This window comes from Flavitalea plasmicola, from assembly GCF_030546645.1.
Classification (GTDB): domain Bacteria; phylum Bacteroidota; class Bacteroidia; order Chitinophagales; family Chitinophagaceae; genus Puia.
Genome location: NZ_JAUOTO010000001.1, coordinates 576,716 through 692,058 on the forward strand (window position 1 = coordinate 576,716; position 115,343 = coordinate 692,058).

At 50.2% G+C, this 115,343-nt stretch carries 86 protein-coding genes and 1 tRNA gene (2 of these 87 running past the window's edge); 43 read left to right on the top strand and 44 right to left on the bottom strand.

Features of this window, described 5'->3' with window-relative positions; translation table 11 throughout:
• The 6 genes in view from Q4E93_RS02220 to Q4E93_RS02245 are tightly spaced (at most 17 nt apart) and all read left to right on the top strand, a layout consistent with a single transcriptional unit that may run on beyond the window.
• On the top strand, nucleotides 1-823 hold the end of the coding sequence (locus Q4E93_RS02220) for a SusC/RagA family TonB-linked outer membrane protein (RefSeq protein WP_303582454.1). It extends 2,543 nt beyond the left edge of the window; the window shows 823 of its 3,366 coding nt (coding positions 2,544-3,366); its start codon lies beyond the left edge, outside the window; its stop codon occupies nucleotides 821-823.
• Nucleotides 824-840: 17 nt separating this feature from the next.
• Nucleotides 841-2,241, top strand: a complete 1,401-nt coding sequence (locus tag Q4E93_RS02225; protein WP_303582455.1) for a RagB/SusD family nutrient uptake outer membrane protein — start codon at nucleotides 841-843, stop codon at nucleotides 2,239-2,241.
• Nucleotides 2,242-2,256: 15 nt separating this feature from the next.
• Nucleotides 2,257-3,186 carry an ABC transporter ATP-binding protein gene (locus tag Q4E93_RS02230; protein WP_303582456.1) on the top strand — a complete coding sequence of 310 codons (930 nt, stop codon included), beginning with the start codon at nucleotides 2,257-2,259 and terminating at the stop codon, nucleotides 3,184-3,186.
• Nucleotides 3,187-3,194: 8 nt separating this feature from the next.
• Nucleotides 3,195-5,633 (top strand): Gldg family protein, encoded by a 2,439-nt coding sequence (locus Q4E93_RS02235; RefSeq protein ID WP_303582457.1) that lies wholly within the window; start codon nucleotides 3,195-3,197, stop codon nucleotides 5,631-5,633.
• 5 nt (nucleotides 5,634-5,638) lie between these two features.
• Nucleotides 5,639-6,970: a MutS-related protein gene (locus Q4E93_RS02240; RefSeq protein WP_303582458.1), complete on the top strand. Its 1,332-nt coding sequence runs from the start codon at nucleotides 5,639-5,641 to the stop codon at nucleotides 6,968-6,970.
• Nucleotides 6,967-8,283, top strand: coding sequence for a MutS-related protein (locus Q4E93_RS02245; RefSeq protein WP_303582459.1), 1,317 nt, complete (start codon nucleotides 6,967-6,969; stop codon nucleotides 8,281-8,283). Before Q4E93_RS02240 ends, Q4E93_RS02245 begins: the two co-directional genes overlap by 4 nt.
• Before the next feature lie 2 nt (nucleotides 8,284-8,285).
• Here the strand turns inward: Q4E93_RS02245 and Q4E93_RS02250 are convergent, their stop codons facing one another.
• The 5 genes from Q4E93_RS02250 to Q4E93_RS02270 form a co-directional block, all read right to left on the bottom strand.
• Nucleotides 8,286-9,686 (bottom strand): toxin-antitoxin system YwqK family antitoxin, encoded by a 1,401-nt coding sequence (locus Q4E93_RS02250; protein WP_303582460.1) that lies wholly within the window; start codon nucleotides 9,684-9,686, stop codon nucleotides 8,286-8,288.
• Nucleotides 9,687-9,829: 143 nt separating this feature from the next.
• Nucleotides 9,830-10,033: a DUF3606 domain-containing protein gene (locus Q4E93_RS02255; protein WP_303582461.1), complete on the bottom strand. Its 204-nt coding sequence runs from the start codon at nucleotides 10,031-10,033 to the stop codon at nucleotides 9,830-9,832.
• Nucleotides 10,034-10,338: 305 nt separating this feature from the next.
• A complete protein-coding gene (locus Q4E93_RS02260) occupies nucleotides 10,339-11,259 on the bottom strand; it encodes a helix-turn-helix domain-containing protein (RefSeq protein WP_303582462.1) in 921 nt (306 codons plus the stop codon).
• 4 nt (nucleotides 11,260-11,263) lie between these two features.
• Complete coding sequence (locus Q4E93_RS02265; RefSeq protein WP_303582463.1) at nucleotides 11,264-12,175, bottom strand: NmrA family NAD(P)-binding protein; 912 nt, start codon at nucleotides 12,173-12,175, stop codon at nucleotides 11,264-11,266.
• 139 nt (nucleotides 12,176-12,314) lie between these two features.
• On the bottom strand, nucleotides 12,315-13,097 hold the full coding sequence (locus Q4E93_RS02270) for a 3-keto-disaccharide hydrolase (RefSeq protein ID WP_303582464.1): 783 nt from the start codon (nucleotides 13,095-13,097) through the stop codon (nucleotides 12,315-12,317).
• 83 nt (nucleotides 13,098-13,180) lie between these two features.
• Here Q4E93_RS02270 and Q4E93_RS02275 point away from each other — a divergent pair, with 83 nt between their 5' ends.
• A complete protein-coding gene (locus Q4E93_RS02275) occupies nucleotides 13,181-13,768 on the top strand; it encodes an O-methyltransferase (RefSeq protein WP_303582465.1) in 588 nt (195 codons plus the stop codon).
• On the opposite strand, the gene Q4E93_RS34410 is transcribed toward Q4E93_RS02275, so the two are convergent.
• Nucleotides 13,706-13,876: a M36 family metallopeptidase gene (locus tag Q4E93_RS34410; protein WP_368501856.1), complete on the bottom strand. Its 171-nt coding sequence runs from the start codon at nucleotides 13,874-13,876 to the stop codon at nucleotides 13,706-13,708. The genes Q4E93_RS02275 and Q4E93_RS34410 overlap by 63 nt on opposite strands.
• A gap of 217 nt (nucleotides 13,877-14,093) precedes the next feature.
• Between Q4E93_RS34410 and Q4E93_RS02280 the strand changes: the two genes are divergently transcribed.
• A complete protein-coding gene (locus tag Q4E93_RS02280) occupies nucleotides 14,094-14,948 on the top strand; it encodes a hypothetical protein (protein ID WP_303582466.1) in 855 nt (284 codons plus the stop codon).
• A gap of 146 nt (nucleotides 14,949-15,094) precedes the next feature.
• Complete coding sequence (locus tag Q4E93_RS02285) at nucleotides 15,095-18,064, top strand: T9SS type A sorting domain-containing protein (RefSeq protein ID WP_303582467.1); 2,970 nt, start codon at nucleotides 15,095-15,097, stop codon at nucleotides 18,062-18,064.
• A 50-nt stretch (nucleotides 18,065-18,114) separates the two neighbouring features.
• On the opposite strand, the gene Q4E93_RS02290 is transcribed toward Q4E93_RS02285, so the two are convergent.
• From Q4E93_RS02290 to Q4E93_RS02365, 16 genes are all read right to left on the bottom strand, one after another.
• A complete protein-coding gene (locus tag Q4E93_RS02290) occupies nucleotides 18,115-19,977 on the bottom strand; it encodes a polysaccharide biosynthesis protein (protein WP_303582468.1) in 1,863 nt (620 codons plus the stop codon).
• A complete protein-coding gene (locus tag Q4E93_RS02295) occupies nucleotides 19,974-20,627 on the bottom strand; it encodes a sugar transferase (RefSeq protein ID WP_368501848.1) in 654 nt (217 codons plus the stop codon). Before Q4E93_RS02295 ends, Q4E93_RS02290 begins: the two co-directional genes overlap by 4 nt.
• Nucleotides 20,603-21,838: a DegT/DnrJ/EryC1/StrS family aminotransferase gene (locus tag Q4E93_RS02300; protein ID WP_303582469.1), complete on the bottom strand. Its 1,236-nt coding sequence runs from the start codon at nucleotides 21,836-21,838 to the stop codon at nucleotides 20,603-20,605. Before Q4E93_RS02300 ends, Q4E93_RS02295 begins: the two co-directional genes overlap by 25 nt.
• Nucleotides 21,835-22,773: a glycosyltransferase family 2 protein gene (locus Q4E93_RS02305; RefSeq protein WP_303582470.1), complete on the bottom strand. Its 939-nt coding sequence runs from the start codon at nucleotides 22,771-22,773 to the stop codon at nucleotides 21,835-21,837. The genes Q4E93_RS02300 and Q4E93_RS02305 overlap by 4 nt, the downstream gene beginning before the upstream one ends.
• 39 nt (nucleotides 22,774-22,812) lie before the next feature.
• Nucleotides 22,813-23,805 carry a glycosyltransferase family 4 protein gene (locus tag Q4E93_RS02310; RefSeq protein WP_303582471.1) on the bottom strand — a complete coding sequence of 331 codons (993 nt, stop codon included), beginning with the start codon at nucleotides 23,803-23,805 and terminating at the stop codon, nucleotides 22,813-22,815.
• A gap of 17 nt (nucleotides 23,806-23,822) precedes the next feature.
• Nucleotides 23,823-24,926 (bottom strand): glycosyltransferase, encoded by a 1,104-nt coding sequence (locus Q4E93_RS02315; protein WP_303582472.1) that lies wholly within the window; start codon nucleotides 24,924-24,926, stop codon nucleotides 23,823-23,825.
• Nucleotides 24,895-25,677, bottom strand: a complete 783-nt coding sequence (locus Q4E93_RS02320) for a glycosyltransferase family 2 protein (RefSeq protein ID WP_303582473.1) — start codon at nucleotides 25,675-25,677, stop codon at nucleotides 24,895-24,897. The genes Q4E93_RS02315 and Q4E93_RS02320 overlap by 32 nt, the downstream gene beginning before the upstream one ends.
• A complete protein-coding gene (locus Q4E93_RS02325) occupies nucleotides 25,647-26,708 on the bottom strand; it encodes an O-antigen ligase family protein (RefSeq protein WP_303582474.1) in 1,062 nt (353 codons plus the stop codon). Before Q4E93_RS02325 ends, Q4E93_RS02320 begins: the two co-directional genes overlap by 31 nt.
• A 227-nt stretch (nucleotides 26,709-26,935) precedes the next feature.
• Entirely contained in the window at nucleotides 26,936-28,123 is a 1,188-nt protein-coding gene (locus tag Q4E93_RS02330; RefSeq protein ID WP_303582475.1) for a glycosyltransferase family 4 protein, read from the bottom strand.
• Nucleotides 28,075-29,013, bottom strand: a complete 939-nt coding sequence (locus tag Q4E93_RS02335; RefSeq protein ID WP_303582476.1) for a glycosyltransferase family 2 protein — start codon at nucleotides 29,011-29,013, stop codon at nucleotides 28,075-28,077. The genes Q4E93_RS02330 and Q4E93_RS02335 overlap by 49 nt, the downstream gene beginning before the upstream one ends.
• Before the next feature lies 1 nt (nucleotide 29,014).
• Nucleotides 29,015-30,109: a glycosyltransferase family 4 protein gene (locus Q4E93_RS02340; RefSeq protein ID WP_303582477.1), complete on the bottom strand. Its 1,095-nt coding sequence runs from the start codon at nucleotides 30,107-30,109 to the stop codon at nucleotides 29,015-29,017.
• Nucleotides 30,106-31,242 carry an ABC transporter ATP-binding protein gene (locus Q4E93_RS02345; RefSeq protein WP_303582478.1) on the bottom strand — a complete coding sequence of 379 codons (1,137 nt, stop codon included), beginning with the start codon at nucleotides 31,240-31,242 and terminating at the stop codon, nucleotides 30,106-30,108. The genes Q4E93_RS02340 and Q4E93_RS02345 overlap by 4 nt, the downstream gene beginning before the upstream one ends.
• 158 nt (nucleotides 31,243-31,400) lie before the next feature.
• A complete protein-coding gene (locus tag Q4E93_RS02350; protein WP_303582479.1) occupies nucleotides 31,401-32,240 on the bottom strand; it encodes an ABC transporter permease in 840 nt (279 codons plus the stop codon).
• Nucleotides 32,241-32,242: 2 nt separating this feature from the next.
• Nucleotides 32,243-34,654 carry a GumC family protein gene (locus Q4E93_RS02355; protein ID WP_303582480.1) on the bottom strand — a complete coding sequence of 804 codons (2,412 nt, stop codon included), beginning with the start codon at nucleotides 34,652-34,654 and terminating at the stop codon, nucleotides 32,243-32,245.
• A gap of 4 nt (nucleotides 34,655-34,658) precedes the next feature.
• Nucleotides 34,659-35,459 carry a polysaccharide biosynthesis/export family protein gene (locus Q4E93_RS02360; RefSeq protein WP_303582481.1) on the bottom strand — a complete coding sequence of 267 codons (801 nt, stop codon included), beginning with the start codon at nucleotides 35,457-35,459 and terminating at the stop codon, nucleotides 34,659-34,661.
• A 403-nt stretch (nucleotides 35,460-35,862) separates the two neighbouring features.
• Nucleotides 35,863-36,756 (bottom strand): winged helix-turn-helix domain-containing protein, encoded by an 894-nt coding sequence (locus tag Q4E93_RS02365; RefSeq protein WP_303582482.1) that lies wholly within the window; start codon nucleotides 36,754-36,756, stop codon nucleotides 35,863-35,865.
• Nucleotides 36,757-36,908: 152 nt separating this feature from the next.
• Between Q4E93_RS02365 and Q4E93_RS02370 the strand changes: the two genes are divergently transcribed.
• The 11 genes from Q4E93_RS02370 (at nucleotide 36,909) to Q4E93_RS02420 (ending at nucleotide 52,172) form a co-directional block, all read left to right on the top strand.
• Entirely contained in the window at nucleotides 36,909-37,958 is a 1,050-nt protein-coding gene (locus Q4E93_RS02370) for a ligand-binding sensor domain-containing protein (protein WP_303582483.1), read from the top strand.
• A 64-nt stretch (nucleotides 37,959-38,022) separates the two neighbouring features.
• The gene (locus Q4E93_RS02375; RefSeq protein WP_303582484.1) at nucleotides 38,023-38,667 is read left to right on the top strand and encodes a YceI family protein; all 645 of its coding nucleotides are present in this window, start codon (nucleotides 38,023-38,025) and stop codon (nucleotides 38,665-38,667) included.
• A gap of 16 nt (nucleotides 38,668-38,683) precedes the next feature.
• A complete protein-coding gene (locus tag Q4E93_RS02380; protein WP_303582485.1) occupies nucleotides 38,684-39,715 on the top strand; it encodes a ligand-binding sensor domain-containing protein in 1,032 nt (343 codons plus the stop codon).
• Nucleotides 39,716-39,761: 46 nt separating this feature from the next.
• Nucleotides 39,762-41,237 (top strand): serine hydrolase domain-containing protein, encoded by a 1,476-nt coding sequence (locus Q4E93_RS02385; protein ID WP_303582486.1) that lies wholly within the window; start codon nucleotides 39,762-39,764, stop codon nucleotides 41,235-41,237.
• Nucleotides 41,238-41,341: 104 nt separating this feature from the next.
• A complete protein-coding gene (locus Q4E93_RS02390) occupies nucleotides 41,342-42,034 on the top strand; it encodes a hypothetical protein (protein ID WP_303582487.1) in 693 nt (230 codons plus the stop codon).
• Nucleotides 42,035-42,046: 12 nt separating this feature from the next.
• On the top strand, nucleotides 42,047-42,706 hold the full coding sequence (locus Q4E93_RS02395; RefSeq protein WP_303582488.1) for a hypothetical protein: 660 nt from the start codon (nucleotides 42,047-42,049) through the stop codon (nucleotides 42,704-42,706).
• 191 nt (nucleotides 42,707-42,897) lie between these two features.
• The gene (locus Q4E93_RS02400; protein WP_303582489.1) at nucleotides 42,898-43,509 is read left to right on the top strand and encodes an RNA polymerase sigma factor; all 612 of its coding nucleotides are present in this window, start codon (nucleotides 42,898-42,900) and stop codon (nucleotides 43,507-43,509) included.
• Between the two features lie 61 nt (nucleotides 43,510-43,570).
• Nucleotides 43,571-44,791, top strand: coding sequence for a FecR family protein (locus tag Q4E93_RS02405; protein ID WP_303582490.1), 1,221 nt, complete (start codon nucleotides 43,571-43,573; stop codon nucleotides 44,789-44,791).
• 184 nt (nucleotides 44,792-44,975) lie between these two features.
• A complete protein-coding gene (locus Q4E93_RS02410) occupies nucleotides 44,976-48,422 on the top strand; it encodes a SusC/RagA family TonB-linked outer membrane protein (RefSeq protein ID WP_303582491.1) in 3,447 nt (1,148 codons plus the stop codon).
• A 3-nt stretch (nucleotides 48,423-48,425) separates the two neighbouring features.
• The gene (locus Q4E93_RS02415) at nucleotides 48,426-49,814 is read left to right on the top strand and encodes a RagB/SusD family nutrient uptake outer membrane protein (RefSeq protein WP_303582492.1); all 1,389 of its coding nucleotides are present in this window, start codon (nucleotides 48,426-48,428) and stop codon (nucleotides 49,812-49,814) included.
• A gap of 24 nt (nucleotides 49,815-49,838) precedes the next feature.
• Nucleotides 49,839-52,172 carry a redoxin domain-containing protein gene (locus Q4E93_RS02420; protein ID WP_303582493.1) on the top strand — a complete coding sequence of 778 codons (2,334 nt, stop codon included), beginning with the start codon at nucleotides 49,839-49,841 and terminating at the stop codon, nucleotides 52,170-52,172.
• A gap of 81 nt (nucleotides 52,173-52,253) precedes the next feature.
• Here the strand turns inward: Q4E93_RS02420 and Q4E93_RS02425 are convergent, their stop codons facing one another.
• Nucleotides 52,254-52,742 carry a hypothetical protein gene (locus tag Q4E93_RS02425; RefSeq protein ID WP_303582494.1) on the bottom strand — a complete coding sequence of 163 codons (489 nt, stop codon included), beginning with the start codon at nucleotides 52,740-52,742 and terminating at the stop codon, nucleotides 52,254-52,256.
• A 297-nt stretch (nucleotides 52,743-53,039) separates the two neighbouring features.
• On the opposite strand from Q4E93_RS02425, the gene Q4E93_RS02430 reads away from it, so the two are divergent.
• The 5 genes from Q4E93_RS02430 (at nucleotide 53,040) to Q4E93_RS02450 (ending at nucleotide 56,580) form a co-directional block, all read left to right on the top strand.
• Nucleotides 53,040-53,456 carry an OsmC family peroxiredoxin gene (locus tag Q4E93_RS02430; protein ID WP_303582495.1) on the top strand — a complete coding sequence of 139 codons (417 nt, stop codon included), beginning with the start codon at nucleotides 53,040-53,042 and terminating at the stop codon, nucleotides 53,454-53,456.
• A 178-nt stretch (nucleotides 53,457-53,634) separates the two neighbouring features.
• The gene (locus Q4E93_RS02435) at nucleotides 53,635-54,495 is read left to right on the top strand and encodes a helix-turn-helix domain-containing protein (protein WP_303582496.1); all 861 of its coding nucleotides are present in this window, start codon (nucleotides 53,635-53,637) and stop codon (nucleotides 54,493-54,495) included.
• Between the two features lie 156 nt (nucleotides 54,496-54,651).
• Complete coding sequence (locus Q4E93_RS02440; RefSeq protein WP_303583233.1) at nucleotides 54,652-55,053, top strand: ORF6N domain-containing protein; 402 nt, start codon at nucleotides 54,652-54,654, stop codon at nucleotides 55,051-55,053.
• Nucleotides 55,050-55,481, top strand: coding sequence for a hypothetical protein (locus Q4E93_RS02445; RefSeq protein WP_303582497.1), 432 nt, complete (start codon nucleotides 55,050-55,052; stop codon nucleotides 55,479-55,481). Before Q4E93_RS02440 ends, Q4E93_RS02445 begins: the two co-directional genes overlap by 4 nt.
• A gap of 541 nt (nucleotides 55,482-56,022) precedes the next feature.
• The gene (locus tag Q4E93_RS02450) at nucleotides 56,023-56,580 is read left to right on the top strand and encodes an ORF6N domain-containing protein (protein WP_303582498.1); all 558 of its coding nucleotides are present in this window, start codon (nucleotides 56,023-56,025) and stop codon (nucleotides 56,578-56,580) included.
• 253 nt (nucleotides 56,581-56,833) lie between these two features.
• Here the strand turns inward: Q4E93_RS02450 and Q4E93_RS02455 are convergent.
• A tRNA-Gln gene (locus Q4E93_RS02455) sits at nucleotides 56,834-56,904 on the bottom strand.
• Between the two features lie 476 nt (nucleotides 56,905-57,380).
• On the opposite strand from Q4E93_RS02455, the gene Q4E93_RS02460 reads away from it, so the two are divergent.
• Nucleotides 57,381-59,768, top strand: a complete 2,388-nt coding sequence (locus tag Q4E93_RS02460) for an ABC transporter permease (protein ID WP_303582499.1) — start codon at nucleotides 57,381-57,383, stop codon at nucleotides 59,766-59,768.
• Nucleotides 59,769-59,882: 114 nt separating this feature from the next.
• On the opposite strand, the gene Q4E93_RS02465 is transcribed toward Q4E93_RS02460, so the two are convergent.
• Nucleotides 59,883-60,176, bottom strand: a complete 294-nt coding sequence (locus Q4E93_RS02465) for a hypothetical protein (protein ID WP_303582500.1) — start codon at nucleotides 60,174-60,176, stop codon at nucleotides 59,883-59,885.
• Nucleotides 60,173-61,204, bottom strand: coding sequence for a 5'/3'-nucleotidase SurE (gene surE / locus Q4E93_RS02470; RefSeq protein WP_303582501.1), 1,032 nt, complete (start codon nucleotides 61,202-61,204; stop codon nucleotides 60,173-60,175). The genes Q4E93_RS02465 and surE overlap by 4 nt, the downstream gene beginning before the upstream one ends.
• A gap of 156 nt (nucleotides 61,205-61,360) precedes the next feature.
• On the opposite strand from surE, the gene atpG reads away from it, so the two are divergent.
• From atpG to lysA, 3 genes are all read left to right on the top strand, one after another.
• Nucleotides 61,361-62,242 (top strand): ATP synthase F1 subunit gamma, encoded by an 882-nt coding sequence (gene atpG / locus Q4E93_RS02475; RefSeq protein ID WP_303582502.1) that lies wholly within the window; start codon nucleotides 61,361-61,363, stop codon nucleotides 62,240-62,242.
• A gap of 113 nt (nucleotides 62,243-62,355) precedes the next feature.
• Entirely contained in the window at nucleotides 62,356-63,282 is a 927-nt protein-coding gene (scpB, locus tag Q4E93_RS02480; protein WP_303582503.1) for an SMC-Scp complex subunit ScpB, read from the top strand.
• 21 nt (nucleotides 63,283-63,303) lie between these two features.
• On the top strand, nucleotides 63,304-64,515 hold the full coding sequence (gene lysA, locus Q4E93_RS02485) for a diaminopimelate decarboxylase (RefSeq protein ID WP_303582504.1): 1,212 nt from the start codon (nucleotides 63,304-63,306) through the stop codon (nucleotides 64,513-64,515).
• On the opposite strand, the gene Q4E93_RS02490 is transcribed toward lysA, so the two are convergent.
• The gene (locus Q4E93_RS02490) at nucleotides 64,512-64,940 is read right to left on the bottom strand and encodes a VOC family protein (RefSeq protein ID WP_303582505.1); all 429 of its coding nucleotides are present in this window, start codon (nucleotides 64,938-64,940) and stop codon (nucleotides 64,512-64,514) included. The genes lysA and Q4E93_RS02490 overlap by 4 nt on opposite strands.
• Nucleotides 64,941-65,089: 149 nt before the next feature.
• On the opposite strand from Q4E93_RS02490, the gene Q4E93_RS02495 reads away from it, so the two are divergent.
• The 3 genes from Q4E93_RS02495 to Q4E93_RS02505 all read left to right on the top strand — a co-directional run bounded on the left by Q4E93_RS02495 (nucleotide 65,090) and on the right by Q4E93_RS02505 (nucleotide 70,329).
• A complete protein-coding gene (locus Q4E93_RS02495; protein ID WP_303582506.1) occupies nucleotides 65,090-66,727 on the top strand; it encodes a C1 family peptidase in 1,638 nt (545 codons plus the stop codon).
• 4 nt (nucleotides 66,728-66,731) lie between these two features.
• A complete protein-coding gene (locus Q4E93_RS02500) occupies nucleotides 66,732-67,214 on the top strand; it encodes a DUF4442 domain-containing protein (protein WP_303582507.1) in 483 nt (160 codons plus the stop codon).
• Between the two features lie 346 nt (nucleotides 67,215-67,560).
• On the top strand, nucleotides 67,561-70,329 hold the full coding sequence (locus tag Q4E93_RS02505; RefSeq protein ID WP_303582508.1) for a hypothetical protein: 2,769 nt from the start codon (nucleotides 67,561-67,563) through the stop codon (nucleotides 70,327-70,329).
• Nucleotides 70,330-70,368: 39 nt separating this feature from the next.
• Here the strand turns inward: Q4E93_RS02505 and Q4E93_RS02510 are convergent, their stop codons facing one another.
• The 5 genes from Q4E93_RS02510 to Q4E93_RS02530 form a co-directional block, all read right to left on the bottom strand.
• On the bottom strand, nucleotides 70,369-70,857 hold the full coding sequence (locus Q4E93_RS02510; protein WP_303582509.1) for a T9SS type A sorting domain-containing protein: 489 nt from the start codon (nucleotides 70,855-70,857) through the stop codon (nucleotides 70,369-70,371).
• Nucleotides 70,854-71,045, bottom strand: a complete 192-nt coding sequence (locus tag Q4E93_RS02515; RefSeq protein WP_303582510.1) for a hypothetical protein — start codon at nucleotides 71,043-71,045, stop codon at nucleotides 70,854-70,856. The genes Q4E93_RS02510 and Q4E93_RS02515 overlap by 4 nt, the downstream gene beginning before the upstream one ends.
• 167 nt (nucleotides 71,046-71,212) lie before the next feature.
• Nucleotides 71,213-74,785, bottom strand: coding sequence for a T9SS type A sorting domain-containing protein (locus tag Q4E93_RS02520; protein WP_303582511.1), 3,573 nt, complete (start codon nucleotides 74,783-74,785; stop codon nucleotides 71,213-71,215).
• 359 nt (nucleotides 74,786-75,144) lie between these two features.
• Entirely contained in the window at nucleotides 75,145-77,136 is a 1,992-nt protein-coding gene (locus Q4E93_RS02525; RefSeq protein WP_303582512.1) for a T9SS type A sorting domain-containing protein, read from the bottom strand.
• 315 nt (nucleotides 77,137-77,451) lie between these two features.
• Nucleotides 77,452-82,941 carry a T9SS type A sorting domain-containing protein gene (locus tag Q4E93_RS02530; RefSeq protein WP_303582513.1) on the bottom strand — a complete coding sequence of 1,830 codons (5,490 nt, stop codon included), beginning with the start codon at nucleotides 82,939-82,941 and terminating at the stop codon, nucleotides 77,452-77,454.
• 357 nt (nucleotides 82,942-83,298) lie between these two features.
• On the opposite strand from Q4E93_RS02530, the gene Q4E93_RS02535 reads away from it, so the two are divergent.
• The 4 genes from Q4E93_RS02535 (at nucleotide 83,299) to Q4E93_RS02550 (ending at nucleotide 88,167) form a co-directional block, all read left to right on the top strand.
• A complete protein-coding gene (locus tag Q4E93_RS02535; protein ID WP_303582514.1) occupies nucleotides 83,299-84,708 on the top strand; it encodes an MBL fold metallo-hydrolase RNA specificity domain-containing protein in 1,410 nt (469 codons plus the stop codon).
• 100 nt (nucleotides 84,709-84,808) lie between these two features.
• Nucleotides 84,809-85,834: a sensor histidine kinase gene (locus tag Q4E93_RS02540; protein ID WP_303582515.1), complete on the top strand. Its 1,026-nt coding sequence runs from the start codon at nucleotides 84,809-84,811 to the stop codon at nucleotides 85,832-85,834.
• Entirely contained in the window at nucleotides 85,831-86,514 is a 684-nt protein-coding gene (locus Q4E93_RS02545) for a LytR/AlgR family response regulator transcription factor (protein ID WP_303582516.1), read from the top strand. The genes Q4E93_RS02540 and Q4E93_RS02545 overlap by 4 nt, the downstream gene beginning before the upstream one ends.
• A 60-nt stretch (nucleotides 86,515-86,574) precedes the next feature.
• The gene (locus Q4E93_RS02550) at nucleotides 86,575-88,167 is read left to right on the top strand and encodes a beta-N-acetylhexosaminidase (RefSeq protein WP_303582517.1); all 1,593 of its coding nucleotides are present in this window, start codon (nucleotides 86,575-86,577) and stop codon (nucleotides 88,165-88,167) included.
• Between the two features lie 59 nt (nucleotides 88,168-88,226).
• On the opposite strand, the gene glmM is transcribed toward Q4E93_RS02550, so the two are convergent.
• Together glmM and Q4E93_RS02560 are read right to left on the bottom strand one after the other, a co-directional pair.
• Nucleotides 88,227-89,609, bottom strand: a complete 1,383-nt coding sequence (glmM, locus tag Q4E93_RS02555) for a phosphoglucosamine mutase (protein ID WP_303582518.1) — start codon at nucleotides 89,607-89,609, stop codon at nucleotides 88,227-88,229.
• Nucleotides 89,606-90,901, bottom strand: coding sequence for a sugar MFS transporter (locus tag Q4E93_RS02560; protein ID WP_303582519.1), 1,296 nt, complete (start codon nucleotides 90,899-90,901; stop codon nucleotides 89,606-89,608). Before Q4E93_RS02560 ends, glmM begins: the two co-directional genes overlap by 4 nt.
• Nucleotides 90,902-91,077: 176 nt before the next feature.
• Here Q4E93_RS02560 and Q4E93_RS02565 point away from each other — a divergent pair, with 176 nt between their 5' ends.
• On the top strand, nucleotides 91,078-92,838 hold the full coding sequence (locus Q4E93_RS02565; protein ID WP_303582520.1) for a DUF4214 domain-containing protein: 1,761 nt from the start codon (nucleotides 91,078-91,080) through the stop codon (nucleotides 92,836-92,838).
• 3 nt (nucleotides 92,839-92,841) lie between these two features.
• On the opposite strand, the gene Q4E93_RS02570 is transcribed toward Q4E93_RS02565, so the two are convergent.
• Nucleotides 92,842-93,960 (bottom strand): acyltransferase family protein, encoded by a 1,119-nt coding sequence (locus Q4E93_RS02570; RefSeq protein WP_303582521.1) that lies wholly within the window; start codon nucleotides 93,958-93,960, stop codon nucleotides 92,842-92,844.
• Nucleotides 93,961-94,110: 150 nt separating this feature from the next.
• Here Q4E93_RS02570 and Q4E93_RS02575 point away from each other — a divergent pair, with 150 nt between their 5' ends.
• On the top strand, nucleotides 94,111-96,540 hold the full coding sequence (locus Q4E93_RS02575; RefSeq protein ID WP_303582522.1) for a zinc-dependent metalloprotease: 2,430 nt from the start codon (nucleotides 94,111-94,113) through the stop codon (nucleotides 96,538-96,540).
• Here the strand turns inward: Q4E93_RS02575 and Q4E93_RS02580 are convergent.
• The 9 genes from Q4E93_RS02580 to Q4E93_RS02620 all read right to left on the bottom strand — a co-directional run bounded on the left by Q4E93_RS02580 (nucleotide 96,490) and on the right by Q4E93_RS02620 (nucleotide 110,988).
• Nucleotides 96,490-97,284, bottom strand: coding sequence for an HpcH/HpaI aldolase family protein (locus Q4E93_RS02580; protein WP_303582523.1), 795 nt, complete (start codon nucleotides 97,282-97,284; stop codon nucleotides 96,490-96,492). The genes Q4E93_RS02575 and Q4E93_RS02580 overlap by 51 nt on opposite strands.
• A gap of 77 nt (nucleotides 97,285-97,361) precedes the next feature.
• Nucleotides 97,362-98,492: a formylglycine-generating enzyme family protein gene (locus Q4E93_RS02585; protein ID WP_303582524.1), complete on the bottom strand. Its 1,131-nt coding sequence runs from the start codon at nucleotides 98,490-98,492 to the stop codon at nucleotides 97,362-97,364.
• A complete protein-coding gene (locus tag Q4E93_RS02590) occupies nucleotides 98,479-99,684 on the bottom strand; it encodes a sterol desaturase family protein (protein ID WP_303582525.1) in 1,206 nt (401 codons plus the stop codon). Before Q4E93_RS02590 ends, Q4E93_RS02585 begins: the two co-directional genes overlap by 14 nt.
• A 184-nt stretch (nucleotides 99,685-99,868) precedes the next feature.
• Nucleotides 99,869-101,707 (bottom strand): arylsulfatase, encoded by a 1,839-nt coding sequence (locus Q4E93_RS02595; protein ID WP_303582526.1) that lies wholly within the window; start codon nucleotides 101,705-101,707, stop codon nucleotides 99,869-99,871.
• Nucleotides 101,708-101,710: 3 nt separating this feature from the next.
• Entirely contained in the window at nucleotides 101,711-102,613 is a 903-nt protein-coding gene (locus Q4E93_RS02600; RefSeq protein ID WP_303582527.1) for a type 2 periplasmic-binding domain-containing protein, read from the bottom strand.
• A 23-nt stretch (nucleotides 102,614-102,636) separates the two neighbouring features.
• Nucleotides 102,637-104,490: an arylsulfatase gene (locus Q4E93_RS02605; protein WP_303582528.1), complete on the bottom strand. Its 1,854-nt coding sequence runs from the start codon at nucleotides 104,488-104,490 to the stop codon at nucleotides 102,637-102,639.
• Between the two features lie 94 nt (nucleotides 104,491-104,584).
• Entirely contained in the window at nucleotides 104,585-106,162 is a 1,578-nt protein-coding gene (locus Q4E93_RS02610) for a RagB/SusD family nutrient uptake outer membrane protein (RefSeq protein WP_303582529.1), read from the bottom strand.
• Nucleotides 106,163-106,179: 17 nt separating this feature from the next.
• Complete coding sequence (locus Q4E93_RS02615) at nucleotides 106,180-109,371, bottom strand: SusC/RagA family TonB-linked outer membrane protein (RefSeq protein WP_303582530.1); 3,192 nt, start codon at nucleotides 109,369-109,371, stop codon at nucleotides 106,180-106,182.
• A gap of 429 nt (nucleotides 109,372-109,800) precedes the next feature.
• On the bottom strand, nucleotides 109,801-110,988 hold the full coding sequence (locus tag Q4E93_RS02620) for a M23 family metallopeptidase (protein WP_303582531.1): 1,188 nt from the start codon (nucleotides 110,986-110,988) through the stop codon (nucleotides 109,801-109,803).
• A gap of 182 nt (nucleotides 110,989-111,170) precedes the next feature.
• Here Q4E93_RS02620 and Q4E93_RS02625 point away from each other — a divergent pair, with 182 nt between their 5' ends.
• The 5 genes in view from Q4E93_RS02625 to adhP are tightly spaced (at most 46 nt apart) and all read left to right on the top strand, a layout consistent with a single transcriptional unit that may run on beyond the window.
• A complete protein-coding gene (locus Q4E93_RS02625; RefSeq protein ID WP_303582532.1) occupies nucleotides 111,171-111,779 on the top strand; it encodes a YceI family protein in 609 nt (202 codons plus the stop codon).
• 46 nt (nucleotides 111,780-111,825) lie between these two features.
• Entirely contained in the window at nucleotides 111,826-113,160 is a 1,335-nt protein-coding gene (locus tag Q4E93_RS02630; RefSeq protein ID WP_303582533.1) for a hypothetical protein, read from the top strand.
• Nucleotides 113,161-113,184: 24 nt separating this feature from the next.
• The gene (locus tag Q4E93_RS02635) at nucleotides 113,185-113,784 is read left to right on the top strand and encodes a hypothetical protein (protein WP_303582534.1); all 600 of its coding nucleotides are present in this window, start codon (nucleotides 113,185-113,187) and stop codon (nucleotides 113,782-113,784) included.
• Nucleotides 113,785-113,790: 6 nt separating this feature from the next.
• Nucleotides 113,791-115,086 carry an acetyl-CoA hydrolase/transferase family protein gene (locus Q4E93_RS02640; RefSeq protein ID WP_303582535.1) on the top strand — a complete coding sequence of 432 codons (1,296 nt, stop codon included), beginning with the start codon at nucleotides 113,791-113,793 and terminating at the stop codon, nucleotides 115,084-115,086.
• Nucleotides 115,087-115,096: 10 nt separating this feature from the next.
• A protein-coding gene (adhP, locus tag Q4E93_RS02645) for an alcohol dehydrogenase AdhP (RefSeq protein ID WP_303582536.1) crosses the window boundary here: on the top strand, nucleotides 115,097-115,343 show its beginning. It continues 788 nt past the right edge of the window; the window shows 247 of its 1,035 coding nt (coding positions 1-247); it begins with the start codon at nucleotides 115,097-115,099; the stop codon falls past the right edge of the window.

Below are 115,343 nucleotides of genomic sequence, written 5' to 3' on the forward strand. Positions count from 1 at the left end.
CGTAATGGCCGTCATCCAGAACACTGGTTGGGAATTCTCACTCAATTCTACCAATATCAAGACAAAGGATTTCACCTGGAACACGAATTTCAATATCACGTTCAACCGGAACAAGCTGGTGGATTTTCCCAACCTGCAATACTCTACCTACAAGAACCAGTATGTCATCGGGAAGCCCGTTTCTACTGTAATGGGCTACAAGTATAAAGGCATCAATCCCTCCACCGGCCTGTTTGAATACTATGATAAAGACGGGAAAGTCACCACCAACCCCGATTACCGGACGGTGGAGGAAGGCGGAGACAGGATGCCTATCGCCAACAGGGAGGTAAAATACATGGGCGGTTTTGGCAATACGCTAACGTATAAGAACCTCAGCCTGTATGTATTCTTCCAGTTCTCCAGCCAGATGGCGCCCAGCTGGCTGTCCACCCTCTACAGCTCCAACGCTATAGGTCTCAGCATGAACAACCAGCCCGTCGAAGCGCTGAATTACTGGAAGCATCCGGGTGATCAAACGCAGATCGGAAAGCTCACTACAAATTACAGCACTCTTACTTATCAGTCTTCGTCCAGCTTCTCCGGCTCTTCCGGGGCCTATGTCAACGATACCTATATGCGGCTCAAGACGGTGTCCTTGTCTTATGCTTTGCCGGAAGGCGTGCTGAAGAGATGGCATATGAAGGAGTGCCGTGCGTTTGTGAACGCGCAGAACCTGCTGACATTTACGAATTACAAGGTGACTGACCCTGAACAGTTCAACGAATTTGCCACCTTCCCTATTCAGCGTATCGTCGCTGCGGGATTGTCATTCAATTTTTAAACTGCTAATCGATCATCATGAGAAGAAGATCATTTCTATATACTATTGGCGCCGGCAGTCTGCTGCTGCTGGGCGTATCCTGCAAGAAGCTCATCGAAATACCACCCAATCCCCCTACCGCGATCACAGAAGCGCAACAATTTTCCGACAGCGCTACCACGATGGCCGCCGTCGCGGGGGTTTACACTTATGGCGCCTATGGCATGGGTTTTACCTTCAATGACGGTCAGCTGTCATGGTCAACCGGCGTTTCCGGCGACGAGCTGGTCTATGCCGGCAGCAGCAGCAATGCGGAGGTGAAGCAGTTCTATGACAACGGCCTGACACCCATCAATGGCGTTTTGAGCACCAGCTGGACTTCACCTTATACAGGAATATATCCTGTGAACGTGATCATGGAAAGGGTGGAAAATAGCCCTGCGCTCTCCGCCACCCTTAAAAGACGGGTGAAATCCGAAATGAAGGTTGTTCGTGCCCTTTATTACTTTAACCTGGTCAATCTCTTTGGTCCGGTGCCTATCGTAACGAGCTCCGACTACAGGGCCAATACGTTGCTGGGCCGTGGTTCTGTCGACTCGGTATATGGGCTGGTTTTCTCCGACCTGGAAGATGCCATGCAAGGCCTTGCCGTGGATTATCCATCGGATGGACACGCCCGTCCCAACCTCTATACGGCCGAGTTCCTGCTGGCCAAGGCGCGCTTGTATCGCGGGGAATGGCAGAAGGCCCTCGATGCGGCGAACGACATCATCGAATCGCATGTATATACACTGGAAACAGACCTGAACAATGTCTTTTTGCGCGGCAGCACGGAGGCTATCTGGCAGATACCGGCCGTTGGTCCGTATTCCACCACCGCGGAGGCTGCCCAATTCATTCCCTATGCCCCAGGGGTTGTGCCTAGCTATATTCTCTCCCCTTCGCTGTTGAATGCATTTGAACCCGACGATCAGCGGCTGGTGAATTGGGCCAACAAAATAACGGTCAATACCGGCGGTGTGGATAGAGACGTTTATCATCCTTACAAGTATAAGAATTACTATCCGGGTAGTACTACAGAGGACTTTATGGTCTTCCGGCTGGCGGACCTGTATCTCATCCGTGCCGAGGCCGCTGCGCACCTGGACAATACAAGTCAGGCAATTGACGACATCGATGAGGTACGGACAAGGGCCGGCCTCGCCGGGACCGCAGCCGTCACGAAGGACGAAGTGCTTGCAGCGGTGGCGAAAGAACGTTTCACCGAGCTGTTCACGGAATGGGGCAACCGCTGGTTCGACCTGAAGCGGACAGGCACAATCGATGCGGTGTTGGGCGCTGAAAAGCCAAACTGGAAACCGTTCTGTGCCCTGTATCCCGTGCCCAGGAGCCAGATCATCCTCGACCCTAATCTGAAGCAAAATCCAGGCTATAATTAAATATGTTTCTTTTATATGAGTAATTCCATTGTCAAAATCGAGCACCTCTCCCACAAATACAGCACTAGCTGGGCTATACGGGACATCAATATCGAGATATCGTCCAGCGGTATCGTAGGTCTGCTAGGCTCCAATGGCGCCGGCAAGTCGACGACCATGAACATCCTCTGCGGCGCCCTGAACCAGACGGAAGGTACCGTACTGATCAACGGCATCAATATCCGGGAGCAACCGGAGCTGGCCAAAAGAGAAATAGGCTTTCTCCCCCAGAACCCGCCCCTGTATATGGACCTCACCGTGGATGAATACCTGGTTTATTGTGCCGCCCTACGGAAAATGGAAAAGAGCACTGTCCGCCCTGCCATCGAGGATGCCAAGCAACGCTGCGGTATTGCTCATTTCAGCAATCGTCTGTTGCGCAATTTATCCGGCGGCTATCGTCAGCGGGTGGGTATTGCGCAGGCCATCATGCACCGGCCGAAACTGGTGGTACTGGATGAACCTACGAATGGTCTTGACCCTAACCAGATCATCGAAGTCCGTGCCCTTATAAAAGAGATCGCCGCCGACCGGGCGGTGATCTTCTCCTCTCACATTTTGTCGGAAGTGCAGCTGCTTTGCAAGGAGATCAAGATGATCGAGGGCGGCCGCATTGTATTTGCCGACACCATGGATGCCTTCAATAACTATGTGGAGCCGCACAGTGTGCTGATGCGGATGGAGAATCCCCCGTCCGAGACGGAGCTGTTGTCGATACCTGGAGCGACCAAAGTCGATTTTTTGACTGAAAGACAGATCAGGCTTTACTTCAGCGGAGACCCTTCTATTTCCGGCAGGATCATCGAGTCCAGCGTCCAGAAAGGCTGGGAGCTGCGGGAGATCAACCTGGACAAGAGCTCACTTGATGAAATATTTGCACAACTATCAAATCACTCTTCCAAATAAAAGCTTACATGAAAACGACCTTCAAGATCGCCAGGACGGAACTGGCCATGCTTTTTTATTCGCCTATAGCCTGGTTCCTGCTGGTGGCCTTCCTTTTTCAGGCAGGTCTGGCATATACCAATGCCATCGAAAACTTTCTAACCCAGCAGCAGATGGGCGGAGCGTATGTCAAATACATAAAATTCATCACCGCTAATGTTTATGGACCGCCGTATGGCATCTGGTCGTCACTGTCCAACAAGCTGTACCTGTATCTGCCTTTGCTTACCATGGGCCTGATGAGCCGTGAGATCAGCAGCGGCACCATCAAGCTGCTGTATTCGTCTCCCACCAAGATCAGGGAGATCATCTTCGGCAAATTCATTTGCATGATGATGTACAATCTCTTCCTGATAGGGATACTTGGCATCATCGTCATTTGCGGTGTCAACAATATACAAAATGCCGATGCGGGTATGCTGTTGACCGGGTTGCTGGGGATGTACCTGTTGCTCTGCACGTATGCGGCTATCGGACTCTTCATGTCCAGCCTCACCTCTTACCAGGTAGTGGCGGCGTTATGCACGCTGGTGGTGCTGGCTGCGCTGAGCTATGTCGGGCAGATATGGCAGGACATCGATTTTGTCCGGGACCTTACATATTTTCTCTCTATTTCCGGCCGGGCGGACACTATGCTGGCGGGGCTCATCACGACGAAAGACGTTTTTTATTTCGTGGCTATCATTACTATGTTCCTCAGCTTTTGTATCTATAAGCTACAATCGGACCGGGAGTCGAAGCCTACCCTGGTAAAGGTCGGCCGCTATGCTTTGATCGTCGTTTGTGTGCTGGCATTGGGTTATCTCACTTCCCGGCCCCGGTTTACGGGATACTATGACGCTACCACCACAAAGACGATGACGCTGACGGCCAGCGGCCAGGAGATCATGAGACAGACGGGCGACACTACGCTGGAAGTCACTTCTTATATCAACCTGCTGGATAATTTCTTCTGGTACGGGCGTCCTGATCAGCGTAATGCGGACATGTCCCGCTGGGAGCAATACCTGCGATTCAAGCCGGACATCAAGTTCAAGTATGTTTACTATTATGACAGTGTCGCGGATAAGAATTTCTATAAATTTAATCCGGGACAGTCTATAGACTCGCTGGCAGTGAAATATGCCAAGTCGATGAAGATCAATATGAGCCTGTTCAAGACGCCGGCCGAGATCAGGAAGATGGTGGACTTGTCGGGTGAGCAGGGCCGGTATGTCATGCAGCTGAAATATAAGGATAAGATGACATTTTTACGGCTGTTCAATGATCAGCTGGTATTCCCTACCGAGACGGAGACAGGCGCCGCCATCAAACGTTTGCAGCAGGCGAATTTGCCGAAGATAGCCTTTGTGACGGGAGAACTGGAGCGCAGCATCGACAAAGCCGGTGACAGGCATTATAAAGTGCTGACCAATGATATTACGTTCAGGTATTCGCTGATCAACCAGGGATTCGATGTGATGTCGCTGTCTTTGAAAGAGCAGGACATCCCTGCGGATATTACAGCGCTGGTGATCGCCGATCCCAAAGTGTCGTTCGATACAGTGGCTTTGTCAAAGATCAAGGCGTATATCGCGGCAGGCGGCAATCTGCTGGTAGCGGGCGAGCCGGGCAAGCAGGAGATACTGAATCCTGTCCTGAAGGAGCTGGGGGTACAGTTGAAAGAGGGAATGCTGGTGGAGCCAAACAAGGATTTCTCTCCGTCGCTGATCAAGCCCCTGCTGTCGTCGAAGGCGGCTGGCTTTACAAGGAAGCTGCAGGATGATAAGGACGACAGCCTGGTTACCACGATGTTTGGTGCAGCGGCGCTGACCTATGATACTCATAGCGGCTTTGCCGTGGATACATTACTGGCCACGGTGGCGGGCGGTGGTTGGAATAAGAAAATAAAACCCACCGAGGATATGATCCAGGCGGCGGAGGATGCCACGGGCGACCCAAGTTCAGGTGGAGCTACAGTGATGATTGCGTCCGCAGGCGGGCCTTCGGCAACAGCCATGCCGGAAAATGATGGAAAGCCAAAGGAAAACGGGGCCTGGAAAGGGTTGTCCTTCTCTCCGGAGCAAGGGGACGAAAAGGGATCGATGGTTGTCGCATTGGGGCTCTCCCGTACCGTTAACGGAAAGCAGCAGCGAATAGTGGTATCCGGTGATGCGGACTTTTTAAGTAACTCCGAGTTGGGCAGGAGTAATATACAAAACAGTAACTTTGACTTCAGCACAGGCGTCTTCAGCTGGTTTGCGAATGGCAAATTCCCCATCGACAGCTACCGGCCGCCTTCGAAAGACAGGCGCCTGACGTTGACGGATGGCAGTTTCTATTTCCTGAAAGTGATGTTAATGGGAGTTCTGCCCGGCATCCTGGTGATCATTGGCGCCGTCGTTTTGATCAGGAGAAAAAGAAAATAGTAAACATGCGATTTACAACGGATCAGCAAACATTGGATGACCTGCGTCTTTTTGGCAAGGGCGGTGAAGAATCCATTTATCAGCAGTTCAACCGTACGGCTACCCGTGGCGGCGCTGCGATACTGGAAGAATGGTTCCGTTACCCCTTGTCCGATGAGCGTCACATCAACGAGCGGAGTAGCATCATCAGGTATTTTTCCGGGACGGGGCAGGCTTTTCCGCTCAGACCGGAGCTTTTCGACCAGATAGAGCAGTACCTGGCCAACCAGGACGAGCGAAGCCGGCTGACAGGCAGAGAGCAAAGCCTGAAGGATAGGATGTCGGGCCTGATCGCAGAAGATAGCCAGTATAAGACCATCCACCAGGGCGTCGTGGCGCTTGTCGAGGTGGTGCATGTGCTTCGCGGCATCGATCTGGGAATACCAGCAGAAAAGGAGGGATTGGAGACGTTGCTGGCTGAACCGGTGTTTGTCGGGCTGTCTCAGCTGCCTTTTAAGGGTAAACTGCCCTATGAAAAGGTGGCGGCGCATGACACTCAGCTGCGCTTCCGCCACCGGGACAGCGTTCGCCGCCTGCTGCAGCGGATCTATGTTCTCGATGTCTATATTTCTGTGGCCGCCGTGGCACGGCAGCGAGGCTTTGCTTTTGCAGAGGCGCTGCCGAAAGGCAGGCTCTTCCTTGAGCTAAATGGCCTTTATCACCCCGGTGTGCCCAACGCCGTGTCGAATGACCTGACCATCACGCCGGAGAGCAATATCATCTTTCTAACGGGCGCCAATATGGCCGGTAAGTCTACATTCATGAAGTCATTAGGCATCGCCCTGTTCCTGGGGCACATGGGTATGCCCGTGCCGGCTTCGTCCATGGTCTTTTCCGTACGGGATGCTATCTATACTACCATCAATCTCTCCGATAACCTGAATGCCGGTGCCAGCCATTTCTATGCGGAGGTGCTCCGGGTTAAGAAAGTGGCCCGGGAGCTTAGTCTTGGAAAAAGCCTCTTCGTCATTTTCGACGAGCTGTTCCGGGGCACCAATGTAAAGGACGCGTATGAGGCCACGGTAGCGCTGACGTCGGCGTTCGCCGGTCACAAAGATTCCATCTTCGTGATCTCTACGCACATCATCGAGGCCGGCGACGTGCTGAAAGAGCGGCATGACAATATCTATTTCACCTACCTGCCTACCCGTATGCAGGGGACCAAGCCTGTCTATACCTATACGCTGGAAAAAGGCATCACCGCGGACAGGCATGGCATGATCATCATTAACAATGAAGGCATCCTGGAAAGGCTGAAGAGCGGAAAGCCGAAGATCACAAAAAACAGACTGGTATGAACACGTTCGCAGATAAACAGACCCTGGAAGATCTCAACCTCACGGGAAAATATAAACCGGGCTCTGTTTTTTCTCTTTTTAATAAAGTGCAGACGCGGGGCGGAGAAAAGCTGCTGGAAGAAATGTTCCGAACGCCTTTGCTAAATGCCGGCGAGATCAATCGGCGCAGCGGCCTGTTCCTGTATTTTTCAAAGACGCCGTATGTCTTCCCTTTCCAGGGTTCGGCATTCGCATTGGTGGAAGATTACCTTTGCTCCGGCGGGCAGGGAAGCTTTTTAAGCACGCTTGTATATCTAGCCCGCAAGCGGGTGTTGTTCGCGGTGACCAAAGATGAAGGGTTTGTCCAGCTTCGCGAAGGAATACAGGCGTCCATCACGTTTCTGCGTACGTGCAGAACCTTTGTCGATGGCTTCGATGTAAAGGACCCGGGCAATCCTTTTATTTCCGAGATATTGGACGCCAGGGCCATTTTACATGATACGAGACTGGCCGGGATCTTAGGAGGTGGAGATCTTAATTCGTTGGTAAAGCTGGCATCGGTGCATCACCTGCTGACCTATACCATGCAAAAAGAAATGGAGCAGCTGCTGAGCACCTTGCATCAGCTGGACCTGTTTATTGCCGTAGGTAAGGTGGCAGCGCAGCGGGGTTTCTCCTTTGCGCAGGCGATGCCGGAACAGGAATATATTTTCCATGCGACGAACCTCCGGCATCCCGCCCTGGAGAAGGCTGTCGGCAATGCCATCACCACGGACCGTTACCGCAATGTCGTCTTCCTTACGGGCGCGAATATGGCCGGCAAGTCCACTTTTATGAAATCCTTTGGCGTCGCGCTTTACCTGGGCCATATGGGTTTTCCCGTAGCAGCCAACGATATGGTGTTCTCGGTGAGAGAAGGGCTTTATTCCTCCATCAATGTGCCGGACGATCTGTCCATGGGCTACAGCCATTTTTATGCGGAAGTGCAAAGAGTAAAGCTCATCGCCGACGAGGTCGCCAGCTCGCGGTCGCTGGTGGTCATCTTCGATGAGCTGTTCAAAGGCACGAATGTAAAGGATGCGTATGAAGCTACGCTGTCCGTGACGGCTGCTTTTGCAGAGTACAGGAACTGCACCTTTATCATCTCCACGCATATCGTGGAAGTGGGAGAAGCCCTGCGGGATCAGGATAATCTGCAATTCACCTATTTGCCTACCATCATGGAAGGCAAGACGGCAAGATATCCATATCAGCTCAAAGAAGGCATCTCCGACGACCGGCATGGCATGATGATCATAGAACAGGAAGGCATTTTGGAAATGATCCGGCGTTAGCTTTATTCATTTACACCGGCAAGCGCGCTGGGGTCGATGGCCAGCGCCTTGTCCTGGTATAGTTTTGTTTTGTCGGCATTGCCGAAGGCCGTTTCAAGGTCTGCTTTCAATAGCAGCACGGTCACGTTCTTCGGGTCTTTTTGCAGGTATTTATCGATGATCTTTTGCGCCTCTTCGAATTTTTCGTTTCCGATCAGGTACCAAGCTTTTTCCAATTCCAGTTTTTCAGACGCTCCTTCTTTTGTGATGCGGGCGTTGACATCCTGCAGTGCCTGGTAGCTGTTGGATCTTGCCTCGGCCAACCTGTATAGCTCCAGCGAAATGGAGATGATATAGTTTTTCATCCCCCCTTTCAACATGGCGATCTGCTGTTGTTGTTGGAGATTGGCGCTGTCTCCCAGGATATTATAGCATAAGGCCAGCGCTATATGATTGGTGGCTTTAAACCCGGCTTGTTCTTTTTGGTTGATCTCGTTTATCAGTTGGTTGATCTTTGCCGGAGACTTGTCAAGGTGTGAATGCTGGATCACCTGTTCCTGGACGGGCGTCAGGCCAATGGCGTCCAACAGGATCTTTTCGCCCTGGCGGTTATGGAAAAAGAGGGAATAACATTTTGAGTGATAGACCTGCAGGTTCATATATACCTGGTTGGTATCCGTTTTTGCCGTAATCGTTGCTTCGGCCGCCTCTACATTCTTTAGCGCTTCATTATAATTTTTTTTCGCCAGGTAGTACTCCATTTTTTCCAGGTAGGTGTCGAAGTCGTCCTTTGCTACGATTACCAGGCCATGCTGATACTTCTTTTTAGAGGTGATATTTCCTTGCTCGTCCCAAAAGGTCCAATCTCCGTTCTTTTCGAATTGGGTGAATTGTCCTGTCATTTTTTGTTTGCCTGTCTCATACCATTCACGCCAGGTGCTGTCCTGGCTCCCGTCCGTGAAGAAGCCTTCCTGTTTTTTTTGACCGTTCTCATAATACCAGGTGTATTTCCCATGTAGTTTCCCTTCTGAGTAAGTACCCTTTTTTTCTATGTTGCCGTTCTCAAACCAGAATGTCTCTTCTCCGTCTTCGACGTTATGGGAGTAGCTGGTTTGTTTTTTTATCTTTCCGCTTTCAAAATACAATTTCCAGATCCCGGTCCTTTGTCCTTTATCGACAAAGCCTTCCACCTGCTTCAGATCCTTTGCATACCACCCGACGATTTCTCCGTCTGGGATGCCGTCCTTGTAGGTGACGACGGTTTGGGTATCCCCATTGGGAAAATAGACGTAGGCTTTCCCGGTAAAGGGGGCCCTGCCCGCCATTTCATAGGCGAGGCCGCGTTTGGTGATCAATTCATTCATCTTAATCTGTCCGGATGCCAGCAAAGGGAGGAGAAAAGAAAATAACAGCAAATATTTCATATAGACCTGATTGGTGCCGCCAAAATACAACAAAAGAACAAGTATTTCAACTGTTTAGGGACCCTTGTAGAAATGGTGTCAATGGATAGGGGGCACAAAAAAGTCGTCCCTTTTACTATTGGGACGACCTCTTAATCTTACACCTATAACAAAATACTCGTTTTCCCCGTCGTATATTTTATCAGATAATCTTCCACCAATTGCCGGTTATTCCCTGTTGCCCGCATCGCCTCCTCCACTGTCTGTCGGGATACGAGGAATTTCTTTTGTAAATAGGTTTTTTCAAAGCTGTCTGCCTCGGCTATCTTAGGACCGGGGCCGCCTTTTTTTAAATTATTAGCTGGCATATGCAATCGTTTTTATAAGTAATCAATCCAGGATCCAAAATTACAACACTTAAAAAGATTTATACAAGAAGTAAGTCAATCTCCGGAATAAAATCCCGGAATAGATCCGGCAAGGCAATGGTATTTCGCAACTACATAGTATCGAAGAGGATATGAAAAGTGACCCCGGCCAGCGCCGGGCTGTATTTTTGCCCGATGTGGATTTGTGTCAATATTGAAAATCAATACTTTATAAGGTGATTGCAAGCGACAGATCCTAAAAAGTGAATTAACCGGTAGCCGGAGCCAGTCGGATCCCTGCCATTTTAGTTGAAGGATTGCCTGAACTCCAAAGGAGAAAGTTTGGTTTTGATCTTGAACAGTTTGCTGAAAGACTGCGGATGCTCAAAGCCCAGCTCATACGCGATCTCACTGACTGACAAGTTGGTGGTAGATAACTTTTCTTTGGCTTTTTCGATGAGTTTGTTGTGAATATGTTGCTGTGTGCTTTGCCCCGTCAGTACGTTCAATATGCCACGTAGGTAACTAGGGGATACGTTTAAATTTTCGGAAATATACTGAACCGTAGGTAAGCCTTTTTCCAGTAATGCTTCGCTGCTAAAATAGTTATTCAACAGTTTTTCCAACTGGTCCAGGATTTGGTGGCTGGCTTTTTTGCGTGTGATGAACTGGCGATGGTAAAACCTTTCCGAATATTGGAGCAAAGTCTCAATTTGTGAAATGATAATGCTCTGGCTGAACTTGTCAATATTGGAATGGTATTCCTGCCGGATAAGCTGAACGATGCTGTTCAAGGTGGATTCTTCTTTTTCCGAAAGGAACAAGGCCTCATTGACGGAATAGTCAAAGTAATCGTATTGTCGGATGGTATTGGCTAAAGGCGTATTCCATAAAAAATCCGGATGGATGAGCAATATCCATCCGGATTGCCTTACAGGCAGGCTGTCGGTAACTTCCACCCTGAAAACTTGCCCCGGCGCCATAAAGAACAGGATGCCTTCATCAAAATCGTATTCCTGTTGTCCATACTTCATTTTGACGGCAGGATTCCTTTTTAACGAGATGGAATAAAAATCCAATACCCAACTGGTCACATTATACTCCGGGGAATGGTTGATGTCAGTATAGTTCACCACGCTTATCAGGGGGTGTTCAGGTTTGGGTAGCCCTCTTAGCTGATGAAATTCGCTGATGGTTTTTATCCTGTATGGTTGTTGGCCTGCCACCTTTCTAAGATAATGATTGTTTGTTATACATGGTCGCAAATTCTTTGGCGAAGTCTTTCAGCTTAATCCTTCCTAATGTTGGCGGATGGCGGTAATAATCTTCATATAATACACCCCCCCGCCTGCTTGCATTCATTTCTACAAAACCTTTGGCTACCTGCGGGTTCATCCCCGCTGCCAATAATCCCTCCAGGGATTGTTCATCAGGGATGACTACCCATTTCAGATCTGGTCTCCCTATGGCTTCGCCCAAGATATGGGCCACTTCATTGGGGGACACTTCATCGCTTGCAATGTAACGGATGGTCCTGCCCTCAAAAGGCTGCTGTATTGTTTCGGCAATAACTGCAGCAATATCCAATGGCGAGACCCAGGGTTCCCTGTCATCGCCGCCATAATTGGAAACGATGGCGCCTTGTGCTTTGATGGTGGGAATAAACGCAAACATGTTGTAGTAAAAGCCCACAGGACGCATAAACTTAATGCTAACATCGTCCGGCAGTTGCCGCAATATATTTTCTACATCGTGATGAAACGCAAGGATACCATTGCCTTTGTCGGTATGGCCGCCAATGCTGCTGAGATGGACAACGCGCTTAACTCCCGATTGTTGAATGGCTTGTTGGTAATTACGGCCAATCCGGCTGACGGTCGCCATGAGGTCAAAGTTGGGGTCAAAGAAGCTGCCATAACCTGCTGCTTCCATAATATAAACGGCATCTGCCCCTTTGAAGGCAGCAGCCAGGAAACCGGCGTCTTCCATAGTGCCGATGGCTGCCTTGGCTCCTAGTGTTTCAATCTCTTTTTGCCTTTCGGGTTTGCTGCTGACAACTGTCAAGGAGTGACCTTGCTGTACCAGGAGTTCGGTCAACGGCTTGCTGATATGCCCTAACGAGCCAGTAATAGTGAATTTCATTTTTCTGTTTTTTGCTACTGCAAACTTCCGCCACCGCCTTACCATAGTTGTAGCCGGATCGCCTTTTGTTGTAGCCAAAAAAATACCCCTCGCTCATGTTGCGAGGGGTCACATGTTTAAACAAAAATTATATACCTGGTTATCGTAATTTCTTCAATTGTATATTTTTAAAATCTATCGGTTGCCCTTCACTTTGCAACGCGATATAGCCAGATGTAAGCGGTTTACCCGGTTGAAAAACGGTGCTGTCATATCCCGTTACTACGCCTCCACCCATGGAAGGCTTGCTGTATTGCAGGACGGTGTCGCCGTTAATGATATGGGTTACCAGCGAATCACCCAGCACGATCAGTTCTGCATGAACCCAGACGTTTTTTTCGTAGGTTTTCGAGCTGGAGTTTAGACAATGTTCATCGAACTTTTTCCCATTATACACAATATCCGTTCCGGGTGAACACATATTGCCGGTTGGGCGGGGCTTGCCATCACCAAGCCCTCCCAATAACTGCATTTCAATGGAGATGGGCCAGTCCTGTTCTTTTCGGATAGAGTAGGGGTCTTGTGAGTGAAACATCATGCCGCTGTTCATATTCGTATAGGAAGGCGCGTCCGTTCGCCAATCGCCGACAAAGCGGTAATCAAATTTCAGGTGAAAATGAGAAAAGGGAGTTTTATAAAAGAGATGGCCAAACTGGTTGTTGAAATCGCCATATTGATCATATCTCACTTTAACCATACCATTTTCAACCCGAAAGGTATTGCCGAAATTGTCACCGGCCTCATGATGATGGATTTTAACTACCCAGTCATTGATGTCTTTTCCGTTGAATAGTTTTATCCATTCATTGGTTGTTGCAGTATTGCGGGAATGGGAGCAACCAAGCATCAAAAGAATAGGGAGACTTTTTAAATATTTGATCATATAAAGGTTGAGTTAAAGCCTGAAGATACGGAAACATTGCCTGCCTGAGCCGTAGGTTAATAGATATCCCTTATTTTTACTTTATGACTGGAAATGCAACTCAACGATACCCTGCATCTTACGCGCTTATAGATCAGGCCACCAGGAAATCAGGCTTTACAATGGCTTCAGATGTTAACGTGTGCTCTTTATTAAAAACACTGGCCGCTTCGAAACCTGGCGGTAAATTCCTGGAATTGGGCACCGGCACCGGTCTGTCAACTTCCTGGATCCTGGATGGGATGAATGCTTCAGCTACACTGATCTCTGTTGATAACGACCCTGCAGCGTTACAAATAGCGAAGCAGTACCTGGGCAATGACCACAGATTAAAATTAGCAGAGTCGGATGGCGCCCGCTGGATCGAACAAAATAAGGAGCTCAAATTCGATTTTATATTTGCTGATACCTGGCACGGCAAGTATCTGATGCTGGAAGAAGTGCTGAATATGCTTAATCCTGCAGCCCTATACATTGTAGATGACATGCTGCCCCAGGAAAACTGGCCCGACGGGCACCATGAAAAGGTTACAGCGCTGGTAAAAATACTCGAAGACAGAAACGATCTGCTAATCTCTAAACTCCACTGGTCTACAGGGGTTATTATTGCTGTGAAACACCCTGCTGATTGATTCTGCCATCCGTTTCGCATTGGCCGGGCAATCGGAATTGGCCGGGCCGCCGGTTAGCTGTGTAGATATGCCATGGGCATATTTATGAGAGAGACATCTTCGCGCGATGTCAACGGCTAAATAGTTCCTGTCAACGGCTCAATGGCCGGTTATTCCGCTATCCGTCAAACTAATAGGATGGGAAAATAAGAGTAAATTTAAAAATGTTCCACGGACCTGGTCTCAGATTTATATGCTTCCTTTTCTCCTTCTGCCTGAATATCGCTGTCCCCGGCAGATACCTGTGCAGGCGACAAGAGTTCCGGATTGAAAAAAATAATAAAATATGGCTATAAGACCCCTCGCCAAAACCTTTGGCTACATCTATCTCTGCTGCATTCCTGTTCTGACCTTTATTTTCGCATTTGCCCTGGGACACATCACGTACAAGCTCTATATTCCCATCTGGCTGCTGAATTTTTGTATCATGGTCTGGGCCGTTTGGGCGCTGGGGTCAAAGGCTTTCCGTGCAGTGGAAAAGGAAAGAAGATACCTGGCTTATGGCAGTTGCTTACTGATCCTGACCATTTGTCTGCTGTCGATATTGTTTGGAATGGGGGCGCCTCCCGGTACGATACAGGAATGGGTAGATACGGCCACCGAACAAAAGGCCCGGTTTGATATCCTGCTGGCAGACGGTATACTGGTCGCACTGGGACTTTCCCTTATCAAGCTCGTCCTGCAGGAGAAAGGAGAAAAACTATATACGCAATTGGGCTATACCGCCATTGTCATTGCTATTCCATTGTTCTTTATCAACACCTCTTTCTGGCATAGCTTTGCCCTGCAAGCATTTAAGATAAAGATCGCCAATGGCATTGGCAGCAAACCGCAGGAGTGGTATGCGCCTGCCGCGCAACAGATCTGGATCATCACCATCGGACAGGTGCTGCTCACGTATTTTTCTGTCGCCATGTTCGCCAGCTCTCTGCGGCAGACAAAGATCTTCAGACGTGTACCGGCAGGTATATACATCACGTTCAGCATCGTTGCCATTGTCTCTATTCTGCTCTTTCCTTTATATCCCGGCGCCAGCGCCTTTTCTGGATTCCCTTATTATCCGTTCATGATCCCTGCCGTGCCGATCATGTTGTGTTACTATGTGGGTGTCAACCTTCTTAGGAACAGCGCTGCCGGGTAATATATATCGCCCGGCTACCATCCGCTCATCGGGTCATGTGAATTGCTCATTCGTCAGTTTTGGCTGTACGTAAAAGCGCAATTTTACGTTGCCGCGCGTTTCCAGATACCGGCGGTTTTTTTCCAGAACCAACAATTTGACCTATTATGAAACTTTTTACGCTTGCCTTATCGCTAGTTCTGTTTGCGAGCACCTCTTCCTTTGCCCAGTGGCTTGACAATTCCAACAAATTCAACGACAGTCTGCATATGCCGGTGTGCATAGCCGCCGATAACCAGCAGCATACGATCGTCGTCAAAAGTGAGGATGGCGGATATTTCCTCGTCTGGGAGGATCAACGTACACGTGCGAACGGGACGGATATCTATGCCCAGAAATTCGACAAGGACGGCAAGCGGCTTTGGGCTGTCGACGGGGTGCCGGTAGCCTCGAGTGCGAACGACGAGATCTTTCATGACGCGCAGAATTTCGATTGGCGTAAATATAGTCTTGCCGCGCCGGACGGATCGGGAGGGCTATATGTCTGCTGGAACTACCTGGTGCTGTCAGGTAATCATAATGGTAACGGCGTGGCGGCGCAACATCTGCATGCCGATGGATCCCGTGTATTCGGGGATGCCGGAGCGATCCTGGCCCCACCCGCCAGTATACAGTATGGTAATCCCCAAATGGCGCCCGATGGCAGGGGAGGTTTTTTTATCGGCTATTTCGAATTTCAAGGCGGCCCGAACGATCTGCTCGTCTTTTGCTATAAGGACGAAGGAGGCACGCTGAAATCCTATGGCGGCGGGAAGATGAACGAATATGGTAAGGAGGAGGTGGTGAACACCGAATGCGGCAGCCAGTTTAAGGTGAGCTACGATTATCATGCCGCCGTACAGTCCTTCATGCTCTATCCCGATCAGCAGGGCGGCTGCAACGTCGTGATGGCCCTCACTACCGGGCCCAACGAGATGTACCTGGGATACAACCGGCTGGCCCGCGTGAAGAAGGACTGCCATACCACGGTGCGCAAACGGTTGGGTGGTACGGACCCCGCAACGACGACTATTTTCGAAAAGGATTATAAGAAGGACAGTGTCGTACAGATGTATAACTTTACAACCTACTCGTATACCGTCTCCTGTCATCCTGCCAACAATCCGAATACTACCATCGTCTACACCAATACAAAGATCGAGAACAATGGTTTGGGCTTCGTGCCCCTCAATAGCGATAATCCCAGATTTTTTGTCGACAGGCCGCAGGGCGTGATCCTGTCAACGGGCGGGAACATCAATGCCGAGCTGATATCCACGTCCGAAAGATGGCAGGACAGCAAAGGCGTCATCAGCAACTATCACTTGCATGGTTATTACCGGCTGAACGAGATCTATGACAGCATTCCCTATGAACTGTGCACCGATCTGGATCATCCTTACATGGCGTACCGGCCCATCCTTCCGGACAATGCGATTCCGACGGATACCCTGCTCGCCGGACCCGACACCCTGATCGGTCATACGCTGGACAGGCAGCCTGAAAACTATTGGCTGGCGGGATCAGGCAATAAGGTATGGACGACTGTCATGGGCCCGGATGCAGGCACCTACAGCGTATACCTTCAGGAACTGAAGCTGGTAAGCGCGGGCACGAAGAAATATACTTTTGTGATCAACACGGCTGATAAGCTGGGGGTTAAGATCGGCCAGGAGATCCCCACCGGAGGCTACACCTCGGCGGTAACTTATAATACGCCTGCCATCGCTACCGACGACAACAATGGGCACGCCCTGTTCTATGTCATGGAGGGATCGCGGTCGGCCAGAGTGAGCCCGATCGAAGAAGGTGGCATCCTCAGCTGGGGCTCGATGGGTAAGGCCATCAGCAGCGGTTACTGGGCCCGCCGCGAGCTGGGCAGCCAGGATCCCATGGCCGTGCTTAGCAATGATGGGAAAGGACTGATCGCCTGGGATGCGCTGCGATACGACGACGTCAATACTTCGAGGAATATCTTTATGGAGCGGATCTCGGATGTCTTTACGGCGGCCTATGAGCCTCCGCTGCAGACGCTATCGCTGCTCACCACCTCCGGTTCCTCAAGCATACCCGCCTACCTTACAGGCGGCACGAATGTCTGGACGACGATAGACGGACTGGTCTTTAACTTCGGCGGCAGTAATAACGTTACTACACCGATAGTGTCGCTGAAGGACAACTATCCGCTGGGTTTTGTAAAGGTAAGCACCTACGAGTGGGCCAGCGCGGTCCGCCTTACCAATGGCATACCCTATCTCAACCGCAACTTTACGATCACGGTGGATAACAACCCCAATGGTAGTGGCAATATCCCCATGCGATTCTATATTCCGCAGGCGATGTTCGATGCGCTGAAGACGGCTGATCCTGGTATCAGGAATCCGGGCGATCTTGGCATTATCGACCAACCAAGTGCCGGCGCCACTGCTCCATCGGCCTATACGCCGACAGGCAATGAAAAAATGCTTCCTCTCACGGGATGGGGCGCCATCGACGGTGGTTATTATATCGAGTTCATTGCAAAAGGTTTCAGCAATTTTTTTATCACTAAAGGCGTGGTGCCGCTGCCGCTGAAATGGCTGGACGTCCAGGGCAAGCTTACTGCGCTCAACGCAGCGACTATCGGCTGGACGGTGACGGAAGAAAAGAATGTGAGGGGGTATACGGTTCAGTACAGTGCGGATGGCGGCAGCTTTGCGGACGGATGTACGACGGGGTCTGGCAACAGCGGGTTAACGACCTCGTATAGTTGTATCGTGCCCCTGCCGGCCGCCGGCACCTATTCTTTCCGTGTCAAACAGGAGGATATCGATGGAAAATTCAGCTACAGCAAGATCGTCGTGCTGAGGTCGGCTGCGCCGGAAATCTTCTCGGTGAGCCCGAACCCGACCAGCTCGTCTGCGACGCTGAGGATCCCCGCCGGTTCGGTGGTGAAGAAGCTAACCTTGCTGAGCATCAGCGGAATGGTCGTATGGCAGACGACGGGTGCGCTGAATGGCGCGGTGACGATACCGATGGGACAGTTGCCGGCAGGAGTTTATCATCTGCAGATAATGGGGGACAGCGATGTACACGTACTGAAGATCATTAAAAAATAACGACAACGTGTCGTTATTCCTGTGATTTACTTGGAGAAGTTATCCGCTAATCACAGCGTCTGCTCTTCATATTCGGGGAGTATTGAACGGATCAGTTGTCGGATATTGCCGCCCTGTTGCTGTAGCACGCTTTCCATCAAAATATCAAGCTGCGCTTTGAAAATTTCGTAATCGACGAGGCATCGCTTTGCAAGCATGATCTTGGGGTGATAAGTAGGTATCAGTTGCTCCGACTCTTTAAATAATTCTTCATGCATTTTTTCCCCGGGCCGCAGATTGGTGAATTCAATGGCAATTTCTTTATCAGGGATGAACCCGGAGAGTTCTATCATCTTCTTAGCCAGGTCAAGTATCCGGATGGGATTTCCCATATCGAATACAAAAATCTCGCCGCCATTTCCCATCACGCAGGCTTCCAGTACCAGCCTGCTCGCTTCGGGAATGGTCATAAAATAACGGGTTATATCCGGATGCGTGATGGTTACCGGCCCACCCTTTAATATCTGCTTCTTAAACAAAGGCACGACCGAGCCATTGGATCCCAATACATTCCCGAACCGGGTGGTAATAAACTGGGTGGCATGCTGCTGCTCCGATAGCGACTGAATATACATTTCTGCTATTCGCTTGGTGGCGCCCATAATATTGGTAGGATTTACAGCCTTATCGGTGGAGATCATAACAAATTTCCGGACGTTGTACCTCACCGAAATATCTGCCAGGTTAAACGTTCCCATGACATTGGTGAGAACCGCTTCGGCAGGAAAATACTCCATTATAGGCACATGCTTGTATGCCGCCGCATGAAATAAATAATCCGGCTTGTACCGGGCGACTATTTCCTCCATCCTTTTCCTGTCCCTCACCGATGCCAGTTCGATACAGAGATCGACACGCTCATTACTGTTGTGTAATTCGAATTCAAGATCGTGCAAACCAGATTCCGACTGATCCAGCAAAATAATCCGCTGGATATAATACCGGCAAAGCTGCCGGCACAGTTCACTTCCAATAGAGCCTGCCGCTCCGGAAACGAGCACTACGCTGTTGCTGAAGCACAAATCGGTCTTTTCATTCTGAAAACTGATCTCTTCACGTTCAAGCAGCGATTCAATCGTAAGCTCCCGCAGCTGGTTTACCCGGAAACCACCATTTTTCCATAGCTCCAACGGCGGCAGGGTGGTTATTTTTACCGATCTGCTGCCGCAGATCTCTGACAGCATCAACTTTTTTTCCGGTCGCAGATCGGGTCTGGCAATAATCAGTTCCTGTACTTTTTTCTCCCCCAACAACTTATCCAATGCTCTGCTGTCACATGGAAAGATAACCACTCTATCCAGCGTTTTATAGATCATGTCTGCATCATCATCAAGGAACGCCACTACTTTCAGCGGGTTTGCGCTATCGATTTCTATAGCTTTTTTGGCGGCAATGGCCAAAGTATCGGCTCCGTATATGATCACATTCCGGTTTGCTTTTCCGGCTTCGCGCTCCCCGTTGCGGTAAACCTCTTTTACCAGCAGGCGGAAACCTATCAGATGCGTGCACATGACAGATAGATTTACAAAGAGGAACGCCGGTGATATCACTTTAAAGAAACGCATGTTGGCCCAGATTAGTAACAATACCACCCATGCCGTTAAATGAGATAAGGCAAAAACAATTACCCGAAGTATGTCCTTTATCTCAGAATAACGGATAATGCCGCAATAGGTCTTAAAATAGAACGCAAAGCCGCAGCTCATGGTCATATTTACCATCAAGGCTCCTTTGAATGAAAGCAGCAGGTGTATATTTAGCTGGAGGTGTTTTATGGTAAAAACCGACAGGACAAATGACAGGAAGATGAGCATTTGTTCAATGCTGAAAATAATCCACCTCGGGGCAATAGTACGCAGCAACTTCGTTCTCATATACTTCTATTATACAACCATTCCCTGCAGAGCATTTCGCTTTTCCGCAACCTGGCAACGGTTATATGCGACACACGCAACAAAGACCAGCCGATTATGGAAAAATATTTCCGGAGGGAAATATTGAGCATATATACCTTGTTAAACCGTATTTTCAAGGGCATTATCCTCTTGATATAGAAGGTTTCCGGGTCGGCCACCTTTTCCAGCATGCGGCTTTCGTTATCGAAAATAAGCGAGGCGATATCCGTAATGCCCGGTTTTATTTTTAAGATCTGCCGCTGGTGGACGGTATACAGGTCAACATATTTTCTTACTTCCGGCCGCGGCCCTACCATGCTCATATCCCCTTTGAGCACATTGAATAACTGGGGTAATTCATCCAGCTTATATCTTCTCAGGAAGACGCCCATAGAAGTAATCAGGGGGTCCTTGTTACTTACCGTAATCTGTCGATTTCCGGCCGGGTGTCTATACATTGTTCGGAATTTCAAAAGCAAAAAGTCCTTCCCGCCCTTCCCTACCCGCCACTGCCGGAATAGAAAACCGCCCTTTGAATCCACGCTTACCAGTAATGCCAGCAGTAGGAGAACCGGACTTAACAACATAATACCAGTCGCTGCGATCAGGAAGTCGAACAGACGTCGCATTGAATGATGTTGTAATATGCCTGCTTTGCCGCGTATACAATGTATTCGACCTCGGCATCGCTTAATTGAGGATAAATGGGCAGGGAGATCTCAGTAGCAAAGTTCGCGTAGGAAACGGGGAAATCGGAAACCCGGTAACCCTTGTTATGGAAAAGGGTTAGCATCGGCAAAGGAATAAAATGCACGTTGACAGAAACCCCCTTTTTATAGATGAAATCTATCATTGCATCACGTTGGAATTCGGTTATATTGCTGATCCGCAATGGGAAAATATGATAAGATGATTCTTTGTCCGCCGTTCTTAAGGTAGGCATCCTTGCCCAGGAGTCGGTCCCAAGCGCCTCCGTGTAAAGTTCCGCTATTTTTTTCCGCCGGGGCAGCAGGTCAGTTCCGTATTTTCTTAATTGCGCGACGCCAACAGCGGCACAAATATCAGGCATATTGATCTTCATGCCTTCGCTGACAATATCGTACCGCCATTGATCACCCTGTTTTTTTTCATACGCATCCTTTGTCTGCCCGTTAAGGCTGTTCAATTTCATCCACCTGTAGAGCTCACTGTTGTCATACGGGGGAGGAAGGGACAGGCCGATAACGCCACCTTCCGCCGTCGTGACGTTCTTAACCGCATGGAATGAATATACGGCAATGTCGGCTTGCAGGCCTGCAGGGCCGTCATGATACAGGGCACCCAGCGAATGGGCAGCATCGGCCAGGAGCAATGGCCTGCCTAACTGCTCCTGGCGGCTATTGGCGGGAACGAACAAAGCCCGGATGGTGGACTCATGCAGCATGTTGCGAATGGATACATAGTCACAGGGCAATCCTGCAAAATCCACCGGGATGATGACCTTGGTCCTGGTGGTGACAACTCTTCTCAGCATCAGGGGATCCATGACAAAGTCCTCATCTACATCCACCATTACCGGTGTCGCACCGGTACGCAATACTACCAGCGCGGTGGCGGCATAAGTATAAGCGGGAATGATCACTTCGTCACCCGGGCCTACGCCCCACCATTTTAATACAAGTTGCGCACCCGAGGTCCAGGAATTGACGCAGATACATTCGGGCATCCCCGTATAAGTTCTCATCAATGATTCCAACTCTTTTACCCTGGGACCGGAAGTGATCCACCCACTGCGAAGTGTTTCAGTCACCTCCTTCAATACAGCCTCATCGATGAAAGGTGGAGAAAAAGGTATGTTCATAATATTTTTTTCAGCCCCCCTATAAAACCCATGCCATAAGCCAGGTGAAGGATGGGATATACCAGAAGGATATGTACCATAACAGTGCCCGACCGCTTGGATCTCAATACAAAGAATATGTCAAGGAGCAGGTATACCAGCAGGAAGACTGCCCATCCCGGATAAGCAAATACTAAAGGAAGTGAGAATACGTAGAGTACAAAACAGGACGGGATAATATGGCGCCACCGAAATCCCCGCTTCACTTTCTTTAAAACCAGCGGTTTGAATAAACCATATTCATAGTATTGGCGGAATAATTTCTTGTAGCTGGTCCTGGGAAAATACAATGACCGGATAGCGGGGTCTTGATAAATTTTCAGCCCGGATTTACATGCACGGTAATGAAATTCGTCATCCTGGTTACGCAGCATGGCTTCGTCAAACAGCCCTATTTGGTTAAAAACATTCCTTTTCCAGGCTCCCAGGTATACCGTATCGCTATACCCTTCATACCCTTCAAAATGAAATCCGCTGTTCCCGATACCAAATACAGTGGCAGTGGCATATGAAACTGCTTTTTGAAAATCGGTGGATCCCCCCGCCCGGATCGGCCCGCCCACGATAGGGGCCGCCGATTTCCGGAAAGCTTCCAGCACCTTTTCGAAATAGTCGGGCGCATATTCGGAATGTGCATCCAGTCTTATGATCACCTCTCCGTTTGCCGCGGCAATGGCCTTGTTTAACGCAAAAGGGACATAACGGTTCGGATTATCCAATAAGCGGATACCTTCATATTGTTCCTGCCAATAACGCACTACCTGCCGGGTGTTATCCGTAGACCCCCCGTCGACAAGTATGATCTCCTTCGCCCGGGGAGCCGCCTTGATAAAGAAATCCAACACCTTCCCGATGTATTTTTCTTCGTTATAAACAGGACAAATAACTGAAATCATACGATTACTTTGATTGCGGCGATGCCTTTACGCTGTCCATTATTTGGATGAAGCAAGCTGGCCAATGCATTTTAACAAACCCTCCTCCCTGGAGGCAATAGTGTACTTATTCAATACAAACTGCCGGATATCGGAAGGCTCGTGCCTGCAATTTTCCGCCTCGCTGATCCCCCTTACAATGGCTTCGGGACTCGTATCGTCCAGCAAGATGCCGAACTCGCCCACTACCTCCGGCAAAGCCCCATAACGGGAAACCAGCGGTATGCACCCTGCCTGCATGGCCTCCACCACGCTCAGGCCAAATGCCTCGTGGAGGGAGGGCTGAATATATACCCGGCTTTCTGAAAACAAGGTGTTTAGCTCTTCTTCGCTCACAAATCCCCTCAGCTCGACGTTGGCGCCAAGGTATCTCTTCAATAGCTGATGGCTGTCATCTTTCCATTGCCCCACCTGTATAAACAGGTAAGAAGGGAGCAGGGCGCCTGCGGCCAGGAAAGGTTCAATCCCCTTGCGCTTAAGGTTTTCTTTAAGCACATTTCCAACATTCAACGCCATTTTTTTTTTGGGCGTATCCGGAAAATGCCGGTCAGGTATTCCATGATAAACCATACTTATTTTCTCAGGCGTAATGCGAGCCCTCTCAACTGCTTCCTTGCTGGCATAATTGGAATTGCATATAAGACGGCTTGCTCTATGCAACAGGAAGTTGGTGATTATTCTCTTCCAGCCGTTTCGCTGGTTGCCGTAACCTGCCAGGGGAACATTGGCGGTATCATAACCACCCGTGATCAAGACCGAATGGGTGTGCTGCAAAGATGCAAAACAGACAGGCAGCAGGCTATGCCAGGATGCAAACCATGCGAATACCAGATCATTCCGGGATACGGCTCTCCAAATTGCAAACGGGTTCAGCCTGTATCTCCTCCGAAGATACAGCTCCTCCACTTCGTAATGACGGGACAATATATCCATGTCAATGCGAACAAAGGAAGTCATGGCATTGTGTACAAATAGAATTCGTTTGACAGCCACATTTTAAAAGTAAAGGGTTATCCGACAAGTACTTTTTCAAACCGGGCAAAATAGTTGTCCGGGCTTATTTCCCTCAGATCAGGAAAAACAAATGTTCTTTTATCGGCGCTTTTTATGGCGTCGATCATCGCGTGCAGATCACCCTGGGGTATTAACAGCCCCGCCAGGGATAATTCGCGGAACAATTCCTGCACTCCGCCTCCATCATAGGCATAAACAGGCACCCTGCAGGCATTCGATTCTATCATAATCCTGGAGAAGGGCTCGGGAAGTATAGATAACTGCAGGATAAGATCACATTTGGCCATTTCCGCTGTTACATTATAACAGAACCCGTTCAAATGAATATGGGAAGCATTGGGCAGGGAACTGGCAAACGCCTGCAGTCGCCGGAAATAAGCTTCATTTCCCGTGGTATTCCCATAACTGACGAATTCATACTCAGGGCCTGATAGCGCTTTGGCCAGATAAAGGAAATCCCAGTGTCCCTTCCATTCCGTATAACGGGCGAACATACCGATCCGCATCGGCTTTGAGAGTGGCTTAGACGGTAAGCCGGTTGCCTTCATCGGGTTATAAATTTTTACGGCTTTGTAGCCCAAGCTGGATGATAGTCTTTCTTTGACAGCATCCGATACTACAATAATCGAGTCCATTTTACTGGCAATATGGTTGAGCCCCCTTCCATATAAGCCGAAGACCTTGCGGGTATCAATGATATCATGGAGGTGCATTATTCTTTTGCAGGAAACGCCGCTTCCGACGGCTGATAGCAGCCAATGCGACACCATTGAATTGGAAACAATGACCAATGGCTGGTATTTTTTAAACAGTCCCTTCAATACTATCCGGTTTTTCCTCAATGACAGCCAGGTACGAAAGATGTTGACCAGCGATACCCTGCCATTTACCGTAAAAGAAAAATATTTGCTGAACCCCGGGAATACCTCTACCTGCAATTGCTGCCGGCTGAAGTATTCACTGATATTTTTATCACCCGAAGTGACGAAGACCGGCCGCCATCCATGTTCTTTCAGGATTGGAAGAATGAAGGTGTAGTTGGTCTCGGCTCCTCCAACAAAATCGCCATCAGTAAGGATCAGCAGGGTTTTTGTGTTCATATTCATACAGGTATGCCCCCACAAAAAAGTAATACACCGCCCAATGGAAGGATACAAATAAACCTTTGAATCCATGCAGGAACATTCTGTTCCGAAAATATACTTTCAAAAAAACATACACCGGCTTTATATATTGCAGCCTGAAGCTCCATTTCTTCCGTTGTTTCAGCAATTCTTTCAGCTCATACCTGAAATAACGGTCGTTTCGCAACCACCACGTGTGGATGGTCTTGAAGTCATCATGAATAAGTGCGTTATTGAGATAAATGTGCCTGCCCGGTACTTCCAGCTGAGCGTGCACTTCCTTATCGGGGTACCTGCCATAATTCCTATGGAATAACCTCGCTTGGTAATCAGGATAATTGACCCCCTTGCCCGGCAATTCGCCCCAGATCATATTCTTTCTCGGCATAAAGGCCATCTGCACATCATCCGGCACATTACCCAAAAACGCATCGATCTCCTTCAACAATCCGGGCTCTGGCAATTCGTCCGAATCAATAATAAAGACCCAGGGATGAGATGCTTGCGGGATGATCCAGTTCTTCTGACTAGCGGAATTGATGTATTTGTGCTGGAATACCATGGCATTGTTTGAAAATGCGATCTCCGGTGTATTATCGGTGCTGAAAGAATCACATACGATCACTTCATCGGCCCAGGGTACGACAATTTTCAGCAAGCGGTCGAGGTAATCGGCCGCATTGTACGTCGGGATGATCACTGTAAGGCCAATTTGTCTTTTCTCCATATAGCTTTGTTTTTATCTCCCACCTCTTCAAGTCGCCTGGCGCATTCGAACCCTGCAAGCAGCAACCCGAATATCCAGAACAGGTCAAGCCGGTTCAGGACTGCTTCAAAGAGAAAAAGCGTAACCAGGTAAATGAGACAGCCTGCCGCCCAGTCCCGTTGCCTGTAATGATGGTGTCGGAAGAAGGATCGCATCGGCTTATACACCCAGGGGACCAGAATTAGCAGTCCCATCAGGCCCAGGTTGACAAGTATTTCCAAATAACCATTGTGTACGTAGATAACCCTGCCGCTGCCGGATCCCAAAAAAGGCGATTTCATGAACTGTTTCCAGCCGTATTCAATCAGGATGGTCCTGGTATTGTCGGGTGACTGTTCTCCCGATAATGCATTACCTGTATCCTGGAAGCGTTCGACAATGGTATGGCCGAAAAAGAATATTCCGGATGCAGTCAACAGAGAGAAAAGCAGCAGTAATTTCCATTGCGGCCTTTTTCCTTCCCGGAAAATGATGTACAGGAGCGATAGGATGAGGGATATATAAGCCAGTCGCTTTAATGAAATAAATACACTGGCGGCAATGACGGCAAACAGGATAACTTTGATTGCTTTCGGCCATTTTTTGGAGTATAAGAAAATAAGCGAAATAGGCGTAAACCCATTTACAGTATTGGAATAAGATATGCCATAAGTGCGGCTATAAACAACTGCATCGTCATCCGGATTCAAGGGAGTGTTGTCCGAAAGTATAATGACCCCATCGGCGAAGCCGGCATAAGCCATTACCGCTGTCGTAGCAATTACAACGCAGATAACTATAAAAATAGTAGACAGCCTTTCCAGATCCGCCACCGTTTTGATGAACAAATAGGCCAACGCACACATCATGTAGACAGAAAACAATGTAAACGACCATATCCAGGCGCTCTGCACCTGATTGCCAGGCTGAAATGTCATCAGCAAACCAACCCCCAGCGCCAATAGCTGCAACGGATAATGTCGGATAAGATACCTGGAAATCTCAGGAAGCATCAATAGCGCGGTAACGCAGAGAATAATTGTACTTGGTTCAAGATCGCCGAAATAAGGAAAGTCGATTTGCCTTGAAAACATCAGCAGCACGCCCATCCAGAATAATAATTTGACCCGCCCCCCCAAAACGATCAGGCAGGCGCCGAGCAGTACAAATAATGCCAGGAATAATTTCAGTGTGTTCACCGGATGGTCCAGGGGCTCTCCGCCTCCTGCAAGTTTAGATATCAGCGCAGAAATATATCCTCATATTTTTTCAACATAGTTTCCTCGGTAAATATATCATTCATAGTACCGTTACCAGGGTTGAGAATGGGCATTTGATCCGAAAGCAGGTTTTGCATTGCTGCTGAAAGGGCCGTGGTTGTCGGTTCACAGAGAAGAACATTACCATGCCCGGCGATCTCCGGCATTCCGCCAACGTTGGTGGCAATTACCTTACAACCTGCCGCCATCGCTTCCAGAAGGGCAATGCCGAATGGCTCCTGCCTTGAAGGGATTACCGCCAGTGCGGCATGTTGCAGTAAAGACGTCACTTCCAATTGAGATGCCCTGCCATAAAGCCGCAATCTGCTCCGTATGCCTGTCTCAATAGCCAGCCGTTCCAGTGTTGATTTTTCCGGTCCGGTTCCGGCAATTACAAGGAGATATTGCTGTTGTATGGTTTCGGGTAATCTTGCAAATGCCTGAACCAGCATGTCAAACCCTTTTGCATGAACCAGCCGCCCCAGGGCGATAATATAGCCACTTTTTATGAGCCTGCTTTTACTCCCGGAAAACCGGAGAAAATCAATTCCATTATATACTACCTGCCCATTGAATTCCTTTTGACCCGGTATTTTTCCAGCCATATTCAGTAAATAACCGGAGCAGGCCGTAACCGCGTATGCATGCCGCAAACGGCGGCTTAATACATTTAGTTTGATCCTTTCGGGCAACGGCAAATTGCCTTTCCTCAGGACGTCACCATTATTTTCTCCCGTCTTGAAGAAGCGGAGGATATCATGTCCATGCAGGCTGATCACCCATTTATTTTTTATGAGCCATTTCTGAAGCAGGCCTATATACCAGATCTGCTGGCCGGGGAAATGAACGTTTATCACATCGGGTCTGAATCCGCGGATAAAATGCCACAGTTGAAAAAACCTGACTGGGAAAAGGATAATACTATAACAGGCGAGCAATGCCTCCCTTAATGAGCCAATGGATCTCACCGGGTGAAAAAAACGGTAACGGAGGACTGGTACATTTTCGATAATTTCAAAATGCGGCAGCGTTGTGGGCGTCCTGTCGGTAAGCACCTGTACGATATATCCCCTTTTCTGCAGGCCTGTCGCCAACTGCGATACGATCGTCTGCACCCCCCCTAAAACAGGCGCATAGGATGCCGACCAAAAAAGAATACGTTTTTGCATAAAGTTTGAAACAATTGTACAAACACCCCGGTCATCCACATATAACCAACCCCTATCGCCGGTAAGAACGCAAATAGCCTGTTTGCCCATCCTTTTATGCGCTTCAGCCTGATAATTGAATTGTGTACCGGCGAGATGAGAAAGTAGATCATCCGCGCTAAATCCCTCGCCGACCGAAAAGATCTTGGGTATACGGAATACATATCAGGCCATTGGCGGCGGACCAGGTAATAGGCCCTACCATACATAAAGTGCTGGTACAGCAGGCCCGTCCAGGTGGGCCTATGGCAATGGTACACGCAGATGCCAGGGACATAGAGGATTTTCCAACCGGCTTTAATGGCCCGCCAGTTATAATCAACATCCTCTCCACGAAACAAAGCAGTATTATAATCGCCCACCTGCTCAATCAACTCTTTTTTATAGGATGCGTTAACACCAGGCACCGTTCTCACCTCCTTTATGCTGCCGTACCAGGGAAATGTCACGGCGCCTGCCACGGTAAAAAGCAATCCCCGCCCGGAAGCGTCTACTACTTCACCCCCTATCACACCGGCATTGGGAAATTTCTCATGTGCTTCCTTCATTCGTTTTACCCAGTCCGGAAATGGACGTGCATCGTCATCCGTTTGCAGTACAATGGCGCCAGAACAATGAGACAGGCCAATATTGCGGCTGGCGGCAAGATTTATATTCTTTGTCTTAATATGTTTTAATCCGGGAAACCTAGCTCTCCAATACTCCACCGCAGCGAAACAATCATTGGGGCCGCCTCCGTTCACTACTACGATCTCATCCGGTGGTAGTTCCTGCTCCTCGATCAATGATTGCAGCGTGCCATAGATCAAATTGCCCCGGTTATAAGTGCATATCAGAACTGTTAGATTCATTTTAAAACCCTCCTGTGCCGGGCAGTTGTTTTATACGCCGCAACTGCGCCAGGTATTTATCGGCTACCACATCCCAGCTGAATTGTAATGATCTTTCTCTTGCCGCATGGGACCAATTATTTTCACGACGCTTGCTTTTACAATCGTTGATGAATTCCATGATCTGCCTGGAATCCGCACAGCTCACCGTCAACCCGATATCCGGGGTAATAAATTCTTTAAAGGCGGGGCAATCAGAGGTCAGCACTGGCAGACCGCATGCTATCGCTTCCAGCGCCGCCATCCCCATCGCTTCTGCTTCGCTCATCAGGCAAAAGAGATCGTACCGGGGCAAAACTTCATGAAGATTATTGACCGCCTGTTTTAATGCCACCACTTTTTCAAGATGGAGTTGCCTGATAAGCGACTGCAATGCATCTTTATAATGTCCATCTCCGTATATGTCATATTTATAATGCCTTCTGTCCTCTTCGGATAGTGACCCCAGCAATTTGATGATGTGATGGATCCCTTTTTGCTCGTCCAATGCAGCCGCGGTGATGATCTTTATATGGTCCGCATCATTCGCCGCCTGGTTGTCGGCAGGAACAAACAACTCCGTGTCCACCCCATTGTGGATGACAGTTATTTTCCGGTCACCAAGGTAGGGCATTGCTTCCCGTTTTACCATTTCGGAGACCGCAACAAATTCCATGGATGGAAACCGTCGGATCTGCTGGCGGATAAAACGATACCTGCCGGGCACTCCTGAAGCGAGTGTATGGAGAATATAAAGGAATTTATGGTGCGCAGGCAGTCGATGTTCGCCGTGATATAAGAAGTTCAATATGACAACATCCGGCTTGTCCATTCTCAACCATATTTTATAGAACCAGCTTGCCAGTAAAGACTGTAGGTACCTGACGGAAGGGACAGTACGTATTTTTATGCCGGGATGCCAGCGGCCCCAATTCACCGGACTGCGGGGAGCAGACCAGGAATAAATGGTTACCCTGACGCCCCGCCGGGCAAGTTTGTTGGCCAATGAATACGTACCCCGTTCAATTCCCCTATGCAGCCGGAAGAGGTAAGGGCTGATGACAACTATCCTTATCATTCCCTGATTTTCCATTGCTGCTGCATCAATACGCCGCCTCTTCCCTGGGCATGACCGAAGCCGGACTTATATTGATCAAAATTGATGACTTCCAAAAAGAGCACATCTTTTATTCCATCACAGTATCCGCCATTGATATTCAGATAGATGTCTATCCTGTATTTTCCGGACAACAGCGGGAATTTTTCAATATTGCATTCGACGACCCCTTCGCCGGGAAGATCGCGCAGGCATTTATGCGTCATCCTATTATTAAGGGACGTAATAAATCCACGGTTTTGGTTGGAAATATCGATTTCTATTTCCATGTCATATATATAGTCAACCTGGTGCGATTTGTAATAAAGCAGGAATGAAATGTCCGATCCTGATATAACGGTATTCGTCGCTTTATTGGTTTTATTGTCTACCAGTATAATATCGGAGAAAGTTACTTCCCCCTTGCCTGTCCTATCGACCCTCATATTTAGCGGCCTGCGCATATTATCGGTCGATTCGAGATATTCTTTAACCAAAGTCGCCGAATCGCCGTCACGTATCAATTTCCCGTTTTGCATTAGGATAGAGCGTTTGCACAGTGTCTGTATGGCTCCCAGGTCATGACTGATAAATAAGGTTGTCCTTCCCTGTGAGCTGACATCCTCCATTGTTCGTAGGCATTTCTTCTGAAAGTCGGCGTCCCCCACCGCTAATACCTCATCAACCATGATAATTTCCTGTTCAAGGTAAGCCGCCACGGAGAAACCGAGCCGGACTTTCATTCCGGAAGAATAAAACTTAAGTAATGTATCGACATGCTTTTCCACCCCGCTGAAATGAATGATCTGGTCCAGTTTCCTGTCGATCTCCCGTTTGGTCATGCCAAGTATAGTGCCATTCATATATATATTGTCGCGCCCGGTAAGGTCGGGATGAAAGCCGGTACCGATTTCCAGCAAGGATGAGATCCGGCCCCTTACCCGCGCTTCTCCGAAAGTTGGTTCCGTGATCTTGCTTAATATCTTAAGGATGGTGCTTTTGCCTGCGCCGTTATGCCCGATGATGCCCATTGCTTCCCCTTGCCTGACTTCAAAGGAAATATTGTCCAGTGCCCACAATATGTTCTTATCGGAGAGGTTTTCGAAATGATTCATGCTCCTCAGTTTCCGGAAATTGTCCAGTGGCGACCTGACGGCTGCCGAAAAATATCCGAAAAGGGTATCTGGCCGCTTCTCAACGCATCCAAGCCGGTAAAGCTTGGAAAGGTTTTCTACTCTGATGGCCCAGTCGCTCATTTTTTTTGCTTTGTATGTTATGCCATATCGGCAAATCCTCTTTCCATTCTCCGGAAATAAGCGGCAGAGAGTATGAACAGAACGATCGATACCCCGCAGCCAGTCGTTATCCAGTTCCACGGCATGGGATGATGGAGGAATATCGCCCTGAAACCTTCTACAACTCCTACCATGGGATTCAATACATACCATTTTTGCCATGCAAGGGGAATGGTATGGGTACTATAGACCACCGGTGCGAGGTACATCAGCAGCTGTATGATAAATGGCATTGCATGCTTTACATCCCGGTATTGCACGGACATAGCCGAGAAAAGCAGCCCCAGCGCCACTGAAACAATAAATAATATTATTAGCAATATCGGGAGAAAAATAAGCTCCCATCCGGGCGCTGCTTTGAAATAGAACAGCAGCACCACCAGCACCAGCAGCCCAATCGAAAAGTCCAGCCATTTACCAAGGGCCGACGCAAGTGGTATAAACATACGCGGGAAATATACTTTTGTTATAAGCAGGCTATTCTGAACCAGACTGACCGAAGCGTCTGTAATGGTACTGGAAAAATAGGTCCACGGTAAAATGGCTAAAAAGCTAAACAGCAGGTACGGTGCGCCATCGGATGATAATTTGGCAAAGTTTCCAAATACTACTGTAAAGATAAGAGTGGTAGCCAGTGGCTGAATAATGGCCCAGCTCACTCCCATAACGCTCTGTGCGTAGCGGGCACGAATGCCCCGTATTGTTAGAAAGTACAGTAAGTCCCGGTAGTGTGATAGCTCTTCCCAATCGATCCACCTCCAGCCGGGCGAACGTTTTATAAGCATTTCTCTATTGATGGACCCATATCTTGTATGCATAGCTATTTGTTTTTAAAGTTATTTACGATTCTCATAACCATTTGCCCGCTCGTATTTGCGTTTTTTTTTATCACTTCCTTTTTCGTATAGCCGTTTTTATGTCCATAGCGGAAGCCATTGTATCCATAACTATCCCAATAGTCAAGCCCTGGCGCTTTTCTAATCCGAATACCGTTGTAAATAATGCGCAGGTTGGCCATATTGCCCGTCTCTTTCAGCCCGTTCATGAATTTAATAAAACCATGATGCGTATAATTTTGCCTGATGACATACAGCGCAACACTGGAATAGGGGGCCAGTATTTTAGGGTCTGTTACCATGCCCACACAGGGGGAGTCAATAATAATTGTGTCAAACTCGTTCTTCAGACAGGACATCAGCATTGGAAGTTTCCCGTTCAGGATTAGTTCGGCCGGATTTGCCAGGAGCGTGCCTGCCGGAACAATCCACAGGTTGTCCACTTTATCGTATGGCTGACATATTTCAGCGAAGGTTGACCGCCCCATAAAAAAGTCACTGATACCATGATCATAAGCAATCCCCAGATAAGCGCACACTGCCGGACGGTAAAGATCGAATTCCACCAAGGCTGTTTTCCTTCCGGACAAAGCAAAGCTGATAGCCAGATTGATAGATACAAAACTTTTCCCTTCTTTTGGCACGGAAGAAGTCAACAGCAATACCCTGCCTTTTTCTTCGGATTGCAGCATATAATTAATGCCGGCCCTCAGCTCCCGGAATTGTTCCGCTATCAGTGTGCGGGTATCCTGCCCTATCACGACCACTTCTCCCGGGGGGGCAGATTCATAGATAATTTCCCCGATTATCGGGATGTCAGTCCCGCTTTCTATTTCCGATCTGTACAGGATACGGCTGTTGCCGAACTCTTTTTTGTGTATCCACAATCCAGCCACGAAAGCAGACAGCAAAATCCCTAATGCATAGATCACTATTGGCTGGGGCGTTTTCAGCCCATAGTCTTCCGATGGTTCGATAATGCTATAGTTCGGGGCAATGGCCGCGGAGGCGATGGCCGTCTCCTCCCGTTTTTGCAGCAAAAAAGTATAGAGATCATTCTTAATAGTTTGATTGCGGGTAATATCCAGCAACGACTTCTCTTTCGCAGGAATATTCTTCAGCGACCGGTCAAAATTGCCGTTATCGGTCTGCAATGATTTCCTGGAAGCCTGCAGGCTCATCCGGAGATTTCCAACGCTTTCCAGTATGCTGTGCCTTAGTTGTTCTATGCGATCTTTCAGCACTTTTACATGAGGGTTATTTCCACCGGATAAACTTTGCAGCTTTTCCAGCTCAAATTCATCCTGGAATAGTTGGCCCAGCAAAGTCACCAGCACCTGGTCGGACAGGCCAAGTGTGGCAGGCACAGGGTCATTGGCTTTATTGCGACTGGACACATATTGCTCTATCTGCTGCAATACATTCAACTGAACGTCTATTTCGCTGATCCGGCGGTCATTCTCTTTTACCTGTCCCAGGAATATCTGTCCTTCCGCAGCAAGGTCTGTAATGCCTTCCTTTGATTTGTAATTCTGCAAGGAAGTCTCCACTCCACTCAGGTCCTGCGCAACAAGACGAAGACGGTCATCGATAAAGTTAAGCGCTATATCAAGCTGCTTCCTTTTATTAGTGACATTGATGCCACCATAAAGATCGAGAAGCGTGCGCATGATCAGCACCCCGCGCCCTGCAATTTCATCAATGATACTGAGATCGAGAATGGGAGATTGCTTGCTTACTGGAGTTACCTGGAGCCTCTTCTTCAGTCGGAGGGTAGCATCCGGTAATGGCAATACCTTCAGGAACAGAGGCTCTTTTGCCCACGCTATTTCCTTATTGATGTGCCACCGGCATTTTCCCAGTATGGAGGTCACCGGCGTGTCCGCCAGGTAACGGGCGCCGTTAAACTCAACTTCATTCTTTTCCGGAATAATTTTTACTGCCCCTTCCACTGGTTGTATTATAGTTTCGGAGGCATACAACTCAAGGGTGACAGGAGGCAGGGGATACAGGGGAATGGTGTTCAAGCCTTTTTTTCCGCTCCATTGCACGTTTAATTTCAATTTGGAAACAACAGCTTGCAGCAACCCTCTGGATTGAATGATCTCTGTTTGCTTCTCTACCTCGGATATCTGGAAGCGCTGATCGGGGTGCGCAGTAGAAGGGGCCGGGTTGTTGTCCTTTTCCTGTGAATCATCATTCACCACTATTTGAGCGTGCGCCTCGTAAAACGGCGTGGCAAAACGCAAGTAGAAAAATGCCCCTGCCACCCCCGCTGCAAGGATGATTAGTATCCGCGGCCAATAGGGCCAGATGCGGAAAAGCACCTGCGACAACCGTCGTTTGCTTTCATCATCTGCAGTATCCAGAATAGTATTGCTTGCTGTAATGGCCACGGGCTTATTTCCTGGTAATGTTCACAATAGTCAGCAATAAAGAAAGGCTGGCCGCGCTGATAGTGATATACTGTGGTATACGCTCACGCGCAATGAAGGTGGAAGAGGCCGGCTCTACATAAACCACGTCATTTGTTTTCAGGTAATAGTAAGGGGAGTTAACGATGTCTTTTGAAAGGAGGTTCAACCGGCCGAAACTCCTGACTCCCTTGACTTCACGTAATACAAGGACATTCTCCCGTCGACCCAATATAAGCAGGTCCCCCGCCAGCCCTAATGCTTCCAATACAGTCAGGCGTTCATTGGGAATAGTAAAGCTGCCAGGATGACTCACCTCTCCCATAACGGTAACCCTGTAGTTGAGGAAACGGACATTGACAACGGGGTTCTTTGTATAATCTTTCAGCTTCTCTGTCAAAACGCTCTCCAGCTGCAGGCGTGTGAGCCCTTCTGCCTTTACTTTATCAAGGAAGGGCAATTTAATAGTACCATCGGCTTCCACGAGGTACCCCAATGCCTGAACGGTTGCATTGGAAGTAATGGGGTTTACATTGCTGCCCTGGACAATGCCACTTCCTGAATTGAGCAGTACCAGATCTTCCAGGTTGGTGCCGCCGACGGTAATCCACAGCTGATCATTTTTTTGTATCAATGATTCGAACGCATAGATGCCGGTTGATATACTACCGGCCGAGGTGTCTTTCAGGTCGTACATATACACCATTTTCCGGGGGCCGGTGCAGGAAGCCATGCAAGCCAGGATCATTAACAAGATGACCAGTTCTCTGGGAATAATAGAATGCATGGGAGTATAGGTATTTTTATAACTTTTTTTCAAAGCTTCGCTTTCCTGAGTCACATGGAATATGTCCAGGCAAATAATTTATTTACACGTCCATGACCGTTTCTTTTTGCGTTATAAGCATTTTCCGAGGTGAGATGGGGATACAATCAATTATACTGATCAATACTTCGTCTTCATGGGTTGAGTAAACCACTGAGAATCAATAAGGAAGATACTGGGAAAGGAATAGTTTGACCTAGAAGATACTGAATTATCAGAGAGTCAATATTCTTCAAATTACAATAAAAAAGATATATTCGGAAATATTTTGCCCTAATTTTTTCTGCACATCGCTGTCTCCCCCCTGATCAAAAATTCACAAATATGGGCAAAGCGCTTTTCCTAAAAGTTTTAAGCCAACCCCCTATGAATTAATTTCAAGCTTATATCCTTTGCCTCGTACAACAACAATTTTGATGTTTGGATCAAGTTCCAATTTTTTTCTAAGTTTTGATATGAACATATCCAGACTGCGCCCCACAATAACACCCTCATCCTCCCATATCTCTTTTTGAAGCCGGCTTCTCTCTATAGTCTCGTTAGGAGACAATGCGAGAATCAGGAGCACGCGGGTTTCAGTTCCGGTCAAGTCTATCGCCTTTCCATTCATGATGAGCTTACGATTCTTCGCATCAAACAAAACGGCGCCCAAAGTAATCATATCCGTATCCTGAGCCTTCTCAGGTAAAGCTGCTTCCGGCTTAGCAGATCTAAAAAAAAGGAAGCCAACAAATGCTAAAAATGGCAGGCTGCCCAAAAGAATCCAGCTTTTGGCCGTATTTACGGTCAACTTTTTAAATTTAACGTTAATCATGTAACATCCTGTGGGCTGCTTTCTTCCTCCACAGGTTATAATATCATCTTTTTTATTTTTTGATATAGCGTATCCATAAACTACCCTGGCGTTGCCGCAGTTCAGCACGTTGACAACATAATCGCCTGCGAGAGGGTCCTGGGCCAGTAAACGCCGGCTAATATTGACCAGGGAGTCCGGTCGAAAAGTAAGATTATTCTCAAAACTGATCCGGTATTCATTTTCTGCAGTCTTATCCACCGGGAGCACCCTTGACACACTGTCGCCCGACTGTAAAAGTAGTTCATGTCCGATCCGGCGGAGTAAAACTTCCCTTCTGGAAATATCAAAATTGTCACCATCCTCCATTCTGAGAGCTACACAGATTATGGAGATAAACATGAGGAGTATCGATCCGAACAGGTATTTGCGTTTTCCGAAGAGGAAATTTCGGCTAAGATGCATAGTGTCAATATTTTATTTACAAAGGTTACATTTTTATTTACAATCCAAATCCCCCGCGTTGAAAGGTATCAAAGTAATTTCACGGGGTCAGGAATGCACTGCATTGACCGCTATTTGATCGTGCAATATTACCTATATAAAATAAGTAAATTATGAAATATGTGTATGTATGTGTTTTTTTCTTAATGTCCGTTTTTTTTCACACTTCCTGTGGACAAAACCAAACAAACGTACCACAAGATAATATCAAGTCCAAAAGAGCTAATTACTCCGAGTCTCAGCTTAAAGAGGCGGAAACCACCAAGGTGCCTATGGGTATGGTTCGGCATGTAAGGCAAGCCAGGAACGGAGACATTTTGATTGCTTCTTTCTTAAGCGTGTTTCGATACGATGGAACATCTTTCACCAATCTGACAGGTAAAATAATTTCGCCCCGCTTCTCCAGCTTCTGGGATGTCCTGGAAGATCGAAAAGGAAATCTTTGGTTCGCTTCCGTTGGTTCCGGAGTTTATAAATACGATGGGAAAACCTTTCAGCATTTCACAACCAGGGAGGGGCTTGCCAGCGACGTGGTGCAGTCCATTTATGAAGATAGAGCAGGTAATATCTGGTTCGGAGCAAGCCGTTACGATGGGAATTCGTTTCGAAATTTTACCATAAAAGATGGATTTCCCAGTAACAATATTCGTTTACTTCTTGAAGATAACACCGGCAAGCTTTGGTTTGGTGCACAAGGAGAAGAGATGTTCGTTTATGATGGGAAAACATTTACCGTTTTAAAAAACGAAGATGGCAAAGCGTTTACCAACGTTTGGTCGATAATCGAAGATAAAAAGGGAAACATTTGGTTCGGTGGCAATGGCTATGACCTTTCTGGCTATGGCCTTTGGCGCTATGACGGCAGCACCTTTACCAAGGTGTCGCAGAGGGGGGCGTATGCAATAATCGAAGATAAAAAAGGAAACATCTGGACTACCGGTGAGGTAAATCCTAATGCGAAGGTCTGGGCACTTTCACGTTATGATGCAAAGTCCTTGTACGATAGAATGCCCACTGTAACAGAAATCAGGTCGGGGGGAAGAATGGGTTTTTTGGGGATATTGGAAGCTAACGATGGAAGTATTTGGTATGGATCTGGAGATGGGGTGCATCGTTATGATGGAAAGACCTTTACAGACTTTAGAAGTAAGGCCGGTCAGTAATAAGGTGTATCGCTGATTTTAAGATCATTTGTCAATTATTATTAATCAATATCATTTCTGTAGTATGAATAACAACCTATATGCCACCTGCTTAATTTTAATTATTGCTCCTTTATTCTTCGGTTGTGGTGCACCTGTAACAGGGGAAAATAAAAATGCATCGGCAAGTTCCATATCCTTGCATATTGGGGACGAAAAATACTTTATAATAGATACGAAGGAAAGTGTAGTAGCATGGAAAGGTTCAAGTGTTCCTGGGAACCATGAAGGGTACGCCTATATATCTAAAGGAGAATTGATGATTGAAAACGGTCAATTGATGGGTGGCACCGTTGAAATAGAAATGAACAAAATTGAGGGCCATGACCACTCGAGAGATAATGGCCTTATTAATCACTTAAAAGGTCCTGATTTCTTTGATGTTAAAAAATTCCCGTTTTCTACAATTGCCATTTCCAGCGTTGCATCAATAAATGTGGAAGATAAAGAGATCACTGGGAACCTGACCATTAAAGGTATCACACACCCCGTTACCTTTCCGGTCAAAATGGAAATGAAAGACGGAATTGTCAAAGCCAGTGGTAAGCTGGTCATTGATCGAACACTATGGGATGTCCGATATAAATCAGGAAAGTTCTTTGATAATTTAAAGGATCAGGCTATTGCGGATTCCATTGAATTCAATATAAAGGTTGTAGCAAAAAAATAGACATCAAAAAGAAGTTATGAAATACGCACACGTATATGCATTGTTGCTGCTGTTTGTTTTTCACGCCTCCTGCGGACAAAACCAAACAAAAGTACCACAAGATAATTTCAGTAAAGAACACAATGGCCTCTCTGAGTCTCAGCTTAAAGAGGCGACCACCTCCAAAGTGCCTATCAGTATGGTTCGGAAGATAAAGCAAGATAGAAACGGAAACATTTTGATTGCTGCATCATGGGGTGGTGTTTTTCGATACGATGGAAAATCGTTTACTAATCTCACAAGTAGTAAAATAGGTTGGCACAGATTCTGGGATGTCCTGGAAGATCGAGGCGGAAACCTTTGGTTCGCTTCCACTGATTCCGGAGTTTATGGTTACAATGGGAAAACATTTCGACATTTTACAACCAGGGAGGGACTTGCTAATAATGCGGTTATGTGTATTTACGAAGATAAAGCCGGCATTATTTGGTTCGCCACTGGAGGAGGTGGAGCAAGCCGTTACGATGGGAAATCTTTTCAAAATTTTACAACTAAAGAAGGACTTTCCAGTAATGATCTTACTACTATCATGGAAGACAACACCGGGAAATTATGGTTTGGAACAAGGGGCGAGCCTTTTTTTTATGACGGAAAAACATTTACCGTTCTAAAAAACAAAGATGGTAAAGGGTTTAACAACGTTTGGTCAATAATCGAAGATAAAAAAGGAATCATTTGGTTCGGTGACGTTGATGGGCTTTGGCGCTATGACGGCAGAACCTTTACTAAGGTATCGCAGAGGGGGGCTTTTGCAATAATAGAAGATAAAAAAGGAAACATCTGGACTACAGGTGAAGTAAATCCGAAGGTCTGGGCACTTTCACGTTATGATGCAAAGTCCTTGTACAATAAAATGCCCATTGTAACCGAAATCATGTCAGGACCACCAGCTTTTTTGGGACTTTTGGAAGCTAACGATGGCAGTATTTGGTTTGGATCTGGAGGTGGGGTGCATCGTTATGATGGAAAGACCATCACGGACTTTAAAAGTGCAGGCGGTCAAAAATAATATGTATTGCTGATTTTAAATCTTCAAAAACGTTTAATATAATCTTATGTACAAAGTATTTTTTACGCCATTTTTTTTGTTTCTATTCTTTTGTATCCAAACAAGTTTTCTATTTGGACAAAATAATACAACCTATTCAAAAGAGGTGCAAGCAAAGATTAAAAAGTTTGAAAAGAATTTAGGTTTATGGGTGCAAATAGGCAATCAGCAATTTACACTTGCCGACAGAATGAAAACTAATCATGTAAACGGAGTAAGTATCGCATTGATAAAAGATTATAAAATCGAGTGGGCAAAAGGATATGGCTGGGCAGATAGTGCGGAGCAACGGCCAATAACAATTAATACATTATTTCAAGCGGGTTCAATTAGTAAATCATTAAATGGGGTTGGTATTTTAAAATTGGTACAGGAAGGCAAATTGAACCTTGATTCAGATATTAATATTTATTTGAAATCATGGAAGTTTCCTTATGATTCTCTGTCAAAAGGGAAAAAAATAACGATAGCAAATCTGTTAAGCCATACAGCAGGATTAACAGTACATGGATTTGACGGTTATGAAAAAGGAGATACCATACCTGCACTGACACAAATTTTAAATGGCGAAAAGCCGGCGAACAATAAAGCGATTCGGTCCATGTATGAGCCATCTCTTAGATATGAATATTCAGGTGGAGGAACAACCATATCGCAGCTAATATTGCAGGATGTAACAGGGCAACCATACGATGCATACATGTGGAACAATATATTAAACCCAATGGGAATGAGCAATAGTTTTTATACCCAACCGCCGCCCGCGGGTAAAGAAAATTTATTAGCAACAGGTTATTATAATGACGGGAAAGAGGTGAAGGGGAAGTATCATATTTATCCTGAACAAGCTGCTGCGGGCCTATGGACAACCCCTACGGACTTAGCTAAATATATTATAGAAACACAACTATCATTACAGGGAAGAAGCAATAAAGTACTTTCCCCGGAAACAACCAGGCTTAGATTGACCCCTTATATTGATAGCGCTGCAGCGTTAGGAGTGTTTATTATTAAGAAGGGAAATGAAAAATATTTCAACCATGATGGTTGGGATGAAGGCTTTGTCGGTGCATATTACGGCAGCATGGAAAATGGGAATGGAGTAGTGGTAATGGCAAATACCGATAATGGAAGTCTATTAAGCGAAATAGTCAATTCCCTTGCTTCTGTTTATCACTGGAAAGATTTTTATACGCCGAAAATTAAAAACGTTGTTACCGTAAATAATGAAATATTGAGATCATACGTGGGAAACTACAAACTACATAGAGATACACTTAAGGTTACCCTGGAAAAAGAAGGTCTGGTGATAAGGTTGAACAGTAAAACGAAATACAAAATTTATTTTACTTCTGATACTGAGTTTTTTATGTTGGAAATGGCTGGATCAGAACAAAGATTTACAAAAGACAAAAGCGATAGGATCATTGGCTTTGAGATTAATGATAATGGTTATAAAATGCAAGCCGTGAAAATGGAATAGTCAAGCCTCCGCCAAAACTTTATCCAAAACAACAGTTTTCTGCATCGACACTGGACTTACTTTTTTATAAGCAACCTTGCCGGATAGTAAAAAGTTAAATGAAAATGAAAAAAATAGCAAAATTATTTGTACTGTTCTCAATGCCTTTTTTTCTCTCTTCCTGTACGGGACAAAACCCAACAATCTCACCTGAAGAAATTGTCAAGCCCGAAACCAGGGACACAGTCGCTTCCCCCAGATTTAATGATCGCAATATTTACTCTAAGTATGAGTATACTGACTCTGTCGGTAAGCGCCTGATAATAGAAAACGGCTACCCAAGAGGTGGAACAAAATACACTGACCCTAATGGCGAAGTATATGTTTGGGCTGTTTTTTGGACCCGGATAATCAATGAAACAGATAATCCCCTTGAATTGAAGATTGACTTTCCTGTAGATTCATATGAGGTTCCGTCTTTACCTGGTAAATACTTTAAAATATTGGTTCCTCCCGACACAATGACACTTGAAAAATTCTACTTGTTTAATTATGGCCTGACAGATTTAGAATTTTTTTTAGATAGGAATATTCATAATCCGTCTTCGGTGAAAAGAACCATTGATCCAAAAAAATCGAGTGGTTTTTATGTTGTAATGCTCTGCTTGGTTGATGGAGCACATGGTACCATGCGAACGGGGCTTAGCCTAAAAGGGCAGGATCTTTTTTATAGAATAAAAATTGATGGGTCAAAAAGTAACAGTAAATCAAGCGATAAAGAAATTCAATGTGGAAGGATTAATTTAAATCTTAAGTAATTAAGAGAAATTATGAAATACGAACACGTATATCGTTTGTTCCTGATGCTTGTTTTTTGTACTTCCTGTGGAGGGCAGAACAAACCAGACACAGTCACTTCCCCGGGATCTAAAGGTCTTAATATTTACTCTAAATATGAGTATACTGACTCTGCCGGTAAGCGTCTAATCATACAAAACAGTTTTTCAAGAGGTATAATATACACTGAACCTAATGGGAAGAAAGCAAATAAAGTTTTATTTTGGACTCGAATAACCAATGAAACAGAAAGTCCATTGGAATTGAATATTGACTTTCCTGTAGAATATGAAGTTCCGTCTTTACCTGGTAGATACTTTAAAATATTGCTTCCTTCCGATACAATGACACTTGATAAAGAACCATTGCCAGACTATGGTATCACGGATTTAAAATCTTTTTTGGATAATAATATTCATAAGCCGGCAACCTTAAAAAGAACGATTGAGCCAAAAGGATCGGGTGGTTTTTATGTTGCAATTCTCTTTGATATCGGAGTAGTTGGTCCATTTCGAACAGGACTAAGTATAAAGGGGCAAAACCTTTTTTATAAAGTTATGCGATACGCCGGCAAACAAGGACGATCATTAATTGATGAAAAAGAAATTAATTGCGGAAGTATTAATTTAAAAAAATTGATATTACAGAAATAAACAGGGCGCGAAAGATAATGGCCTCTCCATAGTCGGGAACCACCTGTTCGCTATCCAACGGCAATGATCCTCGGTAAAGCCGGGGAACCTGGTCTATATTGGAAGTTTTGAATGAGAGAGAATAGAGCGGATGCCGGGTGATCATTTATGAAAAATATTCTATTTTACACCCAAATCACTTTTGGAGCCTGGTGGATAACGGTGAATTAAACAAGAAAGAAGCTCAACAGCGGCTCATTGAACAACTCAAACAGGGCGATGAGACCGCCATGAAGCATATTTTCAGGCTCTACTACCCGCGACTCCATTATTTCTCCAATCAAATCATCAGGGACCCCATCGACGCGGAGGACATCGTCCAGGAGGCTTTTCTTAATTTTTGGCTTAACATCAGGGAAAAAGACCTGTCGCCCGATAACATCCAGGCCTACCTCTACAGGATGGTGCGTAACCGCTGTCTGAATTACCTGGAGCGGAACCGCAGACTTGAGGAGCGCAGCGGTGATTTGATCGAACATTTTCGTGTCGAGGCGCAGCGTCAGATGGATGAGATAGCACTCAAAGAGGAGGTCTATCACCGCCTGAACAAGGAATTCGTCCATCTGACCCCTATACAGGTGCAGGTCATCAGGCTGCTATATATCGAAGGCTTGTCCATTGCTGAAACGGCCGAAAAGCTGGGTACCACGGCAACGAATGTCAGAACCCATAAATTCAGGGCCATTGAAAGGCTGACAAAAGGCATGAAGGACCAGTTTTTTTCCAGTTTCATCTTTTTTTTAATTTTTTTTGATTTGCTGTAATAAAACGGCATCCTCAACTGTACATACTTAAATGACGAACATTCCGCCACATATTTTCGACATGCTGAAAAAACGACTGGCCGGCTTGCCTGTGACCGAACAGGAACAGGCTCAGCTGAGGGAATGGCATCGGCAGGGGGAATTGAACAACGACCTATTCGGGGAAAAGGACCTGGAGCAGGCCGTGCTTACCTATCTTGCAGCGGTAACAGATAAGGAAAACAATGATAAGGCCCTCCGGCGATTTATGGCCAGCGCCAACTTCAAGGATCGGTCTGTTCCTGGATATAATTCGATGCCGACCATTCACCGCATTCATTTCCTGCGCAGGTGGGGAAGTGCTGCTGCTGCCATTTTGATCCTGGCCGTTGGCATTGTAACCATCGTTATAAGGTCTTCCGACAGGCAACCAAAGCCTTCCAACACGCCCAAGGTAAGCGTTGCCTCCCCTGACATTCTTCCGGGTACCAATAAGGCGCTGCTTACCTTATCGGATGGAACGACCTTAAACCTTGACAGTACCGCCAATGGCGCCATCGCTCAACAGGGTAACTCGTCGATAGTCAAGCTGCCCAATGGACGGATCGTCTACGATCTCAAAGGGACATCGCAGGGACAGGTAATGATGAATACCATGAGAACACCCCGCGGCGGACAGTACCAGTTAGTGCTTCCGGACGGAACAAGGGTCTGGCTAAATGCCGCCAGTTCGATCATCTATCCGGCTGTGTTCGTCGGCAATGACCGAAAGGTGAAGGTATCGGGTGAAGTATATATGGAAGTGGCAAAGGATAAAGCCAGACCCTTCCTGGTAGATGTTGACGGAAAGTCCGTGGTCCAGGTATTGGGAACGGGTTTCAATATCAATTCTTATCCGGATGAAGGAAATATAAAGACCACCCTGGTGGAAGGAAGTGTCAGGGTCTTACCCTCGCATACATTTCCGGGAATGGGTCGCGGCGTGGTCTTGAAGCCGGGTCAGCAGGCGGTTATCTCCGACAATGATCCGGCCACTACGAAAGTTCTATCCGCCAATATCGGGCAGGCCCTGGCCTGGAAGAACGGCATATTCGATTTTGATGACGCCGATCTTCAGACCGTCATGAAGCAGTTAGAGCGATGGTACGACATCGACGTTAAATTCGAACATGGGCTGCCCGGGTTTAAGACCGAAGGGCAGGTGGATCGTGGAGTAAAGTTATCAGGAATAGTTCGTTTTTTAAACAATTTTGGGGTCAACACACGGCTTGAAGGCAGAACTTTGATCATCAGTGAAAAGTAGAACAGGAATAATAAAACTCATAACCCACAGGTATTTCATTTATAACCAAAACAGATAAACTTCTTACCCGTAACAAAAAGCCAACGATGCTCGAAACATCATTGGCCGGAACGTTTCAGGTAACATTCAAAGACAAAGTCTGGCCAGACTGCTTATTCAATCACTTAAAACGGTAAACTAAGTTATGAAAATAACTGCTAATCCGCGATGGCCTTTCCGCGCGGGTACCCATGCCTGCACCAAACCCCTGCTTGTTATGAAGCTACCTGCTTTTTTTCTGGGAGTATTTCTTTTCAACGTGTCTGCCACGGGATTTTCCCAAAACGTTACTTTTTCAGGAAAAAATGTTTCCTTGAAAGAGGTCTTTTCAGCCGTTAAGCAACAAACAGGATACCTTTTCTGGTACAAGAAAACGGACCTGGCCCTGGGAAGACCCGTTACAATTGATGCGCACAATCTTCCGCTGGTTTCGTTCCTTGACGAATTATTTAAAACACAGCCGCTGAAATACGTCATCGAGAGTAAGACCATCAATATCTATCCTGCACTCGCCGGGCCTTCGGAGCGGCCTGAACGACCCGCAGCATCTGTATCGAATAGTCCACTTCCTTCCCCCGTCCGGGGCCGTGTGGTGGATGCTGACGGCAATCCGCTGGTGGGTGCGTCGGTGGTTATCAAAGGATCAAAAAAATCTACGGTAACTGGCCTTGATGGTGTATTTAGCCTAAATGTCAGTTCCGGCGATCTCTTAATGGTAACCTATGTTGGCTACCAGCCCACAGAGTATAAGATAACGAGCGCAATTCTCGCGTCTGCCGATCGGACATCTGGCTCCGGAATAGCTTTCACGATAAGCCTGGCACGTTCTCTATCAAAGCTGGATGAGATCGTGCTCGTTGGCTACGGAACTGAAAGCAGGCGCTTCGGTGTTGGAGCAGTGAGCACCGTTTCCTCTGCTGCGATAGAAAATCAACCCGTGAGTAATCCGCTCGCGGCGCTGGAAGGCCTGGTCCCAGGTTTGAACATTACCCCTACATCAGGAGCGCCCGGTGCTGCGATCAAGGTTCAGGTGAGAGGCCAGAATTCATTGTCACAGATTGGTTTTGGAGAAAAACCATACGACCAGCCATTGTTTATCATCGATGGGGTGCCTGCTGCGGCGCAAAACATCAATATTAATTCATTAAGCTCCTTTGGAAGCGGTGATATAACCACGAGTTTCGCCGGAATGAGTCCATTCAGTAGCCTGAATCCTGCCGATATTGAAAGTATCACCATATTAAAGGACATTTCTGCAACATCCATCTATGGGACGCAAGGGGCGAATGGAGTGATATTGATCACTACGAAGAAGGGAAGGGCCGGTAAAACGAGGGTGCAGGCGACTTTCAATACAGCGGTTAATTCACCTTCCAGGAAGTACAAATTGATGAACCTGGAACAGTATTTAGCTTACAGACGCGAAGCCTTGCAGAATGACGGAATAAACCTGTCTACCGCTTCACCCCTGGCCTATCCGGATCTGTTGCTTTTTGATCAAAACAAGCGTACGGATTGGGCAGATTATTACCTTTCGCACACAGCCAGAAATACGGATGCCCATGTAAGTTTGTCCGGGGGGTCTGATAGGATCACTTTCCTCCTTTCACCGGGATATACGAATTCAGGATATAATTTCAATGGCAACTTTTCTGACAAGCGCTTTACGCTTCATTCTAATCTGAATTATGCTTCGACAGACAATCGGCTTACGGTTCAGTTTGGATTCGATTACGCCTATGAACGAAATTACTCCGCGGCCTCGCCGTCCCTGATATCGGGCATTTTAACGCCTCCGAATTTTCCGGATCTGTACAACGCCGACGGCAATCCGGCCTGGAGATATAAAGGATATAATACCTCCCAATTTGTTCAGTATCCGGCAGCGTTGAAACAGCCAAGCCTGTTGAATGTATACAACATGAACAATTCACTCTCATTAGGGTATCGTATATTCACAGGCCTCCGGTGTAACGTAAATATGGGGTACAACAGGATACTTAGCAATGAAGATCAGCGGCTACCTGCGAGCACGATCAACCCAAGCAACAATCCCACTTCAAGAGCTTCTTTTACAAATAATACCTTCGAGACCATCAACATCGAGCCTCAGCTTAATTATCAGCGCAATTTTGGAAGAGGGACGTTCACAGCGCTGGTAGGTGGCACATATAAGAAGAATACGATATCCCGCGTTCAGCTGAATGGCTCCGATTATAGCGATGAAGCGCTGCTGGGCTCGATCGCATCGGCAGCTACCATCACCGCCACAGATTCGTATAACCCCTACAAATATGTCGGGGCCTTTGCCAGGCTGGGTTATACGCATGATATGAAATACATTGTCCAGGTTTCCGGGAGAAGGGACGGGTCCAGTAATTTTGGTCCTGGCAGGCAATTCGCGGCATTTGGTTCGGTTGGACTGGGGTGGATCTTCTCGGAAGAGAAGTTCTTCAGAGGCGCAAACAAACTGATCTCTTACGGAAAACTGACGGCAAGCTATGGAAGCGTAGGCACCGATGCTACGAATCCCTATCAATATCAGCAGTTGTTTGCGAATGACGGCTCCTTGCCGAACTTCCAGGGAATACGGCCTTTATTTGTTCAGAATCCTTATAATCCAAACTACGGATGGGATACAAAGAAGTCGATGAATGCCGGGCTTGATCTTGGATTCATTAACGATCGTATCCTGTTGAACGTAAATTACTACCGGGACAGGACCAGCGACCAGTTGATCAGCTATACGCTGCCGTCTCAGACCGGCTTTCCTTCTGTATTGTCGAACTTTGCCGCAACAGTACAGAATCAGGGGATAGAATTCAATGTAACTTCAAAGAATATGGCAGGGGGGAATTTCACCTGGAATACGAGCTTCAATATTTCAGCCAATCGGAATAAATTGATCTCATTCCCTGGCCTGGCACAATCTTCTTACGCCGCCATCTACACGCTAGGCGAATCCGTGAATATTGAAAAGGGCTATGGTCTTAAAGGCGTAAATCCGAAGACTGGTTCTTTTGAGTTTTATAAAAGTGACGGTTCAGCAACGACTGATCCTGTATATGGTATTCCGGCTCAGGGAGGCGATTTTCAAACAATTGCCAATACGGCCCCTAAGTTTATCGGGGGACTCGGAAATACTATCTCCTATAAACACGTTAGTCTCTATTTCCAGTTCCAGTTTCAGAAGAAACAACAGGCAAACTATTTGAAGAACCTGTACCTGAACACAAGACCTGGCGAGATGTACAATCAGCCGGTGGAGATCCTGGACCGCTGGAGAGAACCAGGCGATATGGCGACTGTCCAAAAACTGTCAACGCGCTTCAGTCTTCCCGGATATTATTTTACAACCTCATCCGGGGCATATAGTGATGGTTCATATATAAGGTTGAGAACAGTGGCGCTTTCTTATATGCTTCCTGCTGGACTATGTAAAAAGCTGGGAATAACAGACGGAAAGTTTTATGTAAATGGCCAGAACCTATTCTTGTTGACCAATTTTAAAGTGGGCGATCCTGAATTGACGGACATTTTTACCTTCCCTATTCAACGCACCATCAACTTTGGTCTTACGATAAATTTATAGATTATGAAACTGACTACGCTTCTCAATAGGCCACATTTTTATACCATCGTATTGTTGGGGTTAATATTGACTTCGTGCAGGAAATTGATAGAGATCCCGTCGAATCCTACCAACCAATTGTCGGTCGGACGTGTATTTGCAGATAGCAGCGATATCATCGCTGCAGTGGCGGGAGTATACAGCAATTTTGCGACAGCCGCATCTTATGCCCAATTTGCCAGCGGCTTGATCACCATAAATACTGCATTGGCCGGTGATGAGCTGGTGGTCGGACCGAATGCTTATGGCGCCGTCGATTTCTATAATAATATGGTGTTGCCGGATAATTCAAGCATCCGTAGCATGTGGTCAGATGCCTATAAGAACATTTTTCAGATGAATCTCTGTATTGAGCGTATTGCCGGTACGAGTGCAATCAGCGTTAAATTGAAACGCCAGCTCCTGGGGGAATTGAAAGTAGATCGGGCGCTTTACTACTACCATATGATCAATCTCTGGGGTGCCGTTCCAATTATTACCTCCACCGATTATAAGCGCACGCAAAGCACGCCTAGATCTCCTGTATCTGATGTTTTGAGTTTCATATTATCGGATTTGACGGATGCTCAACAGGACCTGACAGGTGATTATCCCTCGGAAGGCCGGAAGAGACCTAATCTGTATGTTGCGCAGGCATTACTGTCGAAAGTCTATTTATACCTGGGGAAATACCAGGAGGCGATAGACGCGGCCAGCAGTGTCATTGCCTCAACGCTTTACCAATTGGAAACTTTGGACGCCGTATTTTTAAGCGGTAGCAAAGAAGCTATTTGGCAATTGCCAGCCAATGGTACCTATCAGCAAACACCGGAAGCCGCAACTTTCGTTCCTTATCGTTCGGACTATCAGCCGGACTATATGATGAGCCCGCAGTTGCTCGATGCCTTCGAACCCGGTGATCCGCGGCTGACGAATTGGGCGGGAATCAACACCGTTCAAGGTGAGAACTATTATTATCCTTATAAGTACAAGAACACTTCATCCGATCAGACTCCTGCGGAGGACTATATGGTCCTGAGGTTAGCCGACATTTATCTGGTTCGTTCGGAGGCATTTGCGCAGTTGGAAAAATACCCGGAGGCGATGGCGGATTTGAATAAGATAAGAGACAGGGCGGCAGATCGGATTGATATCAACACGAATGTAAAAGCCGACGCTTTAACTGCAATATGGCATGAACGTCAGGTGGAATTGTTTTGTGAGTGGGGAAATCGTTGGATCGACTTAAAGCGGACGAAGACGATAGATGCCGTGTTAGGTGCCGCAAAACCGTCGTGGAAATCCTCAGCTGCACTATTCCCAATTCCTATTAATGAGATTCAGGCGAATCCATTCCTGGATCAGAATCCCTGATTAAAATTTTAAAAAATGTTGTCGATGAATTATAATAAGTTATCGGGTGTTTTCTTATTTACGGTTGTTTTAACTTCTTTGACCTTCGCGCAGGATCAAAAGTATTTGATTGCTGGAAAGATTGGCCATTTGAGTGCGCCTGCAAAAACATATTTGTTCTATGATGGAACTATAGACTCGGCGGTGATAAAGGATGGTTATTTTCAGTTCGCCGGAATAACCCATCAGCCTATGTCTGCTCACATAGTTGTTAACGAACAGGGGACAGGCCCCTCGTCGGTCCAGATTGGCTACATCCCGTTTAAGCTGATGTTTTACATCGAACAGGGGAAAATATCCATCACGAGTCCGGACACCATTTCTAATGCCACGGTCATCGGCGGGCCTTTGAATGCGGACTATACCAGGTTCAGGGCACTGTTAAAGCCGGTGGATGAGGAATTCAGGCGCTGCACCGACGATAGGCAGATGAATGCGATTGGAGCAAAGCAGAAGCAGCTCTACCTGCAGTTCATAAAGGATAATCCAGACTCTTACATGAGCCTTTTCATATTGAGGACTTATGCGGGATTCAGTTCCTTACTAATACCTACCGTAATTTCGGAGCAGCCTGGCTATGCAGAGATCGATTCATTGTATAGTTCGCTCGACAAGCGTATTGTGACAAGTAGGGTTGGTGTTGAGATCGGGGATGCGTTAGCCAGGAAAAAAGGCGTAGCGATAGGCGCTATGGCCCCGGATTTTTCGCAAACGGATACAGCTGGTAAATGGGTGTCACTGCGTGACTTCAAAGGGAAGTATCTGTTGATCGATTTCTGGGCGAGCTGGTGTTCTCCGTGCCGGTCTGAGAATCCTAACCTGGTTAAAGCCTACAATAAATACAAGTCAAAAGGTTTTGCCATACTGGGGGTATCGCTCAATTCTTCGAATGAAAGGGAGCAGTGGCTGAAGGCCATCCGCACGGATGGTTTGACATGGCCGCAGATTTCCGACCTGAAAGGCTGGAAGAATGAAGTAGCAAAGCTGTATTCGGTTAGGTATGCTCCTCAGAGCTTCCTCATCGATCCGGCCGGAAAAATTATCGCCGTAGATTTTATGGGTGACGCTTTGGAGAATAAGCTGCGTGAGATATTCCCTGATAATGCCGGGAAAAAAGCGTCCACTGCCGATTCATTGCTTAGGCGGGAGGAATTACGGGCGATCTATAATGAAAAGGATGCCGGAAAAAAAGAAAGGCTGTTCCAGGTTTGGGTGCAGCGTTTCCCACCGGAAGAATTCGATTCCAACGACAGGATACAGTATGATTATGCCCGCCATTCCGTCGCCATTGCTTATGCGCAGGCGAATAATATCGGCAAGGCATTAAAGTACGCGAATATGCTGGAGAGTCCTTTTTGGAAGGGCGACGGTTGGGCGCGGGTTGCGGAAGCATTCGTTAAGACGGGGCATTTCACCGAAGCCGCTGAGTTATACAGGAGGGCCAGGGCCAATGCTTATACCTATTTTACGACAACCAGCAGTGATCCCGCCGTCTTAATAGCCGCGTCAGGGTATCCAATATATTCTATGGCTTTAAGTAAGGTGTATATAAAGCAAAACAAGCTCGATGAAGCGCGGTCAATCCTTAAAGAGATGTATGAGGGATCGGAAACTGCAGAAGCAGACGTATGCGAGGTATACGCCTCAGTGCTGATGCGGCTTGGCCGGCGCAGGGAGGCTTTCCAGGTCCTGGATAAAGCAGCAAGGTTTGGCGTGGCAAGTGACTTGATGAAGTCCGATCTGAAAAAAATGTATACAAAGGTCAAGGGAAGCGCTGCTGGTTACGTAGATTATCTCGCTGACATCAGGAGAGCGATGATAGAGAGGATCAAGGCCGAAGTCTCTAAGACAATCATCGATACTCCCGCCGCAAACTTTACCTTACAGGATGTGGATGGACATACTGTATCATTATCCGATCTGAGAGGGAAAACAGTCGTGCTTGATTTCTGGGCCACCTGGTGCGGTCCTTGCAAAGCTTCTTTCCCTATCATGCAGACGGCTTTGCAGCGGTTTAAAGACGATCCGAATGTCAGGTTTTTATTTATTCATACCTGGGAGAAAGGTGCCGATGCTTCAAATGTTGCAAAAAAGTATATGATGGACAACCATTATCCATTTGAAGTATTGATGGATGTAAAGAATGCGGAAGGCGTCAACCGTGTTGCTGAAGACTACAAACTCGGAGGAATCCCCACCAAGTTGGTGATCGACGGAAGGGGGAACATCCGTTTTTGGGTGACGGGTTTTTCAGGAGGGCAGGATGCCGCCGTGGAGGAGATAGCTGCGATGATCGAGCTTTCGAGGAAGCCTGTTTGATGGAAGTTGCCCGACCTGGATTACCCCGTCACCCTTCGGGATGCCGGAAAACTCCGTAGATCACTCAATTGTTAAACAAATTTATATCGGTTTATTGATTCTCTTTTGCTTCCTGAATTGCAAAACAGAACCGATAATAAACAGGATGAAAAATAAAAGAAGTGTTTTCCCAATTAATGGATCTTTTGGTCCACTTGCCCAGGGATGTCCCACAGGAACACGGCTAAGAGTTTCATTAACGGTGGGAATCAACGACAGGAAAAAGCTGAAGGTAAGAGAAAAATTCTCGATAAAACGATAGCGGTTGCTCCCCTGCTTATTTGCATAAAGAAAATAAGCTGCCAAAATCAGAAGTACAACTAACAGAGCAAGAATATGTCCCGGATTGACACCTTTAACACTGGATAAGCCTAAGGCGGTTAACGAGGTGATCAACGTACAATAAAAATATATCTTGCCGGTCAACTTGCTCAGATCTATTTTACCGTTTTTTATTAATGATATAACTGCTGCAACAATGGCTGCAACACCTATAATGGTATGAAAAATACCTAAATGTGATAATCTCATCGCTTTAATTTTTAAAATTTGAATGTTTAATTAATAATGCAAAGATGCAAAACAAAAAAAATGATGAGTTTGCCATTCAGGCCAATTATTTGTCAATATAGCCCGGCAAAAAGGACCAGCTCGATCTCGCTGAATCTGTTGATGAAGCTAAATATTTTCATTGCCATGCATCACGCTAAGTAACTATTGGTTGGCCCAAATTGCCAAATAATTGACCTGATATAAAAAGTAGTTCTACTTTTTGTATTACAATTTTGCATTGTCGATTGTGACAATATAATTTTAAATAATACAAAAATGAAACGTACAGCAAAAGCACATTGGGCAGGTAGTGTAAAGGAAGGAAAAGGAGAGTTAACCACACAAAGCGAAATTTTGAGCAAAACAAATTACAGTTTTAGAACACGTTTCGTAGGAGATGAAAAAGGAACTAATCCGGAAGAATTGTTGGCCGCAGCACACGCCGGATGTTTTACAATGGCGGTCAGTTTTGCATTGACAGAAAAAGGATTAAACCCGGTTTCGTTGGATACAGAAGCAACTGTATCAATGGATAGTACGGGAATTACCGGAATTCACCTTTCCATATCCGGAAATGTACCCGGCATTAGTGCGGAGGTTTTTGAAGCTATTACCCAAGGGGCAGAACAGAACTGTTTAATTTCTAAAGTGTTGAATTTGCCCATCAGTTCCGAAGCTTATCTTGTTTCATAGCAATTGAGTTCAAGGTGGGTCCATATAGTAGGATAACAATGTCTCGTCAAGGTTTTTGCCTGGGTTTGGCTTAGCTTTGGACGAGCATTGTGTATTCAATCGCATCTCACGCAGATATCACATCGACTTAAATCAATAGGAATGAAACGATGATGTGGTATTGTCAAATATTGATTAAATGGTTACAGGCTATAAAAAATTTGATTTGTTTGGAAAAACATTTATTCAAAAAATGGATTTAAAACCACCTTTTGAATTTGCTTTTCCTGTAGCGGAACGGGCGTGCTTTTTATATATGTTGAATGGTGAGACGCAATTTCAATTCGACGATGAGCGTCTCCATATCCCTGCTAAACATGCATTATTACTGAACTGCCTGAACTCAGGAAAGCAGATCAACAATGCAAATAACAGCCATGGCGAAATTGTAATCGTTACTTTCCATCCGGACATTCTAAAGAAGATCTACGACAGAGAGCTTCCGTTGATATTTCAGAAAAACGACAAAATCACCAACCAGTCAAACCAAAAGATCAACAACGATTTCTTAATTCAAAAATATATTGAAGGACTCCTTTTTTATTTTGAAAACCCATCTTTGGTAAACGATGAAATTTTGATTTTAAAACTGAGGGAAATCATTCTTTTATTATCACAGACACAGGATGCTGAAACCATTCAAGTCATACTGTCCCAACTTTTTTCGCCAGCAACCTATACGTTCAAACAAATTATAGAAGCTAACCTGTTTTCCCAGGTTAACATCGATGAATTGGCACAAAAAACTAATTTAAGCGTTTCTTCGTTTAAAAGGGAATTTAAAAAATTGTATAACGACTCCCCTGCGAATTATATTAAAAACAAAGGGTTGGAGAGAGCTGCGGAACTGCTTTTAGTTTCCGATGAGCGTATCACAGACATAGCCTTTAATTGTGGGTTTAATGACCTGGCCAATTTTACCAGAAGTTTCAGTAATAAGTATAATACTTCGCCTTCAAATTACCGTTTAAAGCTAGGGAAGAAGAAAGAGGAAAGGTAGAAAGCATTCTGGCAAATTGATTTTAGGTAAATAAGGTAGTTCGCTGCAGCGTAAGATTTGAGTCGCCGGGTAGATAGCCGTCATGCATGAATTTACGTAGCGGCGGGTTTTGGGAATCCAGGTTGCCCGCTTTTCCGCTCCCCCGAGCAAGTTCGCCTGTACGAGACTGAAACCAAGGCGCTTAACGTTGCTGTAAAGCGTAATTTAAAGCGATTCCCAGTCGATTTCATGTTCCAGCTTTTACAGCAGCCCAATCTGGAAAGAAGTAAAAAGGTCGCCCTCTGGATAGCTATTGCTGAAAATCGGCTGGGCGAGGCATTCAAGCGGATCGCTGAGGATCCGGCAGCAAAGAGAAGCGGCATTTGGCCCTTTGGAAAAGCGAAAACTGCATACCCTACTTCGGATCTGGTCCTGAAGGCGGCATGGATGATCATGTCAGATAAGGCAGCGGATGACCTGGAACTCCCCGGAATCAATTTGAAGACTGCCGGCGATGATTTTCCGGAATGGATTCGCATGTGCTGGGTCCTACAGAGAACGGGCATTTTGAGGGTATGATGGACACGCTGCTGCAGAAAACGTTGAGTTGGCTGGAACAACTGGCCGAAGAAGTCCAGCAAGATAAAGCGAAAACACTGCACCTAAAATGCAAAGTGACCAGTTCCATCATGTCCCACTATCCGAACATCCTAGGACCTGATATGATTGAGGCGGCTGCCGCTTTCGAAGCGATCGGGGAGACGGCTACTTGCAGACGCTACTTTGACGCCATCCTGGCCGATTTTCAACCCATGATGCAGCTGCTACAGGAGCATCCGGACGAACAGGTCAACGAAGAAGATATCCTGTCCATGAGTGCGCTGTTGGCAGCTTATGAAGGCCTGAACCGGTTGAGCAACGCCGAAAACTATGGAGCAGAAAGAGCCTGGCTGGGGGCGTTTATCGTTAAAGGTGTTACGCGGGATCAGGAAAGGGAAATGAAGTAGGGAAGCGCCATACTGATTTACTACAGAAACCCATTTGGTTTTCTCTTTGGGTAGTCTGTTTCGTGTTGGTCAGAATGGATCGGAATCTCCAGAATGTCGGTGGCGGGTTAATGATGGAAGGCATTCCCGGGGGAATTGGCGGATCGCAATGTGCTTATGCCCATGATCCAACTGTTCATCCGTAGTCCAGCCATTGATACGCGGTCAGCAAAGCTGAGGGATACTTGTTGCCCGACCTGGATTACCTCCGGTCTTCGGCCTCCGGTGATCCGCCCGCTTTGCATTACCCAAAGGCCCCCCGACCGCTTCGCGGTCGAAGCTTTTTCATTTGTCCGCTCTTGAAAGCTGCGCTCTCACCGCTCCCAAACCAAAAAGCCCCTCGCTATCGCGAGAGGCCTTCGTTGACTGGAATGGACGAATGTCGAACCCCTTCCAGGAAGATCTCCGGAGATTTGCCCAAGCATTATGTTAGGAATTGTCCCCATTTTCTTTTTTTGAGATAAATACAGGGAGTTATATTTGAACTAATAAATTTAGTTCTATGGAAATAATTCGAAGTATTCAAAACCGTATATACGAGATAAGGGGCGAAAGAGTAATGTTAGACAGAGATTTGGCCGACTTATACGAGACAGAAACCAAGGCTTTGAACCTGGCTGTAAAGCGTAATACAAAGCGATTTCCCCCGGATTTCATGTTTCAGCTTACTAAAGAAGAATTTGATGGTTTGAGGTTTCAAATTGAAACCTCAGAAAAAGGGCGCCCTTTGAGGTTGCAGAATGAAACCTCAAAAGGTAGAGGTGGAACCAGGTACATGCCATACGCATTTACAGAACAAGGGGTGGCAATGCTAAGTGGAGTCCTGAACTCTGATAAGGCAATATCAATGAACATTGCTATTATGAGGGCTTTTGTCGAAATCAGGCGGATTGTATTCAAGCAAAGTGATTTAAAAGAGCAACTTCGGGAGATCAAAGAAAGATTGGGCGAACATGATGTGCAATTGAACCATATTTATGATGCGATGGAAAACCTACTGGATGAAAAGGCGGCTGAAAAAAAATGGGACGATCGGGAAAGAATAGGATTTAAAAAGTAACGGCTGGATAGCTCGTAGTCGCAATTTGATTAAATTAAATAATAAACCCCTTGACATTCAAGGGGTTTGCTGTGTGTTGCCCGACTGGATTATCCCCGTCACCCTTCGGGATGCCGGGATTGATCCACCCGCTTTGCATTACCCAAAGGCCCCGATTCGCTCCGCTCATCGGTTTTTGCATTCATCCGCTTAGCCAAGCTCGCTTGGCTCGCTCCTGAAATGCAAAAACCCCGCACGATGTGCGGGGCCTTCGTTGCCCGACCTGGATTCGAACCAAGACAAACAGAACCAAAATCTGTCGTACTACCATTATACTATCGGGCAATCCGACCTCTTACCATTCCGTAAAAGGGAGTGCAAATGTACATCCTGTAAAACCATGTTCCAAAAGATTTTGCAAGCTTTCAACCCCTCCTGCAACATATCCTCCGGACCAACGACCTTAAAGAACACCGGAACCTCCCCATAACGGTATTCCGGGCCATACATTGTTCGTATCCTGCCGTACCTACCCGACCCTTCCATCTGTACCTACCCAACCCTTCCACCCGTACCTACCCAACCCTGAAATCCAAAACCGTCCATTCAATTGTATCAAAACCGGTCAGTCCGTCACCTGATAAAACCATAAACAGCTAAAAACCAGTAATTTAAAAAATCAGCACACTATTCGCACCTAATGGAACCAACAATCTGATCGAACCAACAACCTTATCCAACCAAAGGCACCACACCAAACCAACCCGTCCGGCACCTGAGCCAACCCTCAACCCGGACAAAAACAACCAAAAAATCGAAAGATGATCAAAAACTATCTCAAGATCGCCTTCCGCAACCTCTGGCGCCACCGCGTCTTCTCCTTCATCAATATCCTGGGACTCACCGTCGGAATGACCGCCTTCTTCCTGATCTTCCTCTACGTTCAATTCGAACTGGGTTATGACGGCAGCCATACCAAAGGGGACAGGATCTACCGGGTAGTCTGCGACATCAAGACCCCCACGGAGACCATCAATGCCAGCGGTCCTTCCTGGGCCGTCGGCGCCCATGTACAAAAGGAATTCCCCGACCAGATAGAAGAAGCCGTCCGGATCAGTGGCACCAGCTTGCTGATAAGAAAAGAAGACATAAAATTCCAGGAGGACAACACACTATATGCCGATTCAGGCTTTTTCCGGGTATTTGATTTCCCCTTAATAAAAGGCAATCCGCAGACAGCTCTAAGGGATCAGCTCACCATCGTACTCACCGAAACCGCGGCTAAGAAATATTTCGGGAAGGAAGATCCGCTGGGAAAGACGGTACAGCTCACCAGCGATGGACACAATGCCACGGTCACGGGAGTCATGAAGGACATGCCCGAAAACTCCACGATCAAGGCGGACGTGCTGGTCTCCATGACCACGCGTACCCTGAAGTTCAATCCCAAATTGGATGATCAGTGGGGCAACTATGGCAATAATACTTATGTCATGCTCAAGCCGGGCATCAATGCGAAGACCCTGGAAGCCAGACTGCCCAAATTCCTGGACAAAATGAACGGAACAGAGATGAAGCAGATGCAGATGTTTCCCACCTTATTCCTGGAGCCCCTGAAGGCTGTCTATCTCTATTCCACCAGGGATGGCAGCAAGACCGGTAACATAAAGAATGTATATACCTTTATCATCATTGCGGTGTTCATCCTGCTCATCGCCTGTTTCAATTTCGTCAATCTCACCACGGCACGGTCGGCGGAAAGGGCGAAGGAAGTAGGGGTACGGAAGGTAGTAGGGGCGGCCAGGAGCCAGCTGGCCAGGCAGTTCATCGGAGAGAGCGTCATCCTTTGCCTGATAGCGTTCATATTGTCCGTGGCCCTCTCGGCGCTGCTGTTCCATCTCTTCAATCAGCTGTCAGGAAAGATCATCGGCCACAACATTTTCGAGCATGGCAGCTACCTGCTGATGCTGTTTGGCGTTGCCATCGCCATAGGAATACTCGCCGGTGCGTACCCGGCCCTGGTACTGTCCTCCTTCCAGCCCATCACGGTGCTGAAAGGCCGCTTCACCACGGGAACAAAAGGCATCCTGTTGCGAAAAGGGCTGGTCGTGGCGCAGTTTACGATCTCCATCTCGCTCATCATCGGCACCATCATCGTATACTCGCAGATGAAATACATGCGCACGGAAGACCTGGGATTCACAAAGGATCAGAAGCTGATCCTCGATACGCATGGCGACAAAGGCAGGGACCCGCTTAAGCAGGCGATTGCCGGATTGCCCGGGGTAAAGTCGGTGTCGATGGCAGGTTCCGTGCCCGGAGGAGGGAACCCCGGCGCTTATTCGCAGATAGAGAATGTGAAAGGAGATATGCAGATCGCCAACCTGGACCTGTATTTCGTGGATTTCGATTACATACCCCAGTTTAAAATGAAGATCCTGGCAGGGAGAGCCTTTTCCAGGGATTTCATGACGGATACCACCCAGGCGATGATCGTCAACGAGGCGGCTATGAAGATGTTCGGATACAGCAAACCCGGGCAGATCATAGGCAGGAAGTTCGACCAGTGGGGGAGGAAAGGCACCATCATCGGGGTGCTGAAAGACTTTCATTTCCGGAGCTTACAGGAAGTGATCAAGCCGCTCAGTATCAGGATAGAGCCTGATGGCTGTAGCCTGATCTCGGTAGAGCTCACCGGAGGCAGGGACATACCCGCTACCATCGCATCGATAGAATCGAAATGGAAGAGCCTGATTCCCAACAGACCTTTCAGCTATTATTTCCTCGATGAATTCTTTGACAAGCAGTACCGGAGTGAGGACAGGTTTGGAAGACTGTTCCTGAACTTCGCTATCCTGGCCATCTTTATCTCCTGCCTGGGATTGCTGGGGCTGGCATCCTACAGCACCATGCAGCGGACAAAGGAGATAGGCATAAGGAAGGTATTGGGCGCCAGCGTGGGCACGATCGTAAACCTTTTATCCAGGGAGTTCATGGCACTGGTAGTCATCTCATTTTTGGTGGCGGCGCCCCTCGCCTGGTATTTTATGGATAAATGGTTGTCGGGATTTGCCTATAGAACGAACATAGGCTGGTGGGTCTTTGCGACGGCGGGTTTCCTGGCAGTATGTATAGCCCTGTTCACCGTGAGTTTCCAGGCCGTGAAGGCTGCGGTCACTAATCCAGTGAAAAGCCTGAGAACGGAGTGATCAGGCTTTTCGGCCGACAGGCCAATTATTAGCCGTTTTGCGGGGAGGGCTAAATTTGAATAAAGACCGACCCCGCAAAATAAAAAGCCTGAGAACCGAGTGATCTGCCCTTCCTTAAACAAACTTAAATAACAATGCCAGTATCGCATAGATCAGTGTCGCGGCAAAGATCCCCTTGGCCGTCTGATCCCGGTGAGAATTGATATAATAGGTGAATAGCGCAATATTCAGCAGCAGACAAGGCACCGACACCGCCGTGATCTGGTCCCGGTGCGAGTGCAGGAAGGAAAAAAACTCCCGGATAGTCACGGACGAGAACTTCACATAATAATAGATGATAAGGCTGATGATTGGAGCCACCAGCCCAAGCAGGACGCCCAACCGGAGATTGTCTTTTTTGAAGATCACGATTTCCACGTTTTTTCGAGTTTGCCTTTTAGAACGTAATTAGTCATATCAAATTGCACGGGAACCACGCTTACATAATTGTGTTCCAGCGCCCAGACATCCGTATCCCGTCCTTTATCGAAATTGACGAATTTACCCGTCAGCCAATAGTATTTCTTGCCCGTAGGATCGTGGCGTTCCAGGAAGTCCTCCTCATATTTCGCATAGGCCTGGCGGCAAACCTTGATCCCCTTGATGAGCGAATCCGGTATGGCAGGGAAATTTACATTGAGTATCAGGTGTTTATCCAACGGGTGCGCCAGTATTTCTTCTACGATGATCCGCACATATTTGCGGGCGGCGGTGAAATCCGCCTCCACGCTGTAGTCCAGGAGGGAAAAACCCACCGAAGGAATGCTTTCAATGGCCGCCTCTACGGCCGCCGACATAGTGCCCGAATAGATGACATTGATGGAGTGATTGCTGCCATGGTTGATCCCGCTGAGACAAAGGTCCGGTTTGCGACGCAGCACTTTATCCACGGCCAGCTTGACGCAGTCCACCGGGGTTCCGGAACATTGCCAGGCTTCCACGCCTTCAAAAAGATGGTGCATAGGGTGGAGGCGCAGGGGATTGCCGATGGTAATGGCATGACCCATACCCGATTGTGGCTTATCGGGCGCCACCACGACTATTTTCCCCAGACCCCGCACGGCATCGACCAGGTTGCGGATACCGGGGGCGCTGATGCCGTCGTCATTGGTGATAAGAATGACGGGCAGTTTTTTGCGCCCGTTCGGGGAGGGCGTTCCATTGCTGGTCGCCTTGACAGTCTTCATGGCGGATTTTTTGGCAGGCTTGCCGTCGGCTTGTTCCCTGGCGCTCTTAAGGTCCACCATGCCGTTTTGCCCCGTGTCCCGGATGATGCCCGTTGCACCCGTCTTGCCGCTGCGCGCCGTCGTACCCAATTTCTCGTTTACGGAAGTCTTTGGCTTTCTGTCCGGCTGCTTCACCGCCTTGCTCTCGTTAGTATTTTTTTTCTTTGTCATAGGTTGAACTACAAAAATCCACATTATTTTCTACTTTTCCTCGAATACCCGATTTTCCCACCGTTTTCCCACCAAAACTGGAATTTTCAGCTGTTTGCAGTACCTTCGCAGCCGATTTTAAGCGGGTAAAACCCGTGTGCAAAAAAAACTCCTTGTATGGCAGGACAACTTAAAGAGGTACGTAACAGGATAAAATCCATCCAGAACTCCCAGCAGATCACCAAAGCGATGAAAATGGTCAGTGCGGCCAAGCTCCGCCGCGCCCAGGACGCCATTATCCAGATGCGCCCCTATGCTCAAAAGCTCCAGGAGCTGCTCAGCAACATCGTCAGCAGCAGTGAAGGGGATCTGGGTTCCAGCCTCGCCGTAGAACGTCCCGTGGAAAAGGTCCTGCTGATCGTCATCACCAGCGACCGCGGACTGGCAGGCGCCTACAATGCCAACCTGATCAAGCTGGCAAAAGCCACCATTCGTGAAAAATACCCCACCCAATCGGCGAAAGGTAATGTCACCATCTGGAGCATCGGCAAGAAAGGGTACGAACATTTCGCGAAAAATAACTTTAAGGTTTCAGACACCTATAAGGATATATTCCTCCATCTGAGCTTCGAAGGGGTGCAAGCAGCTGCCCAGGCAGCCGTCAAAGCCTTCGAAAACAGGGAGTTTGATGCCGTAGAGATCGTCTATAGCCAATTCAGGAACGCCGCCACCCAGACCTTCGTGGTGGAAAAATTCCTCCCCATCCCCAAAGTGGAAAAGAAGGCCGGCGCCGCCAATAACGACTTTATCTTCGAACCCGGCAAGGAAGAGCTCATCGCAGAGCTGATGCCCAAGATCCTGAACACACAGCTCTTCAAGGCCGTTCTCGATGCCAACGCATCCGAACATGGCGCCCGCATGACCGCCATGGACAAGGCCAGCGACAACGCCAACGAGCTGCTGAAAGCATTGCGCCTTTCTTACAACCGCGCTCGCCAGGCTGCTATCACCACCGAGCTGACCGAGATCGTCAGCGGTGCTGCCGCCCTTCAGGGGTAGCAGTATTTAGCTACAAGCTACAAGCTGATAGCTACAAGCTCTTAAATAGATTCGTTTAACCTAAAAAAGCTCAGGCTTGCAGCTTGAAGCTTGCAGCTTGCAGCTCAAAAGTTATGGAAATCGGAAACATCATCCCGCATATCGAAGCGCTGATCTTTGCCAGCGACAAGCCGCTTACCTCCATGGAGATCACCGAGCTGATCAACAATGCCTTTGGCTTTATGGAGGAAAAGCTGACGCTGGAGCAGATCCAGACTTCCATCGATGGCATCCGGGAAAAATATGCATCCGAATTCTATCCCTTCGAAGTGAGAGAAAGCGGCGGCGGCTGGCAGTTCCTAACCAAAAAGGACTTTCACAAGACGGTGGCCCAGCTCAACGGAGAGAAGTTCCTCAAGCGGCTGTCTTCGGCAGCCCTGGAAACCCTGGCCATTGTCGCCTACAAACAACCCATTACCAAAGGGGAGATAGAAGCCATCCGCGGCGTCAGCAGCGACTACTCCATCCAGAAGCTGCTGGAAAAAGAACTGATCATCATTTCGGGTCGCAATGAAGATATGCCGGGCAAACCCCTGGTCTATTCCACTTCCAAGACCTTTATGGATTATTTCGGGATCAATTCCGCGGCCGACCTGCCCAAGTTGAAAGAAGTTTTCGCAGAAACCCTGGTAGAACCTACCCTGATCAACCATACGCCCAAGGAGCTGTTGCCCATGGAAGAAGCCGCGTCCGAAGAACTTACGGAAGACGAGAAGGCGCAGCTGATCGTCACGGAGAATGGCGAGCTGCTGATACATGAAGAAATTATCGAAGAAGTCACGGTCACGGATGAGACCCCTGACCATGCTGAGCCTGACGAACCCTCCGACATCGAACCCTCCGACATCGAACCCGAAGACACTGAATCCGAGGACACTCAATCTGAAGACTCCGGATCCCAAGGCACGGAACCCGAAGACGGCTATGACGACAGCGACGACTCCGATACCCCGGAAGATCAGGACGAAGACCATCCCGACGACGATCCCAAGAAGAAATAAACACCCTCATCAGACCTGTACATGTCAGAACATTTATCACCGGAATACCTCGTTAGCCTCGGACAGCAATTCGGCACTCCCTTATACGTCTACCACGCAGAGAAGATCAAAGAGCAATACAACAAGCTGACCACCGCTTTCAGCCGCAGCAGGCCCAGGTTCTTTTACGCCTGCAAAGCCCTCACCAATATCAACATCCTCAAATATATCTGCAGCCTCGGCGCCAATGTCGACTGCAGTTCCATCAATGAAGTAAAACTGGCCATCCAGGCCGGCTTTTCCCCGGGTAACATCCTCTACACCTCCAATGGCATCGCCTTCGAAGAGATCATCGAAGCGCAAAGCCTGGGTGTGATCATCAACATAGACAGCCTGTCCAACCTGGAGAAATTCGGCCGGCATTATGGGCATAGCTATCCGGTGGGTATCCGCCTTCGCCCCAATATCATGGCAGGCGGAAATTTGAAGATCTCCACCGGTCATGACAAGAGCAAGTTCGGCATCCCTGTCGACCAGATCGATAAAGTCCTGAACATCGTACAACAATACAATCTTCACATCGCCGATCTCCATATCCACACGGGCAGCGAGATCAAGGACGTGGACGTATTTGTAAAAGGCATAGAGATACTGTTCGACATCATACCGAAGTTCAGCGAGCTGCAGTTCATCGATCTGGGCGGAGGCTTTAAAGTACCTTACAAAGACGGTGACGTAGAGACGGATATGCAGCTGCTGGCCGCCAAAGTGGAAGAAGCGTTCGCCAGCCATCCTAACCCCGGCGGCCGTCCCCTGGAAGTCTGGTTCGAGCCGGGCAAGTTCATGGTCAGCGAATGCGGCTATTTCATTACCAAAGTCAATGTAATGAAGGAGACGAACGCCGCCACCTTCGTCAGCGTGGACAGCGGCTTCAACCATCTCATCCGCCCCATGTTCTATGACGCCTACCACAGGATAGAGAACATCAGCAACCCCAACGGCACGCCTAAAAGATATTCGGTGGTCGGAAATATCTGCGAGACCGATACCTTCGCCTGGGACCGCACCATCAACGAAGTGCACGAAGGCGATTACCTCGTCTTCCATAACGCCGGCGCCTATGGGTTCGAAATGTCCTCCAACTTCAACTCCCGCTACAAGCCCGCTGAAGTGATGGTGAAAGAAGGGGAGGCCCATCTCATCCGTCGAAGGGATACTTTTGACGACCTCCTGCGCAACCAGATCATCCTTTAACGCTGGTGTCCCTTGTCAAAGTTTACCATCCAGTGAATACCGAATTTATCGGTGAACATGCCGAAATAGGCGCCCCAGAAAGTATCGCCCAACGGCATAGTTACCTGTCCGCCCGCTGAAAGCCCATTGAACAGCTTGTCGGCTTCCTCTTTGCTGTTGGGGTGAATGGCAATAGACACGTTATTCCCTACATTTACAGGACCCATGGCATCGGGCGTATCGCTGCCTAACAGGATCGTCTTCTCGCCAATGGGCAGGGAAACGTGCATGACCTTTTTCTTCTCGCTTGCTGCGCCCTGGTATTCGGCCGGAGAGTCGCCAAAACGCATCAATGTATGGAACTCGCCTCCGAATACGGACTTATAAAAATTGAAGGCTTCTTCACAGTTGTCCGCAAAAGTGAGATAAGTGCTTATTTCAGCCATGGCGTAGTTTTTAAAATGATAGAATGGTCCAAATCTACTACACCCATGCCTGAAGGACACGGGGTGTTCTCGACAACCTCAGGGGGCGATCGTGACTTTGTGCAATACATCGAAATTTCATTACATTTAAGCAATCAAATTGTATCCATATGCCAATCAGGATGGTAGACGACCCCCAGGACCCGGATCAGGATAGCGGTGATGACGGCGGAGGTAGTGGAGGGGGCGGCGGCTTCCCCGGCGGAGGGGGCGGTGGCGGTGGAATATTTGGGATCCTTTTTCTCTTACTGGGCCTGTTCCGGGGCCGCGGTCTTATCCTCCTGGTCATCATTCTGGGAGGGGGGTATTTCCTGCTAAGCCGTGGGGGCTGCAATGGCGGGAGCGGCGGCGGCATCCTGCACGATGTGGCGCAACAGCTGTCCACCGGCGGCTATCTCGATCCCCGGCAATTCGAAAGGGCCAATATCTACGAATCCCTCTCAGACGACTCGACAAAAAACCCGCTGCCGGAACATGCCGATCTACAGCAATTTGCGCCCGGAGTAGGGGACCAGGGACACCAGGGCAGCTGTGTGGCCTGGAGCAGCGCTTATGGCGCCCGCACCATCGCCGAGGCGGCCCGCACAGGGCAGGACCCCAACAGCCTCCGCTATAGTCCGGCATTTCTCTACAACCAGATAGGATTGGAAGGCTGCGAAGGCTCCTATATCATCCGGGCCATGGAGTATATGACGAACAATGGAGCCGTAGCATACGATCAGTTTCCCTACACCGATAAGGATTGCACCCGTCAGCCTGATGACCGCCTGCTGGAAGAGGCGCGGCAGCACCGCATGCGCGGCTTCAATCGCCTTACACCCGGTGACAGGAACAATGTGGTCGATCTGCGGGCCATCAAAGAGAACCTGAACCAGGGCGCGCCCGTCGTCATCGGCATGATGGTCGGCGGCACTTATATGCAGGATATGATGGGGAAGGACCTTTGGGAACCCACCGATGAAGACCTCAGCATGATGGGCTTTGGCGGTCATGCGCAGTGCGTGGTGGGTTACGACGACACAAAATATGGCGGCGCCTTCCATATCATGAACAGCTGGGGCCCCTCCTGGGGCAGGAACGGCTTTGCCTGGGTGCGTTATCGTGACTTCCGCCGGTTTGTACGCGAAGCCTATGGGCTGGAGCCGATGGACAAGGTGGGCGCCGCCGCAAACACCCCCTTTGCCTGCGAGATCGGTCTCGTACAGGTGACTTACCAGGGAAAGAAAACGGTCCCCGGAGATTATATACCCCTGCAGACGAGGGATGGCAATATCTTCGAGACCGTCGCGCCCGTAAAGAAAGGAACGCGCTTCAAGATGGAAGTGCACAATTCCACCGAATGTTATGTCTATGTTTTCGGGAAAGAGACAGACGGCACCAGCTATACCCTGTTTCCCTATCCCCGTAACGATAATCCTGCTAAAACAAAATATTCGCCCTTCTGTGGCATCACAGGGTACAGGCTTTTTCCAAAAGACAAGAGCATGATGCCCGATAGCATCGGCACCCGCGATGAGATGGCTGTTGTCGTGAGCCGGCGCCCCCTGGACTGGTATCAGTTGAATAAAAAGATCAGCGCCAACCCCAACCAGGACTATGGCGCCCGGGTAAACGCGGCCCTCGGCGGCAAAGTGCTCCGGGATATCAGGTTCCTGAGCTCTGCCAAGGGTAATATGCAGTTCTCCGTGAAAGGAGGAATAGATACAGCCGCGGTGGTTGCCACGGTGGTGGAGATCAGTAAACAATAATTATATGGAGCAGCAATCCTTTTTCCGGGTGGTGAACCATCCTGTAAAATTCAAGGCCTTCCTCCTTTCCCGGCTACCCAGCGCTTTTTTTGCAGGCCTCCGCATCCGGAATGCCGACCCTGACCGCTGCGCCGTCACCGTTCCCTATAAATGGTTCACGAAAAACCCTTTTCGTTCCACCTATTTCGCCTGCCTGAGCATGGCGGCGGAAATGAGCACCGGTGTGCTGGCAATGGCCCATATCCAGGGCAGAAAGCCATCCCTGTCCATGCTTGTCGTGGCAACGGAGGCCGCCTACTTCAAGAAAGCCGCAGGCCGCACGCTCTTTGTATGCAACGACGGATCGATGATACGAAAGGCGATCGAACAAGCGGTTGTCACCGGCGAAGCCGTCACCGTCCGGGCATGCTCCATAGGCTCTAACGAAGCCGGGGAAGTGATTGCCGAATTCTTTATCACCTGGTCATTTAAAACGAGAGGAACCTGAAGGAACACTTAGATTGATAAATAAAAACACCTACACTTCCGCGAGTAAACTCTTGAACGATTAGCACGACAATTCCGTAAAGCTCCTGAACCAGGCCGGATGAACCTCAGGACCTCCCTGGCCTCTCTGTCACATCCATCAATAAATGTGCACATTACATATAATTGATTATAGAGAATATTCATGGCCGTAGGACGCTTACTCGCCAGGGTTTTTTAGACTCCGCAACTGCCGGTGCCGGATAATCGCCAATTCGGTAACAGGCCGGCACTACCAACTCCAGAAGAAATGTGATAGTTTTATGCGTTGTAATCCCATAACCCATGTAAAACTTATACCCGTTCGTATGAAAAACCCCATGATATCCCCCAAGATGGCATCCTATGGTAGTTCGCTCAGAGGAGTGATCTTATGCTGCTGGATGCTTGCCGGTCTTACATTTCCCTATCACACGGCATTGGCTGCCGACCATCCCATGACAGTGAGCATTGGCTCACATCCCTCGAATAAAAAGGTTTGTATCGGGGGTACGGCCACATTCTCCGTGACAGCTACAGGATCCGGTACACTTATTTACCAGTGGCAGCTCAGCACCAATGGAGGGTCAACCTGGTCTACCCTGACCAATGGCAGCACGTACAGCGGCGTCGCTACCGCTACATTGACCGTTACAGGGGCCACCGCTTCCTTCAATAATTATTACTACCGCTGCGGGGTAACTGACAATACCGCTATCACAGTCAACTCCAACCCGGGCGTCCTGACAGTCGGCCCCCTCGGCCAGCTTTTGAATGCCAGCTCGTCAATTTGCTCCGCCGGATCAGGAGGTCTTACCTCAGCCGATATCAATGCAGGGTATACCTATCAATGGCAGGTGAGCGCTGACAACGGCGGCTCATGGAACAACATCGCAGACAACACTACTTACACGGGATCTGCCACAGCCGCCTTGAATATCGGAGGCGACCCTTCGCTGAACGGCTACCTGTATCGCACCATCGTCACCGATGGAACTTCAGGATGCTCCGTCACCAGCGTCGGCGTGGATACCTTACATATTGTAAATAATCCTTCCGTTTTACAGCCTACGCCCACTTCGGCATTCATCTGTCCCGGCGCCAACGCTACCATTGCGATTACAGATAGCACCGGCGTCAGCTATCAATGGCGGGCAAGCACCGATGGTGGCAGCACCTGGAGCAACATATCCGACAATAGCCTGTATACCGGGACTTCCACTTATTCCCTTAATATCAACGCTCCTTCGACGACTGCAAGCTACGATGTGGTAAGGTCTGTTACGGGATACTCGCTCACTTGTTCCACGCCTTCCTTAGCGGTGGCGCTGACTTTCAAAACGCTGCCGAACATAGTTACCTCTCCTGTCAATAGTACCGTCTGCGCGAATTCCAATGCCTCCTTCCGTGTATCGGCCACCGGGAGCACCCTCGCTTATCAGTGGCAGTCGGACAACGGCACCGGCGGCGCCACCTGGACTAATATTACACCCGGCGGAACATCAGTAACCCTTAGCCGCGCCTCCGTTACTACCTTAATGGAAGGCTATAAATACCGCGTGATCGTGACTGGCTGCGGATCACCCCTTACCTCCGGGGCTGCGATCCTGCATGTCAACAGCTCCGGCACCTGGCTGGGTACCACCGATACGGCCTGGGAACACAGCGGCAACTGGTGCGGAGGCGTACCGACCTCGGTTACGGATGTACTCGTGCCCGCTACGGCCCCCAGGATGCCATTGATCAGCGCTGGCACCGTGACAGCTTATGCACATAGCCTCACCATTCAGAAGTTTGCTACGCTCAGCATCAGCGGAGGTACTACTTCTATGACCGCTCCGTTCAACATAGCCGGAACAGTAATATATATGGCCAATGGCAACCAGAATATCCTGCCGGCGGATCATGGCTCGCTGCAGATCGATAACGCCGGTAACAAACTCATGCAGAGTAATGTTGCTATCACCGATACACTTACGCTGAAGGGCAGCGCCATGCTTGTCACAGGTAGCAATACCTTGTCAATGAAAGCAGGCAGCTATCCTATCAGGGGAGCCTCCTTCTCCGGATCGCAGACAAGTTGGGTCGTCACCGGGAATGGCGGCAGCGGTGCCGGTAACACCGGCACAGGAGGCCTTCAGATCGCACAGATAGCTTCTTCCAGCGGCGCCGTGCTCTTCCCCGTAGGACCGACCCCTGCCTCTTATAACCCGCTGCAATTGACCAATGGCGGAGCGACCAATGATTTCACGGTGGCCGCCAACGACCAGTATATTCCAGGCGCGCCTGCTGGGGCCGTCATCGATCGCACCTGGCTTGTTTCTGCCGCAAGTGCCGGCACCAGCAATATCTCCCTGGGTCTGCTCTGGAGATTGTCGGATGAACCCGGGACGTTCAACCGTGCCAATTCATCGATCGTACGTTCCAACGGGACGGCCATCGTGGAAGAGAGCACTTCTGGTGCAGCAGCCGGCGGCAATCCCTATACGTTCTCTAAAGGCAGCTTTTCCACCCTTACGCAGTTCTCCGTCGCTACCAGCACGATGGTGGTCCTGGCTAATCCGCTCATGTCATTTTCCGGACAATGGATAGACAATACATCCTCCGGGTTGCAATGGAGCGCTGACCCCAATGTGCAGGTACGCTCGTATATTATACAATGGTCGGCGGATGGCAACAGGTTTACAGACCTCGGTACAGTGGGCGGGGAGATCGGCAAGACCTCCTATAGCTTCCTCGACAGCCGCCCCGGTCAGCATAATTTCTACCGGCTGGAGCTCGTAGGTTCCAATGGCAATATCACTTTTAGCCGGGTGATAGAGCTGTCAGACGCCATATTGGTCAACCAGGCGGACCTGGCCCCCTCGATTACAGGACAAGGCATCACCAGCCTGCGCCTGACTTTGGGTAAAGGGTCCGATATCGCCTACATGGTGACGGATATCTCGGGTCATGTGATCCTGCGCAATGCAGTTCACCTGGTGAAAGGCTCACACTCTCTTCCCGTGGACATCAGCCGCATGCCCGGCGGTGTTTTCTTTGTACGTGTGACGGACGGAAAGGGCTTCAATAAAGTACTGACGCTGGTGAAGAAATAACCCAAAAGAGGGCGTTCCAACCAGAACGCCCTCTTACTATTATAAGGACAACAATTTCGCCGTATACACTTTATTATTGGTCCTGATGAGGCAATAGTGCACGCCTGAGGTTAGCCGGCTGGCATCCAATGACCATTGGTAAGGTATCCCCGCCTGCATAATCCCGTCAAAGAGGATCTTTTCCCGTATACCCACGCTATTATAAACTTCTACGGTGACTTGCGCATCCACAGGCGAGCGCAGATCTACATAAACCGTCGTGCTGGCAGGATTGGGGTAGAGCCTATAGGAAAAGCCGGTAGCCCCTGTATTGCCAGCGGTCCCCCCGAGGCTGGCGGCATGGCCAATGGTCGTGGAGTTGCCGGTAAGCGTTACAGGGGTGTTATTACAGGACAGCCTGTCCGATACGCTGGCAGAGACAGCCCCCGGTACGGTGGTATTCCGGAAGACGGTGGCAGCGGTCACGGTGCTGAAGCAGCCATTGTTGGGGTTGGTGACGGTGACTGTATAGTTGCCCGCGGCGGTCACAGCGGCCGTAGCGCCGGAGGCGGTGTGCCGGCTACAGCATTTACAGTGCTTTGAACAACCCCAGCTACCTTAACATTGTCAAAATAATAGAACTCACTGGTTGCCGTTGCCTTGGCCCTGATGATAAGCTGGAGCGTCGAGCCGCTGGGCGCCCCCCTGTCGGCCGTTAAACCACCTGCGCTTCTCACATCGACAGAGATGTTGATATTGGTTTTTCCCGCGATATTGATGATGCCCGAGATCAGATACAGCCGGAGACAGACTTCATATCATATTTGATTTAATGGTAAGGAGAAAAAAAGCCGCCTCAAACGGAGGCAGCTTTTTGATATATTATCTATTCATCCATAACTAACTAAGGTTTCCCTGTTGCAACCAGCAGCTTGCTGGTATATACCTTATTATGCGTCCGGATAATGCAATAATGAATGCCCGTAGCCAGTCGGCCGGCATCCAGGGTCCATTGATAATTGACCCCAGCTTCGACAACCCCGTCGAACAACACTTGCTCACGAACCCCCAGGCCGTTGTAAACGGCTACGGATACATGCCCTTTTTGCGGAGCATTCAGGTTGACATAAGCCGCACCGCTCACAGGGTTGGGATATACCTTATAGGTAAGGCCCGATACCCCTGCTGTATTTGCAGCTGCTCCATCCTGTAAAGAGGCAGCATGCCCGGTAGCTGTCTTGGGAGCTATCATGGAGCAGCCGGTGAAATCTGCTGCCACGTGGGTGGAAGCAACGGTATTACAGAAGTTGCTGGGATTGGTGACCGTGAGGAAATACGTACCGGAATCGGTTACACTGGTGATCTGCTCAGGATCGAAGAACCCATTGGGCCCTGTCCAGGTGTAGGAAACGCCCCCGGTGGAAGAACTGCCCGTAAGGGTCACACTTCCGACATCGCAAGTGAGCGATCCATCAGCGGAGATGTTTACACCGGTGGGATGCACCTGGTCAGCCACGACAGTGATCTGCCTGCTGAATGAACAGCCATTGGTAGGGTCTGTGGCGGTAAGCGTATAAACTCCTCCGGCCGTGACGTTGGTAACGCTGTCAGACGCAGTGAATCCATTAGGCCCTACCCATGCATAGGTGACACCGGCTGTAGTGGAGCTGCCGGTGAGCTTGACACGGGTGGTGTTGCAGGTCAGCTTGTCGGAGACACTGGTAGACACCGCGCCTGGGACATTCGTATTCTGGGTAACAGTGGGTGCAGTCACCGAAACAAAACATCCATTGCTGGGATTGGTCACGGTGAGGGTATAGTTACCTGGTACGGTGACAGTGGCCAAAGGATTCGTGCTGGTAAAGCCACTGGGCCCTGTCCACGCGTAAGTGACACCGGTAGTGCTGGAACTGCCCGTCAGGCGCACGCTGGTATTGGAGCAGGTCAGCAAGCCATTGGCAGGTACACTGCTGGTGGCAACGCCTTGGGGCGCTGTGATATCCTGCGTCACGACAGCCGATGAAGTGGAAGTACAGCCGTTGGTTGGGTCGGTAGCCGTTACCGAATAGGTACCAGGCGTGTTTACGACCGTAGTTTGGCCGGTGAACGTGAATCCACTTGGCCCCGCCCAATTATAGACTGCGCCGGAGACAGAAGAGTTGGCATTGAACGCAATGCTGGTTGTCGAGCAGGTGAGCACTGCAACAGTAGGATTGCTCGTCATCAGCAGGTTGTTCGGTGGCGTGATGTTCTGCGTGACATTGGCGGAGCTATTGGAAGCACAACCATTCGATGGGTCGGTGGCAGTAACCAGGTAGGTACCCGGGGTGGTCACGGTGACGGAGGGCGAGGATAGGGAGAGCCCATTGGGGCCGCTCCAGTGGAAGCCAACCCCTGATGTAGACGAGCTGGCCGTCAGGGTGATGCTGGTATTGGTACAGGTCAGCAAGGTAGCGCCCGTGCTGCTGCCTATAGACAGCCCGCCAGGGGCGGAGATATTCTGAGCGACGACAGTATTAGTGAGGGTCGTACAACCGTTGGCGGGATTGGTTACCGTAAGCGTGTACGTGCCGGCTACACTGGTAGTGGCGTTTGCACCGGAAGCGGTGAAGCCACCAGGCCCTGTCCATGCATAGGTGACACCGGTCGTAGAAGAGCTGCCCGTGAGTGCCACACTGGTCGTAGTACAGGTGAGGCTGCCCGATGCGCTGCTTGTGGCGCCGGGGGCGGTGGTATTTTGCACTACCAGGGCCGTGTCGGTGGATGTGCATCCCCCCGCAGTGACCGTCAGGGTATAGACACCTGCAGTGCTCACCGTTGGATTTTGCACCGTGGAAGTAAAGCTGTTGGGCCCCGTCCAGCTATAAGTGGCGCCTGTGGCGGAGGTACTGCCGGACAGCGTCACGGAGGTCTTTGTACAGGTGATCGTTCCGCCGGTGGCGACAGCATTCCCACCCGTTGGGGTCCCTGTCAGCTTCACATTATCGAAATAATACCTTTCGGTGGGATCTGAATTGCTGGTCTTGATGATCACCCGGACAGAATCTCCATTAAAGGCCCCTGAGGTCAGGGTCATGGAGGCTGTGCCCGATGTGCTGGTGCCGATGCCCGCCAGGTCCTCATATATCAGGCTGTCGGCCCTGTTGTTTATCCTGAGGTATACTCTTATAAAATCGGCAGTTTCAAAGAGGTCTCCGCTGGAAGCCGTTTCGCTGCGGAGGTCCACCGACAACGTCGTATTGGTCTTTCCCGCAAGACTGATGGGGCCGGAGATCCATGTCCCCACATGCTGACCGGTGAATGTTGTCTTGAATTCATTGTTCTGCACGGAATAGGTATAGGTGCCGGTGCCGTCAGACGATGAGGTCCAGGGTGTAGTACCCGCGTCGGAAGTGGTGCCGTTGGCTAATGTAAAATCTTCCAGCCAGAAGACGGAGGCCGCGGCCCCTGTCGTGACAGTTGCCGATGTGGAGGCTGTGCAGCCCGTGCTGGGATTGGTGACCGTAACTGTGTAAGTGCCTGAGGCGGTCACCGAGGGACTTTGTGACGTGCTGGTGAACCCATTGGGTCCCGTCCAGCTATAAGTGACGCCGGATACGGAAGAATTGGCGCTGATGATTGTACTGGAAGCACAGCCAAGGGCGCCTCCTGTCGCTGTTACGTCCGGAGCTGTATTGTTAGCCGTGACCGTTACACTGGCGCTGCCCGTTCCCGCAGAATTGGTGCCTGTCACCGTATAGGTCCCTGCCGTGCTGACGGATACGCTGCTCCCGTTGGCGGTATAGCCGTTGGGTCCTGTCCAGGCATAAGTGGTAGTGCCGGTAGCTGTTGTGCTGGCCGTGAGGGTCGTCGATGGATTGGTGCAGGTCAATACGCCGGAATTGGTCGCACCGGCGCTGACAGAGATGCCGGTGACCGTACAAGGCCCCGTCTCTTTAAAGACATCGTACTTTTCAATGTAGTAGTCGTTGTTCCCGGCACTGAAATTGTAGATCCGGATGACGATCTGGACCGTGCTGCCGGTCATCATCGGCGATGTGACGGTAGGAGTGCCGAAACTGCCAAACTGGGCGCTGATCAAAGTTTCAGGGCCGTTATCCAGCTTATAATACACTTTCACATACTCCGAAGAGGTAAAAGTGCCTTCTGAAGACACCTTGGCATCCACCTGGATATTGGTATAACCCGCTATGGAAAATACCTGGGAATACCAAACTCCTTCCCCACCCAGCGCCTGGGCTTTGATACGATGGGATTGCACGGAAAAAACGGCGGCGGCATTGGTTACGTTGGTCCTGTCCAGGTACCATCCTGTGGCACTGGGGTCGGATATATCTCCGTTCGCCGAGTTTTGGAAAGTCTGGGAGACGATCGGACAGGCCGGCGTAGCCTGCACGACATCACTATACAACAATAATAGTAGAAGAAGAGGTATAATAAGGACATTATACCTTTTTCGAAGTAACGATACGTTCATATGTATTGGTTTGGTTTACGGGTGTGTGCAGACAAAAAGCCTGGGCGGCCTGTAATGGCCGCATTTCTTACATAGAATAAGGGTAACTATGTACCATAACCGATGAGGCAAAATACCGATTTTTATATCTGCCAGACACGGCGGCAGCCACCCCTTAGCCAATTAGTTTTGATATGTAGAAATAGAGAATATATAATAGGGGTATATTCACTCCAGTCGCCTCATTATGTATAGGAAATTAGTAGTAAAGAAATGAACGATTTATAAATAAATCTTTACCTCCTTTCAAGGGGCTGCCCCGTACATGAAAAAGCCGCCTCTATGCTGAGGCGGCTTTTTATTATTGGATGTTCGTTGTCCTATGGTCGCCCTGCTGCGATCAGCAGCTTGCTCGTATACACCTTATGATTGGTCCGGACAATGCAATAATGGATGCCTGCGGGCAGACGGCTTGCATCCAGTACCCATTGGTAGGCCGTGCCTGCTTCAACGTTGCCGTCAAAGAGGATCTTTTCACGAACCCCTGCACCATTGTAGACCTCCACTGACACATGCCCTTTTTGCGGAGCATTCAGGTTGACATAAGCCGAACCGCTCGCAGGATTGGGATATACCTTACAGGTAAGACCCGAAATTACTGCTGCACTTCCGTCTGATACATCGAGGGTGGCTGCATGTCCGTTGATCGCCTTACGGTTTATAGCAGAGCACTCTGTGAAATCAGCCGTCACAGTGATGGTAGCCGTCGTGTTACAACCATTGACTGGATTGTTGACCGTGAGGAGATAAGTGCCGGAATCCACGACACTGGTGATCTGCTCGGGATCAAAGAACCCGTTGGGTCCTGACCAGGTATAGCCAACATTCGGCGTAGTGGAGCCACCGGTGAGGGTGACGCTTCCGACGGTGCAGCTGAGCGACCCGTCACTGGAGATGGTTACCCCTGTCGGGTGCACCTGATCGGCCTGGACGGTGATTGGCCTGCTGAATGAACAGCCATTGGTAGGGTCTGTGGCGGTAAGCGTATAAACCCCTCCGGCCGTGACGTTGGTAACGCTGTCAGACGCAGTGAATCCATTAGGCCCTATCCATGCATAGGTGACACCGGCTGTAGTAGAACTGCCGGAAAGCTTGACACGGGTGTGGTTGCAGGTCAGCTTGTCGGAGACACTGACAGACACAGCCTCCGGAACAGTCGTGTTCTGTGTGACAGTAGGAGCGGTCATGGACACCGAACAACCATTGCTGGAATTGGTGATGGTGACAGTATAGTTGCCGGCAACGCTGACGGGAGTTGCCTGCAGGGTGGAACTAAATCCATTGGGCCCGGTCCAGCTGAAGAGGGCTTTTGCTGTCTGGCTACTTGCAAACAGGACCACATTGGCATTGGAACAGGTCAATTGCGCATTGTCAGGGATACTCCTTATGGTGACGGCAGTAGGTCTCGCCGTATCCTGCGTCACAATAGTCGATGAAGTGGACGTACAGCCATTGGAGGAGTTGGTAGCTGTTACCTGGTAAGTTCCCGGGCTGGTTGCGTTGATCGAGGCGGCAGAAGACGTAGGACTGTTTGGTCCCGCCCAGTTGAAGCTGATGCCACTGGTTGTAGTAGAGCTGGCCGTCAGAATAATGCTGGGGTTGGTACAGGTCAGGAGTGTGGCCCCGGTGTTGCTGGCTATCGATACCGCGGGCGCGTTGATATCCTGCACTACAATGGTAGGATTCAATGTGGAACATCCGGTGGCCGTATAGGTAACCACTAGATAATAGGTGCCGGGTACACTGACGGCGGGAAATGCATCCGTTGAGGTGAAGCCATTGGGACCTGCCCAGCTGACTGTGATACCCGTTGCAGAACCAAAAGGCATGACGAGCGTGCTGCTGGGGTTCGAGCAGGTCAATGGCCCTGTATTGCCGGGCTCCATACTGGGCGGGGCTGCCGTATTCGAAGTGACCGTTACACTTGCACTGCCGGTTTTCCCGGAGTTGGTGCCCGTCACCGTGTACGTGCCAGCCGTGCTTACCGTCACACTGGCGCCAGTAGCCGTAAAGCCGTTAGGCCCCGTCCAACTGTAAGTAGTAGTGCCCGAGGCTGACGTGCTGGCCGTGATGGTCGTCGACGGATGGGTACAGGTCAACACCCCCGAATTAGTGGCCGTTGCAGTGACAGTGATTTTGGTCCAACGCCAGTGATCAATCGTTCCGGTCCCGGGAGCCTGCGCATGATTTCGGACAGGATGATGCTCCTGTCCCCCCGGCGAGGCGAGCAGCGGTTTCCCTATCAAAGAAGAAAGCAAAATAAAAGATATAATGACTGGATTATACCTTCCCTGAAGTAATGATAACTTCATATGTATTGGTTTGGTTTAGCAGCGAGGTTGGGGCAATGATAACTATGTGCCATAAACGATGAGGCAAAATTCAGATTTTTATATCAGGCGATAATGACCGTGGCGTGTTTTATACGCAACCTCTTTTGGTATGTAAGAATGGAGTATATGTAATCAGGGAATATTCATTGCTGTGTCGCAGGACACTATAGGATGATTGTAGTAAAGAAATGTATAGTTTATGAATAAACCTTTACCTACCGTCCTCAGGGTAAGTCATCCAATAAATATGAGCCGCCCCCGGAAGGAGACGGCTCATACATTCAGCGTGTTTATTTAGCGTGCTATGAGCAGCTTGCTCACATACACTTTATTATTCGTTCGTATCATACAATAGTGCATGCCTGTAGCGAGGCTGCCGGCATCCAGGGTCCATCGGTAAGGTGTGCCTGCTTCAACGTTGCCGTCAAAGAGGACCTTTTCACGAACCCCTACACCATTATAGACTTCCACCGACACATGTCCTTTTCCGGGTGCATTCAGCTCGACGATAGCCGTACTGTTTGCAGGGTTGGGATATACCTTATAGGTAAGACCCGGGATTACCGGTGTGCTTCCGTCTGCTGCACCCAGCGTGGTGGCATGTCCTGTGGCTACCTTCGGAGCTGCCATAGAGCATTCGGTGAAATCCGCCGTCACCGGTATAGAGGCGATGGTGGTACAACCATTGCCTCCATTTCTGACCGTTAGGAAATAAGTGCCGGAATCGGTTACACTCGTGATCTGTTCGGGATCGAAGAACCCATTGGGCCCTGTCCAGGTGTAGCTGACGCCCGCGGTGCTGGATCCGCCGGTCAGGTTTACACTTCCGACAGTACAGCTGAGCGATCCGTCACTGGTAATCGTTACGCCTTGAGGATGCACCTGGTCAGCCTGGACAGTGATCTGCCTGCTGAATGAGCAGCCATTGGAAGGATCAGTGGCCGTGAGGGTATAGAGTCCTCCTGCGGTGACCATGGTCTCCTTGGAAGAGGAGGTAAATCCGCTGGGGCCCGTCCAGGCAAAAGTGACACCTGTCGTATTGGAGCTGCCGGAGATCTTGACACTGGTGGTGTTACAGGTCAGCTTGTCGTTGACACTGGCCGAGACGGCTTCCGGCACATGGGTATTTTGTGTGACGGGAGCAGCCGTCGCAGAGGTGGAACAGCCGTTGTTGGGATTGGTGACAGTGACGGTATAGTTGCCTGGAATGGTCACAGTGGCCGAACTGCCGGAAGCTACAAACCCCGAAGGCCCTGTCCAGCTGTAGATGACGCCTGAGGAAGACGAGCTACCCGTGAGGACCACATTGGTATTGGAGCAGGTCAACAAGCCATTGGCAGGAACACTGCTGGTCGCGACGGCCGTGGGCCTCACCGTATCCTGTGTTACAATCGCCGATGACGTGGAGATACAGCCATTGACTGGGTCGGTTGCCGTTACCGTGTAGGTGCCAGGGGCAGTTACTACCGTAGACATACCGGTAGTCGAGAATCCGCCAGGTCCTGACCATGTATAGTTTGCTCCTGCGGCGGAAGAGCTGGCATTGAAACCAATGTTGCTGGTAGAGCAGGTCAATCGGGCATTGACGGGATTGCTCACCATGGCAAGGTTGGCCGGCGGCGTGATATTCTGAGCCACATTGGCGGAGTTATTGGAAGAGCAGCCATTCGAAGGGTCGGTCGCAGTAACCAGGTAGGTGCCCGGGTTGCCAACGGTGATAGAAGCCGAGGATGCGGTGAACCCGTTGGGGCCGCTCCAGCTAAAGCTGAGCCCTGTCGTGGAAGAACTGGCAGTGAGGCTAATGCTGGGAGTAGTACAGGTCAGCAGGTTGGCGCCCGTGCTGCTGGCTACCGACAAGTTGCCCGGCGCCGAAATGCTCTGCGCAACGACGGTGTTCGTGATGGCCGTACAGCCGTTGACAGGATTGGTTACAGTGAGCGTATACGTACCAGCTGCACTGGTAGTGGCAGTGATCGTGGAGGCTGTAAACCCATTCGGCCCGGTCCATGAATAGGTCACTCCTGGCGTGGAAGAATTACCTGTAATGGTGACACTGGTGACAGCACAGGTGAGCGGCCCGTTATTATAGGCTATCACCCCCGCCGGCGCCGTAAAGTTCTGACCGACAGTTGCAGTAGTGGTGTTCGTACAGCCATTTGAAGGGTCAGTCACTGTAAGGATATAAGCACCCTGTGAAGTAGCGACTGCAGTAGTGCCGGAAGCAGTAAAGCTATTGGGCCCGCTCCAGGTGTAAGATACTCCCCCGGTGGAAGAAACGCCCGTCAAAGTAACGCTGGGATTGGCGCAGGTCAGCGTGGCCGTAGAAGGAGCTATCGGCGCCAGGTTTGGCGGTGTGATATTTTGTGTCACTACCACCGCAGTCGAAGCCGTACAGCCATTGGCCGGGTTGGTGGCCGTCAATGTATAGGTTCCGGCATTGAATACATTGGTCTGGGATGAGGCAACATTAAAGTTGTTCGGCCCGGTCCATGTATAGGTCACTCCGGCAGTAGTAGAGCCGCCGGACAGGTTGACAACATTCGTGGCACAGGTTAACTTCGCACTGGCCGGGTTGGCGCTGGTAGTCGGCGTTGCCGGGGCCGTGGTACTGCCCAGGACATTTGCTGTATCCGTGGCCGTACAGCCATTGGCAGGATTGGTGACCGTCAGCGTATAGACACCCGCTGTGCTCACCGTGGGGTTCTGCGTGGTAGATGTAAAATTGCCGGGCCCCGTCCACGCATAGGTCACGCCAGTGGTGGAAGAAGCGCCCGTCAATGCAACGCTGCTGGAAGTACAGGTGAGGCTGCCGTTAGCGCTTGCTGTCACGCCCGTCGGAGCGGTGGTATTGGCCAGGACATTCGCCGTATCCGAACTGGTACATCCATTGACAGGATTAGTGACCGTCAGCGTATAGACACCCGCTGTGCTTACCGTGGGATTCTGCGTGGCAGATGTAAAGTTGCCAGGCCCCGCCCACGCATAGGTCACACCACTGGTGGAAGAAGCACCCGACAGCGCCACACTGCTCCTGGTACACGAGAGGGAAGAAGCCGCGCTTCCCGTAGCGCCGGGAGCCGTCGTGTTTGCCACTACAAGGGCCGTATCAGAGGCCGAACATCCATTTGCGGAGACGGTCAGGGTATAAATACCGCCTGCGGTGACAGTGGGGTTCTGGACCGTGGAACTGAAGCCGTTCGGCCCCGTCCATGCATAGGTGACCCCCGGCACAGAGGCATTGCCGCTCAGCGCTACAGATGTATTGGTACAGGTGATCGTCGCGCCCGAAGAAGCAGTGGCGCTGATATTACCTCCGGATATGGCAGACACCTGCACATTGTCGAAGTAATAGAACTCATCCGATCCCGTGGCCCTTGCCCGCACGATGATCTGCAGGTTGGTGCCACTGAGCGAACCCACCGATATGGTCGTGTTGGTCGTACTATGGTTGTTGACGGCTGCCAGCGTTTCGCTGAACAGGACCTCGCTGCCTCCATTGATCTTGTAGTAGAAGCGCAGATAGTCCATGGTAGACCCGCTGGTGTTCATAGCGGCATTGTTCGTGACCGAGCTTCTGATACCAGCCGATATACTGACATTGGTCTTGCCGGAGATATCGATGGTGCCGGAAGCCCACACGCTCTCGGTACCCGTGCCGGTCCCCGTATTGCTGACCCTGAACTCATTGTTCTGTACGGAGAACACACTGCCGGAAGGCGTGCTTTGCACCGACCAGGGCGTGGTGCCGGCATCGGAGATGGTGCCGTTGGCAAAAGTGAAGTTCTCCAGCCACAACGAGGTAATGCCGGAAGAAACCGTCACGGATTGCGATGCGGTACAGCCGTTGGCAGGATTGGTGACAGTGGCCGTATACGTACCCGCCGCGCTGACCACCGGGTTCTGCGCCGTGCTGGTGAAGCTATTGGGCCCGGACCAGCTATAAGTGGCGCCGGATACGGAAGAACTGGCGCTGAGCGTGATAGTAGACAGACAGGTCAGCGAACCGCCGATCGCCGTGATGTCAGGCGCTGTTTTATTTTCAGTCACCGTTACAGGCGCAGACACCGTACATCCTCCTGATAGAGTGGCGGTAACAGTATATACTCCTCCGGCGCTTACCACAGGGTTTTGAGCCGTGGAAGTAAAGCTGTTGGGCCCCGTCCAGGAATATCCGGTGACCGTGCCGCTGGCAGTGGCAGATAGCTGCGCCGTATTGGTACAGGTGACGATCCCGGTGACAGAGGCTATGACAGAGGCCGCGGCAGATGTGCCCGTTAGCTTCACGTTGTCAAAATAATATATTTCCGAGGCATCTGAGTTACTGGTCTTGATGATCACCCGCACCGAGTCCCCGTTGAAGGTCCCCGATGTCAGGGTCATGGATGCTGTTCCCGTCGTGCTGCTGCCAATGCCGGCCAGGTCCTGGTATATCAAACTGTCGGCCCTGTTGTTGATCCTGAGGTATACCTTTATATAATCCTCATTCTCCAGGCTCTTTCCACTGGCAACCTCGCTCCGGAGATCCACCGACATCTTGATATTGGTCTTCCCGGCAAGGCTGATCTTACCCGAGGTCCACGTCCCCACAAACTGATCGGGGAAAGAAGTCTTGAATTCATTGTTTTGTACAGAGTACGTATAGGAGCCGCTGGTGACGTTATGCGTCGCCGTCCAGGGCGTAGATCCCGCATCAGAGGTAGTACCATTAGCCAGCGTAAAATCCTCCAGCCAGAAAGTTGTGGCCGTCGCCGTTCCTGCTGTCACCGTTGCCGATGTGGAAGCCGTACAGCCCGTGGCAGGATTCCTTACCGTGACCGTATAAGTCCCGGCAGCCGTCACCGTGGGGTTCTGCGCCGTGGAAGTAAACCCATTAGGCCCTGTCCAACTGTAAGTGGCGCCGGACACCGAAGAGCTGGCGCTGATTGTGATACTGGACGCACAAGCCATATTGCCCCCCGTTGCCGCCAGGTCCGGAGCGCTGTTGTTGGCCGTGACCGTTACACTGGCGCTTCCCGTTCCGGCCGAATTGGTCCCCGTTACGGTATAGTTCCCGGCCGTGCTGACAGATACACTGCTGCCGGTGGCGGCATAACCATTGGGGCCCGTCCAGGCATAAGTGGTGGTGCCGGAGGCCGTCGTGCTGGCCGATAAGGTCGTGGACGGATTGTTGCAGGTCAGCACACCTGAATTGCTGGCGGATGCGCTGACAGAGATCCCGGACACCGTGCAAGGCCCCGTCTCTTTGAAGACATCGTATTTTTCAATGTAATAGTCGTTGTTGCCGGCGCTTACATTGTAGATCCGGATGACTATCTGCACCGTACTGCCCGTAAGCATCGGCGATGTGACGGTAGGAGTCCCGAAACTGCCAAAATATGCATTGATCAACGTCTCAGGCCCGTTATTCAGCTTGTAATACACCTTGACATACTCGGAGGACGTAAAGCTGCCCTCGGAGGAGATCTTGGCGTCCACCTGGACATTGGTATAGCCAGCTATGGAAAATACCTGGGAATACCACACCCCTTCTCCGCCCAGCGTCTGGGCTTTGATACGATGGGATTGCGCTGAAAAAACGACGGCATTGGTTACGTTGGTCCTATCCAGGTACCATCCTGTGGCACTGGGATCGGATAAATCTCCGTTCGCCGAATTTTGGAAAGTCTGGGTGACGATCGGACAGGCCGGCGTGGCCCGCACGACATCACTGAACAATAATAAAAGCAAGAGAAGCGAAGGTATAATAGGGATACTATACCTTTTTTGGGGTAACGATACTTTCATATCTGGTGATTAGGTTTTCAGGGTATCAGGATAAGGGCAACTATATACTATAGCCGATGAGGCAAAGTACTAACTTTTAGATGAGCGAAGAATGCGTTTCAGCAATTAAGAAGCACTGATCAGGTCACTGATCTTGATATATGGGAATAGGGAATGTATAACGCTGGAAAGGTCACTTCTATCATGCCGGCATTTACCGAAAACATTAGTAAAGAAATGAACGTTTTATAAATGCGCCGGCTAGGGGCTTCCAGCAGCTTTTTTATCTTCTTTTTCACTACATTTACGCCCGGCGCCTCCAACGGGCCTCCCATATTTAAATTCCTTACCTTCAACCATTCATGTTAAATCAAACATATGAAGATCGCTTTTCACGGAGCAGCGCGCGTCGTCACCGGATCCAAACATCTGATCACCTTAAAGAATGGGAAGAAATATCTGCTCGACTGCGGCATGTTCCAGGGAATGGGCGCCCAGACGGATGCACTCAACCGTAACTGGGGCTTCGTCCCCGGGGAAGTGGATACCCTCATCCTCTCCCATGCGCATATCGATCACAGCGGTCTTATACCTAAGCTGGTAAAGGACGGCTTTCAAGGCAGGATCTTCTGCACGCCCGCCACAAAGGAACTGACCGGCCTGTTGCTGGAAGATTCCGCCGGCATCCAGGAAGACGAAGTAAAATACACCAATAAGAAAAGAGCCCAGGAAGGACTGCCCTACCTGCAGCCGCTGTATACCGAGCAGGACGCCGTCCAATCCATGGATCACTTCATCTCCGTGGAATATGATACATGGCATGCCATCGATGAGGACGTGCAGGTATTGTACACCGATGCCGGTCATATCATCGGCAGCGCCGCCGTAAGCCTGCGGATAAAAGAAGATGGAAAGGAAATACACCTGACCTTCAGCGGTGACGTAGGCCGCTACCGGGACGTGATCCTGAAATCCCCGGCAGTATTTCCCCAGGCGGATTATATACTGATCGAGTCCACATATGGCAATAGCCTGCACGATCCCGCTGACACCACGCCGGACCTGCTGTTGAAATGGATCGAACACACCTGCTTGGAAAAAAAGGGTAAGCTCATCATCCCCGCATTCAGCGTGGGCCGCACGCAGGAGATCCTTTTTGCGCTGAATACCCTGGAAGAGGAGCGCCGTCTGCCGGCACTGGAATACTTCGTAGACAGCCCGCTGAGCATTTCAGCTACGGAGGTGGTGAAAAAATACCCGCATCTCTTCAATAAGACCATCCAGAAAGTGCTGGAGAATGACAATGACCCTTTTGCCTTCAAAGGTTTGAAATATATCAAGACAGTGGCGGAATCCAAGCTGCTGAACTATCGAAGCGAACCCTGCGTCATCATCTCCGCCAGCGGCATGGCCGACGCAGGACGGGTGAAGCACCATATCAGCAATAACATAGAGAACTCCCGTAACACCGTCTTGCTGGTGGGCTATTGCGAACCCCGTTCCCTGGGTGGCCGCCTGATGGCCGGCGCTAAAGAAGTGCATATTTTTGGAGCGCTCAAAGAAGTGAATGCCGAGATCGGCAGCATCCGCAGCATGAGTGCCCATGGAGACTTCGATGACCTCAGCCAGTTCCTCGCCTGCCAGGACCCGAAACAGGTGAAAAAGTTGTTCATCGTCCATGGCGAATACGATGTCCAGCAGGCTTTCAGGGACAGGTTGATCCGTAAAGGCTTCGCCGACATAGAGATTCCCGACCTGCATTATGAGACGGGACTACCATTGTCCTGATACAATGCAAAACAGCATTTTGGTCCCTACATTCCTGCTTTTCATGGATAATTATTGCCCGTTAGTCCATGAAAAGATAACTTGCGCCAAAAGTTGACCAATGACACGCCTGCTTTCCAGGTATAAATGGCACTTCCTTTTTTGGATTGCCTATTTTGTATTCTGGGTCTTTTTTTCTGCCTACCAGTATGGCAACACCTACGGGAAAGCCTTGCTGTATACCACGGCATGGTTCACCGGCCAGGCCAGCAGCGCCTATCTGACTGTCTATTGGCTGATGCCGCGTTACTTCAACAGACGGCGTTATCTGTTGTTCTCCCTTTTTTACCTGCTGATGCTGGCAGCTTCTGCCGGTCTCATTCTAAGCTGCATGCTGGCGATCCACCATTACCTGCACCAGCCGCTCCCGGTGCCTGTCAGGACCGAATTCTTCTACCTGCTGATGGGGAATTTCTATACCAGCTTTCTTACCGTGGCCGTAAAGGCCATCCGGGATAAGATCCGAAGTGACAGAAGGACGGCGCTCCTGGAAAAAGAAAAGACAGACAGTGAGCTGCGATTCCTTAAATCCCAGATGAACCCCCATTTCCTGTTCAACGCAATCAATAGCATCTACGTCCTCATAAAAAAAGACCCCGATTTCGCCGGCCACACGCTGGTGAAATTTGCCGATATGCTGCGTTATCAGCTGTACGAATGCAATTCAGACGTCATACCCATAGAAAAGGAGATAGGCTATCTCGATAACTATATCCAATTGGAAAAGCTCCGTAAGGGAGATTTGATCCAAACCGATTATAATGTCAGCGCTTCCACCGGTAAATTTTCCATTGCCCCCCTGCTGCTGATCCCCTTTGTTGAAAATGCCTTTAAATACGTATCTAATTGTCCGGATAAGAATAACTTTGTGACAGTGGACCTTAACTTCCAGGACAATATCTTTGAGCTCAGCGTCGAAAACTCCATAGACGAAGACGCAATGCTGCCGAAGGAAAAGACCTGGGGTGGTATAGGATTGGAGAACGTCAGACGAAGGCTGCAGCTGATCTATGATGGCCGCCACGCCCTGGACATCAGCACCACGGACGACGTCTTCTCTGTTCTGCTCACAATAAAGATAGAATGAAGATACGCTGCATAATAGTGGATGACGAGCCCCTGGCAAGGGAAGGCATGGAGCTGCTGGTGAAAGAGGCCGGATTCCTGGAATTACGCGCCACCTGTAGCAATGCCATCGAAGCCAACAGGGTGCTGGCAGAACAGGAAATAGACCTCATTTTTCTGGATATTCAGATGCCCAGGATCAGGGGCATTGATTTTCTGAAAAGCCTGGCTGTCCGCCCCCTGGTCATCATCACCACCGCCTTTCCCCATTATGCCCTGGAAGGATTTGAGCTGAATGTGCTGGATTATTTATTGAAACCCATCACCCTGGAAAGGTTCCTGAAGGCGGTCAACCGCGCCCGCGAAGCTATTCTTCCGGAGAATTACTTTTTTATCAAGACCAGCAATGGATATGAGAAGATCCTCCACGAGGAGATCCTCTTCATCGAAGCCAATCAGAACTACAGCTTTATCCATACGCCCCGGGGAAAATTTATAACATTGACGGCATTGGGTACGATCGAAGAGCAGCTGCCGCCTGCCAAATTTCTCCGCGTGCATAAATCATATGTGGTGTCTGTACAACAGATCCAGGGCCTCTCCGGCAACGAGATCACCATCGACAAACATAGGGTCCCGCTCAGCAAGAACTATAGGGAAGCCCTGATGCGGATCATCGACAGCAGGCTGATCAGGAAATGATAATCTTACGCAAACGTTTGCCCCCGTCCCGGTAAGAAATTTATAGCATCTTAGAGTCCTATGAGACTATTTCAACGCATAAGCATACTGGCATTATCCCTCATCACCATCGGCCGCCTCTCTGCCCAGCACATTATTCCCTATCCCTTAAAGGTGGAAACCAAACCTGGCAAATTCACCCTGAACCCATCGACCTCCATCCTGTACACCAGCACCTGCCGGCAGGAAGCCAGTTTCCTCCATGACCTCCTGGACCAGGACTATCACCTCCGGATCGCAACAGCGCCCATATCATCAAAAGCAAGATCAAACGCCATCTCCCTCAGCCTCGATGCGAGCCTCGCCGCCAGCCTGGGGAATGAAGGCTATGACCTGACAGTCGACGAAGGCAGGATCCAGGCCCGGGCCGCCACCTCCGCAGGTATCTTCTACGCCATCCAGACCCTAAGACAGCTGATCACCTCCGGCGCGACCATTCCCGCCTGCCACATCTCCGACAAACCCCGCTTCGCCTGGCGCTCCTTTATGCTGGACGAAGGCCGCTATTTTAAAGGAGAAGCAGTGGTAAAACAGCTGCTGGACGAAATGGCTTACCTGAAGATGAATATATTCCACTGGCATCTGACGGATGACCATGGATGGCGCATAGAAATAAAGAAATACCCGCTGCTCACTGCCATCGGGTCCAAACGGGATTCTTCCCAGATGGGCGTATGGCCTTCCGGTTGGGGCAGCAAGGTCTATGACGGCATTCCCCACCAGGGATACTACACCCAGCAACAGATAAAGGACATCCTCCGTTATGCCGCCGCAAGGCATATCACCGTGGTGCCGGAGATAGAAATGCCCGGCCATGCCAGCGCGGCCATTGCCGCTTATCCTTTTCTGGGTGCGGAAGGCAAACAAATAAAAGTACCCGTGAAATTCGGCGTACAGGATGACATATACAATGTGGCGGATACTAAGGTCCTGGCCTTCATCCACGACGTATTGGGAGAGGTCATGGCCCTTTTTCCCTCGCGTGTGATCCACATCGGCGGTGATGAAGTAAGATATGGGCAATGGAAGAACGCCCCGCAGGTGATGGACTATATCCGGCAGCAGGGGTTGGCATCTCCGGCCGACCTGCAGATCAGCTTTACCAACGGCATTTCGAATTTCCTGGAGGGGCATCACAGGAGAATGATGGGATGGAACGAGATCCTGGGTGGAAAGGTCCATGAGTTCAACGATCTCCGGGATACTGCCGCCAGCCAACAACTTTCCCGTCAGGCGATCATTCAATTCTGGAAAGGTGACGTCAGCCTCATCACAAAGGCCGCCGCTGCAGGTTATGACATCGTCAACTCCTGGTCAGACTATACCTACCTGGATTATGATGCCAAAGGCATCAGCCTGGAAAAAGCGTATGGTTTCGAACCCGTACCTGCCGATCTGCCGCAACGCGACACGGCCAGGATCCTGGGGCTGGGCTGCCAGATGTGGGGCGAATGGATACCCTCCGTGGAAAGGATGAATGAAAAAGTATATCCCCGGCTGGCTGCTTACGCCGAGGTAGGATGGACCAGCCGGCTCAATAAAGACCTTCAAAGGTTTACAGCGACAATACCCGCCCTGGAAGCCCGTTGGACAAGCAAAGGGTACATGCATTGAATTTGCATGTACCCCTCCTCATTTTATCATCTGATGCAACATGTGATTCATCATCTGATTCATCGGATGATCTCTTCCACCTCTTTCATCACGCCGGCAGCCAGGTTCCGGGCTGCATCCTCTGACTCGCCCTCCGAATAGACCCGGATGATGGGCTCGGTATTGGAACCCCGCAAATGCACCCAGCCCCTCTCAAATTCTATCTTCAGCCCATCCTCTGTATTGACCTCCTGCCCGTCATACCTTTCCTTCATCTTTTCCAGCAACAAAGGAATATTCATACCCGGTGTGAGAGCGATCTTGTTCTTCGACATATAGTAGTTGGGGAACTGGGCCCGGTAAGCAGACATGCGCACTTTTTTTTCAGCCAGTCCGCTGAGGAATAGCCCGATCCCGATCAGCGCGTCCCGGCCATAATGAAAGTCCGGCACGATAATGCCCCCGTTGCCTTCACCCCCGATGACCGCATTCACCGCCTTCATCTTCGTCACCACATTCACTTCCCCTACCGCAGAAGGGTAGTATTGCCCTCCATGAGCCGTCGTAATGTCCTTCAACGCACGCGTGGATGACATATTGGACACCGTGTTCCCTTTCCGGCGGCTCAATATATAGTCGGCCACCGCCACCAGCGTATATTCCTCTCCGAACAGCGTACCATCCTCACAAACAAAGCAAAGGCGGTCCACATCAGGGTCGACGGCAATGCCCAGGTCGGCGCCCTGGCGTTTGACTTCCGTGCTCAGACCCACCAGGTTTTCCGGCAATGGCTCCGGATCATGAGCGAATTCCCCGTTGACTTCCCCGTTGAGCACCGTTACTTCGGTTACACCCAATGCTTTTAACAACGCAGGCACGAAAAGGGAGCCGGTAGAGTTGATGCCATCCACCACCACCTTGAAACGCCGGCTGCCAATAGCCGCCGTATCCACCAGGGGATAGTCCAGGATAGCCTGGATATGTTTTTCCATCGTTCCCGTCGGCTGCCGGTAGGTTCCTGCTTTTTCCACAGTGGCAAACTGGAAAGCCGCTTTCTCGGCTTTATCCAACACAGCAGCCCCGTCTGCACCGCTGATGAATTCCCCGTCCGCATTCAGCAGCTTCAGGGCATTCCACTGCCGGGGGTTATGACTGGCAGTGATGATGATGCCGCCCCCCGCCTTTTCCCAGCGCACCGCCATCTCGACGGTAGGAGTGGTGGACAGTCCCAGATCCACCACGTCGAGACCCAGGCCCAGTAAGGTCTGAATGACCAGCGTGCTCACCATCTCCCCGCTGATGCGGCCGTCACGACCAATGACGACGACAGGACGGGCATTTTTTTCTTTCAGCCAGCTGCCATAGGCAGCTGCAAACTTTACAATATCCGGAGGGGTTAAATTATCCCCCGGCGTTCCACCAATTGTTCCACGGATACCGGAAATACTTTTTATCAATGTCATAGTGTAGACCTCCCAACTTTATGGCCAAATATAGAATAATACAGGATATATAAATAACAAGGTAGCATACAAATAAAAAAGGCAAGGCTGTTACCAATGGCCGGCTTGGCCTTCAACGTACCGTACAGCAGGGGGATCAGCGCACCTCCGGCGATACCCATGACCAGCAGTCCCGATCCTGTCTTGGTAAATTTTCCCAGCCCGTCGATGGCCAGTGGGAAGATCGCCGGCCACATCAGCGCATTGGCCAGTCCCAGCAGTGCAATAAAGCTGATCGATACATAGCCGGTCGACAGCTGTGCGCAGACAGTGAAGATGATCCCCGCGATGGCGGAAATTTTCAGCCCATTCTGTTGGGAAAGATATTTCGGGATAGCAAAAATGCCTATAATATACCCCGCCAGCATGGCCGCCAGGGTACAACTACCAAAATAACGGGTGGTATCCAGGCTCATACCCATCGACCGGCCATAGATGCCGATGGCATCCCCCGCCATTACCTCTACACCTACATACAGGAATAAACAAATGAACCCGAGCACCAGGTGCGGATACTGCAAGACGCTGGTCCGGCCCGAGTGCGTCTCTGAAGCGTTGCTTTCTCCACCCATCTCGATCTCCGGTAAAGAGCTGCGCTTTATCATCCAGGACAACAGGAACAGCGCCACTGCCATAATAATATAGGGGAGAATGATCTTCGATCCCATCTCGTTCAACAGTTGCTCTTTTTCGGCCACGCTCGCTGCCGCCTTGACCTTGTTTTCCAGCTCGGTTGCCCCTTCCAGCACGATGGCGCCGAGGATCAGGGGACTGAGCGCTCCTGCTACCTTATTACAAACGCCCATAATACTGATACGCCTTGCCGCACTCTCGATGGGTCCCAGGATACTGATATAAGGATTGGACGCCGTCTGCAGTAAGGTAAGCCCCGCCCCCTGCACAAACAGCCCAACCAGGAATAGGGGAAAGCTTCTCGATTGGGCCGCAGGTACAAAGATCAGCGATCCTATCGCCATCACCAGCAGACCCAGCGCCATGCCATTCTTGAACCCGGTTCTTTTCAGGATATAGGAAGAAGGCAGCCCCAGACAGAAATAGGACATGTAAAAGGCAAAGGTCACAAAGAACGCCTGTACGTCACTGCTCAGCTCGCAGGTGAGCTTCAGGAAGGGTATCAGTACGCTGTTGAGCCAGGTAATAAACCCAAAAATGAAGAAGAGGACGCCTATAATAAAGATGGCGCTCATGCCGCGGCGACTGACTGGCGCAGGGGTGGTCAGGGATTGATTCATATTGTAGAATTGCTTGAGCCACAAAATACCGAAAAGCTGCGCATCATCCCCGGACAAACGGTTGCGTTATTTTACGGATTTTGCCCATAATGACACGGAAACAGGCTATTTCGACACACTTATGAAATGGTGCTGGCAGGATTGTACGTAAATCCCTTTCTTTACAAAAAACCTTCATGAGACCGCCAATAACCTTCATCCTGCTTGTCCTGCTATTTGCATCCTGTGCGAAAACGAAATTCAGCGACAAGAATGGAACACTCTTGACCGCCTCCAGCTTGCCCCGGGCGGCGACTCCCGGCGGCGTTAATGTCAACGATGCCACTTCCGCCAAAATATGGGGCGTCAACGGGCATCCCGACAACCAATCGGCATATTGGGCCAATATAGATACCCAACTCGATCTGATACAGGAAATGGGAATGACCCAATACCGTGTGGACATGGGAACCATCCGCACAGGAGAATTGACAGGCGCGAATCTTACGAGGTTCAACGAACTGATGACCAAATGCCAGCAACGGGGGATCACCGTGCTACCTGTGGTGATCAACAATGAATGGTGGGCTTCCAATTATACACGCGATGATGCCTATTACGTAGGAGCTCTGTTAGGCAACGGGTTTGCCAGCAGGTATGGGGCAAATTTTCATACCTATGAGCTGGGCAACGAGGAAGAAGGATATTCTTTAAAGTATAATCTCATGCCCAATGGTTCGAAACAATACTTTGCAGGCGAGGTTGTAAGTGATTATGATCCCGCCCTTCTTGAAAAGACCATCTATTACCTGAACGGAATGATCGAAGGTATACGGGCGGTGGATCCGACGGCAAAAATGGTCATCAATGCCGGTGCGCATCACTATGGCTTCTTCCAGGCCCTGCAGAATAGCAATGTTCAATATAATATTGTCGGTTATCACTGGTATTTCGAGCCGCTGTCTGCGTTTCAAAATATATTGGATCACCTGGCCAACTTCCATAAGGATGTATGGTTCACTGAGTTCAATCGATGGTATGGCTCCTGGGGACAAGACGGACTAAACCAGCAGAGTGATTATGTGTATAGTTATCTCAACGAGCTGGAGACTCGTCCTTTTGTAAAAGGGATATTCGCCTACGAATTATTCAATCAGGACGAGGCAGATTCCACTCAAAATAGCTATGGCCTCATTTACTGGAATACACGCTATAATTACACAGCCTATACGAAAAAACCTGTAGTGGCCACACTGAAATACGAGATAGAAGAAAACAAATATGGCAACGAAGACTTCATCTATTCCATGTTCCTTTACTGCAACGATAGGGTGCCGGATCCCGGAGGGTTACAATATTGGACTAATCGCCTCACCGCCAGCCCCGACCGCCAGGCGATTCTCAACGAAGCCCTGCCACAGGAAGCCTATGGCAGGTGGGCGGAAGAACAATACAAATGGCTGCTGGATGCTCCTTCCATGAGCACTGACCTCTGGAATTACTGGCTGGGCAGGATGCAGAGTGGTACGACTAGAGAACAGATGATCTGTGAGTTCTGTGCCTCCGGTGATTTTTATACCAGTAGCGGTTCTACCACGGACGGGTATGTGGAAAGATTATTCAATAAATTACTGGGACGGCCCTCCGACCCCACCGGTAAGGCTTACTGGGTCAATGTAATGAATGGAGGCGCTACCCGGAGCCAGCTAGCCAATAAATTTATCCATGGTCAGGAATATTACAACAAATTCGTCGACGCCCAATTCCACAAATTGCTGCGCAGGACAGGCCCTGTAGAACAAAGCGCCATCGACTATTACACTTCCAAAATGACGGACGTGCTGAACAGCTGGAGCCAGGCTACTGTGATCAACTCCCTGCTCATGTCCGATGAATACTGGTACCGCGGCATTAATGAAGGGTATGTAAGAAGACACCCGGGGTATCCCCTGAACTGACCATTATAGCTTAAAGAATATCTTTCTCTTATACAGAAAGTAACACAACCCCCATTCCAGGCCGAAAATGCAGAGGGAAGAGACGATAGCCTGTACGAATACGGGCGTGCCCGCTATTTGCAGCAATCCCGTCGCGAGGCTGGTGACGTAGCCGTTGAACCATCTGTCGCCAACGATCTCGAAGAAAAGATAGATAAAGATGGAATTCATCCCCACTACCTGGAAGAACGTCAGCCGCTGCCGGTGCTGCCGCAGGTCGATCCACCAGTAGCACAAGGCCAGCAATAAAAGTGCATAGCCGCCGGAAGCCAGCGTAAACGAGCTGGTTGCTATCCGCTTGATGATCGGTGTGATATGCGCGAAGTCCAGGCCGTACCCAAGCGCCAGACAAGCCAATCCTCCAAGGACCATATATCGCACCTTGACCATACCCCGTTGATCGCTCAGCAACAGCTTGCCCGCCACAGCCCCCCAGATGGTATGCGCTGCCGTGGGTATACAGTTGATGGCCACCCATCCTCCGGGATTGATCTTATGCATGAGGATACTGTCTATGTAGTTGCCGAAATTATGCTGGTCGGTAAAAGGTTGATCAAAACCGGGGACCCGCACCCCGCGGTAAAGGATCTCCGTCAGCACCAACAGTCCGATGCTGAACAGGATCTGGGCGGTGATCGACCACCGAAAGATAAGAAAGGCCACCAGCAAGGTGAAGGACAGCTGTGTCAGCACATCCCACAGCTCGAAGGACAACCCCGCCGGCCGGACCGCATAATCCAACACGCCCCAGAAGAACAGCCAGCCGCTGCGCTTCAACGCCTTCCGGAATGACTGGCTCCAGCGCACGCCCTTTTTCCACTGCTTGTCCAGCGACAGGGCCAATGCCGTCCCCGCCATGAACATAAAACCCGGCTGCACGAGGTCCCATGCCCGCAATCCGTGCCACGGATGATGCTCCAGCTGGATGGTGAGAAAATACAGCGGCCCGCCCTGTGCATACTCATTCAGGTGGGTATACAGTCCCGTGCTTTCCAGCATGAGTAGTACCATAATGAGGCCCCGCATAAAATCCAGCGACAACAGTCTGCTGGCAGAAACACTGGTGGAGAGATCGTTTTGCATGAGTCTAAGATGCTGATTTTTTTTCACTTAACAAGTGCACCAGCCGGCACAAACGTTTGCGTAATCAAATGAAAAAGTTACTGCGTGTATTGCTCATTGCCGGGCCCATTTCTATTTCTTATATATTTGCAGTGCACCAAAAGACTGCACATGAGACCAACCTTCTTCCTTTTCATCATTTGTATGATCGCCGCCCGGCTGCAAGCCCAATTCCCCACGATAGAGGAAAAGACCAAAGGGCTTAAAGCCTATCCCGGCTTCTTCAATTTTTACTGGGATGCACATACTGGGAAAATATGGCTGGAAATAAGCCGTCTGGACTCCGAAGTCCTTTATCAGCCCTCTCTGCCAGCCGGACTGGGCTCCAATGATGTGGGCCTCGACAGAGGATTGCTGGGCGCCGGCAGCATCGTCAGATTCAGCCGCATAGGCAATAAAGTACTGATGATCCAGCCGAACTATGACTTCCGGGCAGTCTCGAAAGACCAGGCGGAAAGACGGGCCGTCGAGCAGTCCTTTGCCCAGTCCACGCTTTGGGGCTTCACGGTAGAGGCTGAAAGCAGGAACGCCGTCCTTGTCGACGCCACTGGTTTCCTGCTCAGCGATGTGATGCAGATAGGCAACCGGCTTCGTGGCTCCCACCAGGGCAGCTATTCCCTGGATGCTTCACGCAGCGCCCTCTATCTCCCCGCCACAAAGAATTTTCCGCTGAATACAGAGATCGAATCCACCCTCAGCTTTGTCAACAACGACGGACAGCCAGGAGAATTCGTTCGCGCGGTGACCCCGTCTCCGGGGGCCATTACCCTGCGTATTCATCATTCCTTCGTGCAACTGCCCGATAACAATTACCAACCCCGTGTTTTCGACCCTCGCGCAGGCTTTTTCACCATCTCGTATTTCGACTATAGCACGCCGGTGTATGAGCAGATAGAAAAACAATTCATCTGCCGCCACCGCCTGCAGAAGCAGGACCCGGGCGCCGCATTGAGCCTGCCCGTCAAGCCCATTGTATACTACCTTGACAATGGAACCCCGGAACCCATTCGCAGCGCCTTGCTGACAGGCGCCGGCTGGTGGACAAAGGCTTTCGAGGCGGCAGGTTTTAAGGACGCTTTCCAGGTAAAGATCCTTCCCGACTCCGCCGATCCCAGGGATATCCGGTACAATATGATCAACTGGGTACACCGCTCCACCCGCGGCTGGTCCTATGGCGCCTCAGTCGTGGACCCACGGACGGGAGAGATCATCAAAGGCAATGTGACGCTGGGCTCCCTGCGCGTCCGCCAGGATTATCTCATCGCCACGGCATTGCTGGCCCCCTTTGAAAAGGGCGTTACCGTAGACACGGCCACCCCCATGATGAGAATGGCGCTCCACCGCCTCCGGCATCTGGCAGCCCACGAAGTAGGTCATACCCTTGGCCTGCTGCACAATTACATCGCCAGCGCACAGGGCCGGGCCAGCGTGATGGATTATCCTCATCCGCTCGTCAGCCTGGACAGCAAAGGCAACATCGATCTGTCGGATGCCTACACCGATGAGATAGGGGACTGGGACAAAGTGAGCATCACCTGGGGCTACCAGGAGATCCCGCAGGGCGCGGATGTTTCCACCACCCTGGACAAGGTGATAATGGACGCAGCCGCCAGGGGGCTCACATTTATTTCGGATAGAGATGCCCGTGATCCGGGCGGACTGCACCCCAACGCCCATCTGTGGGACAACGGCAAAGATCCCGTCACTGGACTACGGGAGCTGATGAAAGTAAGGGCCAAGGCACTCTCCCGTTTTGGAGAGAACAATATCCGCCCCGGCACACCCATGGCTATGCTGGAAGACGTGCTGGTACCCGTCTACCTGATGCATCGGTATCAGCTGGAGGCCGTGACAAAGGAAGTGGGAGGATTGTATTATTCGTATGCGCTGAGGGGCGACGGCCAGGTGGTCACCCGTCCCCTGACAAAAGATATTCAAATGGGTGCGCTGTCGGCAGTGGCCGATTGCATGTCCCCGGAAGTACTGGCATTGCCGGATAATATCATCCGTCTTATTCCCCCGCGTCCGGCGGGATATCGCTATACGCCCGAGCTGTTCACCCATCGCACCGGCCTGGGCTTCGACCCATTGGGTGCGGCGGAGTCGGCTGCCGACCTGGGATTATCCTTCCTGTTCAATACGGACAGGCTCAACAGGATGGTGCAATACCAGGCGGAGAACAATGGATTGGGGGTGAAGGAAATGGTTGACCTGCTGGTCAGCCGTACCTGGAAGGCCCCTCGTCTGCAGGGACTCCCGGAGCTCATCCGCCAGCAGAACGGGCAGATGCTCTTAACGTACCTGCTATCCGCCTCCGTAGATGAAAAGACTTCCTTCGCGGCCAAGGCACAGCTCAAATATAGCCTCGACAGGTTGAAACCCTTATTGGAAGATCTCCGTACAAAAAGTAAAGACACACCCGAAGAAGGAAATATATCCCTGGCATTGGAAAGACTGAAAGACCCTTCTAAAGCCAAAACCACGGTGCATTCAGTTACCACACCTCCGGGAGCGCCCATCGGCTGCGAGGATGCCTTTTAATTTATTCGCCATATTCCTCGCCCCTTCCGAGACAAACGTGCCATCCGCGCCGCAGGCGATCAGTCGTATCCCTGTATCATGGTACTTTCTATAATCATCGGGATTTTGTAGCAGGATGCCGGCAGCCTTACCGGCCTTTCGGGCCGCGTTCACCGTCGCTTGCACTGCATCCTTAAAGAGAGGATGATCGAATTGGCCGAAGATGCCTAATTCCATTGAAAGATCGGAAGGCCCGATGAAAAGAACATCGATACCTGCCAATGCTGCAATTGCGTCCAGGTGCCCGAGCACTTCCGCCGTTTCTATCTGTACGATGCCCAGGATATTTTCCTTTGCATTTTTGTAATAGTCAGAAAAGTTTTGGCCAAACCCGCTGGCGCGGACCATTTTTGCTATTCCCCTGCTGCCATCCGGGGGATAATGCAGACCGCTTGCCACAGCCGCCGCCTCCATCGCGTTTCCGATCCGGGGGACCATAACGCCTTCCGCACCCATATCCAGCACGCGGTGTATCCTTTGGCGTTGGGAGCTTTCCACCCTTATCACGGCCGCGGCAGGGGTATGCTCCAGGGCCTGTAGCTGGTGAAGCACATCCTTTTCCACTCCGGCTCCGTGCTCAAGGTCTATCAGTACCCAATCGAACCCGGACATGCCAACGATCTCCGCCGTGACGGAACTACCGAGGTTCAGCCAGCATCCATGCAGCGTTTCCCCTTTTTGAAGGCGTTTTTTTAAATTTTTCATAGCAGGTATGCAATGGTATATTTTTTTTAAAGCCCATGAGACTTTAAAATGCGCATTTTGCTATGCTAAATTGTCAATTACTTGCCGCTGACACACCTGAACCCCAAATGCTCCAGCCCGCTGTCTTCCGTTGTCTTCATCCGCCGGGATACGCGATATCCCGTACAGTAGCTCTCATTGCATAAAAAAGACCCGCCCCGGATGACCCGCTTCTTTGCAAACGGCTCATCAGGATCATAGCTCTTTGCCGGTCCTTTTGGATTCGACGCTCCTTCCGATCCTTTGTAATAATTGTTATCATAGTAGTCCGCACACCATTCCCAGGCATTGCCCGCCATATCAAAGAGGCCATATCCGTTAGGGGAGAAGGAGCCGACAGGCGCTGTAAAATAGAAGTGGTCGGCCTCCGTATTCTTATCCGGGAAATGCCCTTCCCAGAAATTACCTTTCTGGTGTCCCGTATTCACCGCCTCATTCCCCCAGGGATATACATTGTCTTTTAATCCGCCTCTTGCGGCATATTCCCATTCCGCTTCCGTAGGCAGCCGCTTGCCCGCCCAGCGACAATAGGCGATGGCGTCCAGCCAGGACACCTGCACCACCGGGTAATGCTCCTTCCCTTTCAGATCGCTGCCGGCACCGTGCGGATGCCGCCAGCTGGCGCCCTGCTGCCAGGACCACCATTGGCTATAGTCATCCAATGGCACTGCATGCGATGGAGGAGCGAACACCAGCGACGCAGGAACCAACAGGCTTTCATCCGGCTTGGGCGTGCCCGGAGGCAGATCTTTTTTCAGCTCCTCCCAATCGGGCTTCCGTTCAGCGGTGGTGATATAACCCGTCGCCTTAACAAAGGCGGCGAACTGTGCATTCGTCACTTCCGTCTTGTCCATCCAAAAGCCATTCACCGTGACCTTGTGCTTCGGGTATTCATCGGGTTGCGCCTGTCCATTGTCGCCCCCCATCCGGTAAGTACCGCCTTCGATCCATACCATGCCGGGATGTTGGGGGTCGGTCTTGCCGGCAGCCACGGCCACTGCACCTGCTGCGCCCGGAGCAAACCTCGAAGGAAGATTCGACTCACACGACACCGCCTTTGCCTTCATCGCCACCACAGTATCTTTAGCCGCCGCCGGCTGCTTGACTTCCCCACAGGACATCATCACCATCCCCAATCCCCCCGCAAAAAACCATTTACTGCAAATCATACAAATATTTTTTTTCAACATAATCTTCCTCTTCATATCCAACCTCCGGCGCCTCACCCACCTCCGCTTGCAGCTTGTGGCTTGCAGCTTGCAGCTCTTCATATCCAACCTCCGGCACCTCACCCACCTCCGCTCGCAGCTTGTAGCTTGCAGCTTGAGGCTCTCCGCTCACAGCTCGCAGCTGTTCATCCCCCACTTCCGGCCCCCCGGCCGACAGCTCGCTGCCCGCCTTCCGGGACTTGAAAATCGGCCATAGGAACTGCGCATACCATTCCTCGCCCTGGTAATACGACAACCCAAAAGTTGCAGGATATCGCCGCGTGATGATCCCCGTACCAAAGATAACATCCCATATAAAGAACATATTCCCGAAATTTCCTTTATAGTGACCCACTCCGTCGTCATTGCTTGCCGCATGATGCGCATGATGCGTAGCCGGTGTGGAGATCAGCCGCTCTAATACCCAGGCGACGGGATGCAGCCATTTCCTGCTGTATAAAGGCTTGTCCCAGGGAATGCTGGAATGGGCGGCCATCGTGATCAGGGATTTTACGCCTGTCACCAGCAGGGCCGCATATCCCAGTCCAAGGTACACCAACGCCGCCGTAAGATAGATCTGGGAAAAAAAGATCGTGTATATGATATTCTGACGGCCGGCCATCGCCATTCCCATGTAAGGCGCCGAATGATGCGTCCGGTGGAACCGCCAGAGAAAAGGTACCTGGTGATGTAGCCGGTGATACCAGTATTGCGTGAGGTCATCCGCCACCGCCACGATGAGAAAACCCCAGAACAAAGGCACCCAGGCAAATACATTCTTCAATCCCGGCAGCAATACAGGCAGCAGCCATAACGTGAAATATACCACGGCCGGCCGGATAAACACCTTGGGCCCGATGAAACAAACGATATCCAGTATCCTTTCATTCCGGCTCCACTTTTTCTCATAGAGCCCCAGCAGGAACTCGGCAATGCCCACGATCACCGTCAGCACCGGTAGCCCCCAGGTACTGAGATTTTCGAAGATGGCTTTTACCACCGGGATAGAAGGCTTTACCGCAGGCCTTAACCAGGGCTTATCCCCCGTGATAGACAAGTAAGCCGCCAGTAGCAGCACCGGCAATGCATACAGCAGTAGGCTGATGGACGCGTCCCGAAGGATCTTACGACCTGTTTCTTTTTTCAACGACATAAAAATGGTTTTAGAAATGTTGAATGAGCTTTAATCCGACAAAAAAGATGAGAAAAGGGATCACTGCGACAACAATGCCGACCAGGATCTTTTTGGCCAGTATCACGGCATCATGGTAAGTCATCATAATTTTTTTTAAAAGGCCCCCTCTCCAAAATGAAAGAGAGGGCCATGGGTTAGAGAATTATCTCGTTTGATGGATCCTTCTGTGGAAAACATCATCCCAGTCGATGAAAGGGTAGATATTGTATTTCCGGGCATTTTCATCAAACAATGCCTTTAACGCTTCCAGCTTCTCCGGGTATTTTTTCGCCAGGTCGATGCGCTCGTTAAAGTCCTCGTTGAGATTATACAGCTCCCAGACGTCCTTGTCATATCCATGCTCGGAAGCGCCGGGGCCTCCAAAAGTTACCCCGCTGCGCAACAGGTCCAGTATATCGGGATGATGGAGCGTTTCAGCCTTCCAGCCATCTTTGTAGATGGAGCGCGCCCCGAAAATATAATAGTACTGCTCGGTATGTCGCGAAGGGGCCTTGGCGTCCGCAAACGAATAGACCAGCGAAGTACCCTGGATGCTGTCCTGCGCAATACCCCGTATGGCGGTGGGCGCCTTGATCCCGACGAACTCCAGGGTGGTAGGCAGCAGATCGATGACATGCCCGTATTGCGTGCGGATCTCGCCCTTGAAGGGTATCCCTTTGGGATAGAACGCGATCAATGGGTTGCGTGTGCCTCCTTCGGAATTGGCATCCTGTTTCCAATATTTGAACGGCGTGTTGGCGGCCTGCGCCCAGCCCAGGGGATAATTGGTCTGTTTGCCATCCGGCGTTCCGATCTCGCCGATCTTATCTAAATTGTCTTTTACGGCCTGCTCATCAGGCGGAGCCTTGGCGAAGATCTCCTTGCTGATCACACCATGGAAAGTGCCTTCCTTGCTTGCGCCATTGTCGCCGATGATGACGAAGATCAAAGTATTGTCCAACTGCCCCGACTCCTTTAAGAAGTTCACCAGTCTGCCAACCTCGAAATCCGTATAGGTGAGATAGCCCGCATAGACTTCCATAAATCGGGCATAGAGCTTTTTCTGGTTGGCAGACAAAGTATTCCAGGCGGGGATGTTCTGATTGCGTTCCGGCAATTGTGCCGCCGCCGGTATGATGCCTTTCTTCTTTTGATTTAAAAAGACCTTTTCCCGGAAAGCATCCCAGCCATCGTCAAACTGGCCTTTGTAGGCATCGCTCCAGGACTTTTCCACCTGGTGGGGCGCGTGTGTAGCGCCGGGCGAATAATAGAGGAAGAAGGGTTTGTTCGGCGCCGCTTTCTTCTGCCGCTGGATATAGCTGATGGCCTTGTCTGTGATCTGGGCGCTCAGATGCCTGCCATCGGGCGTCACATGCGCATTGTCTTCCACCAGGTCCGGCACATACTGATCTGTCTGTGATCCGAGGAAGCCGAAGAAATGTTCGAATCCCTTGCCGCTGGGCCACCGGTCGAAAGGCCCGGCATCCGTGGCATCCTCATCCGGCGTCAGCCCGTATTTCCCTACGGCAAATGTGTTGTAGCCATTGTCCCGGAGGATCTCCGCCACCGTGCCGTCACGGGAGGGTATCCGGCCGTCGTATCCGGGAAATCCTGCCGAAAGTACCGTATGGGAAAAACCTCCTTCATGCACCGAATGATGATTGCGGCCCGTGAGCAAGGCTGATCGGGTAGGGGCGCAGATACCCGCCGTATGAAAGTTCGTATATCGCAATCCGTTGCCGGCCAGGCTATCGAACGTAGGGGTGCGGATGACACCGCCGAAAGTGCTGCTGGCGCCAAACCCTACGTCGTCCAGTATGACCCACACGACATTGGGCGCTCCTGCGGGCGGCTTGACGGATGGTGCCCACCATTCTTTTGATTCAGCCAGCGTCTTGCTCACCACTCCCTGGTAAGGTTGCTGCTCCTGCGCCGCTGCATCTGAAAAAGCCAGGCTTCCGCCCGCCAGTATCATCCAACTAAAGATCCTCTTCTTATACATTTTTTAATTTTTGTTGAGAACGGTCAGGGCGCGCGCTTCAGACTGGGCCACCGCACCGTCCAGGTTAATGAATCCGTATGCATGATTGTACTGCTGTCCCGCGGAAAGCACCCATTGCAGAAATGAAGTGACATACCCCTCCCGGTCGCCCTTGCGGACCAGGACATTTACATTTTCCAGCGGTATCCGGGGATGATGGGTCCGCTCGATGAAGCCCAGCACTTCATCGAGCGATGCGTAAACGTTCTCGTCCGCATCGGTGCGCCCGTTCTCATTCAGGTCGATGGGTATGATGGCGATGCTATCCACGGGCTTCCTGGTAGCGAGGTCATACAGAAAGCCGAGGTTATTATACGAGATGCCGCTGGGATCTCTTTTCACGGCCTCCAGGAGGTCCCTGTCGTCTCCCGTGACGCCCCTGCCTTTTATGTCCTGCTGCCCGTTGCCGAAATGGTTGGCAAAAGCGATGCTGGCGCAGGCCGGCTGCTGCCGTTTGTAAACGGTGAAGGTATAGAGGGAGGGAATAGATTCCTGCCTGACGGAGAAATACACCTGCCGGAAAGCCGAGTCATTGAATCCCCTGGCCTGCAGGGCAGCCACGTCTGGCCGCCGGCTGCTCACCACCGGCAGCTGCGCATACCGGGTAACCGCGATGGCCGTCTGGTCCTCCTTCACGTCGGTGGACTGCAGGGTATGAGAGACGATCAGCACGTCCGCACTGTCCGCAGGCACCTTGCTGATCCGGAACTTCACTTCTGGATGCAGCTTCGTGTACTCATCCGCCCATTTTTGAAAGAGCGGATAGGCAAGCCGGGTGCCCGTTATCCGGACGGTCCGGGAAGGCTGCGCCAGCGAGGACGCCAGGAGACCCAGCCAGCCAAGGAAAAAGAATGATAGTTTTTTCATAACATTGTTTTTTTAAGGATGACTTATTTGATCAAAGCCTGTGTCTCGCTGCCATTGGGATGATGAATCCTTTTGTTATATACATCATACCAGGAGATCAGGGGGTAGAGATGGTTCTTCTCCGCCTGCTCGTCGAATTTCTTTTTCAGATCGGCTAATTTTTCCGGGAATTTCTTTGCCAGGTCGACCCGTTCGTTGAAATCTTCATTGAGATTATACAGCTCCCATACATCTTCATCGAAAGACTTGTCTGCGATGGTCTGCCCCGGCTTGAAATCGAAGTCTACATTGTCGGGATGATGCGCCGCCTCCGCCTTCCAGCCATTGTAGTAGATGCTGCGGGAGCCGAAGATATAATAGTGCTGTACCAGGTGACGGGAAGCGGCCCCTCCGTCATTGAAGGAATAGGCCAGCGAAGTCCCTTGCACGGAATCCTGCTTGATTCCCCTGATAAATTCAGGCTTAGCCAGGCCCACCAGCTCAAGCGTAGTTGGCAGCAGGTCGATGACATGCCCATATTGAGGACGGATACCGCCCTTGTCCCGGATACCCTTCGGATAAAAGGCGATGAGCGGATTGTGCGTGCCTCCTTCGGCATCCGCATCCTGCTTCCATTCGCGGAATGGCGTATTGGCGGCCTGCGCCCAACCCAGGGGGTAGTTGGTAAAGCCCTGAGCCGTGCCGATGGAATCGATGTCTGCCAGGTTCGACTGTAAATAATCCGCCTCCGTCTTCAGCCGCGCGGAATTTTTCTTTGGTTCGATAACGCCTTCCACGGTCCCTTCCTTGCTGGCCCCATTGTCTCCGATGATGACAAAGATCAGGGTGTTGTCCAGCTGCCCGGCTTCTTTCAGGAAGTTCACCAGCCTGCCGATCTGGTAGTCTGTATAGGTGAGGTATCCCGCATACACTTCCATAAATCGGGCGAATAGTTTGCGTTGGTCTGCCGTCAACGCGTTCCATGCCTGGATGCGCGCATTGCGGGCCGGCAGCTGTGCATACGCCGGTACGATTCCCAGCTTCTTCTGGTTCGCCAGCACTTTTTCCCGGAAAATATCCCAACCCTCGTCGAACTTCCCCTTGTATTGGTCGCTCCAGTATTTGTCCACCTGGTGAGGCGCGTGTGTCGCCCCTGGGGAATAATACAGGAAGAAAGGCTTTCCCGGCGCGATCTTCTCATGACGGGTGAGATAGCTGATGGCCTTATCCGTTATCTGCTCATTGAGATGCCGCCCGTCAGGCGTGACATGGGCATTGTCCTCCACCAGGTCCGGCTTGTACTGATCCGTTTGAGAGCCGAGGAAGCCAAAGAAATGATCGAAACCCTTCCCCGTAGGCCAGCGATCAAAGGGGCCTACATCCGTGGCGTCCTCGTCCGGCGTCAGGCCATATTTGCCCACGGCATAGGTGTTATAGCCGTTTTGCCGCAGTATTTCCGCAATCGTTCCGTCATTGGAAGGGATACGGCCATCATAACCCGGAAAGCCCGCCGATAGGGAGATATGTGAAAAGCCTCCTTCGTGGACAAAATGGCTGTTGCGGCCCGTGAGCAGCGCGGAGCGGGTAGGGGCGCAGATGGCGCAGGTGTGGAAGTTGGTATAACGCAGACCATTGTTCGCCAGGCTATCGAACGTAGGCGTCCGGATCACACCGCCGAAAGCGCTGCTCGCGCCGAATCCTACATCGTCCAGTATGATCCACACGACATTGGGCGCCCCCGCGGGAGGTTTGGCAGGCGATGCCCACCATTCTTTCGAGTCGGCCAATGTCTTGCCCACCACTCCCTGGTAGGCCGGCGCATCCTGCGCCCTTAATTCAACCACACATAAAGAGGCCGCAATAACTAGCAACACACCTAAAAAAAATTTTCTTTTCATATAAATCTATTTTATCACTTAATCAAACCCCTTGCAGCTTGCAGCTTGTAGCTTGCAGCTCGCAGCTCGCCGCTCACCGCTCGCCGCTCGCAACTCACTCCCACCCGGGGTTTTGTTTAAAATTGGGATTACGTCCCCCATACAGGTCGATCTCCGTCTGGGGAATGGGAAATAAAGTGTCTTTTAAGGTGGCGGCAGCCTTGGGATTGCCCACCATGCTATGAACATTCTGTAAATAATACTGCCCGGGACCCAGGTCCGTCCTTCTCACCAGGTCGAACCAACGCTGGCTCTCCTGGATGAATTCCTTCCTTCTTTCTGTAAAGACAGCATCCCTGAAATCGGATGCGCTCAGGCCGGCCGGCAGATCATAAGTATGATCAGTATAGCCTCCATTGGCCGTATAGGAGTTATAGGCCCTGGCGCGCACGATATTGATGGCGGCATAAGCATCCGCCGTAGGTGCGCCGTTGAGCTCATTCAATGCTTCTGCATACAGCAGCAATACTTCGGCATACCGGATCACAGGAAAATTCACCTTACTGTTGGCGCCTTGCGTGCCTTGCAACGCAGTGACGAAGCCTGAACTCTGATCGACGAACTTGAGGAAGTTGAAGAAAGGCCATTGCACCCATTTGCCGGTTGTCTGGTTGAACAGCGAATCATAAAAAGTGGCGCTTCTTCGCTGATCGGTGAGATCGAAGAGGTGCACCACGCTGCTGTCCGCGGGAATGTCGGCCGTATAGGCGGAATTGCTCCAGGTGAACGAGCTCAAAGTATTGGTGCTGGTAAAGCCGCCCGCCGTGCCGTTGAATTGCGCCGAGAAGACATGCTCTTTCCCATTCTTGGTACCCGGCTGAAAAGCGTCGGAAAATTTGACGAACAGATCATAGCCATAATTGCCCGAAGTGGCATCCGACAGGCCCGCCGTACCGGCTGTGATGACCTTCTTCAGCTCGGTGACCGCGTTGCTCCAGTCCCGCCGCGTTACGTACACTTTAGCCAGCAAGGCATGCGCCGCACCGCTGGTGGCCCTTCCTACATTCACCCCTGTATAGCCGGCAGGCAGCGCAGTGGCCGAATCCAGGTCGACGATGATCTGCTGGTAGACGGAATCCCGGGAAGTCCGGCTTACCAGCTCCCCGGCGTTGGCCACCGTACCCTGGTCGTGTAACACAAGCGGCACGGGCCCAAAAAGGCGGACAAGGTCGAAATACAGAAGCGCACGGATAAAACGGGCCTCCCTGACAAGGTTGGCGGCAGAATGGGAGGGATCCACAAACTGGGTGGCCGGTATGGCCGGGATCCTGTCGATGGCGATATTCGCCCGGTTGATGCCCCAGTACAGCTGTGCGTAGATCTTATGCACCCTGTCATTGGTGGCGACATACGTAGCCGTACCCAATGCACGCACGTCCGGGTTGGTATTGGAAGGGCTATACACCTGGTTATCGCTGGTATTGTCCACGATCAGGTTGAGATTACGGCCATAAACAGGAAAATCATTGTTGATGTCCGTGGTCAAAGTGCTGTATACGGCCGTCACTGCGGCAACAGCGTCGCTTTGTGTCTGATAAAAGTTTTCAGGGGTAAGACTTCCTTGCGGATGCTCGCTCAGTTTCTTGCAGGAGAACAACAAGACCCCCAGGGAAAAGAAGAGTATTTTTTGCATGTTCATATCTTTAATGATTAAAAGGTCACATTGAGACCCACCGTATAGGTCCTGTAATTCGGATAAACTCCATAATCAATGCCTGGCTGCAGGTTGTTCTGATCATAGAAATTGGCCTCGGGGTCGAGCCCTTTGTATTGGGTGATGGTCAGAAGGTTTTGCGCCGATACATAGACCCTCACTTGTTTGGCGCGTATCCGGGCAGCGACGTCCTTTGAAAGGTTATAGCCCAGGGTGATATTCTTCAGCCGTATATAGGTGCCGTCCTCGATGTAGATGTCGGCCACCTGGACCACGGGCGCATTGACCACTTTGGGAGATCTGCCCCGGGGATTGGCAACGGAGTCCCACCTGTCCAGCAGTGCCGTGGAGACATTCTGGGTAGTGGTGGTTTTTTCCAGCTGCTGCTGCAGCAGGTTGAACAGCTTATTGCCGAAAGACCCCTGGAAAAAGACCGAAAGATCAAAGTTCTTATACGTCAAGTTATTATTCAGGCTGGCCGTGAACTTGGGCTGGGCATTGCCCAGGGGGTGCTTGTCCGCCGTCGTCACCGCGCCATCACCCGTTATGTCCACATATTTCCTGTCACCCGTCACCTGCGAAACGCCCGAAAGCTTAGGCGCCGTCTTGGAACCATAGACATCGCTCGTGGTCAAAAGCCCTGCCGTGCTGTACCCCCAGAAAGTACCCACCGGCAATCCCACCTTCACGATCACGGGAGACACCTGACCGGTGGGAGCGACGGGGAAGAAAGCGTTGCTGGGCCCCAGGTTCAGGATCTTGTTGCGATTGGCGGCATAAATGAGCGAGGATTTCCAGGTGAAGTCCCGTGCCCGGATATTTTCCGTATTGATGGTGATCTCTACCCCTTTGTTTTCCAGGCTTCCGATGTTCTCCGAGGCGGATGCATAGCCGGAAGATAAGGGGATCAGCCCGGCCCCGCTGATAAATAAGCTGGTTGTTTTTTTATAGTATACGTCGGCAGTCAGCTGGATACGGCGGCCCAGCAGGCTGGCGTCGACCCCCGCATTGTATTGTGTCGTGGTCTCCCAGCTGAGATCAGGGTTGGATAGTTGAGTAGGCGCGAGTCCATTCGTGCCGGCCAGGGGACTGCCCAGGTAATAGCCATAGGAAGTGATGGTGGCCAGGGAGCTGTAAGACGGGAAATTCGCGTTGCCCACGCTGCCCGCCGTCAGCCGCAGCTTCAGGCTGTTGATGGTCCTGCCAGCTTTTTCAAAGAATCCTTCATCCGATACGTTCCATGAAAGCCCGATGGAAGGAAAGAACCCCCATTTCTTGTTCGCACCGGCGGGGGATGCGCCATCCGCCCTTCCGGCAAGGGTCAGATTGTATTTATGCTGGAAAGAATACGAGACCCTGCCGAGCCAGGAGTTCCTGGTTTGCTGGGCTTCACCCGACCCTGTCACTTTGTTGACGGACGCATTGTACAGATTGTTATAGGTGGTGGCATCCGAAGGGAAGGATTGTCCTGCCAGGAAGGTGTTCTCGGATTTTTGATATTGCGTGGTGTAGCCCGCCAGTACATCCAGGAAATGTTTTGACTGGAAAGCGTGGCTATAGGCGATGGTGTTCTCATTCAGCCAGCTGAGATAGTTTACGGTACCTACAGATCCCGACCCCGTGATCGTACCGCCGTTATTGCCCAGGTTGGTGTAGGAAGGGGCATAATAGTTCAGCTTGGTATTCAGCTGATCCACACCAAAAGTGGATTTTAACGTCAGGTCGCTGGTGAGCTTATACTCGCCGGAGATATTTGCCAGCACGTGGGAGAGCTTTGACTGGTTGGTGGTGGATACGATGTCCAGGATGGAATTGTCGCCGAATTGCTGCCCGCTGATGGTATTCAGGGTGGAATTGATGGCCGGCTGCGGGGAAGTATTATAGGTGCCATCCGCATTTTTCACCGTCTGCAGCGGATTGTTCATGTATAAAGAGGAGAAGGCGTTGCCAAAGCCGATGCCGTTGTAGGCGGCCCCCGTCAGCTTGTTCTCGATGGAATTGCTGCCGAAGATGCTGGTGGCGAGCTTAAAGTCCTTCGAGTAATTCTTCTCATAATTGAACCTTCCCGAATACCGGGTGAAATCGGAGGCCACCACGATGCCTTTTTGAGAGAAGTAGTTGCCCGAAAAGGAATACCTGGACTTTTCATCCCCTCCGTACACCGTCAGCTGGTGGTTTTGCTGCGTGCCGGTCCGGAGCGCGGCGTCTACCCAATTCCCGTTGACGCCGGCGGCGCCCAGGGAGTCGATGAATTTCTTGTTGGCGGCAAGCCCCGCCTGAATAGAAGGCGTTGCCTTATACAGGTCGTCAAATAGATGGGCCCACTGGCTGCCATTCAGGACCGATAAGGTCTTGCCGGCCCGCTGAAAACCATAGGTGCCGCTATAGGATATATTATTGCTGTTACGGGTGCCTCGCTTTGTGGTGATGATCACTACGCCATTGGCGCCCCGGGACCCGTAGATGGCCGTCGCGGACGCATCTTTCAATACATCGATGGTTTCTATGTCGGAAGGGTTGATAGTGGACAGGCCGTTGGAGGAGACGCCCGTTACGGATGGCACCGTTCCGGAGGTGGGGGTCAGGTTGGTAAGACTGTTGTCATTGTAATAAATAAAGCCGTCGATGACAAATAAAGGATCATTCCCAAAGCTTAATGAATTGCCGCCCCGGACCCTGATGGTGGCAGTGGCGCCGGGCTGGCCGGAGCTCTGGCTGACGACGACGCCGGCTACGGCTCCCTGCAGCAGGTTGTCAAAAGAGGAAGTAGGCCGGGCCAGGATGTCTTTCGGTACCGTGGCCACCGCACCCGTGATATCGCTGCGCCGCTGTGTGCCATAGCCCACGACCACCGCTTCGGTGAGCGAGGCGTTGCCGCCTTTCAATTGAATGACCAGCTCTCCATAGCTGTTGACAGGCACTTCCCGCCCCTGGTAGCCCACATAGCTGATGATATAGGTCAGGGGAACACGTTGGCCCGTAATGAATTTGAACTCACCGGTGTTGTCGGTCAATACCTCGTGCGTGGTGCCCTTGATATGGACGGTGGCGCCTGCAAGAGGCTCCTTTGTTTTTTCATCGATCACCCTTCCCCAGAGGGATACATTGGTGGTTTGCGCCTGCGCGCGGGAAAATAGGAGCAAAAAGATCCAGGAGGTATATTTTATATACCTTTGAAATAGATTCATGTTAATGATATTTTGTCGTTAATGTTAATCCGATGCAGATCAGTAAGTGATTGGCGTTACGGACTGATCTCATCCCCTCACCCGGTAAGCAGCAATGCCTGCCGGGCTTTTTTATGACCCTTCCACTCTCATAACTGGTATTTTAAGGTGAATAATGATGGCGCAATCCCTGGTGTACACAATGGACAAATAGGAAAGGAGAAGATCTGCTAACAACAACAACAGCATATCTTCAGGAGAATGCCGCTATATAAACTTTTAAGAATGATAGCCTTAGAAGAGAAATCAATATGAGCAGTTGTCGGTGCCATAAACAATGGGCATTGTTGGTACATATATGGTTCGGAACAAAGATAATAGAAAATCTATTAGTCTACAAAATTAGTAGGGAAATAAAATAAACCTTTGCCCGCCTGCCGAAGGTGGTCCTCAGGGAAACGTTACGACCGCATTGTTGAGGGGGAACATCCGCCTGTGAACGACGGACGTTGTCTGTGTTTTGGGCTGCCAGGGCTCACCGGTGTCAAGAAGTCCCGTGTCCTCTATCACACCCGACTGGGTAAAGCGCTCCAATACATAGGGTATGCCTTCCGAGGCCAGGGGCGAATTGCCATCCGTCAGCTGAAAGTGCAGGTGCGGCGCATCGGAGTTGCCTGAATTGCCAAGGAGACCAAGCGCCTGGCCCGCCTTCACCCGCTGCCCCGGCTTGACTTTAAAGCTCCCTGGCTGCAGGTGGGCATAGAGGGCATACCGTCCCTGTCCCAGATCGAGGATCAGGTAGTTGCCGACAATATTGTCGAGCGTGATCTTACGGCCGTCACGCTCGCTGCTGCCAGTATTATCGGGAAGACTGTCTTTAAGCGCCGATACACGTCCGTCCGCCACCGCAAGCACCTCCGCTCCATAACAATAGAAATTCTTATTGGACATGGCATCGCCGTGAAATAAACGTTTATCGGGGCCAAGACACATCCAGTCGATGGCAAATCGCTCGGCGATTCGTTCTTTCCCGTCCACGGGGTTGTATGCACGCCGGTGGTCTTCACTGGAAAGTGCGTTGAATGCGACCCATGACGCTCCGCGAAGGGGAGCGTGCAGGACAATGGAAGGAGTGCGGTCAACAGCAACAACGGGGCCATTAATAATGTTCTGGATGGATCCGCCGCTTCTGAGGGGAATGGAGAGCAGGAGCCGGTGACGGAGCTCCGCCGGCGATCGCATGCCGCTGTCCAATGTCAGATCCAGGAAGATCACCACACTGCGGCCACCGTTCACCGTACGCAGCCTGGCGGCGCTATCGGCAGGACCGATGGCCATCAACAGCTTGTCCAGCTCCTCATGGTGATAGCTGGCCAGGGGTCTGGTGCTGTCGCCGCCAAAGACGTCAAGGCCGAAAAATTCAATAGGGGCCGTACTGAAATTAGTGATACGGAGCTCGTATACGAGGCGGATACGGCCTTCGGCCAGCACGGGCTGTGGTGCGGGACCGGAGGTTATGTCGACGGGAAAGGCCGAATGCGATTGTGAAAGGCCGCGGAGGTTACATACCAGGATAAGCGCTCCAGCGATAAACAGGCCCCTGATCCGCTGCGGATCCGGCCAGGACAGGTTGTGCATAGGTGCTTCCATTTAATTATATGGGAATGTATGATTTTTTCCCCGGAATGACGTATACCCATCATCTACCCGTAGCAAAGTCATGAAGACTACTGACCATGATCATGCATAGGCTATCCACGCACGACTACTTTTACACCACCAAACAACAAACGATCATTTAAATCAAAATCATTTCAATCATGAACAGGATAACACCTTCCACCGCCAAAATGATGCTGACCGCGGCATTGCTTTCGGCTTTGCTTCTCCTGCGCGCCCTCGCTTCGAATGCGCAGACCAATTATTCCAGCAGCACCGTGGACCTGGTGATCAGCGGCACTTCCACGCTCCACAACTGGGACATGAAGTCCGTCAAAGCCAATTGTACGGCCTCTTTCAACCAGAACAGCGCAGGCCAGGTGACAGAACTTACGGCGCTAAGTTTCTCCACCCCCGCCACCGCCCTGAAAAGCGAGCATACCTCCATGGATAACAACGCTTACAAGGCCCTGAAAACCGATAAGAACCCCGCCATCACCTATACGATGACCTCGGCTACGGTGACCAACGGGAATGGAGGAACCATCATTGTACAAAGCAAAGGCAAGCTGACCATTGCCGGCGCCACCCGTGACGAAGAGATCGTCGCAACCGTGAAACCCAATGCCGATAATACGTTGACGGTATCGGGCAGCCGCACCATCAGTATGAAAGACTTCAGTATGCAGCCGCCCACTTTTATGATGGGCACCATCAAGACCGGCAACGACGTCACCCTTAAATTCAGCCTGATCCTGAAAAAAATATAAACAACCCTTCAAACAATTATTACAACATCTTTTTAAATCAAATTTTATGACACACAATCTCCCAAAACAAATTGCACGTTGGATACTCTTCGCACTTACCCTGCTACCCGTGGCCGCATTTGCCCAGCTTTTGCAGGGACAGGTTCCCAACATGCGCCCTTATGACAAGTCTGGCATCAATGTCTTCGAACCAGCAAAAGACAGCTCAGTTTTCACAGGTCCTACTTTACGTGTCGGCGCAGGCTTCACGCAGGAATTCCAGAACCTGAAACACGAGAATAATTCAGATAAAGTTCCAGGCAACGTCCTGTACAAGATCTCTCCGGGATTCAATACAGCGATGGCTAACCTGTATACGGACTTCCTCCTGGCTGACGGCATCCACCTGAATGTGACTTTGTATCTTTCTACCCGTCACCATAATGAGGCCTGGGTAAAAGGCGGATATATTCAATTCGACAAGCTGCCCTTTAAAGGCGAATTCTGGAGCGATGTGATGAAGAACACGACCATTAAGATCGGGCATTTCGAGATCAACTACGGCGACGCGCACTTCCGCAGGACTGACGGCGGACATGCACTGTACAATCCCTTCATTGAAAGCTATATCGTTGATGGCTATGGAACGGAGATTGGTGGCGAAGTGCTCTATCAACGCAACGGTCTGTTCGGAATGGTTGGATTGACCAATGGTATGATGAAAGGAAACGTGGACTCCGTCGCTGTGACTACGGCCAATGGCAATATCAAAAAGAACCCTGCCATCTATGGCAAGCTGGGGATCGACAAAAAACTGAATGACCTGGTCCGCGTGCGTTTGTCCGGCAGCTACTACCATATCAACAGCAGCCCTACGAATGACCTGTACAACGGGGACCGCGCTGGCTCCAACTACTTCATGGTGATGGAAAAACCCTATGTCACACCTCCCAGTGGAACAGGCGCCTATGCGGGCGACGGCTTCAGCGGAAGGCTGAACCCCGGTTTCGGATATAAAGTGGACGCCTTTATGGTGAATGGATTTGCCAAAGTCTCCCACTTTGAAGTATTCGGTACCCTGGAACATGCTCAGGGAAGGGGCAGCACTGAAACGACCAACCGCCAGTTCACCCAATATGCAGTAGATGGCCTGTACAGGTTTGGAAGGTCCGAAAATCTCTTCATCGGCGCCCGGTACAACAATGTCCTGGCTGAGCTGAAAGGGCTTCCCGTTCCAGTGACCATTGACCGGCTGTCTTACTCCGCCGGCTGGTTCCTCACCAGCAATATTCTCCTGAAAGGCGAATATGTCACACAGAAGTACAAAGATTTCCCGACATCGGATGTTCGCAACAGCGGGAAATTTGACGGATATGTAATAGCAGCAACCATCGGATTCTAAGTACCTCATCTGAAATCCACGAAAATGTACCTTCTCCGGTTTATAGTTATCATCAGCGTGTATGTCTCGACAGGGGCATACACGCTCTATTCTTCCAACCCGGTGAAGAGCAAATGGCTGGTAGATAGGACCAGTTCCATCAGCATCGCAGGCAGCACCAATGTCAACCGTTTTTGCTGCCAGGTGAATGAGTATACAGGTCCCGATACCATTACCCTGAACCCGGCCGGGGCGTCCTTCCTGGGGACGCTGTCGGTCAATATCGAAGACTTTAATTGCAACAACCGCATAATGACGGGAGAGTTCAAAAGAACCTTGAAATACCATGATTATCCCCGCCTTACCATCCGGTTTATCAGCCTGGAGAAAATGCCATCCTTTGGCGTCGCAGCGGAATCTGTGAAAGGATCTGTCGAAGTGGAGCTGGCAGGGATTTCCCGGAAGTTTGAGGTTATGTACTCTGCCTGCAGGAAGAATGAAGGAAATGTGGAGCTCGTTGGCTACAGGGTATTTGGTTTTTCAGATTTCGGGTTAGTGCCTCCCCATAAGATGGGCGGGCTTATCCGGGTCAATGACAAGCTGGACGTCCAGTTCCGGCTTCAACTACATCAAATTAATCAATAGATCATCATGTCAAAAGATCAATATATATCTGCTGAAGAAGCCCTCCGCCAGGTGCGGACCGGGGACAGGGTCTTTATCCATGGCAGCGCGGCTACTCCCGTACACCTGGTAAAAGCCCTGCAGGCAAGGCACCACGAGCTGCATCACGTCGAGCTGGTAAGTATCACTACCCTGGGCGACCTGGATTTCGACAATCCGCTCTACAGGGGAAGCTTTTTTTATAATTCCCTTTTTGTCTCTGCCTGCACGCGGTCAGTCGTCAATAGCCTGGACGGTGATTATGTACCCATTTTTCTCAGCCAGATACCGCAGCTGTTTACAAAGAATATCCTTCCCCTGGACGTGGCCCTCATCCAGGTGTCCCCGCCTGATGAACATGGCTACTGTTCCCTGGGAACCTCGGTAGATGTTGCCCGGGCAGCCGTAGATGTGGCTCGTCATGTCATCGCACAGGTGAACCCCCGCATGCCTCGTACCCACGGGGATGGCTTTCTCCATGTCCGGGATATCGATGCCCTCGTTTGGCACCAGGCTGAGCTGCCCGAGACGGATTATTCCGGCAAGTCCAATATCATCGTTGAGAAGATAGGGGAGAACATCGCCTCCCTGATCGAGGACGGCGCCACCTTGCAGCTGGGCATCGGCAATATACCGGACCAGGTGCTGCGGAACCTCACAGGGCATAAAGACCTGGGGCTGCATACCGAAATGCTGTCCGACGGCGTCATCCCCCTCATCGAACGCGGAGTGATCAACAATCGCCGGAAGAAGCTCAACCCCGGTTATTCCGTTACCAGCTTTATCAACGGCACCCGCCGCATCTTCGACTTTGTCGATGACAATCCCGAAATGCGGGTGATGGATATCGCCTATGTGAATGATACCAGCATCATCCGGCAAAATCCGAAAGCCACCGCCATCAACAGCGCGATCGAAATAGACCTGACTGGCCAGGTATGTGCCGATTCCATGGGTACTTATCAATATTCGGGCATTGGCGGCCAGATGGATTTTATCAGGGGAGCTTCCCTGTCGGAGAATGGGCTCCCGATCATAGCATTGCCCTCCGTGACCGCTTCCGGCATATCGCGCATCGTTCCCTTCCTGAAGGAAGGTGCCGGCGTAGTCACCACCCGGGGACATGTGCATTGGGTCGTCACGGAGTACGGGAAAGTCGATCTGTTCGGTAAGAACCTGAAGCAAAGAGCCCATGCGCTGATACAGATCGCGCACCCCGCGCATCGCGAATGGCTGGAAAAGGCTTTTTACCAACGTTATAAATCAACTACAATACACAATTAAAAATAATTATATGTTGCCAAAAACAATGAAAGCTGCCGTCGTTCGTGCATTCGGGCAGCCCCTGCAGATAGAGCAAAGACCCGTCCCCGAACCTAAGGCCCACCAGGTGCTGGTGAAAGTGATCGCCAGCGGCGTTTGTCACACCGACCTTCACGCCGCCAGCGGCGACTGGCCCGTCAAGCCTAAGCTGCCGCTGGTGCCCGGCCACGAAGCCATCGGCTATGTCGCGGCAGCCGGACCGGAAGTAACAAATGTAA

Excerpts from the sequence above, each read along its gene's own strand:
- Q4E93_RS02460 (WP_303582499.1), top strand. The coding sequence starts at position 57,381 with ATGATCAAAAACTATCTCAAGATCGCCTTCCGCAACCTCTGGCGCCAC.
- Q4E93_RS02495 (WP_303582506.1), top strand. The coding sequence starts at position 65,090 with ATGCCAATCAGGATGGTAGACGACCCCCAGGACCCGGATCAGGATAGC.
- Q4E93_RS02275 (WP_303582465.1), top strand. The coding sequence starts at position 13,181 with ATGACTGGAAATGCAACTCAACGATACCCTGCATCTTACGCGCTTATA.
- Q4E93_RS02370 (WP_303582483.1), top strand. The coding sequence starts at position 36,909 with ATGAAATATGTGTATGTATGTGTTTTTTTCTTAATGTCCGTTTTTTTT.
- Q4E93_RS02360 (WP_303582481.1), bottom strand. The coding sequence starts at position 35,459 with ATGCATTCTATTATTCCCAGAGAACTGGTCATCTTGTTAATGATCCTG.
- Q4E93_RS02605 (WP_303582528.1), bottom strand. The coding sequence starts at position 104,490 with ATGAAAAGAAAATTTTTTTTAGGTGTGTTGCTAGTTATTGCGGCCTCT.
- glmM (WP_303582518.1), bottom strand. The coding sequence starts at position 89,609 with ATGACATTGATAAAAAGTATTTCCGGTATCCGTGGAACAATTGGTGGA.
- Q4E93_RS02410 (WP_303582491.1), top strand. The coding sequence starts at position 44,976 with ATGAAAATAACTGCTAATCCGCGATGGCCTTTCCGCGCGGGTACCCAT.
- Q4E93_RS02545 (WP_303582516.1), top strand. The coding sequence starts at position 85,831 with ATGAAGATACGCTGCATAATAGTGGATGACGAGCCCCTGGCAAGGGAA.
- Q4E93_RS02430 (WP_303582495.1), top strand. The coding sequence starts at position 53,040 with ATGAAACGTACAGCAAAAGCACATTGGGCAGGTAGTGTAAAGGAAGGA.
- Q4E93_RS02625 (WP_303582532.1), top strand. The coding sequence starts at position 111,171 with ATGAACAGGATAACACCTTCCACCGCCAAAATGATGCTGACCGCGGCA.
- Q4E93_RS02550 (WP_303582517.1), top strand. The coding sequence starts at position 86,575 with ATGAGACTATTTCAACGCATAAGCATACTGGCATTATCCCTCATCACC.
- Q4E93_RS02390 (WP_303582487.1), top strand. The coding sequence starts at position 41,342 with ATGAAAAAAATAGCAAAATTATTTGTACTGTTCTCAATGCCTTTTTTT.
- Q4E93_RS02420 (WP_303582493.1), top strand. The coding sequence starts at position 49,839 with ATGAATTATAATAAGTTATCGGGTGTTTTCTTATTTACGGTTGTTTTA.
- Q4E93_RS02435 (WP_303582496.1), top strand. The coding sequence starts at position 53,635 with ATGGTTACAGGCTATAAAAAATTTGATTTGTTTGGAAAAACATTTATT.
- Q4E93_RS02535 (WP_303582514.1), top strand. The coding sequence starts at position 83,299 with ATGAAGATCGCTTTTCACGGAGCAGCGCGCGTCGTCACCGGATCCAAA.
- Q4E93_RS02540 (WP_303582515.1), top strand. The coding sequence starts at position 84,809 with ATGACACGCCTGCTTTCCAGGTATAAATGGCACTTCCTTTTTTGGATT.
- Q4E93_RS02425 (WP_303582494.1), bottom strand. The coding sequence starts at position 52,742 with ATGAGATTATCACATTTAGGTATTTTTCATACCATTATAGGTGTTGCA.
- Q4E93_RS02575 (WP_303582522.1), top strand. The coding sequence starts at position 94,111 with ATGAGACCAACCTTCTTCCTTTTCATCATTTGTATGATCGCCGCCCGG.
- Q4E93_RS02305 (WP_303582470.1), bottom strand. The coding sequence starts at position 22,773 with ATGATTTCAGTTATTTGTCCTGTTTATAACGAAGAAAAATACATCGGG.
- Q4E93_RS02490 (WP_303582505.1), bottom strand. The coding sequence starts at position 64,940 with ATGGCTGAAATAAGCACTTATCTCACTTTTGCGGACAACTGTGAAGAA.
- scpB (WP_303582503.1), top strand. The coding sequence starts at position 62,356 with ATGGAAATCGGAAACATCATCCCGCATATCGAAGCGCTGATCTTTGCC.
- Q4E93_RS02295 (WP_368501848.1), bottom strand. The coding sequence starts at position 20,627 with ATGCGACGTCTGTTCGACTTCCTGATCGCAGCGACTGGTATTATGTTG.
- Q4E93_RS02300 (WP_303582469.1), bottom strand. The coding sequence starts at position 21,838 with ATGAACATACCTTTTTCTCCACCTTTCATCGATGAGGCTGTATTGAAG.
- Q4E93_RS02320 (WP_303582473.1), bottom strand. The coding sequence starts at position 25,677 with ATGGAGAAAAGACAAATTGGCCTTACAGTGATCATCCCGACGTACAAT.
- Q4E93_RS02615 (WP_303582530.1), bottom strand. The coding sequence starts at position 109,371 with ATGAATCTATTTCAAAGGTATATAAAATATACCTCCTGGATCTTTTTG.
- Q4E93_RS02330 (WP_303582475.1), bottom strand. The coding sequence starts at position 28,123 with ATGCAAAAACGTATTCTTTTTTGGTCGGCATCCTATGCGCCTGTTTTA.
- Q4E93_RS02530 (WP_303582513.1), bottom strand. The coding sequence starts at position 82,941 with ATGAAAGTATCGTTACCCCAAAAAAGGTATAGTATCCCTATTATACCT.
- Q4E93_RS02250 (WP_303582460.1), bottom strand. The coding sequence starts at position 9,686 with ATGAAATATTTGCTGTTATTTTCTTTTCTCCTCCCTTTGCTGGCATCC.
- Q4E93_RS02350 (WP_303582479.1), bottom strand. The coding sequence starts at position 32,240 with ATGCATACAAGATATGGGTCCATCAATAGAGAAATGCTTATAAAACGT.
- lysA (WP_303582504.1), top strand. The coding sequence starts at position 63,304 with ATGTCAGAACATTTATCACCGGAATACCTCGTTAGCCTCGGACAGCAA.
- Q4E93_RS02415 (WP_303582492.1), top strand. The coding sequence starts at position 48,426 with ATGAAACTGACTACGCTTCTCAATAGGCCACATTTTTATACCATCGTA.
- Q4E93_RS02630 (WP_303582533.1), top strand. The coding sequence starts at position 111,826 with ATGACACACAATCTCCCAAAACAAATTGCACGTTGGATACTCTTCGCA.
- Q4E93_RS02505 (WP_303582508.1), top strand. The coding sequence starts at position 67,561 with ATGAAAAACCCCATGATATCCCCCAAGATGGCATCCTATGGTAGTTCG.
- Q4E93_RS02290 (WP_303582468.1), bottom strand. The coding sequence starts at position 19,977 with ATGAGAACGAAGTTGCTGCGTACTATTGCCCCGAGGTGGATTATTTTC.
- surE (WP_303582501.1), bottom strand. The coding sequence starts at position 61,204 with ATGACAAAGAAAAAAAATACTAACGAGAGCAAGGCGGTGAAGCAGCCG.
- Q4E93_RS02325 (WP_303582474.1), bottom strand. The coding sequence starts at position 26,708 with ATGCTTCCTGAGATTTCCAGGTATCTTATCCGACATTATCCGTTGCAG.
- Q4E93_RS02230 (WP_303582456.1), top strand. The coding sequence starts at position 2,257 with ATGAGTAATTCCATTGTCAAAATCGAGCACCTCTCCCACAAATACAGC.
- atpG (WP_303582502.1), top strand. The coding sequence starts at position 61,361 with ATGGCAGGACAACTTAAAGAGGTACGTAACAGGATAAAATCCATCCAG.
- Q4E93_RS02560 (WP_303582519.1), bottom strand. The coding sequence starts at position 90,901 with ATGAATCAATCCCTGACCACCCCTGCGCCAGTCAGTCGCCGCGGCATG.
- Q4E93_RS02590 (WP_303582525.1), bottom strand. The coding sequence starts at position 99,684 with ATGTCGTTGAAAAAAGAAACAGGTCGTAAGATCCTTCGGGACGCGTCC.
- Q4E93_RS02380 (WP_303582485.1), top strand. The coding sequence starts at position 38,684 with ATGAAATACGCACACGTATATGCATTGTTGCTGCTGTTTGTTTTTCAC.
- Q4E93_RS02235 (WP_303582457.1), top strand. The coding sequence starts at position 3,195 with ATGAAAACGACCTTCAAGATCGCCAGGACGGAACTGGCCATGCTTTTT.
- Q4E93_RS02315 (WP_303582472.1), bottom strand. The coding sequence starts at position 24,926 with ATGAACACAAAAACCCTGCTGATCCTTACTGATGGCGATTTTGTTGGA.
- Q4E93_RS02580 (WP_303582523.1), bottom strand. The coding sequence starts at position 97,284 with ATGAAAAATTTAAAAAAACGCCTTCAAAAAGGGGAAACGCTGCATGGA.
- Q4E93_RS02620 (WP_303582531.1), bottom strand. The coding sequence starts at position 110,988 with ATGCACAACCTGTCCTGGCCGGATCCGCAGCGGATCAGGGGCCTGTTT.
- Q4E93_RS02345 (WP_303582478.1), bottom strand. The coding sequence starts at position 31,242 with ATGAATCATTTCGAAAACCTCTCCGATAAGAACATATTGTGGGCACTG.
- Q4E93_RS02335 (WP_303582476.1), bottom strand. The coding sequence starts at position 29,013 with ATGAATCTAACAGTTCTGATATGCACTTATAACCGGGGCAATTTGATC.
- Q4E93_RS02265 (WP_303582463.1), bottom strand. The coding sequence starts at position 12,175 with ATGAAATTCACTATTACTGGCTCGTTAGGGCATATCAGCAAGCCGTTG.
- Q4E93_RS02600 (WP_303582527.1), bottom strand. The coding sequence starts at position 102,613 with ATGAAAAAACTATCATTCTTTTTCCTTGGCTGGCTGGGTCTCCTGGCG.
- Q4E93_RS02225 (WP_303582455.1), top strand. The coding sequence starts at position 841 with ATGAGAAGAAGATCATTTCTATATACTATTGGCGCCGGCAGTCTGCTG.
- Q4E93_RS02255 (WP_303582461.1), bottom strand. The coding sequence starts at position 10,033 with ATGCCAGCTAATAATTTAAAAAAAGGCGGCCCCGGTCCTAAGATAGCC.
- Q4E93_RS02640 (WP_303582535.1), top strand. The coding sequence starts at position 113,791 with ATGTCAAAAGATCAATATATATCTGCTGAAGAAGCCCTCCGCCAGGTG.
- Q4E93_RS02385 (WP_303582486.1), top strand. The coding sequence starts at position 39,762 with ATGTACAAAGTATTTTTTACGCCATTTTTTTTGTTTCTATTCTTTTGT.
- Q4E93_RS02280 (WP_303582466.1), top strand. The coding sequence starts at position 14,094 with ATGGCTATAAGACCCCTCGCCAAAACCTTTGGCTACATCTATCTCTGC.
- Q4E93_RS02445 (WP_303582497.1), top strand. The coding sequence starts at position 55,050 with ATGATGGACACGCTGCTGCAGAAAACGTTGAGTTGGCTGGAACAACTG.
- Q4E93_RS02565 (WP_303582520.1), top strand. The coding sequence starts at position 91,078 with ATGAGACCGCCAATAACCTTCATCCTGCTTGTCCTGCTATTTGCATCC.
- Q4E93_RS02395 (WP_303582488.1), top strand. The coding sequence starts at position 42,047 with ATGAAATACGAACACGTATATCGTTTGTTCCTGATGCTTGTTTTTTGT.
- Q4E93_RS02585 (WP_303582524.1), bottom strand. The coding sequence starts at position 98,492 with ATGATTTGCAGTAAATGGTTTTTTGCGGGGGGATTGGGGATGGTGATG.
- Q4E93_RS02245 (WP_303582459.1), top strand. The coding sequence starts at position 6,967 with ATGAACACGTTCGCAGATAAACAGACCCTGGAAGATCTCAACCTCACG.
- Q4E93_RS02595 (WP_303582526.1), bottom strand. The coding sequence starts at position 101,707 with ATGTATAAGAAGAGGATCTTTAGTTGGATGATACTGGCGGGCGGAAGC.
- Q4E93_RS02520 (WP_303582511.1), bottom strand. The coding sequence starts at position 74,785 with ATGAACGTATCGTTACTTCGAAAAAGGTATAATGTCCTTATTATACCT.
- Q4E93_RS02525 (WP_303582512.1), bottom strand. The coding sequence starts at position 77,136 with ATGAAGTTATCATTACTTCAGGGAAGGTATAATCCAGTCATTATATCT.
- Q4E93_RS02610 (WP_303582529.1), bottom strand. The coding sequence starts at position 106,162 with ATGCAAAAAATACTCTTCTTTTCCCTGGGGGTCTTGTTGTTCTCCTGC.
- Q4E93_RS02500 (WP_303582507.1), top strand. The coding sequence starts at position 66,732 with ATGGAGCAGCAATCCTTTTTCCGGGTGGTGAACCATCCTGTAAAATTC.
- Q4E93_RS02375 (WP_303582484.1), top strand. The coding sequence starts at position 38,023 with ATGAATAACAACCTATATGCCACCTGCTTAATTTTAATTATTGCTCCT.
- Q4E93_RS02450 (WP_303582498.1), top strand. The coding sequence starts at position 56,023 with ATGGAAATAATTCGAAGTATTCAAAACCGTATATACGAGATAAGGGGC.
- Q4E93_RS02240 (WP_303582458.1), top strand. The coding sequence starts at position 5,639 with ATGCGATTTACAACGGATCAGCAAACATTGGATGACCTGCGTCTTTTT.
- Q4E93_RS02635 (WP_303582534.1), top strand. The coding sequence starts at position 113,185 with ATGTACCTTCTCCGGTTTATAGTTATCATCAGCGTGTATGTCTCGACA.
- Q4E93_RS02270 (WP_303582464.1), bottom strand. The coding sequence starts at position 13,097 with ATGATCAAATATTTAAAAAGTCTCCCTATTCTTTTGATGCTTGGTTGC.
- Q4E93_RS02405 (WP_303582490.1), top strand. The coding sequence starts at position 43,571 with ATGCTGAAAAAACGACTGGCCGGCTTGCCTGTGACCGAACAGGAACAG.
- Q4E93_RS02285 (WP_303582467.1), top strand. The coding sequence starts at position 15,095 with ATGAAACTTTTTACGCTTGCCTTATCGCTAGTTCTGTTTGCGAGCACC.
- Q4E93_RS02570 (WP_303582521.1), bottom strand. The coding sequence starts at position 93,960 with ATGCAAAACGATCTCTCCACCAGTGTTTCTGCCAGCAGACTGTTGTCG.
- Q4E93_RS02365 (WP_303582482.1), bottom strand. The coding sequence starts at position 36,756 with ATGCATCTTAGCCGAAATTTCCTCTTCGGAAAACGCAAATACCTGTTC.
- Q4E93_RS02340 (WP_303582477.1), bottom strand. The coding sequence starts at position 30,109 with ATGATAAGGATAGTTGTCATCAGCCCTTACCTCTTCCGGCTGCATAGG.